This is a genomic window from Actinomadura sp. ATCC 39365, from assembly GCF_054392275.1.
Genome location: NZ_CP184335.1, coordinates 1389138 through 1498167, shown reverse-complemented (window position 1 = coordinate 1498167; position 109030 = coordinate 1389138). Strand labels below are relative to the sequence as shown.

Genomic DNA, 109030 nt, shown 5'->3' with positions numbered 1-109030 from the left:
CGGCTACAACCCCCGGCTCTACGCGCCGGTCGCGGTCACCGTCGACGTGGTGGCGCTGACCATCCGCGACCGGCGGCTGCACGTCCTGATCGTCGAGCGCGGCGTGGAGCCGTACGCGGGCCGCTGGGCCCTGCCCGGCGGTTTCATCAAGCCGGACGAGGACCTGGCCGAGGCGGCGGTGCGCGAGCTGGCCGAGGAGACCGGCTTGGCCACCCGCCCGGCGCACATCGAGCAGCTCGCCAGCTACGGCGGCCCCGGCCGTGACCCCCGCATGCGGGTGGTGTCGATCTCCTACCTCGCCTTCGCCCCCGACCTGCCCGACCCCCAGCCCGGCACGGACGCCGCCGCGGCCGTCTGGCACCCGGTCGACGACGTGCCGCCGCTCGCCTTCGACCACGCCCGCATCCTGGCCGACGGCGTCGAGCGGGCCCGGTCGAAGCTGGAGTACACGCCGCTGGCCACCGCCTTCGCCGGCGCCGAGTTCACCGTCTCCGAGCTGCGGCTGATCTACGAGACCGTGTGGGGCACGCCGCTGCACGCGGGCAACTTCCACCGCAAGATCCTGTCCGTCCCCGGATTCGTCGAGAGCACCGGCCAGACCACCGAGACCGGCGGCCCCAGGGGCGGGCCGCGGGCCAGGCTCTACCGCGCGGGCGACGCCCGGCTGCTCCATCCCGCGCTGCTGCGGCCCGCACGGGAGGAGGAGGTGCGATGAACACCGAGCGGGCGGCGGCGATCGTCATGGGGGCGCGATCGGCCCAGGAGCTCTTCGCCGGCGGGTCCGCGGCCGGCGTCTACCGGCGGCTGGCCAGGGCGCTGCATCCCGACCTCGCGCCGGGCGGCGAGGAGGCGTTCAAGCGGCTGGTCGCGCTCTGGGAGACCTACCACCGGGGTCAGCGGGTCGGCGACTTCCTGGTCGGGCCGCCGCTGCACAAGGGCGGCACCGCCGTGCTCTACCCGGCCGGGCGCGGCGCCGAGCGCGACTCGCTGCTCAAGGTGGCCCGCGACCCGGCCGCCGACCGGCTGCTGGTCCGCGAGGCCGCCGCGCTGCGGAAGATCGCCGCGGACGGCGACCCGCGCTTCCTGCCGTACGTCCCCCGCCTCGTCGCGAGTTTCCGCTACCGCGGCGGCGAGGTGGTCCGGCAGGCGAACGTGGTCAGCCGGGCGCCCGCCGGGTTCGTCACCCTCGAACGCGCCGGCACCGGCCTCGACCCCCGCGACGTGGCCTGGATCTGGCGGCGGCTGCTCGTGGCCGCCGGGCTCGCCCACCGGGCCGGCGTCGCGCACGGCGCCGTGCTCCCCCGCCACGTCCTCATCCATCCCCTCGACCACGGGCTCGTGCTGGTCGACTGGTGCCACGGCGACCGGCTCGACGAGCGCGCCGACATCGCCGCCCTGACCCGGTGCGTCGAACGCCTGCTGGGCGAGTGCCCGCGCCGGATGCGCGCCTTCGTCCGCGGCTGTCTGCTGCGCCCGCCGTCCGACGCGTGGGAGCTGCTGCGCGAGCTCGACGACCTGCTCGACGATCTCTACGGGCCCCGTACGTACCGTCCGCTCCACCTTTGAGGGAGGCTGCCATGGGCAGCGGAATCTGGTCCACGAACGTCTACGACTCCGCCGCGCGCTACCGCGCGGCCACCGGCTCCAGCGCCTTCGCCTACAGCGACGGCGGAGCCCGGCGCGTCCACCCCGACCTCGACCCCTTCGGCGTGACGCGGGAGAGCCGCGACTCGGCCGAGCACCCCGACTCGCTGGCCATCGCCGTGCTCTTCGACGTGACCGGCTCGATGCGCGCGGTCCCCCGCACGCTGCAGACCCGCCTGCCGGACCTGCTCGGGCTGCTGCTGCGCAAGGGGTACGCCACCGACCCGCAGATCATGTTCGGCGCGATCGGCGACGCCACCTGCGACCGGGCGCCGCTGCAGGTCGGCCAGTTCGAGTCCGACAACCGCATGGACGACCAGCTCGGCCTGATCCTGCTGGAGGGCGGCGGCGGCGGGCAGAAGCGCGAGTCCTACGAGCTGGCCATGTACTTCATGGCCAGGCACACCTCCATCGACTGCCACGAGAAGCGCGGCAAGCGCGGCTACCTGTTCGTCATCGGCGACGAGATGCCCTACCAGCGGGTGTCCAGGAACCACGTCAAGGACCTCGTCGGCGACCGGCTGACCGCGCCGCTCGGGGTGGCCGACGTCGTGGCCGAGCTGACCCGCAAGTACGACGTCTACTTCATCCTCCCGCAGGGAGCCAGCTACGCCGGCGACCCCGAGGTGCTGGACTCCTGGCGCCGCCTGCTCGGCCAGAACGTGCTGGAGCTGGACGACCTCGACGCCGTGTGCGAGACGATCGCGCTCACCGTCGGGCTCGGCGAGGACGCGATCGACCTGGACGAGGGCCTTGAGGACCTGGCCGAGCTGGGCTCGACGGCCGGCGCGTCGGTGTCGCGGGCCCTGGCCAGGCTCGACCGCGGCACGGTGGTCACCGCCGAGCCGCTCGACGGGCTGGACGGGCTCGGCGGGCTGCGGGCGTGAACGAGCACCTCGTCGTCGTCGACCTCGGGTACGGCGACGCCGGCAAGGGCACGGTCGTGGACTGGGCATGCGCCACGCTGCCCGTCCACGCCGTGGTCCGGTTCAACGGCGGCGCCCGGGCGGGGCACAACGTCGTCCTGGACGACGGGCGGCATCACACGTTCGCGCAGTTCGGCGCCGGGACGTTCCGGGGGTTCGCACGCATCTCTCGCGGTTCGTAGTGGTCGATCCGCTGGCGTTGTCGGCCGAGGCGGAGCACCTGGCGCGGCTCGGCGTGCCCGACCCCTTCGGGCTGCTCACGGTGGACCGGGACTGCCTCCTGGCGACGCCGTACCACGTCGAGGCCGGGCGCAGGCGGGAGCTGGCGCGCGGGGATGCGCGGCACGGGTCCTGCGGGATGGGCGTCGGGGAGACGATGGCGTACCACCTGGAGCACGGCGCGCTCGCGCCCCGGGCGGGCGACTCGCCGCGCGAGCTGACGCGCAAGCTGACCGTGCTGCGGGAGGCGCTGGGGGTCGAGGGGCCGCCGGTGGCCGACTGCGTGGCCGTCTACCGGGCGTTCGCCGAGCGCGTGCGGCTGGTGGACTCGTCGTACACCGCCGGGCTGGTCAGGCGGGGGCCGGTGGTGTTCGAGGGGGCGCAGGGCGTGCTGCTGGACGAGCGGTGGGGGTTCGACCCGTACACGACGTGGAGCACGACGACCTTCGCCAACGCGCTGGAGCTGCTGGAGGGGGCGGGGGCGGCGCGGCTCGGGGTGTTGCGGACCTACACCACCCGACACGGCCCCGGCCCGCTGGTGACCGAGGACCCCGGCCTGGAGCTGCCCGAGCCGCACAACGTGACCGGCCCGTGGCAGGGAGCCTTCCGCCGCGGGCACTTCGACGCGGTCGCCCACCGGTACGCGGCCGAGGCGGCCGGCGGCGTGGACGGTCTCGCGCTCACCCACCTCGACGCGGACGTCTCCCGCATGTGCGTGCGCTACGACCGGCCCGTCACGTTCGCCGAGCCGGACCGTACGGCCCGGCTGCTACGGGCCGCGCCGGTCTACGAGGACGGTGTATCAGACTGGCCCGCGGCGGTCTCTCATGTCGTGGGCGCGCCCGTGTGGCTGGAGTCGTACGGCCCCCGCGCGCGGGACAAGAAGGCGCCCTGGCCGAGCCTGCGGTGACCGCCGGGGAGAGGGGTCCTCCCGGCGGTCGCCGCCTGGCTTCAGCCCCAGGCCAGCATGCGGAGCGGGTCCTCCAGCATCGCGCCGACGTCGCGCAGGAACATCGAGCCCAGCTCGCCGTCGACGATCCGGTGGTCGAAGCTGAGCGCGAGGGTGGTCACCTTGCGCACCGCCAGCTCGCCGTTCACCACCCACGGCATGTCCCTGACCTGGCCGAAGGCCAGGATGGCCGACTCGCCCGGGTTGAGGATGGGGGTGCCGGCGTCGACGCCGAACACACCCACGTTGGTGATGGTGATCGTCCCGCCCGCCATCTCGGCCGGCTGGGTGCGGCCGGCCCTGGCCGTCTCCGCCAGCGCGCCCAGCTGCCTGGCCAGCTCGGGGAGCGGGAGGGCGTGGGCGTCCTTGATGTTGGGCACCACGAGGCCGCGCGGCGTGGCGGCGGCGATGCCCAGGTTGACGTAGTGCTTGACCACGATCTCCTGGGCCGCCTCGTCCCAGGACGAGTTGATCATCGGGTAGCGCCTGACCCCGGTGAGCAGGGCCCGGCAGACCAGGAGCAGCGGGGAGACCTTGACCTCGGCGAAGTCGGGCAGGGCCCGCAGCCGCCTGACCGCCTCCATGGTCTCCGTCACGTCCACCTGGAGGAACTCGGTGACGTGAGGGGCCGTGAAGGCGCTGGCCACCATCGCCTGGGCGGTCATCTTGCGCACGCCCTTGACCGGGACGCGCTCCTCCCGCCGCTGGGGCTGCCCCTGCTGGACGGGCTCGGGCGCCGCCTGGAGGCCGCCCTGCGCGGCGGCGTGCACGTCGTCGCGGGTGATGGACCCCTGGGGGCCGGTGCCGGTGAGCGTGGCGAGGTCGACGCCCAGGTCCTTGGCCAGCTTGCGGACCGGCGGCTTGGCCAGCACGGCCACGCGGCCCGGACCGACGGGCGCGACGACGGGCGGCGGCCCGGCCGGCTCGGCCGGGCGGGCCGTCGGGGCCGGGCCGGGGACCTCCACGCGGGCCGGGTTGGCCACGGGCGCGGCCGCGATCGGCTCCGCCGGCTGCTTGCGGGGACGGCGCTTGGAGGCGCCGGTCTTGACGCCGTAGCCCACCAGGACCGCCTGCCGCTCCTCCTTGGGCGCGGGGCTGCCGTGGGCGCCGGGCTCGACGGCGCCCTCCTCCGGCGGCTTGGGGACCATGTCGTCGGCCAGCGCCTTGAGGCCCTGGTCAGCGGGTCCCTGGCCTGCGCCGCCCGCCTCGCCGCCGGTGTCCACGGAGACGATCGGCGTGCCGACGTCGACCGTGCGGCCCTCCTCGACCAGCACGCCCGCGACCACGCCGTCCCAGGGGATCGGCAGCTCGACGATGGACTTGGCGGTCTCGATCTCCACCACGATCTGGTTGACCTTGACCTCGTCGCCCGGCCGCACGTGCCAGCGGACGATCTCGGCCTCGGTCAGCCCCTCCCCGACGTCGGGAAGCTTGAACTCGCGTCGCATGAAGCACGTCCCCCTTTCAGAACCCGAAGGCGCGGTCGACGGCGTGGAGCACCCGGTCCAGGTCGGGCAGGTAGTGCTCTTCGAGCTTCGACGGCGGGTAGGGGGTGGAGAAGCCGCCGACCCGCAGCACGGGCGACTCCAGGTGGTAGAAGCACTGTTCGGTGATCCGGGCCGCCAGCTCGGCGCCGAAGCCGCTGTAGACGGGCGCCTCGTGGACCACGACCACCCGGCCGGTACGGCGTACGGACTCCATGACCAGCGGCTCGTCCAGCGGGTTGAGCGAGCGCAGGTCGATCACCTCCAGCGAGCGGCCGTCGTCCTCGGCGGCCGTGGCGGCCTCCAGGCAGGTCTTGACCATCGGGCCGTAGGCCAGCAGCGTGACGTCGGAGCCGGGCCGCACGACCGCGGCCTTGTCGAACGGCGTCCACCAGTCGGTCGAGGCCGTGTCGATGTCGGCCTTCTCCCAGTAGCGGCGCTTGGGCTCGAAGAAGATGACCGGGTCGTCGCTCCGGATGGCCTGCTGGATCATGGTGTAGGCGTCGGCCGGGTTGGAACAGGCCACCACGCGCAGGCCGGCCGTGTGCGTGAAGTACGCCTCGGGCGACTCGCTGTGGTGCTCGACCGCGCCGATGCCGCCGCCGCACGGGATGCGCACGACGACGGGCAGCTTGATCGCGCCGAGCGAGCGCATCGGCATCTTGGCGAGCTGCGTGATGATCTGGTCGGCCGCCGGGAACACGAACCCGTCGAACTGGATCTCGCACACCGGCCGGTAGCCGCGCAGCGCCAGGCCGATCGCGGTGCCGATGATGCCGGACTCGGCGAGCGGCGTGTCGATGACCCGGTCTTCGCCGAAGTCCTTCTGCAGGCCGTCGGTGACGCGGAACACGCCGCCGAGCTTGCCGACGTCCTCGCCCATGATGAGGACCTTGGGGTCGTCCTCCATGGCGCGGCGCATGCCCTCGTTAAGCGCCTTGGACAGGCTCAACACCGTCATTTCTCGAAGCCCTCCAAGTAGGCGGCGAACTGAGCGCGCTCTCCGTCGATGAGCGCGTGGGGCTCGCGATAGACGTGGTCGAACATATCGAGCGGCTCGGGGTCGGGCATCGCCAGGCACCGCCTGCGCAGGTCGGCGCCGAGCTGGTCGGCCTCGGCGGTCACGGCGTCGAAGAAGCCCTGGTCGGCCAGCTCGTTGCGGAACAGGTACGACTTGACCCGCTCGATCGGGTCCTTCAGCTTCCACGCCTCCAGCTCGCTGGCCACCCGGTAGCGGGTCGGGTCGTCGGTCGTGGTGTGGGCGCCCATCCGGTAGGTGAACGCCTCGATCAGCGTCGGCCCCTGGCCCGTACGGGCGGCTTCGAGCGCCTTCCTGGTCACCGCGAGGCAGGCGAACACGTCGTTGCCGTCGACCCTGATGCCCGGGAAGCCGAAGCCCGAGGCCCGGCGGTAGAGGGGGATGCGGCTCTGCTTCTCCAGCGGCTCGGAGATGGCCCACTGGTTGTTCTGGCAGAAAAAGACGATGGGCGCGTTGAACACGCTGGCCCAGATGAACGACTCGTTCACGTCGCCCTGGCTGGTGGCGCCGTCGCCGAAGTAGGCGATCGTGGCGGCGGAGGCGTCGTCGCGCTGGATGCCCATGGCGTAGCCGACCGCGTGCAGGGTCTGGCTGCCGATCACGATCGTGTACAGGTGGAAGTTGTGCTCCTCGGGGTCCCAGCCCCCGTGGTTGACGCCCCTGAACAGGCCGAGCAGCTTCACCGGGTCGACGTCGCGGCACCAGGCGACGCCGTGCTCGCGGTAGGTGGGGAAGGCCATGTCCGAGTCGGTGAGCGCGCGGCCCGAGCCGATCTGGGCGGCCTCCTGGCCGAGCAGCGAGGCCCAGATGCCCAGCTCGCCCTGACGCTGCAGCGCCACGGCCTCCAGGTCGATGCGCCGGACGAGCACCAGGTCGCGGTAGAGCGACCTGACCTCCTCGGGCGTCAGGTCTATGTCGTAGTCGGGATGCTCGACCCGTACTCCTTCGGGGGTGAGCAACTGCACGAGCTCAGGGGGTGCTTCGGCACCACGAGAGGCGTCGACTGTCACGTGCCGCTCCTGTGCGATCGGGGCCGGTGTCGATGGGGTCGCCACCTGAGGCCAGCCGTGTGTGCGTGCGAACCATGTGGTGGTGGTTCATACGCGTTTGGGGACATCGTGGCAGACGTCACAGCCCTCCGCGCAAGCCCCATGTCCTCCCCGTTCCCGTTGTGTTGACGGCCATGCGCGCCGGTAGGCTTGCTTTCCCAAGCACCCACTCCACCCAGGAGGAACGTAGTGGCGCGCGTCATCGTCGACGTCATGCTCAAGCCCGAGATCCTCGACCCGCAGGGCCAGGCCATCGCCAGGGCGCTGCCCAGGCTCGGTTTCTCCGGCGTCTCGGCCGTCCGTCAGGGCAAGCGGTTCGAGGTCGAGCTGGAGGGCCCGGCCGACGAGGCGGCCCTCGACGAGGTACGGAAGATGGCCGAGACACTCCTGGCCAACACCGTGATCGAGGACTACAGCGTCCGGGTTGAGGGGTAGAAGGCACATTTGATGCCTGGTTTTACCCCTGGTGAGTTAAAGTCGCGTTCGGGCATGCCACAATGCCACGGGCGTGCCAACACTAAATAACAACAACGTGATTTTGCGGTTAGCCCCGATTTCACAGGGAAACCTACTCCAGGTGACATTCCGGAGCCCGGAGGAGTCCGGTGGATATTGAGTTCTCGTTGGCGCTGCCTCGGGATGCGATCGGCATACCGATGGTCAGGCGAGTGCTTGGCGACGCGATGCGCTCACTCAACGTGAGTGAGACCTGCATCGCCGACATGCTGCTCGCCGTCTCCGAGGCGTGCTCCAACGCGGTGCGACACGGCGGCCCCGCCAACCGTTACGAGGTCTCGGCGTCGATCGGCTACGGCCGCTGCGACGTGCGCGTCGCCGACAACGGCGACGGCCTTCCGTCGATGCCGCTGCACTTCCCTCCGCCCGACACCGAGAACGGCCGCGGCCTGCTCATCATGCGGTCCGTGGTGGACGAGATCTCCTTCGGCACCACGCCCGGCCGTGGCACGACGGTCCACCTGCGCAAGACGCTCGCCTGGGACGACGAGGCCGAGGGCGCCCGTCACCGCGAGCTGGCCGCTGTCTGACGGCTGTCCGACCACGGTCCGACCCGCTGCCCGGAACACAGCCGCGCACCCGATAATCTGAGTACACCGCCGTAGACCGCCGTCCGACCCCAAAGAGACGGTGGCACGCGCGTGCGCATTCCTCGGAGGGGACGACTGTCATGAGCGCTGCCCGTGTGGGCGTAGTCACGTTTCCAGGAACTCTCGACGACCAGGACGCCGCCAGAGCCGTGCGCCTCGTGGGCGCGCAGGCGGTCCCGCTGTGGCACGCCGACCACGACCTGAAGGGAGTCGACGCCGTCTTCCTGCCCGGCGGCTTCTCCTACGGCGACTACCTGCGTTGCGGCGCGATCTCGAAGTTCGCCCCGCTGATGGACGAGCTCGTCCCGGCCGCCAGGGCCGGACTGCCGGTCATCGGCACCTGCAACGGCTTCCAGATCCTCTGCGAGGCCCACCTGCTGCCCGGCGCGCTCACCCGCAACGCCTCGCTCCACTACGTCTGCCGCGACCAGCGGGTCACGGTGGAGCAGACCGCCACCGCCTGGACCGGCTCCTTCGAACAGGGCCAGGAGATCGTGCTGCCGGTCAAGCACGGCGAGGGCCGTTACGTGGCCTCCGCGGAGACGCTGGCCGCGCTGGAGTCCGGCGGCCACGTCGTGGTGCGTTACGCCGGGGGCAACCCCAACGGCTCGCTCAACGACATCGCCGGCATCCGCAACGAGGCGGGCAACGTGGTCGGCCTCATGCCGCACCCGGAGCACGCCGTGGAGGAGCTGGTCGGCGCGCCGAGCACCGACGGGCTCGGCTTCTTCACGTCCATCCTGAAGAATCTGGTGAACGCATGAGCACCGACAGCGTCAAGCGGGCCGCCGAGACCCCCGACGAGCCGATGCCCTTCGCCGAGCTGGGGATGAAGCAGGACGAGTACGACCGGGTCAAGGAGATCCTGGGTCGCCGTCCCACCGGCTCCGAGCTGGCCATCTACAGCGTCATGTGGTCCGAGCACTGCTCGTACAAGTCGTCCAAGGTGCATCTGCGGCAGTTCGCCACCAAGGCGCCCAAGTCCGAGGCGCTTCTGGTGGGCATGGGCGAGAACGCGGGCGTCGTCGACATCGGCGACGGCTGGGCGGCCACGTTCAAGATCGAGTCGCACAACCACCCGTCCTACGTCGAGCCGCACCAGGGCGCGGCCACCGGCGTCGGCGGGATCGTGCGCGACATCATGTCGATGGGCGCCCGCCCGATCGCCGTCATGGACGCGCTGCGCTTCGGCGGCGCCGACGCCGTGGACACCCGGCGGGTGCTGCCCGGCGTGGTCGAGGGCATCAGCCACTACGGCAACTGCCTGGGCCTGCCCAACATCGGCGGCGAGGTCGTCTTCGACCCCTGCTACATCGGCAACCCCCTGGTCAACGCGCTGTGCGTCGGCCTGCTGCGCAAAGACCAGATCAAGCTGGCCACCGCGCCGGGGCCGGGGAACCAGGTCGTGCTGTTCGGCGCGTCCACGGGCCCCGACGGCATCGGCGGCGCGTCCGTGCTGGCCTCGGCGACGTTCGAGGACGAGTCGCAGGCCAAGCGGCCCGCCGTGCAGGTGGGCGACCCGTTCATGGAGAAGCTGCTCATCGAGTGCTGCCTGGAGCTCTACGCGGCCGACGTGGTCGTCGGCATCCAGGACCTCGGCGCGGCCGGCGTCTCCTGCGCCACGACCGAGCTGGCCGCCAAGGGCACCGGCGGCATGAAGGTCGACCTCAACCTGGTCCCGCTCCGCGACTCCTCGCTCAGGCCCGAGGAAATCCTGATGAGCGAGTCCCAGGAGCGGATGATGGCCGTGGTCCGGCCCGACGACATCCCCGCGTTCATGGCGATCTGCGCCAAGTGGGACGTCCCGGCCACCGTCATCGGCGAGGTCACCGACACCGGCCGCCTGGTCATGACCTGGGACGGCGAGGTCATCGTGGACATCCCGCCGGGCACCGCCGCCGACGAGGGCCCGGTCTACGAGCGTCCCTACCACGAGCCGGCCGGGCAGGGCGCGCTCAACGCCGACACTCCCGACCGGCTGGCGCGCCCCGACGACCTGCGGGCCACCCTGCTGCAGCTCCTCGGCTCGCCCAACCTGGCCTCCAAGGAGTGGGTGACCTCCCAGTACGACCGCTACGTCCGCTCCAACACCGTGCTGGCCCAGCCCGCCGACGCCGGGATGCTGCGCATCTCCGAGGTCATCGCCGGGGCCGAGCCGACGACCCGGGGCATCGCGCTGTCCACCGACGGCAACGGCCGTTACGCCAAGCTCGACCCCTACGCGGGGGCGCAGCTGGCGCTGGCCGAGGCGTACCGGAACGTGGCCGTGACCGGCGCCAAGCCGCTCGCCGTCACCAACTGCCTCAACTTCGGCTCGCCGGAGGACCCCGAGGTGATGTGGCAGTTCGCCGAGGCCGTACGCGGGCTCGCCGACGCCTGCCGCACCCTCGGCGTGCCGGTGACCGGCGGGAACGTCTCCTTCTACAACCAGACGGGCTCGACGGCCATCAACCCCACGCCGGTCGTGGGCGTGCTCGGCGTCATCGACGACGTGGCCAAGCGGGTGCCGTCCGGGTTCACCGCCGAGGGGCTGCGGGTGGTGCTGCTCGGTGACACCGCCGAGGAGTTCGGCGGCTCGGAGTGGGCGCACGTGGCCCACCGCCACCTGGGCGGCCTGCCGCCGCACACCGACCTGGAGGCCGAGCAGGCGCTGGCGACCGTGCTGGTCGAGGCGGCGGCCCGCGGGCTGCTGGAGGGGTCGCACGACCTGTCCGACGGCGGGCTGGCCGTGGCGCTGGCCGAGTCGTGCCTGGCCCGTGGCATCGGGGCCACCGTGGCGCTGAGCGGCGAGCCGTTCACCGACCTGTTCAGCGAGTCGGCGGCGCGGGCCCTGGTCGTGGTCCGGCCGGAGGCGTTCGAGGAGTTCGCGGCGCTGTGCGGGCGGCACGAGGTGCCGTGCTACGGGCTCGGGGTCACCGGCGGGGCGTCGCTGGTGGTCGAGGGCGCGTTCGAGGTGGGGATCGAGGAGCTCCGCGAGACCCACTCGGCGACGCTGCCGGCGCTGTTCGGCTGACGTTCGAACGAGAAGGGCCGGTGCGGGGTCACCCCGCACCGGCCCTTTCAGCGTTGTCAGACGCAGATCACATAGACGGTGCCATTGGCGTTGCTGTCGAACGTGACCGTCCACCCCTTGGGGGTGCCGCCTTCGACGGTCGGGTAGCTACCAGTGATCTTGCCGTTGGCGCCGGCGGCGTAGCCGCCACCAGTGGCGATCTTGCCCGCCGGGCAGCTCGCGCTGGCGGACTTGTCGTGGTAAAAGTTCGCGCTGACGACGGTCGCACCGGTAACGCCGCCACCGGTGCCGGGGTCACCCTTGGGGCCCTGGGGGCCCTGCTTGCCATCGTCGCCCTTGGGGCCCTGGGGGCCGGCCGGACCGCGCTCGCCGTCCTTGCCGTCCTTGCCGGGGAGGCCCTGCTTGCCGTCCTGGCCGTCCTGGCCGTTCTTGCCGTCGTCACCCTTCGGGCCCTGGGGGCCCGCCGGGCCGCGCTCGCCGTCCTTGCCGTCCTTGCCGGGGAGGCCGGGCTTGCCCTGGGGGCCCATGTGGCCCGTCTCACCGCGGGGGCCCTGCGGACCCTGCGGGCCCTGGGGGCCCTGGTCGCCCTTGGGGCCGGACGTGCCGCCGTTCAGCTGCGTCGTGCTGCCGCCGATCACGACGCGCTCTTCGGTCTTGCGGCACGGCGTGGTGGGGTTGACGATGCGGACGTACCGGGTCTTCTTGTGCACGCAGGCGTACACCTCGCTCGCCGCCGACGAGGCGGTGGCCACGCCACCGACGGCGAGGAGCGAGGCGGCGAGCGCTCCGACAGTGGCGAGGGTGAGCGTACGCCCACCGCGAACCTTGATAGCCACGGCTTTCCTTCCAGGGAACAAGTGATGCTCATGTGGTGCATGAGATTCACGTTTCGACCGTTCCAAAGGTTGGCAGAAACTACATAACGTATTTGTCACGAAACAGAGGGTTACTGACCGGATTGACCGACTGTCGCCGTTGCAGTGGGTAAAAGGACGCATTGGCAGCGGCGATCCCGCGTGCATAATCGGGTCTGTGCCCAGCCCCTACCTGCCGCCGGCCACGCAGCCCGTCCGAGGCGTGGTCTGGGTCATCCACCTCGCCCTTCCCCTGCTGGGGCTCTGGTTGCTGCTCTCCCAGCCCCACCTCAACGTCGTCTGGCAGCACAACGCGAGCCACTTCTGGATGATCCTCGCGGTGGCCGGCATCAACGTGGCGCTCGGCGGGCTGATCACCGAGGCCGCGCGCCGCCGTCAGGACGCCCGGCTGTTCCTGGTCTCCATGGTGTTCCTCAGCAGCGCGGGCTTCTTCCTCCTGCACGGCCTGGCCACGCCGGGGGTCATCCTGCCGACCGGCTCGCTGGGCTTCGACCTGGGGCAGCAGGTGGGGCTCACGATCGCCGCGATGTTCGCGTTCGCCTCGGCCCTGCCGCTGGGCGAGCGGGCGGCCGGCAGCGTCCTCGCGGCGCAGCACTTCGTCCGGGCGATGTTGTTCGGGTTCATGCTGCTGTGGGCGCTGGTCTCGCTGGTGCCCGAGCTGACCGAGCTCAGTCAGCCGCCGCCGGTCGCGCCCATGAGCTGGCTGGGCCCGGCCTCGATCCCCGGCGTCCTGTTGTACGGCGTGGCCGGCGTGATGATGTTCCTGCTCCACCGCCGCCGTCCCTCGGCCATGCTGGTCAGCCTGATCACCGCGTACGCGCTGCTGGCCGAGGCGATGGTCGCGGGAACGTCGCAGCTCAACTGGCACCTGACGTGGTGGGAGTGGCACGCGCTGCTCACCCTCGCCTTCGTGTTCGTGGCCTACAGCGCGTACCTGCAGTTCAGGCGCGAGGGGTCGAGCGCCGGGCTGTTCGACTCGGTGACGCTGGCGGCGACCGTCGCCCGCCTCCAGCAGGACTACGACCAGGCCCTGGAGGAGCTGGTCGAGCACGTACGCCGGGGCGAGCCGCTGGCCGCGGCCCGGTTGTCGGGCAAGTTCCGGCTGAACGAGAGCCAGGCCGCCGTGCTCGACCGGGCCGGGACGGCGCTGGCCCACGAGCGGGAGCTGTCGGAGCGGCTGGCCGCGCTGGTGGCGGTGAGCGCGCAGACCCGCGTGGGCCTGCCGGAGGGCGAGCTGCTGACCACCGCGCTCGACCGGGTCAGGCAGGCGTACGGAGACGTCAAGATCGCGCTGGTGTCGGAGGGCAAGACCCAGATCGGCTCCCGCGCGTACGAGTTCGAGGGCGACGGCCCGATCCGCCGCGACCACCGGCTGGCCTACCCGCTCACGGTCAGGGGCCACCTCGCCGGCGTGCTGGAGGTGCCGGTGGGCCGCACCGGCCATGACGAGGCGCTGGCCGCCACGCTCGCCGGCCAGCTGTCCATCTCGCTGGAGAACGCCCGCCTCTACCAGGAGCTGGACACCCTCTTCCGCCAGTACATGTCGCCCGACGTGGCCAACGCGCTGCTCGCCGACCCGGCGCGGGCGGCGCTCGGCGGCGAGCTGAAGGAGCTGACCGCGCTCTTCGCCGACCTCAAGGGATTCACCTCGTTCTCCGAGCAGGTCGCGCCCGGCGAGATCGTCGAGATGCTCAACCGCTACCACACGGCCGCCGTCCCCTGCGTGCTGAACAACGGCGGCACGATCGTGCAGTTCGTCGGCGACGCGATGCTGGCCCTGTTCAACGCGCCGGCCACGCAGGCCGGCCACGCCAGGGCGGCCTGCCGGGCCGCGCTGGAGATGCAGCGGGCCGCCGCCGAGGTGGCCGAGGAGATGGCTTGGAAGCGCGTCGACGAGGTGGAGTGGCCGACCTTCCGGGTGGGCGTCAACACCGGCCCCGCGCTGGTCGGCAACATCGGCAGCCCCGAGTTACGCGGCTTCAACGCCATGGGCGACTGCGTCAACGTGGCCGCCAGGCTCCAGGCCCTGGCCGAGCCGGGGACGGTGGTGATCGGCGAGACGACCCTGAGGCAGCTCGGCCGCGACGCCTCGGTGAACGCCCTCGGACGGCTCAGCCTGAAAGGCAAGGAAGAACTCGTGGCCGCGTACGTTCTGACTGGAATGCCATAGAACGGCAATAGCCGTACGTACATAATCGGCGCATGGATCCAGAGCCCGGCGAGTTCCTTTCCATGCTCACGGCCGAGGAGGTCGAGGCGCTGCGAGCGGCCGGGCGCCCGCGCCGATGGGACCGCGGCACGACGGTGATCACCGAGGGCGACGCGGCCGACTGGGTGCTCGTGCTGACGCAGGGCCGGGTCAAGGTGTCCTCGCACACGAGCAGCGGCACCGAGGTGGTCCTCGCGGTACGCGGCCCGGGGGCGCTGCTGGGCGACATGTCGGCCGTGGACGGCTCGCCGCGCTCGGCCACCGTGACCGCGCTGGAGCCGATCCAGGGCATCGTGGTCCGCGACTTCAGCGGCTTCCTGGCCGCGCACGGCCGCATCGCCGTCCTGCTCCTGCAGCTCGTCGTCGGCCGGCTGCGCGACGCCGACCGCAAGCGGGTCGAGTACGGCGCGTTCGACACCACCGGCCGGGTGGCGACCCGGCTGCTCGAACTGGCCGACCGGTACGGCGAGCGCACCAGCACCGGCGTGCGGGTGGCCCTGCCGCTCAGCCAGGACGAGCTGGCCGGCTGGACCGGCTCCTCGCGGGAGGCGGTCAGCAAGGCACTGCGCACCCTGCGCGACCGCGGCCTCATCGAGACCGGCCGGCGGCGGGTGGTCATCCACGACGTCGAGGGGTTACGCAGGCGAGCCAGGTGACCCCTGGTACAAAACGGACGTACGACGTACGTCATAGTGGGAGGCATGGTCGCGGTCACCCCCGAAGCCGGCACCCGCATGCGCTACGCCTGGCGCGTGTGCTCGGTCACCAGCCTGGGCCTCGTCCTCATCGGCATCGCGGGCAGCACGCTCAACGTCGCGCTGCCGACCGTCGTGCGGCACTTCCGGGCCGACGCGACGCAGTCGGGATGGATCCTGCTGGCGTTCCTGCTGGTCAACACCGCGAGCCTGGTGTTCTTCGGCCGGGTCGCCGACCTGCTCGGCAGGCGCGAGGTGTATCTGGCGGGCTTCGCCCTGTTCACGCTGGCCTCGCTGCTGGCCGGGCTGTCGCCGGACGTCTGGTTCCTGGTCGGCATGCGTGTGCTCCAGGCGATCGGCTCGGCCATGATCCTGGCCAACGGCACGGTGATCATCACCGACGCGTTCCCGCCCGAACGGCTCAGCCAGGGCATGGGCGTCTACATCGGCACGCTGTCGGTGGCCCAGCTCGCCGGTCCGACGCTCGGCGGCCTGATCGCCGAGACCGCCGGCTGGCAGTGGATCTTCTGGGTGAACGTGCCCGCCGGGCTGATCGCGCTCGGCTGGGGCGCGGTGATCTTACGCAAGATGCCGAAGAGGCCCAGGCAGCCGGTGGACGCGCTCGGCAACGTGCTGGTGTTCGCCGCGCTGTCGGCCGTGCTGCTGGCGGTCAACGAGGCCGGGTCGGGCGGCCTGACCAGCCCGGTCGTCCTGACGGGGGCGGCGCTGTTCGTGCTGCTGGTGCCGCTGATCGTGCTGGCCGAGCGGCGCTCTACCAACCCGGTGCTGGACCTGCGGCTGTTCGGCGGGCGGCTACTGGCCTACGCGAACCTGGCCTCCTTCTGCAACGCGCTCGCGCGTTCCGCGCTGATCCTGGTGGTCGCGCTCTACTTCCAGGCGGCGCGCGGGCTCGACGCGTTCTCGGCCGGGCTGAGCGTGCTGCCGGTGCCGGTGGGCATCGGGCTGGCCTCGCCGATCGCGGGCCTGCTCGGGCCGCGGGTCTCGCCCTACGGGCTGTCGATCGGCGGCGCGGCGATGAGCGCGCTGGGGCTCGGCACGCTCATGCTGACGGCCGACCCGGCGACGCCGTACTGGGTGACGGGGATCGCCCTGTTCGTGGCCGGCTGCGGCAGCGGGACGTTCCTGACCGGCAACACCACCCAGGTCATGGCCGCCCTGCCGAGCGGCAGCCTGGGCGTGGTCAACGGCTTCCGAGTCATGATCATGAACGTCGGCATCGTGATCAGCGTGGGCCTGACGCTCAGCGTCGTGACCAGCTCCGTGGGCCCGGCGCTGCGCGCCCAGGTGTACGCGGGCACGCTGTCCACACTCTCCCCGGTGGCCGTCGGGCAGCTCATGGACGGCTTCCAGCGCGCGTACGCGGTCTTGTTCGCCGTGGCGCTGGCCGGCGCGGTGCTGGCCGCGCTCGCCAGGTCTCAGAGGGCTCCGGCGAGCCTCGACTCCACGTCGCGGTAGCGCGAGACCGGGATGAGGTGCACGCCGTCGAACGCGCCCGAGTCGCGCAGCGCGAACACCTGCTCGCAGGCCGCCTCGACGCCCGCCATACGGTCGGCGGCCACCCGCTCGACCAGCTCGCCGGGCAGGGCGATGTCGGGGATGGCGGCGGCCAGCGTACGGGCGTGGCGCTCGCTGGCCAGCACCATGACGCCCGCGTAGACCGGCACGTCGACCTGGTTGGCCTCGCGCCACCGGACCTGCGCCTCGACCGAGAAGCTGACCTGGGCGAACAGGAAGTCTGCCGCGCGCTTCCAGGCGGGCAGCGGGCGCAGCCCGGCCGCCGCGCCGACGCGGAAGGCCGGTGAGAAGCCCCTGGCCTCCTCGATCATCGAGCGGACCGTCAGGTCGCTGGTCCGGCTGCCGCTGGCGGGCTTGTCGCCGTGGACGAACAGGAACTGGTCGACGCCGTACGCCGCGGCCGTCAGCAGGTCGCGGTGGAAGCCGAGCAGGTTGCGGTCGCGGGAGTTGAGACAGGCGATGCTGCGCCCGCCCATCGCCTCGACCTCGTGGGCCACGGCCACGCTGGACACGGTGGCCCGGCCGATGTGGTTGTCGGGGATCAGGAAGGAATGGGCGACCTGGCTGAGCGTGCCGATCTGGTGGCGGACGCGCTTCAGATCGGGCTTGGTGGGCGGTTCGATCTCACAGACCAGCTCGAAAGGCATGATCTCGACCTTAACGTCCGGCGGCCAGCGCCTCGATGCCGCGCAGCACGAGATCGACGCCGAAGGAGTCGTAGAACGCCGGGTCGGCGCCCGCGACCAGCGGTGAGGCCATCTCGACCAGGTGCGGGTACTTCTCGGGCGGCAACGACTGGAGGCCGGCCCGCTTGACCCTGACCATCTCGGCGATCTCCTCGCCGGTCCGGCCGGCCTTGAAGTGCACGGGCGCGTCGGCGATCGACAGGGCGCTCTGCAGCAGGTACTTGGTGATCAGGCAGCTCTCCTCCACGTCGAACCCGGCCGTACGGGCCAGGCCCAGCGCCTTGTCCCAGACGACCAGGAAGTTGGGGACGGAGATCGGGTCGATCTGCTCGATGACGTTCTTGGCGCAGGGATGGGTGCGCAGGGTCCTGATGAGCCCCTGGGTCAGGTCGCGGAGCTGCTCCTGCCAGGGCCGCTCATCGGCCGGCGGCGGCACGAAGCCGCCGATCAGGTGGTCGGCCATGCCGACCAGGAGCTGGTCCTTGTTCTTGAAGTGCCAGTAGAGGGCCATCGGCGTCACGCCCAGGTCGGTGGCCAGACGACGGATCGTCACGGCGTCGAGCCCCTCGGTGTCGCCGATCTCCAGCGCCCGCTCGGCGATGGCCCGCGCGGCCAGTTTTCCCATCACGGTTGACAACTATACGTCGTACAAGTTGAACTGTACGACGTACAAGTACGGCGTATAGGAGGCTTGTGACATGCGATGGTGGGCGCTGGGTGCCGTGACATTGGGCACCTTCATGACGTATCTCGACAACAACGTGGGGAACGTCGCGTTGCCGACGATCCAGCGGGAGCTCGGGCTGACCATCTCCGGGCTGGAGTGGATCGTGAGCTCGTACATCCTGGTCTTCGCCGGGCTCATGCTGGTCGGCGGCCGGCTCGCGGACCTGTTCGGGGCCCGCGTGGTGTTCCTGGCCGGGCTCTCCGTCTTCACCGCGGCCTCGCTGGGCGCCGGGCTGGCCACCTCCGGCGGCGCGCTGATCGCGGCGCGGGCCGTCCAGGGCGTGGGGGCGGCGCTGCTCACGCCCACGTCGCTCACGCTGATCAGCCAGATCTTTCCCGAGCCCGGCGAGCGCGGCAGGGCCGTGGGCATCTGGAGCGCGTCCGGGGCCCTGTCCATGGCGCTCGGCCCGGCGGCCGGCGGTTTCATCAGCGAGCACCTGCACTGGGGCTGGATCTACCTGATCAACGTGCCGATCGGGATCGCCACCTTCGGCCTGGCCCTGTGGGCGGTCCGGCCCGCCTTCACCCGCCGGCGGCACCGGCTCGACCTGCCCGGCCTGGCCACCTCGGCGCTCGCGCTGGTCTCCCTCACCTATGCGCTCATCGAGGGCGACCGCGCCGGATGGACGTCGGCCGAGATCCTGGCCGCGTTCGGGCTCGCGGCGGCGGCCGCCGTGGCGTTCGCGCTGGTCGAGACGCGGTCCGAGCGCCCGATGATCGACCTGTCACTCTTCCGCTCACGGGTGTTCAGCGGCGGCGCGCTGACCATGGGCATCTGGTCGTTCGGCGTGTTCGGCATCTACTTCTTCAGCGCCCTGTGGCTGCAGAACGTGCTCGGCTTCTCCCCCACGCAGGCCGGCCTGGCGTTCGTGCCGATGGCGCTGGTCATGGCGGTCGTCGCCATCACGTCGCAGCGGATCTCCGCGCGGCTCGGCACCGGCCGCACGGTGGCGCTCGGCATGGCGCTCATGGGCGCGGCGATCTACCTGATCTCCGGCGTCGGGGCCGACGGCGACTACGCCGACGTCGCCCCCTGGTTCCTGCTCTACGGCCTCGGCGGCGGCCTGCTGGTGCCGCTGACCTCGGCGATCCTCGGCGGCCTGCCCAAGGACAGGGCCGGTGTGGCCTCGGGCGTGCTGAACGTCTCGCGCGAGGTGTTCGGCCTGCTCGGAATCACCGTGCTGGGCGCGATCCTCAGCTCCCGCCAGAGCGGGAGCGACCAGCCCCCGCTGGCCGCCTTCCTCGACGCCTACCAGTTCACGCTCGTCATCGCGGCGGTGATCGTGCTGGCCGCCGTCCCGCTCGGCCTGTACGCGCTGCGCCCGTCCCGCCGCCCGCCGGTGACGGACGAGCCTCAGGCCACCGCCCCCGCGACCGTCGGCTCGTCGAACTGAGTGCGGTACAGCTCCTCGTAGCGGCCGCCCATGGCCAGCAGTTCGGCGTGCGTGCCCCGTTCGGCGACGCGGCCGTCCTCGATCACCAGGATCTGGTCGGCCGCCCGCACGGTGGACAGCCGGTGCGCGATCACCACGGCGGTCCGGCCCGCCAGCGCCTCCCCCAGGGCCTCCTGCACGGCCGCCTCGGAGGTGGAGTCGAGCGCGGCGGTGGCCTCGTCCAGGATCACCACGCGCGGCCTGGCCAGCAGGAGCCGGGCGATCGTGAGCCGCTGGCGCTCGCCGCCGGACAGCCGGTAGCCGCGCTCGCCGACCACCGTGTCCAGGCCGTCGGGCAGCGACTCGATCAGCGTCCGCAGCCGGGCCCTGGTCAGGGCGTCCCAGATCTCCTCCTCGCTCGCCGCCGGCCTGGCCAGCAGCAGGTTCTCCCTGATCGTCTCGTGGAAGAGGTGGCCGTCCTGGGTGACCATGCCGAGGGTGTCGCGGACGGCGTCGAAGGTCAGGTCCCGTACGTCCACGCCGCCGATGCGGACCGCGCCGGAGTCGACGTCGTACAGCCTGGGCAGCAGCTGGGCGATCGTGGACTTGCCGGCCCCCGAGGAGCCCACCAGCGCCACCATCTGGCCCGGCAGGGCCGTGAACGAGATCCCGTGCAGCACCTCCTCGCCGCCCCGCGAGTCCAGCGTGGCGACCTCCTCCAGCGAGGCCAGCGACACCTTGTCGGCGGCGGGGTAGGCGAAGCGCACGTCGTCGAACTCGACCGCGACCGGGCCCTCGGGGACCTCGCGGGCGTCCGCCCGCTCCTGGATCAGCGGCTTGAGGTCGAGCACCTCGAAGACGCGCTCGAAGCTGACCAGGGCGCTCATCACGTCCACGCGGGCGCTGGCCAGGGCGGTGAGGGGCGCGTACAGGCGGGTCAGCAGGAGGGCCAGCGAGACCACCGCGCCGGGTTCGAGCTGGTCGCGCAGGGCGTAGAAGCCGCCGAGGCCGTAGACGAGGGCCAGCGCGAGCGCCGAGACCAGGGTCAGGGCCGTGACGAACACCGACTGGTTCATGGCCGAGCGCACGCCGATGTCACGCACCCGCCGCGCCCGCGCGGCGAACTCGGCGGACTCGCGCGCCGGCCGGCCGAACAGCTTCACCAGCGTCGCGCCCGGCGCCGAGAACCGCTCGGTCATCTGGGTGCCCATGGCGGCGTTGTGGTCGGCGGCCTCGCGACGCAGCCGCGCGATCCTGACGCCCATCCGCCGCGCGGGCAGCACGAACACCGGCAGGAGCAGCAGCGCGAGCAGCGTGATCTGCCACGAGATGCCGATCATCACGGTGAGCGTCAGCACGAGCTGCACCAGGTTGCCCGCCACGCTGGACAAGGTGTCGGTGAAGGCCCGCTGCGCGCCGATCACGTCGTTGTTCAGCCGGCTCACCAGCGCCCCGGTACGCGTCCGCATGAAGAACGCGACCGGCATCCGCTGCACATGGTCGAAGACCGAAGTGCGCAGGTCGAGGATCAGCCCTTCGCCGATGGTGGCCGACTGCCAGCGGTTCAGCAGGCCGAGCCCGGCCTCGGCGAGCGCCAGGCCGGCGATCAGCAGCGCCACCACGACCACCACGCCGAGCGGCTCACTGTTGAAGATCGCGTCGACCACCCGCCCCGCGAGCAGCGGCGACACCACGGCCAAACCTGCCAGCACCACGCTGAGCAGCAGGAACAGCACGATCCTGCGGCGGTGAGGGCGGGCGAACCCGCCGATACGCCGAAGCGTCGCCCTGTTCAGCGGGCGACGCTCCGGCCGGTTGTTCATCGAGTAAAGCTGATGCCAGGCGGTCACTTCCATGCTCATGCATGGGAGACTATTTCCTCAAGTTAACTTGAGGTCAACTGGTTTTCGCCGGGGATCAGCTGCCGATCTTCCTGCCCCTGCCGTGCCAGACCACCGCGACCGACGGGCGCGGCTGGTCGCCGTCGGGCCAGCGGCTGGCCGGGTTGTCCGGGGTCGCGCCGTCGATCTCGCCCGGGTGCTGCACGGCCACGAACACGCTCTTCTGGTCCTCGGTCACCAGCGGGCCGCAGGTCTCCGCGCCGAGCGGGACCGTGAGGAACTGGCGCAGGTGGCCACGGTCGGAACCGCGTACCGGCATGACGAAAAGGCCGTCGTTGCTGCCGAGCTGGTTGCCGTCGGTGGAGATCCACAGGTTGCCGTCGGCGTCGAACGTCACGTTGTCCGGGCACGAGATCGGCGAGACCTTGGTCTTGTCGAAGCCGGCGAAGTACGTCGTGGGGTCGTTCGGGTCGCCGCAGATCAGCGGGAGCGACCAGGAGAAGGTGGTCTCGCCGGCGTCGTTGCGCCGCTCGGCCACCTCCAGGACGTGACCGTGCTTGTTGGACGGGCGCGGGTTGGCCTCGTCCACTTGGGCGGCGGTGCGGTTGGAGTTGTTGGTCAGGGCCACGTAGACGCCGCCGGTGACCGGGTTGCGCTCCATGTCCTCCGGACGGTCCATCTTGGTGGCGCCGCCCTTGACCCTGTCGGCCGCCGATCGCGTGTAGATCAGCACCTCGGCGGCGGTCATGCCGTCCACGAACGACCTGTCGCCCGACACCAGCGGGAGCCACTCGCCGGAGCCGTCGAACAGCCCGTCGGAGGGCAGCTTGCCGGAGCCGTCGATCTCGGCGGCCGGGCTGTCGCCGGTGAACTTGGCGACGTACAGGGTGCCCTCGTCCAGCAGGGTGCGGTTGTGGCGGTCGAAGCCGGGGATGTACCGGTTCTTGGAGACGAACTTGTAGATGTACTCGAAGCGCGAGTCGTCACCCATGTAGACGACCAGGCGGCCGTCCCTGGCCAGGGTGGTGTTGGCGGCCTCGTGCTTGAACCTGCCGAGCGCGGTGCGCTTGATCGGCGTGGAGTCGGGGTCGAACGGGTCGATCTCCACGATCCACCCGAACCTGTTGGCCTCGTTCGGGTGCTTGGCCAGGTCGAAGCGCTCCTCGACCCGGTCGAAACGGCGGCTGCTCGCCGGGGTGCCCGTCGTGATCGTGTAACGCGAGATGTACGGCCGCTGCGCCTCGGGGACCTTGTCTCCGTTGACGAAGTACTGGTCGAAGTTCTCCTCGGCGGTCAGGACCGTGCCCCACGGGGTGGAACCGCCCGAGCAGTTGTTCAGCATGCCGACCGGCGCCAGGCCCTTGGGGTCGGCGGCCGTCCTGAGCAGGGCGTGACCGGCGGCGGGGCCGGAGAAGCGCATCGGCGTCTGCGCGGTGACGCGCCGGTTGTAGCGGCGGCGGCCCTTGGTGGTGAGCTTCCACTCGCCGGTGCCGTGCGCCCGCTCGATCTCCACGACCGAGCCGCCGTGCGCGGCCAGCGCGATCTTGATCTGCTCCTCGGTCGCGGCCGCGCCGCCCGTGTACCCGCGGAACATCAGGTTCTCGTCGGTGTACTCGTGGTTCACCCACAGCAGGCCGCGGTTGTGGCCCATCGGGAAGAACGTCACGTAGTCGCAGTTGTAGCCGAACTGCTTGTTCTGGGCGTCGGCCGTCTGGTTTGCGAAGTCGAAGGCCGGCGCGTCGGGCAGCACCGGGTCACCCCAGCGCACGACCACGGAGGAGTTGTAACCGTCGGGGATGCGCAGCGCGTCGTCCTTGTTCGGCGGCACCGGGGTGAAGGCGATCCCGCTCCGGCCGCGCAGGCCCTCCGCGACCGGCTCGGCGGCCGCCTCGGCCGCAGGCTCGTCGGCGAACGCCGGGACCGCGCCCGCCACGCCCACGCCCGCCACCAGCGCGCCGAGCGCGCCCGCGCGCAGCACGCCGCGACGCGACATCGCCTCCTTGACCACGTCGCCGAAGTAGGCGTTGCCCGTCGTGTTGGCCACGTCGTGCGCGCACGCGTTCCCGCAACGGAACTGACAGGTCAGAGCGGATCGGCCACCTTTGTGCGGGGTGGAAAGCAGCGGCAGCAGCCGCCCCGCCTCAGGGTTCGCCACAGGTCCTCCAGATATGTGCGCGTTTGTACGGCGGGGACGTTACGGTCGTCAACGAAACCGGGGGTGAACGACGACCTCCGTCCCGATGAACGCTTGCCGCGAGACAATGGGCCCGTGCCACCACGCAAGATGGATCCGGAGAAGCTGCGCGCCGCCCTCGACGGCCAGCTCGTCGCCCTCGACGAACCGCCCTACGACGGCCCCGCATCGGCCCTGCCCGACGCCCTGGTCGCCGCGGTGCTGACCGCCTATGACCGCGGGCTCGCCCCCGAGCGCGACGCGGCCAGGCAGGCGGTGCGCCACCTGCTGGAGAAGCTGGCCACCGCGGCTCCCGGCCGCACGGTCGAGGTGCGCGTGCCTCCTTACGCGGCCGTCCAGGCCGTCCCCGGCCCCCGCCACACCCGCGGCACGCCGCCGAACGTCGTGGAGACCGACGCCCGCACCTGGCTGGAGCTCGCGCTCGGCCGGCTGACCTGGGACGAGGCCGTGGCCAGGGGCTCGGTCGCGGCCAGCGGCTCCCGCGCCGACCTGTCAGCCCACCTGCCGCTCTAGCGGCCCCTGCCCATCCAGGGGAACTTGCTCTCGAAGCACTGGTCGGTGAGCTGGCTGGGAAGCTGGCCGCACTCCTGGACCACCTTCCAGAACCAGATCGCGACGATCGCGAACAACACCAGCGACAGCGCACTGATCACGATCCCGGCGATGGCCCGGCCCCTGCCCACGCGCTTGGCCAGCGCCACACAGCCGAAGACGATCGACAGGATCGCGGTGAGCACGCCGGTGAAGCAGACGAACACCAGGAACGGGCTGGCCACCCCCAGCACCAGCGAGGCGGTGGCGAGGCCGCTGCCCGGCTGCGTGGGCGGCTGGGTGCCGTAGGGGCCGTACTGGCCGTAGGCGGGGGCTCCCGGCGGCGGGCCGTACCCGGGCGGGCCGCCGTAGGGGCTGGAGGGGGTGGTGCCGGGGACGGACGTGTCCCGCCCGCCGGTCTCGTACGAGCCGGGAGCCGCCTCATAGGGCCCTCCCGACGCCGCCGGTCCCCCACGGGCCCCTTCACCGCCGCCGCCGGCCGCCGACCCGCCATAGGGCCCGCCGGACGCCGTGGGACCGCCACCGGCCGCCGTAGGGCCGCCGTAGGCCCCCTCACCGCCATACGGCGCTCCCGGCCCGCCGTAGGCCCCCTCGCCCCCTTGGGGCGCTTCCGGCCCGCCATAGGCCCCCTCGCCGCCGTACGGCGCTCCAGGTCCTCCTGGTGGCACGCCCCCGGCGCCCGGCGTCACGCCCCCCGCGCCCGTGGTACGGCCCGTGCCGGCGGCGCCTCCTGGGCCTTCGGCCCCCTCAGCACCTTCCGCACCGCCCGGCCGGGCGCCCGGCTCCTCGGGGCCGCTGGCCGCGTGGGTGCCGGTGGCCGGAGGCTCGAAGGTGGGCACGTCGCCGTATTCGTAGCGGGACGGCGCGGGGCGGCTCGGTTCCTCGTCCGGCTGCGTGCCCCAGCCCGGATAGGCCGGGGTGCCGCCGGGCATCGGATAGACCTGCGTCTCCTCGGCGTCCCCGCCGGACCACCGCGTCCTGCCCGCGCCGCCCTCGGCCGGTCCCGGCGTCTCGGGCGAGGTGGGCAGGTCGGGATGGTCGGGACGGCCGCCGGGCCTGGGCTCGTGCGACGGCGGCACGTCCGGTGGCGGCGGTGGCACCACGGGCGGCACGGGCGCGATCGGCTCCTCGCCCTCCCGCTCCTCCTCGAACGGCCACTCATCCGCCCACCGCCCACCCCCGGCCCGCTCCCCAGACTGTTCACCGGGCCACTCGCCGGGCCGCTCGCCGGGCCGTTCACCGGACCGTTCACCGGGCCCTTCACCGGGCGGTTCGCCGGGCCGGTCACCCTCGTGCCGCCCGCCACCCGGTCGGGCTCCCTCTCCGGGACCGGCGCCCTCGCCGGGGGCCGCGCCCTTCGGCGTGTCCGCGTGCCCAGGGGTGTCCGCGTGTTCATGGCCGTGCTCGTGGTCGGGGACGGTCCATCCCTCCGGGGTTCCCGCGCCGCCGGTCGGCCCCGCGCCGGGCGGGCCGCCGACGGCCCATTCGCTCGGGCTCCACTCGCTGCTCGTCGGCCCGCCCTCGTACGGCCCGATCTCCGGCGGCTCCTCCTCGGGCGCCGGCGGCTCCTCCTCGGCCGTCCCCTCCCGCCACCATTCGGGCGTGTGCCGCGGCGGCGTGGATTCGGGCCGGTCCTCGCGGGGATGGCCTTCGGGGTGCTGCGGGTCCTGCCCCTCGCGGGGTTCGTTGGGGTCCCCAGGTGTGGTCACGTCTGCGTCTCCCGACGGGTCTGCATGCCGGATACTTCACCTTTTCGCGGAGGGCATCGGCTAAAGCGCACGACACGGTAAGACGGGCGCCATCCTTGGGTCTCCATGCGCCAAAGCGGCAGGCGGCGGGCAAGATGAGTGCATGCTGGACGAGACCCTGACGTACGCCCTGATCATGGTCATGAAGACCCACCGCAACCGGATGGCCGCCGCCCTGGCGCCACTGGGCCTGCACGTGGGCCAGGAGCTGCTGCTCAACCAGCTGTGGCGGCAGGACGGCCTCACCCAGGGCGAGCTGATCGCCCGGCTGGGCGTGGAGCCGCCGACCGTCACCAAGACCCTCCAGCGCCTCGAACGCGCGGGCCTCGTCCGCCGCTCCCCCGACCCCGACCGCCCACGGGTGGGCCGCGTCCACCTGACGGAGGCGGGCAAGGCGCTGCGCGAGCCGGTCGAGGCGATCTGGGCCAGGACCGACGAAGAACTCCAGCACGGCCTGGACGACACCGAACGCGCCCTGCTGTCCCGCCTCGTACGCGCCATCCCCCAGTAATCCTCTTCACCAAGAGCGAAACCCCCTTGCCTCCAGACGCCCAAAGCCACTTAGCTGGCTAATTAGTCGGCTAATCAAGAGAGGCATCCCCATGCACGCGTTCATCACCGGCGGCTCCTCCGGCATCGGCGCCGCCACCGCGCTCGCCTACGCCAGGGCCGGCGCGCGGGTCACCATCACCTACAACACCGGCCCCGGCCGCGCCGCAGAGGTCGTCAAGCGCATCGAGGAGGCGGGCGGGCAGGCGGCGGCCGTCCATCTGGACCTGGAGGACCACGCCACCATCGCGCCCGCCGCCGCCCAGGCCGGCCCGGTGGACGCCCTCGTGCTCAACGCCGTCCGCTGGGGCACGATCATGCCCAACAGCATGAGCTTCGAGGACGTCCCCGCCGCCGAATGGACGGCCGCCCTGCACGCGAACGTCGCCGGCAACGCCCTGCTCGTCCAGGCCGTACTGCCCGGGATGCGGCGGAACGGCTTCGGCCGGATCGTCTTCGTCTCCTCGGGCGCCGCCGAGGAGGGCCAGCCGGGCCCCGGCCCGTACGGCACCGCCAAGATGGCCCTGCACGGCATGGCCCGCGCCCTGGCCTGGGAGGCCGGCCGGGACGGCGTGCTGGTCAACGTGGCCGTGGCCGGGCTCACGATCACCGAGGCCGAGCGCCCGGTCACCCAGGAGGCCCTCGACCGGATCGCGGCCCGCACGCCGAGCCGCCGGCTCTCGACCGCCGACGACATGGCGGCGCTGATCCATTTCCTCGGATCTGCGGCGAACCGCAACGTCACCGGAGAGTTCGTCCGCGACGGATCCAACGCCGGCAGATCCTCCCACGCCGGCTGATGGAGCACCCGGGTGTGCGAGCACGGAGACCCGCAACCTAAACTGAGGCATGTGCTGAAGGGCGACGGCCGGCTCGGCCATGACCTGGACCCCCACGACCGCGCACCCAAAGACGCTTGTGGTGTCTTCGGCGTCTGGGCACCAGGCGAGGAAGTTTCCAAACTCACCTACTACGGGCTGTACGCGTTGCAGCACCGCGGCCAGGAGTCCGCGGGCATCGCGGTCAGCGAGGGCAGCCGCATCCTCGTCTACAAGGACATGGGCCTGGTGGCCCAGGTCTTCGACGAGTCGGTGCTGGGCACCCTCCGCGGCCACCTGGCCATCGGCCACTGCCGATACTCCACCACGGGTTCGAGCGTGTGGGAGAACGCGCAGCCGACCCTCAGCTCCACCGAGGTCGGCGGGCTCGCGCTCGCCCACAACGGCAACCTGATCAACACGCCGGAGCTGGCCGAGCGCCTGGCTCCCGGCTCCACCCGGGCGACCACCGACACCGAGGTCCTCGCCTCGCTGCTCGCCCAGGATCGCACGCGTTCCATCGAAGACTCTGCGGCCGAGCTGCTGCCGCAGGTCAAGGGCGCGTACTCGCTGGTGTTCATGGACGAGAAGACGCTCTACGCGGCCCGCGACCCGCAGGGCATCCGCCCGCTGGTCCTGGGCCGCCTGGAGCGCGGCTGGGTGGTGGCCTCGGAGACGGCGGCCCTCGACATCGTGGGCGCCACGTTCGTCCGCGAGATCGAGCCCGGCGAGCTGCTCACCATCGACGAGGACGGCGTCCGGTCCCGCCGCTTCGCCCTGCCCGACCCCAAGGGCTGCCTGTTCGAGTACGTCTACCTCGCCCGTCCCGACACCACGATCGCGGGCCGCGGCGTGCAGGTCACCCGGGTCGAGGTCGGCCGCGTGCTGGCCCGCGAGCACCCGGTCGAGGCCGACCTGGTCATCCCCACGCCCGAGTCCGGCACCCCGGCCGCCGTCGGCTACGCCGAGGAGAGCGGCATCCCCTACGGCCAGGGCCTGGTGAAGAACTCCTACGTGGGCCGCACGTTCATCCAGCCCTCGCAGACCATCCGCCAGCTCGGCATCCGGCTCAAGCTCAACCCGCTGCGCGAGGTCGTCGCGGGCAAGCGCCTGGTGGTCGTCGACGACTCGATCGTGCGCGGCAACACCCAGCGCGCCATCGTGAAGATGCTGCGCGAGGCGGGGGCGCGCGAGGTGCACGTCCGCATCTCCTCGCCGCCCGTGGCCTGGCCGTGCTTCTACGGCATCGACTTCGCGACGCGCGCCGAGCTGATCGCCGGTTCGCTGTCGGTCGAGGAGATCCGGGCCTCGCTGGGCGCCGACTCGCTGGGGTACATCTCCCTGGAGGGCCTGACCAAGGCCACCACCATCCCCGCCGAGCGGCTCTGCCGGGCCTGCTTCGACGGCTCGTACCCGATCCCCATCGACCAGGACAACGTGGGCAAGTTCGTGTTGGAGAGCAAAGCGTGAGTACCTACGAGGCCGCCGGCGTCGACATCGAGGCGGGCGAGCGCGCCGTCACCCTGATGAAGGACAAGGTGGCGCGGGCCCGCCGGCCGGAGGTGGTCGACGACGCCAGCGGCTTCGCCGGGCTCTTCGACGCCTCGGCGCTGCTGCGTTACCGGCGTCCGCTGCTCGCCTCCTCCACCGACGGCGTGGGCACGAAGGTCATGATCGCCCAGCGCTACGGCAAGCACGACACGATCGGCATCGACCTGGTCGGCATGGTCCTCGACGACCTCGTGGTCTGCGGCGCCGAGCCGCTGTTCATGACCGACTACATCGCCGTCGGCAAGGTCGTGCCCGAGCGCGTCGCCGAGATCGTCGGCGGCGTGGCCGAGGGCTGCCGGCTGGCCGGCGCGGCGCTGGTCGGCGGCGAGACCGCCGAGCACCCCGGCGCCATGGGCCCCGACGAGTACGACCTGGCCGGAGCCGGCACCGGCGTGGTCGAGGCCGACGCCATGCTGGGCCCCGACCGGGTCCGCGAGGGCGACGTGGTCCTCGCGCTGGCCTCCTCCGGCATCCACTCCAACGGCTACTCGCTGGTGCGGCACGTGCTGCGCGAGGCGTCGCTGTCGCTCGACGCGGTGCTGCCCGAGCTGGGCCGTCCGCTGGGCGAGGAGCTGCTGGAGCCGACCCGCGTCTACTCGCTCGACTGCCTCCACCTGGCCCGCACGACCGAGGTGCACGCCTTCGCGCACATCACGGGCGGCGGCCTGGAGGCCAACCTGTCGCGGTCGCTGCCGGGCCACCTCGACGCGCTGCTCGACCGGTCGTCCTGGACCCCGCCGGCGATCTTCGGCGTGCTGGCCGGGCACGGGCGGATCGCCCAGCAGGACATGGACCGTACGTTCAACCTCGGCGTGGGCATGGCGGCCGTGGTGGCGCCCGGCTCGGCCGACGAGGCGATCCGGCTGCTCGCCGAGCGCGGTCTCGACGCGTGGGTGCTGGGCGAGATCGTCCAGGGCTCGGGCCAGGCTCGCTACCGCTGATCCGAAGGGGGCCGGCTCGGCCCGGCCCCCGTTCAAACAGGCTTGTGCCGCTGGTAGTGGCGGGCGACGCGCACCCGGTTGCCGCACAGCTCCGGTGAGCACCAGCGCCGCCGGGGGTGGGCGGGCAGGAAGATCATGCGGCACCGGGGCCCCTCGCAGGCCCGGATCCGGCTCGCCGCCGGATCCGTGAGCAGGTCGGCCGCGGCCTCGGCGAGCTGCGTGAGCAGGCGGGCGAGCCGGTCACCGTCCCTGCGCGCGCCCTTGCTGAGCCCGCCGTCCGTGACGTCGAGATGCCCGTACGCGGGCGCGGCGCGCATCGCGTCGTTGAGCGCCCCGACCGCCTCGCCGGACGGCCGCTCCCCCCGGCGCACGGCGTCGACCGCGGCCTCCACGTGCGCCCGCAGCTCCTGGAGCACGCCCAGGTCGTCCGCCGTGAACGGCCCCCGGACCGAGGTCAGCCGGCCCGCCTGACGATCGAGCCACTTCCCGAACATCTCGGGCGTGTCGAGGACGTCGAAGTCCTGGGCCCGGGTGTTCACCAGGTCCAGCGCGAGCGGCTCACCGATCAGGAACTCCATGAGTCCTAATGCTACATCTCCCCCTTGACGCGTTAGAAGCCTGCTCGCTATAACTAACGCATCATTGCGCGAGAAAGGCATTAGGCATGGAGATCCCACAGATCCGCCACGGTTTCGTGGACGTGGAAGGCGTGCAGGTGTTCTACCGGGAGGCGGGCCCGCGCGACGGCATCCCCGTGCTCCTGCTGCACGGCTTCCCCTCGGCCTCCCACCAGTACAGGCGCCTGATGGACGCCCTGGGCACCCGCTACCGCCTGATCGCGCCGGACTATCCCGGATTCGGCCACACCGAGGCCCCCGGCGACTTCGTCTACTCCTTCGACCGCCTGGCCGACGTGGTCGAGGGTTTCGTGCAGAAGATCGGGCTCGACCGCTTCGTCTGGTACGCCTTCGACTTCGGCGGCCCCGTCGGCTTCCGCCTGGCCACCAGGCACCCCGAATGGATCGCCGGCCTGATCGTCCAGAACGCCAACGCCTACGACGAGGGCCTGTCGGACCTGGCGCGCACCACCGTCCACGCGCCCGCGGAGAGCCTGGGCGACCTGTTCACCCTGCCCGTCACGCGCGGCCAGTACGAGGGCGGCGCGTCGGACGTCTCAGGCGTCGCACCCGACGGATGGACCCTCGACCAGCACTTCCTGGACCTGCCCGGACGCCGGGAAGCCCAGCTCGCGCTCGCGCTCGACTACCGCTCCAACCTCGCGCTCTACGCCGACTGGCAGGCATGGCTGCGCCGCCACCGGCCGCCCACGCTGATCGTGTGGGGCCGCAACGACGCCTTCTTCCCGGAGCCGGGCGCGCACGCCTACCTGCGGGACCTGCCGGACGCCGAGCTGCACGTGCTCGACACCGGGCACTTCGCGCTGGAGGACAAGCTTCCCGAGATCGCACCGCTGGTCGCGGGCTTTCTCGACCGCACGCAAGCGTGACGAAAGCCCCACGGTTGCCCGTGGGGCCCGACGCTCATGAACGAGGATCCGGCACATGCCGGACCCTCGGCCACGTCACTCTGAAGAACGGCTATCGGCGGCCGGAAGAACGGCCGTCTTCGTCGTCCCCGGAACCGTAGTCATCGGCGTAATCGGCATAGCGATCCGCCAGCTCATCGTTGAGGTCGTCGGCGTCGTCGTTGCCGGAGTCGCTGACCCCGAGTTCGTCGCGCAGACGGTCAAGATCCGTGCCACCGCTGTTGTACTTCAGCTGGCGAGCAACCTTGACCTGCTTGGCCTTTGCTCGGCCGCGCCCCATTGGCTCGACCCCCTCGTGTGGGGTCGTCCCCGACCCCTCGTCGCTAACGCACCACACACTGACGCCGCCTGACTTTGGACGTCAGCCTATCGTTCGCCTATTACCGTACCTGTTTTGTGCCCAGCTCGGTACGTCGTATGGGCGTGGGGCGTCAGTGGCCCAGCCAAATGGCCCTAATACGCCCGACTTCCGACATTCTGCGCTCAGCTAGCCTATCCGCTGCCACAGCCGGAGGAACGCCCTCGTCCGCCGCGATCCCGAAGATCTTCAGAGTCGTGTCGTAGATCTGGGCCGCCTTCGCCCTGGCCCGGTCCATGCTGAAGCCCTCGATCTCGTCGGCGACCTGGATGACGCCGCCGGAGTTCACCACATAGTCGGGCGCGTACAGGATCCCGCGGTCGGCCAGCTGCTTCTCGACGCCGGGATGCGCGAGCTGGTTGTTGGCCGCGCCGCAGACGATCTTCGCCCGCAGACCGGCCACCGTGGCGTCGTCGAGCGCGCCGCCCAGCGCGCAGGGCGCGAAGACGTCGATGTCGGACGTGGTGAGCGCCTGGGCGTCGGCGACCACCTCGACCTCCGGATGCCGCAGGCGCACCCGCTCGACGGCCCGCGGGTCGACGTCGCAGATCACGACCTCGGCGCCGTCCTCGCGCAGGAGGTCGACCAGGCGGTGGCCCACCTTCCCGACCCCCTCGACGCCTACCCGCCTGCCGTGCAGCGACGGCGTGCCGAAGACCCGTTCGGCCGAGGCGCGCATGCCCTGGAAGACGCCGAACGAGGTCAGGACGGAGGAGTCGCCGGCGCCGCCGTGGGCCAGGGTACGGCCGGTGACGTGGCGGGACTCGCGGGCGACGACGTCCATGTCCTCGCTGAAGGTGCCGACGTCGCAGGCGGTGATGTAGCGCCCGCCGAGCGACTCGACGAACCTGCCGTAGGCGCGCAGCAGCGCCTCGCTCTTGACCCTGGCCGGGTCGCCGATGATGACGGCCTTGCCCCCGCCGAGGTCGAGGCCGGCCAGGGCGTTCTTGTAGGACATGCCCTTGGCCAGATTGAGCACGTCGGCCAGGGCCGCCTGCTCGTTCTCGTACGGATAGAACCTGGTGCCGCCGAGCGCGGGCCCGAGGGCCGTGCTGTGGACGGCGATGATCGCACGCAGGCCGCTCTGCTCGTCGGCGCAGAAGACGACCTGCTCGTGGACGTCCTTGTGGGACGTGCCGAAGACGTCGGTCACGGTAGTGACTCCCTGTCCGGTCCACCGCTCCTTCGCGGCGGAGGTCACTCTCAGACTAGTAAGCCCAACGGTGCGCGCAGGTGCTCTTCGTGACACGATGCCTCCGTGCTGCCCTATGCCGCCTACCTCCGCGTCTATGAGCCACTGACCGCGTTCGCCGAGTCCGAGCGCAAGCTGTGGGCCGACTACGCCGACTCACGCGACCGTCCGCGCCGGGCGAACGCGCTCAACGCGGAGCACAGCGAGTCGGTCATGCGCCTGCTCGGCATGCCCCCTCAGCCGGTTCCCGCCCAGGAGAGCCCCAATGCCTATCTGCGGCGCGTTGAGGACCGTTTGTACGTATGTCCCTGGCAGACCCGTCTGCGGTCGTGGCTGGCCTTCTCAAGGCTCCGTGGCGCCACTCCCGTGAAGCTGATGGACCGGCTCGTGCCCAAGGCCATCGCCGAGCAGACGGCCGACGACTTCGACCGGTTCAAGCGCCGGGCCGGTTCGTCCGCCTTGCGTACGCACATTCGCACCACGGCGTGGCATGTGCCGCCATCGTGGTTCGTGCCGTTTGATGGGAACGAGCGCTGGCTGGTGCTCGGCTCCTCCACCCCGGGACAGGACGTGACGACCACTACGGGCCGTAACCTCATCTACGTCACCTCCATGGCGCAGGCCAGGAGGCGCGCGGCCCGCGCCCTCAACGTGATGCGCCGGCACCTCGGCGACGCGTCGTCCAACTTCGACGTGGAGGACATCGCGCGCTGGCTGGAGGAGTTCCACCCGCACTCGCTGGTCGAGCTCGACTACGGCGGCCTGGTCCACCTGATGAACGACGACGCCCTCCAGGCCGACCAGTCGGTTGCTGAGCTTTCTGCCGCTTTGACCGGTCTGGACACGGGTCAAGAAGAACTTGCCTATGCCATGTACCAGCGCGTCATCCTTCGGTGGAAGTCAATGCAACAGCTGGAATCTGCCAACTGACCCCCAAAACAACCGTCTGACCTGCATGAGTAGGTCACGTCTCGCGGCTGCTCTCTTCTGCGAACTGAGTAGTTTGCCGTTTTCACTGCGATACCACGAACCGTGTCGCTAGAATCACCGAGCGTGACATCGCCATGGGGGCGGGCAGTTGGGTCAAAGAAGGGCTCGCCAATCGCTCTGCGTGGCGGTATGGTCACATCGGGTGATGCCGCATATGGCTCAGAAAAGCCGCACGCTCTGCGCCATAGGGGGACATCCGTGACACGCGCAAAGGCAGTCACAGGATCGCTAAGCCGGTCCACACGGAGGAGAGGCCGCACAAATGTCAGCTCGTACACCCGAGGCCGAGCCGCTGCTCACGCCCGCTGAGGTCGCGACCATGTTCAGGGTCGACCCCAAGACCGTTACGCGGTGGGCCAAGGCGGGCAAGTTGACGTCGATTCGTACCCTCGGCGGTCATCGGCGTTACCGGGAGACCGAGGTTCGCGCACTGCTGGCGGGCATTCCGCAGCAGCGTTCCGAGTAGTCGCAAGGGTCGTCACGAACCTCAGGGGGGTTGAGGGTGGACCAGGTACGCTTGCCCGGTCCACCGACGTGACGTCCTACGGGGAAGTTGGCGTCGCCCGCCCGGCGCCACTCTTCCCCCGCTACGCCAGCTGCTCGCCGGTGAGCACGTCGAGCAGCTCGCCGACCTCGCCGTCGTAGGCGGCGGCCACGCCCAGCAGGGCCACCATGTGGTCGACGAGCATCTTCTCCAGGATCGGCCGCTCGACGTCGCGGTGCTCCAGCCAGTCGAGACCGGCCGTCTCCACGGAGGCGATCCACGAGCGCAGCGTGGTGCGCAGCACCGGGCTCGGATCCTCGACACGCATCTGCTTCTGGATGAGGCGGAACAGCCTCCGGCGCACGCCGTCGACGATCTCCCCCACCTCGCCCGCCCGGTTGGCGGGCCCTCCGCGCAGCAGCGCGGCGAAGCCGGCGGCGTGCTCCTCGACGAAGTCGAAGTAACGCCCGAGGCCCGCGGCCAGCTCGTCGAGCGGCCTGCCGCCCTCGGCCGGACGCAACCGCGACTCCAGCTGCTCGGCCGCGCTCCTCAGCGCGGCCACGTAGAGCTCCTGCTTGCCGCCGAAGTAGTGGTAGACGAGCGCCCGCGAGGCGCCTGCCGCGGAGGCGACGTCGTCGATCGAGACGTCCTCGGCGTCACGGGTGCTGAACAGCTCCAGCGCAGCCGCCATGAGCTCCTCGCGACGGCGGTCCACGCTCAGCCTTCGGCGTGCGGGGCGTGCCGTCTCGGCTGACTTCCCGGGTGTCACACCTGCACAGTATCCGACGACGTGCCCAATAGCGGACGTGTGGCGAATGGGTCAATATCAGGCTTCCCTAACCCGAAGCCGTACCCTGTGGCTTACTCGATCGTTTGGTGAGACAGGTGCCCATATCCGCATCGCGGGGGAGACACATGTCAGGACCGCCCGTCAACACTTCAACCATCGCCGAGCTCCGCGAGGTAGACCCATTGCCTCGGCCACGACCCACCATCCGCAACGTCGCCGAGCGAGCCGGCGTCTCGAAGTCGCTGGTCTCACTCGTGCTGCGCGGATCCCCGCACGTGAGCGAGCACCGGCGGCAGGCAGTGCTCCAGGCGGCGCGCGAGCTCGGCTACCGGCCGAACGCCGTCGCGCGCAGCCTGGTGGAAGGACGTACACATCTGGTCGGGGCGCTCGTCGCCGACCTGCACAACCCGTTCTACGCCGAGTTCCTCGACGGCCTGCAGGAGAGCCTGCACGGCGACGGGCTGCGCATGCTGATCGGGAACAGCCAGTGGGACCCGGCGTTCGAGGACGAGGCCGTCGAGGCCTTCCTGGAGCTCCGGGTCGACGGGCTGGTGCTCTTAGGCATCGCGCCGACCAGCGAGACGCTGATCGAGGCCACCGCCTACACCCCGACCGTCGTCGTAGGGGAACGTGACATCGAGCTCGACGGCGTCGACATCGTGGTCGACGACGACCAACTCGGCGCCCGGCTGGCCATCGACCACCTGGTGAACCTCGGGCACAAGCGGATCGCGCACATCGAGGGCCCCCGGTCCTCGCGCTGCGAGGGCTACCTCGTGGCGATGCGCAGGCATTCGCTGGCCCCGTACATCATGGTCGAGGCGGCGGACGCGACCGAGGAGGGCGGCCGGGCGGCGGCGATCGCCCTGCTGACCCGCGACCCGCGGCCGACGGCCGTGTTCGCGGCCAACGACGTGGTGGCGCTCGGCGTGCTGGCCGCCGCGGCCGAGCTGGGGCTGCGGGTGCCGGACGACCTGTCCGTGGTCGGCTACGACAACACCCACCTGTCGGCCTCACGGCACATCTCGCTCACCTCGGTCGACCAGCCGCGCCGCGCCATGGGCAGGTCGGCGGCCGCGCTGCTGAGCGACAGGATAGGCGAGCCGGCCAAGGGCGCCCGGCTGCGCGAGATCCAACCCGAGCTGATCGTGCGCCGCAGCACGGGACCCGCCTGAGGGATATGTGCCGGTTGCGCTGCCGTTGCGGGCCTTTACCGGGCACCGCAATGGCACGGCGGGCCAATGCGCAGGTCTCTCGTCAGCAAGCCCGCCCAAAGCCTGGGTCAAGCCGTACGGCAGCGTCGCCGGACGGCGGTTTACTCGTCAGGGTCATGCTAATTGTGGCCGAATCTGGTTCGGTCACGATCTGATCCGGGGGACAGTCATGCGTGATCCAGAACTGGTGTCCTGCGCCCAGCGCGCGGCGGCCGAGCTCGAACGCGCCTGGGGGCACTGGCGCGCGGGCAGGGGGCGGGGCACCGACGTCGGCGCCGAGTCCGTCGCCAGCTACGTGGCGCATTCCCTCGACCATCCGTGGGGCCGCCCCCGCGTCGTCCTCGGCCTCGACGCCGAGGACGCGCGGGAGCTGGCCGCCCTGCTCGAACGGCAGGAGGTTGGCGAGCACGTGTGGTGAAGCGGACGGCGCAACCGCCAGGCGGACCGTCGCAGCGGTCCCGATCCGGCACTTCGGTGGGATCGCGGGCCGACTCGCAGGATTGCTGTTGATACGGGCCTGATCGCGTGGCTTCACGTAAGTTGGAGCTCATGCGTGCTCTACCAGCCACCGTCCTCGCCGTCTGCGGCCTGATCGCCTCCGCGTGCGGCGGCACCGAGCCTGGTGGCGCCGCGGCAGGTCAGGCCCACTCCACCGCGCAGGGGCCCGACAAGGCGTCCGTCCAGGACGGGCCGACGGAGACGGCCACGGCGCAGCAGGCGCCGCCCGGCGCCAAACCCCTCGCCGGCAAGGTCATCGTCATCGACCCCGGGCACAACGGCGGCAACTACCGCAACCCGAAGGCCATCAACCGCAAGGTCAACGTGCTGACGCAGTGGAAGGCCTGCGACACGACCGGCACCGCCACCAACAACGGCTACAGCGAGGCCGCCTTCACCTGGGACGTCTCCAACCGCATGGCCAAGATCCTCAAAGGCCGCGGCGCCACCGTCAAGCTGACCAGGTCCGACAACGAGAGCGTCGGGCCGTGCATCACCCAGCGGGCCGCGATCGGCAACAAGGCGAGGGCCGACGCCGCGATCTCGGTGCACGCCGACGGCGCCGCCCCGGCGGGCCACGGGTTCCACGTGATCATCCCGAAGAAGATCAACGGCCCGGTGGACAAGGTCGTGGCGCCCTCCACCGAGCTGGGGCTGGCCGTACGCGACGCCTTCGCCAAGGGCACGGGCCTGCCCTACTCCACCTACGTCGGCAGCAAGGCGCTCAGCTTCCGCAACGACCTCGGCGGCCTCAACCTCTCGACGGTGCCGAAGATCTTCGTCGAGTGCGGCAACATGCGCAACGCGGCCGACGCGGCCAAGTTCCAGGATCCGAAGTTCAGGCAGCGGATCGCCTTGGCACTCGCGAACGGGATGCAGCACTATCTCGAAGCATGATTCCTCGCCCAGAGCTGCTCAGTGATCTTTCCGGCTCCTTCGAGCTGACCTCGGGCGCGACCGTCGCCGGTCCGTACGCGGACGCGGTACGTCGCGCGCTGCCCCTTCTCGACCTGCGCCCGGGAGACTCGGGCGAGATCGAGGTACGCCAGGATCCCGCGCTCGGCGAGGAGGCCTACCGGCTGACCACCGGGTCGCGTGGGGTCGAGATCGTCGCCGGCGGGGCGGCGGGCGCGTTCTACGCCGCGCAGTCGTTGCACCAGTTGCTGCCGGAAGCCTCCTACCGGTTCGCCGCCGGCGCGTCGTGGCCCGTGCCCGGGGTGCGCATCGAGGACGCGCCGCGGTTCGCCTGGCGGGGGCTGCACCTCGACGTGGCCCGGCATTTCTCCCCCAAGCGGGAGGTGCTCCGGCTGATCGACCTGATGGCCGTGCACAAGCTGAACCGGCTGCACCTCCACTTGGTCGACGACCAGGGCTGGCGGGTGGAGAGCCGGGCGTACCCGCTGCTCCACGAGGTGTCCTCGCACCGGCCGCGCACGGCCACCAACTACTACCGCGAGCCGGAGGCGTACGACGACATCCCGCACGGCGGCTACTACACGCTGGAGGACCTGGCCGAGATCGGCGCGTACGCGCGGTCCAGGTTCGTCACGGTGGTGCCCGAGATCGACGTGCCGGGGCACGCCTCGGCGATCCTGGCCGCCTACCCGGCGCTCGGCGCCACCGGCGAGCCCTACGACGTGCTCGACCGGTGGGGCATCTCGCCGGCGATCCTGTCGCCGCTGCCGCCGACCGTCGAGTTCCTGATCACGATCTTCGACGAGATCATCGGCGCGCTGGGCGAGGTGCCCTTCTTCCACATCGGCGGCGACGAGGTCGTGCTCGACCACTGGGCGCAGTCGGCGCAGATCACCGCCTACCGCGAGTCGCTGGGGCTGTCCACGGTGCCCGACCTGCAGGCGTGGTTCCTGCGCGAGCTGGCCGACGCCCTCGCCGAGCGCGGCGCGCGGGCCGTGGTGTGGGACGAGGCGTTCGTCAGCGGCGGGCTGCGCCAGGACACCGTGGTCATGCCGTGGCGTGGCATGGGCGTCGGGCGGCGCGCCGCCGCGGCGGGCCACGACGTGGTCGCCACTCCGGTGTTCCCGCTCTACTTCGACTACGCCGAGGCGGCCTCCGCCGACGAGCCGATGGCCATCGGCGACACCACCACGGTGGCCGACGTGGCCGCGTTCGACCCGGCCCCCGCCGACTGGACGGACGAGGAGCGGGCGCGCGTCATGGGCGTGCAGGCCCAGCTCTGGACCGAGCGCGTGCCCGACCCCCGGACCGTCGACTACCGGCTCTGGCCGCGGTCGTGTGCGCTGGCGGAGGTGGCCTGGGCCGGTTCGGGCGGCGAGGGGTTCGCCGGGCGGCTGGAGGAGCACCTGCGGCGGCTCGACGCGATCGGCGTGGAGTACCGGCCGACGGCGGGCCCGCACCCGTGGCAGCGGCGGCGTCCGCACCGGCCGAGCGGCGTGCGGGTGAACGAGGTGATGGAGCGCATCGACGCCATGACGCACGACGCGGAGTCGACCAGGCCGAGCGTCTGACCGGCGGTCACATGGGCGCGGGGCGGTCGTTGAGTATGCGCTGGAACAGCACGTGGTCCTGCCACTCGCCGTCGATGCTGACGGCGCGGGGGGCCATGCCGTACCGCTCGAAACCGGCCTTGCGCAGGACCGCCTGTGAGGCCTTGTTGTGCAGGAGCGTGCCGGCCTCCACCCGGTGCAGGCTCAGGTCCTCGTCGGCGGCCCGGCACGCCGCCAGCACCGCCTTGGTGGCCAGCCCCCGCCCGTTGTACGCGGCGTCCACCCAGTAGCCCAGTGACGCGCTCTGGGCGGCGCCCCGGATGATGCTGTTCAGGTTCATCCTGCCCACGACGCGGTCGCCGTCCGTGAGCACCCACGGCATCACGAAGCCGGCCGCACGGTCCTCGGCCAGTCGTTCGAGGCGTGCGGCCTGGCCCGCGGGGGTGAAGAAGTCGGCCGGTCTGCGGGGCTCCCAGGGGCGCAGGAAGTCGCGGTTGCGGCGGTAGGCGTCGGCCAGCGCCTGTGCGTCGGACCTGGCGACGGCGCGCATGACGACGTCGTCGGTGAGCTTCACCTCGGCATTGATCACGATTCCACGATAGGGGGGAGCCCTAGGCGGTGCGGCCGATCGCCTCGGTGACGGAGGACAGGCCGTGGCGGCGCACCCGGCGGGCGAGCTGCCGGTGGATGCGGGCGGCCCACAGCGGTCCGCCGTAGATCCAGCCGGTGTACCCCTGGACCAGGGTGGCCCCCGCCAGCAGGCGCTCCCAGACGTCGTCGACGTCCTCGACGCCGCCCACGGAGACCAGCGTGAGGCGGTCGCCGACCTTGGCGCGCAGCCGGCGCAGCACCTCCAGCGAACGGCCCTTGAGCGGACGCCCGGACAGGCCGCCGGTCTCGCCGCCGTGCCTGATGGTGGTGTTGGTCGCGATGATGCCGTCGAGGCCCAGCTCCACGGCCAGGTCGGCGACCGCGTCGACGTCTTCGTCGGCCAGGTCGGGGGCGATCTTCACCAGCAGCGGCGTACGGCGCGGCGTCGCGTCGGCGACCTCCTTGACCGCGGTCAGCAGCGGGCGCAGCAGCTCGACCGCCTGGAGGTTGCGCAGGCCGGGCGTGTTGGGCGAGCTGACGTTGACCACCAGGTAGTCGGCCAGCGGGGCCAGCTCCCTGGCGCCGGCCACGTAGTCGGCCACCGCCTCGGACTCCGGCACCACCTTGGTCTTGCCGATGTTCACCCCGACCACGACCGGCACCCCGCGCGTACGGCGCAGCCGCCGGGCGGCGGCGCGGGCCCCGGAGTTGTTGAAGCCCATCCGGTTGATCACCGCCCGCTGCCCCACCAGCCGGAACAGGCGCGGTCGCGGGTTGCCGGGCTGGGCGTGCGCGGTGATGGTGCCGACCTCGACGTGGCCGAAGCCGAGCGCGGCGATCGCCTCGGCGCAGGCCGCGTCCTTGTCGAACCCGGCGGCCAGCCCGAACGGGCCGGGGAAGTGCACGCCGAACGCGGTCACCCGCAGGACCGGGTCGTGCGGGGCGAACGCTCGGTGGAGCAGCCGCTTGAGCAGGGGCAGCCGGGCGAGCACGGCCAGGCCCGTAACGGTGAGACGGTGCACGGCCTCGGCGTCGAAACGCCGCAAGACCTGCGTGAACACGAGGCGATACATCACGGGTCAGGCTACCAATCCCGCCTCGTGGGCGATGATCGCGGCCTGGACGCGGTTGCGCACGTCGAGCCGGGTCAGGATCGTGCTCACGTACGCCTTCACCGTGCCCTCCACGATGTGCATCCGCCTGGCGATCTCCGCGTTCGACAGGCCCGCGCCGAGCAGGGCGAGGACCTCCCGCTCGCGGTCGGTGAGCACGCCGACGCGGTCACGGGCCTCGGCCTCGCGGGCCATCCGGCCGCCGGCGAGCTGGGCGATCACGCGCTGGGCCACCTTGGGCGACAGGTACGCCGCGCCGTCGGCGACCGCGTGGATCCCGGCGATCAGCTCGCGCGGGTCGCCGGACTTGAGCAGGAACCCGGCGGCCCCCACCTCCAGCGCCCTGGCGATGTAGTCGTCCTCGCCGAACGTGGTCAACATCACCACGGCCGTGGCGGGCGCGACGCGGCGCAGCTCGGCTGCGGCGGCCAGGCCGTCGAGGCGCGGCATGCGGATGTCGAGCAGCGCGACGTCGGGACGGTGGCCGATGGCCAGGTCGACGGCCTGTCTGCCGTCGCCGGCCTCGGCGACCACCTCCAGGGACGGGTCGGAGTCGAGGATCGCCTTGACCCCGGCCCGGATCATGGCCTCGTCGTCGGCAAGAAGTACGCGGATCACGCCCTCTATATTGCCGACATGGCACAGGTGAAGGTTTACGGGCGTCGTGACGTGTGGGGCGGACGGCAGCGGGAGATCTCCGATCTGCTGCAGTCATGCCTGGTGAGCGCGTGGGGCGTGCCCGAGGAGAAGCGGTTCCACCGGTTCCTGCTGCTGGACGCCGACGACTTCGTCTGCCCCGGGCGCAGCTCGAACTACCTGATCATCGAGGTCGTGTGCTTCACGGGACGCAGCGACGACGCCAAGCGCGCGCTGATCCGGTCGATCTATGAAAAGTCGGGATACGACCCTGAGGACGTGGAGATCACGATCATCGAGATGCCCAAGGTGAACTGGGGGATCCGGGGCGTTCCGGCCGACGAACTGACGCTGTCGTACAAGGTGGAGGTCTAGCGTCAAGGGTGGACTGGGGCGGGCGGTATGGTCCGAGTCATGAGCACTCACTATGACGTCGTCGTTCTCGGCGCGGGTCCGGGAGGATACACGGCCGCCGTCCGCGCCGCCCAGCTCGGGCTGCGTACCGCGGTCGTCGAGGAGAAGTACTGGGGTGGCGTCTGCCTGAACGTGGGCTGCATCCCGTCCAAGGCGCTGCTGCGCAACGCCGAGCTGGCCCACATCTTCCACAACGAGGCCAAGACGTTCGGCATCAGCGGCGAGGTGAGCTTCGACTACGGCGCGGCCTTCCAGCGCAGCCGCAAGGTGGCCGACGGCCGGGTCAAGGGCGTTCACTACCTGATGAAGAAGAACGCCATCACCGAGTACGACGGGCGCGGCACCTTCCTCGACGCCAACACCCTGCAGGTCAACGATGAGACGATCACGTTCGACCACTGCATCATCGCGGCCGGTGCCACCACCAGGCTGATCCCGGGCACGCAGTTGTCGGAGCGGGTGGTGACGTACGAGGAGCAGATCCTCACCGAGAACCTGCCGCGCAGCATCATCATCGCGGGCGCGGGCGCGATCGGCGTGGAGTTCGCGTACGTGCTGCACAACTACGGCGTCAAGGTGACGATCGTGGAGTTCCTCGACCGGGTCGTGCCGCTGGAGGACGAAGAGGTCTCCGCCGAGCTGGCCAAGCGCTACAAGCGGCTCGGCATCGAGGTGCTGACCTCGACCCGCGTCGACGGCATCGAGGACACCGGCGGCTCGGTCAAGGTCACCGTCACCCGCGACGGCCAGACCCAGGTGCTCGAGGCCGACAAGGTCATGCAGGCCATCGGCTTCCAGCCGCGCGTCGACGGCTACGGCCTGGAGAAGACCGGCGTGCAGCTCACCGAGCGCGGCGCGATCGCCGTCGACGGCCGCTGCCGCACGAACGTGCCCCACATCTTCGCCATCGGCGACGTCACCGCCAAGCTCATGCTGGCCCACGCCGCCGAGTCGATGGGCATCATCGCCGCCGAGACCATCGGCGACGCCGAGACCATGGAGCTCGACTACGTGATGATCCCGCGGGCCACGTACTGCCAGCCGCAGGTGGCAAGCTTCGGCTACACCGAGGCGCAGGCCCGCGACCTGGGCTACGACGTCAAGGTGGCCAAGTTCCCCTTCACGGCCAACGGCAAGGCCCACGGCCTGGGCGACACCGCCGGGTTCGTCAAGATCATCAGCGACAACACCCACGGCGAGCTGCTCGGCGCCCACCTGATCGGCCCCGAGGTCACCGAGCTGCTGCCCGAGCTCACGCTGGCCCAGCAGTGGGACCTGACCGTGCACGAGGTCGCGCGCAACGTGCACGCGCACCCCACGCTCGGCGAAGCGGTCAAGGAGGCGATCCACGGCCTCGCGGGCCACATGATCAACATGTGATCCCGTCGCGCGGATGCGCATCCCGGTGCTCGTCCATCGGGATGCATCCGGCCGGGTCAGACCCAGACGCACAGGGCGACGCCCAGCAGCGCCACGGCCAGCGCCGAGGCCCAGCCGCGCAGGGTGTTCCACCGGGTCCAGCGCGGCGCGTAAGCCCGCCAGGCCAGCTCGCCCGCCTCCAGGGCGTTGTTCATCGGCACGTTGATCGCGGCCGTGACGGCGATCGAGCCCAGGAAGTAGACGACGGCCGCCGCGAACGCGAGCGTCGCCGGCCCGCCGTCCCCGCCGATCAGCAGGAACACGCCGGCGAGCAGCGAGGCCACGGGCGCGAGCATGAACGTCGACAGGAACGCCGGGTTCAGGATCTTCTTGTTCATGCTGCGCATGGCGGCCGCCGCGCCCTCCTCCCCCACGGCGTCGAGGCCAGGCATGACCGAGGTGGAGAAGGCGAAGAACACGCCCGCCATCAGCCCGTTCAGGACGAGGGCGAGCACCGAGGAGACGACCGCGAGTACGCTCACGTCCCTATGATCCCTTAAGTCACAGTTGTCCGGAAACGACGGGCCATCCGCGATTCTCATTGAACGTTCATGTATTCCTGAGATGTCTCTGAGACCGGGGGCACAACGTGGGGCCCGTGCCTCCAACGAACGCGCAAACTCAGATCGGACGGCTCGGCGCCGTCACGGTACGCCTGGGGCTCTTCGGGCTGGTCGCGCTCGGCATCCTGGGCGCCGGCCTGGAGCTGGCCTTCGAACGCCACTGGCAGTCCTGGCAGCAGTTCGTCCCCTGGGTGGCGCTGCTGGCGCTCGGGGCCGCGCTCGTGCTGCTCGCCCTGGACGCCTCGCCCCTCACGCTCAAGGTCGTCCGCGGGATCGCGCTGGTGGTGCTGCTCGCCTCCGCCTACGGCGTGTACGCGCACATCTCGGCCAACCATGACATGGGCGCCTTCGACCCGCGCTACGCCGACACCTGGCAGACCCTCTCGCCCCTCACCCAATGGTGGTACGCGCTGACCAAGTCCGTCGGCCCGGCCCCGCCGCTCGCGCCCGGCATGCTCGCCCAGAGCGCGCTCCTCCTGCTGCTGACCACGCTGGCCCCCGCCAGGGCCAGGGAGAACGCCTGATCACACCCCGCAGGCGGTCCGCACCTCGGCGACGAGCCGTTCGGCGGCGGCCACCGTACGGGTGATCTCCTCCGGCGTGCCGCCGACGGAGGCGAGCAGCGCCCGGGCCCGCTCGCCGAACCCGGCGGGCGCGGAGGGCAGCCGGGCGGCGGCGGCGACCATGCCCTTCTCGTTGATCAGCCAGGCGCCGTCGGCCGCGTGCAGGGCGTGGCAGGCGACGCCGATCGCGCGGAACAGCGCGCCGGCGGCGTACGCCGGGTCCTGTCCGGCGGCGCCGTACCCGGCGGTCGTCAGCGAGAAGCCGGCCTCCCACAGCCCCTGGACCAGCGCCTCGCGCAGCGCGGGCGGGTACGCGGCCGTCTCGGCGCGCAGGGCCGCCAGCTCGCCGGACGGGTCGGCCAGCACCTTGCACAGCGCGACCTCGCCCGCGTAGGCGTGGGAGTAGAAGCCCAGCGGGTGGCCCGGCTGGAAGCCGATCTCGTACCGTCCGGCGCGGCAGTCGTCCCAGACGCGGCGCACCCGGTCGAGGTCGCGGTAGATCCAGTCGACCCGCCACCCCTCGACGGTGAGCCAGCCGCCGCCGTCGACCCACGGGCCCCAGCCGCCGGGCTCGGTCACCTCGGTCGGCTCGCCGGTCGTCTCCAGGGCGAGGGCGCGCAGGTCGCCGACGGCGAGCGGCCCCCGGTAGTACAGACCCAGATCGATGTCGGAGTCGGGCCGGTGCGTGCCGCGCGCCCGGCTCCCGCCCAGCGCGACCGCCACCACGCCGGGCACCTCGGCCAGGTTCGCCGCGATCTCCCGCAGCCGTTCGTCACGCATGCCAGTCCGCCATCCGTCCAACCTACCGAAGGCCCAAATCGCATATTTCCGAACCACTCCGGCATTTCCCGCGTCACACTCATGCACAGCCCGGTGTGTGATCCACGAGACTGGAGAGACCGAAGTGGCGTCAGGTCGCAAACTCGTAGCCATGGCCGTGATGACGGCCGCCGCGCTCACCACGGGAGGGGCCGTGGCCCGGGGCGAGGCCCGCCCGGCCGCCGCCACGGTCCAGGAGCCGGCACCCGTGACCACCACCGCCCTGACCACCACCACCCCCGCCGCCGCCGCCGAGCCCACCTGCATGCGGGTCAAGGGCGCCGAGGTGTGCGTGGGCCCGGACGGCAGCGACCGGCCGGGCATCTGGGTCGAGGACACCCGCAACGACAAGCTGCACGCCGCCGTCGAGTACCACCTGAACGAGTACCTGGGCACCAAGTACGTCATCCACAACCTGGGCGGCAAGGGCGAGATCCGGGGCAACCGCGAGATCGGCAAGACGGTGACGTTCCGGGCCGCCGTGTACGAGGGCAACCACCGCGTCAAGGTGGGCCGCTGGAAGACCGTCCGCAACCTCACCAAATACCCGGTCAAGCGCGACACCGGCGTCACCCCGGCCGCCGCGCGGGGCCGTTCGGAGCTGTGCTCGTTCACCAAGGGCGGGGCGAGCGTGTGCTTCCACGAGCGCGACACCTACGTCTTCGCCTGCGACACCAGGGCCGACGAGTACCAGGCGCGCGCCGAGTACTTCGTGGCCGGCGACCCGACCGCCCGGTACGAGATCCACCAGCTCGCCGGCCTCAACACCTGCGGCAAGGCCGAGCACGGCGACCAGTCGATCAGCATGTTCCGCGCGTCGGTCTACAACGGCTCGCACCGGGTCGCGACGCGGCAGTACAAATACAACTAGCTTGCAAGCGGCCCCGCAAGCCGGTTGAAATCGGGCCAATGCACTGTGTGGTCATCCCAGAGAGGAAGGAACCCCTCGATGACCGCCTCCCGTACCGCCGCCGTCCTGACCGGTGTCGCCGCCGCAGCCCTGGTCGCGCTCGCCTCCTCCCCCGCCCAGGCCGCCTCGGCCGCTCCGTGGGGTCCCTACTACGCCCCTGGGCACGCCGCCAAGGCGACCGGCTCGCTGAGCGCGACCGGCGAGGACCACGCCGACCTGCCGACCGCCGACGTGGTGCGGATCTCCGGCAAGCTGACCGACCGCACCCGCAAGGACTCCTCCTGCGGCTGGGCGGTGTTCCGCATCACCTACCGCGACGGGAGCAACCTGCCCAACAAGGAGCGCAGCATCCGTAACTGCTCCGCCAGCTCCGCCAAGCGGTTCTCCTTCGAGTACCACGACGTCTACCAGGTCGAACTGAAGGTCTGCGCCGAGGGCAAGGGCTCCAAGCCGTCCCTGAACTGCCTGTACGCCGGCACCTGGAAGACCCTCTACCTGTCGAAGTGACGGCTCCCGGCGGCGTCCCGCCCATCCACCGATCGGTGGATGGGCGGGACGCCGCTCCCGCGTGATGCTCGGATCATGACAGTCATCGAGATCGACGACCTGCGCAAGAGCTACCGGCACACCCGGGCCCTCGACGGCCTCTCCCTGACCGTGGAACGCGGCGAGATCTTCGGGCTCGCCGGGCCCAACGGCGCCGGGAAGACGACGGTCGTGGAGTGCGTGTCCGGGCTGCGGCGTCCCGACGGCGGCAGCGTACGCGTGCTGGGCCTCGACCCGCAGAGCGACCGGCGCGCGCTGCTCCAGCGCGTGGGCGCCCAGTTGCAGGAGGCCGCACTCCCCGACGGCATCAAGGTCGGCGAGGCCCTGCGGCTCTACGCCTCCCTGTACGACCGCCCGGCCGACTGGCGGGCCATCATGGACGAATGGGGCCTCACCGACAGGAAGGACGCCCGCTTCGGCGGCCTGTCCGGCGGCTGGAAGCAGCGCCTGTTCATCGCGCTGGCCCTGGTCGGCGACCCCGAGGTGGTCCTGCTCGACGAGCTGACCACCGGCCTCGACCCCGACGCCCGCCGCACCACCTGGGGGCTGATCCGGGCCATGCGCGACCGCGGGATCACCGTCGTCCTGGTCACCCACTTCATGGACGAGGCCGAGGCGCTGTGCGACCGGATCGCCGTCGTCGACCAAGGCCGGGTCGTGGCCGAGGGCAGCCCGCCCGAGCTGATCGGCCGGGCGCGGGCCGCCTCCCTGGAGGACGCCTACTTCACGCTGACCGGGAGGGCCGAGGCATGAAGGGCTTCACGAGGGTCGTCGCCGTCGAGCTCAGGCTGGGGTTGCGCGATCCGATGTCGGCGTACTTCGCGCTGGGCTTCCCACTGGTGATGCTCTGGGTCAAGCTGCGCGGCGGCGACCGGCCGCTGCCCGGCGGCGAACGGCTGGTCGACGCCACCGTGCCGATGCTGATCGTCTTCGTCGTGGGGCTGGCCGCGCTGGTCGTCCTGCCGGCCACGCTGGCCCAGTACCGGGAGCGCCGGGTGCTCAAGCGGCTGCGGGCCACGCCCGCCACGCCGTTCATGCTGTGCGGCGCCCAGTGGGCCGCGCACATGCTGCTGGCGGTGCTCGGCAGCGTGCTGCTGGTCGTCCTGGGCGTGGCCGGCTACGGGCTGAGCGCGCCCGCGAGCCTGCCCGGCGTGCTGCTGGCCTGGCTGCTCGGCGCGCTCAGCCTCGGCGCCGTCGGGCTGCTCCCGGGCGCGCTGGCCCCCAGCGGACGGGCGGCGACGGTGATCGGGCTCGCCCTGTTCTTCCCGATGGTGTTCCTGTCCGGCGCGGTGATCCCGCGCGAGACCATGTCGGGGTCGATGCGGGCGATCGGGGACCTGACGCCCATGGCGCCCGCCGTCCAGGCGATCCGCGACGGCTGGTCGGCCGGTGCGCTGCCGCCGCTCGCCCTCGGGATCATGGTGGCGGTCGGCGCCGTCGCGGGCGGCCTCGCGGTGAGGGCCCTGCGGTGGTGAGCCGGTGGGAGCGGGCCATCTCGGCCCTGCCGTACCTGCTGGTGCTGCTTCCCGCGCTGTTCTCGCTGCTGCGGGTGTGGCGGGTCGAGGTGCTGGCGCTGGCGCTGTTCGCGGCGGCCTGGCACTGGTTCGTGGTGGCCTTCCGGCCCGGCTGGACCGCGCGGGCGTGGGTGGTGGCCGGGTACTTCGTGGTGCTGCTGGCGGTGGTCGCGGCGCTGGTGCGGATGGACACGGTCTTCACCGTGACCGGGGTGGGGGTGTTCGTCCAGTGCTTCGCGCTGCTGCCGGGGTCGTGGGCGTACGCCGGGGTCGCAGTGACGGTCGGGACGCTGGTCGCCGCCCGTCCGCCGGCCGGTCGCGCTCCGGTCGAGCTGCTGGCCTCCTTCGTGGTCGGGGTGCTGGTCGCGTCCATGACCGGGCTGGTCTTCCAGACCATCTCCGAGCAGAACGCGCAGCTCAAGGAGAAGAGCGCCAGGCTGGCCGCGCTCGCCGAGGAGAACGCCGACCTCCAGGCCCGGCTCCTGGTCCAGGCCCGCGAGGCGGGCGTGCTGGGCGAGCGGCAACGGCTGGCCAGGGAGATCCACGACACCGTGGCCCAGGGGCTGACCGGCATCCTCACCCAGCTGGAGGCCGCCGACGAGGCCGCCGGAGCGACGCCCGCGGTGCGCGCGCGGCTGGCGACCGTACGGGAGCTGGCCAGGGAGAGCCTGACCGAGGCCCGCCGCTCGGTCCAGGCGCTGCGCCCGGCGCCGCTGGCGACGGCGGCGCAGCTCGGGACCGCCCTGTCGGAGGTGGCGGCGGCCTGGTCGCGGGCCTGCGAGGTGTCGGCCACGGTGTCGGTCACGGGCGACGCCCGGCCGCTGCACACCGAGGTCGAGAGCACGTTGCTGCGGGTGGCCCAGGAGGCGCTGGCCAACGTGGGCAAGCACGCGCGGGCCTCCCGGGTGGGGATCACGCTGTCCTACATGGAGGACGTGGTGGCGCTCGACGTCCGCGACGACGGGTCCGGCTTCGCCCCGGGGCCGGGCGGCGGCTCGGGCGGCGGCTCGGGCGGCGGCTTCGGGCTGGTGGCGATGCGGCAGCGGGTCACCCGCCTGGCCGGCAGCCTCGCCGTCGAGAGCGCCCCTGGCCAGGGCACGGCGATCTCCGCTACCGTTCCGGCCATCCCCGCCGACCCGGGAACGTGAGCCATGCCGGTACGCCTGATCATCGTCGACGACCACCCCGTGGTCCGCGACGGGCTGCGCGGCATCTTCGAGACCGACGGCTTCGAGGTGGTCGGCGAGGCGGCCGACGGCGCCGAGGCGCTCGCGGTGGCCCTGCGCACCGCCCCCGACGTCGTGCTCCTCGACCTGCGCATGCCGGGGCCGAGCGGCGCCGAGCTCATCCGCCTGCTGCGCGAGCAGTGCCCCGGCACGCACGTGCTCGTGCTGACCACCTTCGGCGACGACGCCGACGTGGTGCCCGCGATCGAGCAGGGCGCCACCGGCTACCTGCTCAAGGACACGCCGCGCGCCGAGCTGCGCCGGGCCGTGCTGGCCGCGGCCCGCGGCGAGAGCGTGCTGTCGCCGGCCGTGGCCGGGGTGCTGACGCGGCACGCGCACCCCCGGAGCGGCGCGAGCTGAGCCCGCGAGAGCTCGAAGTGCTCGGCCTCATCGCCCGCGGCGCGACCAACCGCGAGGTGGCCAGGAAGTTGTTCGTCACCGAGGCCACCGTGAAGACCCACCTGCTGCACGTCTTCGCCAAGCTGGAGGTCAACGACCGGGCGGCGGCCGTCGCGGCGGCGTACGACAGGGGCCTGCTCAAGCCCGCCTGACCGGCCGGGGCCGTGAAAGTTTCAGCGCCGATTGACGGGCCGGACCCCACGTCGCATGATCATGCTTGCCTCCTGGTCAGGAGGGGGCGTCGAGCCATACCGCTACCCACGGCGAGGTACCCCGATGCCTGGCAAGATCCTGCCCAGGGCCGCGACAGCGGCCCTCCTGACCCTCACCGCGCTGATCGCTCCCCCGGCGCGCGCCGACGACGCCACCCCCGTCACGGTGACCGTCAACGCCCGCGCCGCCCTGGCCACCGCCCCCGAGACCGGCATCGGTTCCAACCATGCGATCTGGGACGCGAACCTCGGCACCGACCAGACCGCCGACCTCCTCAAGGACGCCGGCGTCAAGCTGCTGCGCTACCCCGGCGGCTCCTACTCCGACATCTACCACTGGGCCGACCACACCGCCCCCGGCGGGTACGTCGCCCCGAACACCGACTTCGACACCTTCATGCGCGGCGTACGGCGTACCGGCGCGCAGGCCATGGTGACCGCCAACTACGGCACCGGCACCGCCGAGGAGGCCGCCGCCTGGGTCCGGCACGCCAACGTCACCAAGGGCTACGGCGTCAAGTACTGGGAGATCGGCAACGAGAACTACGGCAACGGCCACTACGGCAGCGCCTGGGAGGCCGACGACCACGCCGACAAGAGCCCGGCCGAGTACGCCCGTCACGTCGTCGCCTACGCCGACGCCATGAAGGCGGCCGACCCGACGATCAAGGTCGGCGCGGTGCTGACCACCCCCGCCAACTGGCCCGACGCCATCACGGCCGAAGGCGACGACGGGAGCTGGAACAAGGTCGTCCTGTCCCTCGCCGGACCGAAGATCGACTTCGTGATCCTCCACTGGTACCCCGGCGCCCTGGACAGGGCCGGTCAGGTGCCCGACATGATCCGGCTCACCCGGCAGCAGCTCGCCGCGTACGCCGGGCCCGGCTCGGACCGGATCGGCATCGCGATGACCGAGTTCAACACCGGCTCCAGCAGCAACGGCACGAACACCCAGCCCGGCGCCCTGGCCGCCGCCGACGCCTACGCGAGCCTGCTGGCGAACGGCGTGTTCACCGTCGACTGGTGGAACGTGCACAACGGCATCGGCAACGTCACCGAGGTCGAGGGGCACACCGACTACGGCGACTTCGGGCTGCTGTCCAGCGGGGTCTGCAACTCCTCCGGGGTCTGCGAACCGCCGCTGAACACGCCGTTCGCGCCCTACCACGCGTTGCGGATGGTCAGCGTGTTCGCCCGGGCCGGTGACCAGTTCATCAGGGCGGCGACCGAACAGCCGAAGGTCAGCGCGCACGCCGTCCGGCGGCCGGACGGCGACCTGGCGGTCATGCTGATCAACACCTCGCCGGACACGTCCTACCCGGTCGCCGTGGACTACGCGGGCTTCACGCCGGCCGCGGGCGCGCCCACCGTACTGACGCACGTCAACGGCGCGACCGCCATCACCACCTCGACCACCGGCACCGCCACCAGCCAGACGCTGCCCCCGCTCTCCCTGACCACCGTCGTCGTGCGTCCCGCCGCGCCCGCGACCGGCCTCCCCGGCGCGCCCGGCCGCCCGACGGCCTCGAACGTCACCGACCGGGCCGCCGCCGTCTCCTGGCCCGCCGCCGCCCCCGGCGCCCGCCCGATCGTCAAGTACGAGCTCCACCGCCAGAACGGCGCCGTCAGCGAGCAGCTCGGCGAGACCGCCGGCACCTCCTACACGGTGGGCAACCTCAAGCCCGGCACCACCTACACGGTCAACGTGATCGCCCGCGACAGCGGCGGCGGCGTCTCCTGGGCCTCACCGCCCCTGACCTTCACCACCGGCACCCCGGCGACCAGCTCCTGCGCCGTCCGATTCACCGACCAGACCGACTGGGCCAGCGGCTACGTCGGCGCCGTCGAGATCACCAACAACGGCGCCCCGGTCAACGGCTGGACCCTGAGCTTCAGCTGGCCAAGGCCCTGGCAGAGCCTCGGCAGCGGCTGGAGCGCCACCTGGACCCAGACGGGCTCGACCGTCAAGGCCGTCAGCGAGCCCGGCAACGCCTCCCTGGCCACGGGCGCCTCGACCACGATCGGGTTCGTCGGCAACTACGCCGGCCCGAACCTCCTGCCCACCGTCTTCACCCTCAACGGAACCGTCTGCACCACCAGACAGTGACCCGGCTCCCCGCACCCCGGCCCTGGACCACGGACTCGTGAGCCGGGGCGGGTGCGCGGCGAAGGCTCTTCAGGCCCGGCCCGGCCGTCACCACAACCTCAGGGACTCTCGGGGCCGTCCGGTCTGGCCGTCACCACAACATCCAGGGGCTCTCGGCGCCGCCGCCGAACGCCGCCGTGCCCGTCCGCCGCCACCGCTGCCGCACGTCGTGCTTGGCCCGGATGGCCGGCGCCGTGGTGGTGAACGGCCCGCAGGTGGCGACCTCGCCGTCGTTCCGCGGGGACACCCCGGAGCAGGTGAAGGGCTGGGAGACGTTGCGGTCCGCGTCGGTGTTGTAGAGCTGGACGTGCACGTCCGAGCGGACAGAGCTCGCCCCTCGGATGCGTCCCATCAGGTAGAAGACGTCGCCCACCATGGCCATGCAGGGCGACATCTCCACGCCGCTGCCCGCGGAGATCCACGAGCGGCATTTCCAGTCCGGCTGGGAGCTGCGCGGCGGGGCGCCGTCACCGTCGGTCTCGGGGTCCACGGTGTGCGGGGCCTCCGTCTTCCGGTCGGCCGACGTCCGGCGGGGGTCGGCGGTACGGTTCGGCGTGGGGTCCGTCGTCGCGTTCGGCGTCCGTTCCGGGACGGCCGTGCCCGGCGTGCGGACCGACTCCTTCGGCGTCTTCTTCGCCGACGACTTGAGCGGTTCGTCCTCGGTGCCGGACGTCTCCTCGTCCGCCTCCGACGGGACAGGGGTCTGCTTCGCCGTCCCGGGGTCGACGGGTGTCGACGTGCCGACCGCATCGGGCGACCTGGACACCGAGAGCCCGGCCGCGTCGTTCACGGCCCCCGCACCCGGCGTCCGCCATGGGGCCATGACGGCCACCGCCGCCGCGGTCAGCGCCACCGCCGCCGTGGTGCTCGCGATGACGACCAGCCGCCGGCGGGACCGTCCGGACGGCTGCGCAACCGCCTTGCCCGCCTGGCCGGCGGCGGCCCGCCCCGAAGGCGGAACCGTACCGACTTGGGCGGCCGCGGCCCGCCCAGCGGACGGAACCGTGCCGTCCCCACCGGCGACGCCCGAGGCCGCCCCGGCCCCGGCGACCTCCCCAGAGGCCGCGCGCGGCGCAGGGTCCCGAACGGGCTCACCAGGCGGCCCGGCGGCGGCCGGCGAGGAACCCGGCGGCGGCCCCGGCAGCGGCTCGGACGTCGCGGACGGGGCGTCCGACCTGCCGACCCGCGGCAAGGCGACCAGCCTCGCCACCACCGGCGCCGCCTCCCGCAGCGCCACCGCCACCTGCCCGGCCGCCGGACGCCCCGCCGGATCCTTCGCCGTGCAGGCCGCGATCACCGACCACAGGGCGTCGGGCATCCCGGGCAACCGCCGCGGCATGGCCATCGCATGCTGCCGGAGCAGGGCCATCGGATGCTCGCCCACGAACGGCGGACGCCCCGCCAGCAGCTCGTAGAGGATCAGACCGGCCGCATAGACGTCCACCGCCGGCGTGGGTGCACCGCCGTCGGCCACCTCGGGCGACAGGTACGTGGGCGTGCCGATGATCGAGGTGGTCTGCGTCAGCCCCGGCCCGAGGACGATCCGGGCGACCCCGAAGTCCGTCAGCCGGACCTGCCCCGTGGGCCCGTCGATCAGGACGTTCCCCGGCTTGACGTCCCGGTGGACGACGCCCGTCGCGTGCGCCGCCGCCAGCGCCTCGGCGACCTGGGCCATCAGCTCGGCGGCCATGGCCGGCGGCAGCGTGCCGTGCTGCTGGAGCAGGCCGCGCAGATCCCCGCCCTCGACGAGGTCCATCACCAGCGCGAGCCGCTCCCCCTCGATGACGAAGTCGCGCATCGTGACGATGTGGGGATGGCGAAGGGTGCGCAACACATTGCGTTCCTGCACGAACCGCAGCACCAGGTCCTGGTCGCCGACGAGGTTGCTGCGCAACAGCTTGACCGCCACGATCTCGCCGGTCTCCCGGTGCCGTGCCCGCCAGACGGTCCCCATGGCCCCGGCGCCGATCTCGTCGAGCAGCACGTACCGGCTGCCCAGGAACGCCTCGGCCCCACCCTCGTCCATCGCCCGCCTTCCCCCCGAACAGTGGGGATCACAATAGTCAGGATGATCCAGACAAAAAAGATCAACGCCTCCGCGGCCTCACAGCACGCCCCCGGCTGACCAGGCCCCACCCCCGGCCGCGCAACCCGCCGCGCCAGAACCACCCCCACAGCCCAGCAGCGAGCACAAGGCCCGCACCGGCCCCCGTCCGGCCTGTCACCCAACCCACCCAACGATCAGCCGCAACGCCGCCAATGCACCGAACAGCCGCCCCACCCCCACCAGACCCCCTCAGAAGACCCCACCCTCAGCCCCACCAGCGCCCTTCCAAGGCTCCACCGTCAACCCCACCAGCGCCCCTGCCCTCAACCTCACCAGAGCCCCTCAAAAGGCTCCACTCCCGCTCACACCTGTGCCGTGAGCAGGGCGTCCGCGAGACCCGTGCGGGCGTAGAACACCGTGCGGCCCGCCCGGTGAGTGCTGGTCAGCCCGGCGGCCCGCAGCGCGGTGAGATGCTGCGACACCCCCGCCGCGGACATCCCCGACCGCTCGGCGAGCTCGGTGGTCGAGGCCGGCGAGTCGAGTTCGGCCAGGATCAACGCCCGGGAACGGCCGATCACGGCGGCGAGCGCGTCCATGGGCGCATGCCGCCGCGACTCCCACAACGCGCCGATGCCACGCGCCGGGTAGGCGAGCTGCGGCGGCTCCGACGCGACGGACCGCGTGAGCACCCGCGGCCACGCGAAGACCGACGGCACGAGAAGCAGCCCCGCACCGGTCTCGATCCTGGTGATCGCACAGTGCCGCTCTGCCAGCCGGAGACCGCCGCTGTCCCAGCGCACGGTGTGGTGGAGCTGGTCGAGCGTCCGCGCCGTACCGTGCTCGGCCACCTGGCGGCCCCGGTGGAAGACGTCCGCGTCCAGCACCGACCGGATCCGCGCCCAGTAGGGCGCGATCGCGAGCTCCCAGTAGGTCTCGATCTCCGCGACGACCTTGGGCAGGTACGCCCGGGGATTGCGGTGCAGGTTCCGCAACCGGGGCGGCAACCGGCCGTCCCGCTCGGCGGACAACAGGTCGAGGTCTCGTCGTACCTGCTCGGGGTCGGTGGCCTCGATGGCCGCCAGTTCGTCGGGCAGCTCATGGGACGCGGTCGTCGGATTGAGAAAGTCCGGGAAATGGCCGACGGGCGCCACCATGTCGGCCAGCCACCCACGATCGAGCCCCGCCGCCGCCACCCGGGGACGCACCTGCTCGGCCCACCCACGATGAGGATCGGGCACCGTGGCCGCGGCCAGCGCCCGGCAACTCGTGACGACCTCCCACATGGACGAGACGGCGAACCGGGTCTCGGCCAGATCGTTCACCGAAAAGGCCAGCCGCGCCTTCATCCCGCCTCCCGGAGGTCCACGATTCGGTCAGAGCTTAATCAATGGACGCCTACCTCGCGGCCCGGCAACATCCCGGACCAGGCACCCACCGAGCCATGGTGCCGGACTCCGAACACCCCGAAGGCGGTCACCCACATGTCTGTGGACAACTCCTCCTCCGCTTCTCCCTCCTCTGAGAGGAAGGCGGACCTCTTCCGCAGGCTCAGCGCCGACTCCGTACTGATCCTCCCCAACGCCTGGGACGCCGCCAGCGCCGCCGTGATCGCCGCAGCCGGCGCCACAGCCATCGCCACGACCAGCGGCGGCGTCTCCTGGTCCCTCGGTCGCGGCGACGGCCAGCACCTCACCCGCGACGAGATGCTGCAAGCCGCCCAGCGCATCGTGAACACCGTGGACCTCCCCGTGACGGTCGACATCGAGGGCGGCTACGGCCCCGCCCCCGAGGACGTCGCGGACACCGTCCGGGCCGTGGCCGGAGTCGGTGCGGTGGGCGTCAACCTGGAGGACTCCCAGGCCGTCGGCGGCCCGCTGTTCGACCTCGCCGACCAGACCGCCAGACTCCACGCGGCCCGGGAGGCGGCGGCCGCGGCGGGCCTGCCCGGACTGTTCGTCAACGCCCGCACCGACGTCTTCCTCTTCGCCATCGGCCCCTCCGCCGGCCGCCTGGACGAGGTGCTCAAGCGCACGGCGGCGTACGCCGAGGCCGGCGCCGACGGCATCTTCGTCCCTGGCCTCCTCGACCTCGACGCGCTGGCCACCCTGTGCGCCGAGTCCCCGCTCCCGGTCAACGCGATGGCCGTCGCCGGCGGCCCCACGATCGCCGAACTCACCCAGGCCGGCGTCCGCCGGATCAGCCTCGGCACCGCGCTCGCCCAAACCGCCTACACCGCCGCCCGCAAAGCCGCCGCCGAACTCCTCACCACCGGCACCTACGACTCCTTGACCGACTTCCTGGACTTCAGCACCCTGAACACCCTCTTCCACCCTTGACCCCACCCCGACAGCCGAGCCCTGGCCGCCGCCACGCCATGCCCCGAGCCGTCGATAACGCGACACGCGGCGGCCCACCGCTGGCCAGGCGAACCCGGTGACACCGTCATCGGGCGCGCTTCGCTATGACCCGATCCCGGAGTACGCGAACGTAGTCGAATCCCCGGCCCTCCAACCGCCGCACGACCCACTGAGCAGCACAATCGTCAGGATCGAGTTCCCGTAAGTGAGATCGAAGGCTCTCGATCGCGATCCTTGGCTCTCTCACATTCGCCCGGTCTCCGTCGCCGGCACCCATGCAAGAGTCACGCCTTTCTGCGACTCCCCCTTGCGGTAGATCTCGCGGGCGTCGCGTCCCTGCGCCCATCGCCGGGCGTACGGGGCAGCCTCGACCACGATGCCGTCACGCACGACCAGTCCAACGGTGGCGTGGTGCGTGGACCACCAGATGAGGCCATTCCTGAAATCGTCATCCACGACCGAACCGTAGCGGCGGCATACGACACGGCTAACGGCGTGGACGAACTGGACGTCGACGCCCCACCGCACATCGTCGGCCACAGTGACATCGAGGCCACCATGACGATCCACGCACACGCCTCCAGAAGGGCGAAGCGAAAGGCTCTCGGCACGCCCGACGACTGTGCCCGTCACTCGCAGCGCTCGAAGACGAGTTCCTCGCCACGCCTCCTTCGTCAAAGTCGGCATCGCGCTGGGAACCGAAAGGCACAGGCTCAGAGCCCGCGGAGAAGGTCTGCGAATCCCCAATGTCATCCGATCGCGCTCTGATCTTCGATGGTCGCATTCGGCCCGTGTTCCGGACGTGATCCGATCGCGGCAGGATCACCATCATGAGGCGGATGATCACATCTTTGGTGGCCTGCGGTGCTCTGCTGGCGGGTGCTCCTCCCGCGCAGGCAGTGACCAAGAATCCTCTCCAGGCGCTGAAGGCAGTTCTGGCACCCGGACACGGCATGCATGTCACAGAGACCACCACCCTCTTAGAGGGCGCCGACGAACGGGCGAAGCGCCGACGCAAGGGGATCTTCGAGTTCAACGCCAAGGGTGAGGTCAAGGCCCTGGACGTCTCCACCACCGGAGGTGAGTACGGGCGCGAACGTGTCATCGGCTTCAACCACGACATTGGCGGCACCAGCTACCAGTCCGGCGGCCTCATAGGAAAATCGCTGAAGAAGGACAAGACGTGGTGGAAGGACTCCCACCAGTTGCACCTCTGGCACACCGAGCTGCTCGGCTACGACGAGCAGCTGGTCAACCCGGCTGAGCCCGCGACCCTGGCCGCCCTGCTGAAGAACGGGCAGCGGAGCGGGGACACCGTCACCGGCGCGATCACCTTCAAGGAGCTCGGGCAGGTCTCCCGCTGGGCGGAGTACTCGCCCCACGCCGGCTGGGATCCGGCCACGAGGCTCGCCTACACCGTCACGCTGACTTCCGCGGGCCTGGTCAGCAGGGTGCAGAGCACGTTCACGTTCGCCGACGGCCTCGACGAACTGGCGGGCAAGACCCTCCGCGTCGACACCCACTACCAACGGTGGGGCAGCAAGGTATCCATCAAAGCGCCGGACCCCCGCAAGACGACCACCGAGCTCTGCATCGAAGGCGTCTGCAATTGGCGCCTTCCGGGCTGAGGACGGGAGGGATGGGCGAGAGCCATCCCAATGACTCATGCGGCACGGGCTTACAGACTTCGCATACTGGTCCATGACTGAACAACACCGCTGTTGCTCCTACTACATCGCACCAAGCATTCTGCGCCGAGGACATAGTCCTCTGTCACAATTGGCGTGAATGGTTAGGCGAGTACACGACCGCCTAACTTACTGACATGACTGACTACCCAAAGTCGCTCTAGATATCGCTCGTGATCGCTTGCCTGACAGGGCTGTCCCTCCTGAGCGGCACCAAACCAAACCTGCCGCAACACTGCGGACACTGCCCCTCCTGGGGGGGTGTTAGAGCGTCGTCCGGCGCCATCTCGTTCCCCCGCTTAGGCAAGAAGCGCCTCGACAGGCTCAACGCGGCCGACGTCCGCCAGTTCGTGACGTCGTTTCGGTCCGGCTGCCAGTGTCGCCAGCACGGATGGACAAGGCGCGGAAGCCGTCCGAGCGCTGCGCCAAGAAGAGCGGCGAGTGTTGTGCCTACAAGATCGAGCCTCGGATGGTCCAGTTCATCCACGCCGTTCTGAGGAACGCCCTGGGGAGCGCCGTCCGGAAAGAGATCACCGCGCAAAGTCGCGAAGCTCATCAAGATCTCGCCCCCAGTACAAGGTCAACAGTGGCCTCACGGCCACTCAGGCGTCAGGGGCAGGGTCGAACTGCCGACCTTCCGCTTTTCAGGCGGACCAATCGCCCTGATCGGATGCCGGATTTCGTGGTCAGAGGGTGGTGGACGGTCGGTCGAAGTGAGCCCGCGTGCGGGGACGTTGCTGTCAGGGCTGCTGTCATCGCGCATGCAAGATCATGACCTTGGTCCGCTACTGTCGCCCGAGTCGATCTACCGGCAAGCGGGAGAACGGAGAGGCTGTCGTGGCGCAGACACCTCATGCGGAGACGCACCTCCTCGCAGAGGCACTCCGCGTCGGGGCGGTCCTGGCCGCCTCCGGCCCGGTCATCCTGAAGACCTCCAGGATCGGCGCGGCAGAGCTGAACGTCGGGATCTGCAGGGGAACCGACTCCGTCGTTCCGTTCCTCATGACGACAAGTCCATGGGGGCAGCTGCTCTCGTGGGCCGAACTCCTGCTACCGGTGATCCTGGCCGGCCTCCTGCTGCGCGCCTCGCCACGAACCACGCTCTTCGGGGTCGCGGCGATCTGCGTCGTCCTCTCGTTCTGAGTGTTCACGATCTTCCTCCCACCCCGGCCCCACCCCTGACCGGCCAGTCCTCTGCCGTTGACGGGCCCTGGCCGTCGATCCTCTGTTATGCCGTGGCCATCGCCGCGTTGCTCCCGGCGGCTCGTTCGCCCCTGCCTCCGGCGCGGAAGGGAGCCTTGCTCTGGGCGGGGGCCATCGTGGCGGCTGCGTGGACGGCCGGCCAGCTCTCTATCCCGAGCGGTGAGTCCACCTCCTTCGGCTGGTTCGCCTACACACCGCCTCCGGAGCTGTTGTGGAAGCAACCGGGGGCGTGAACAGATCCAGTTCGAGCCGTTCCAAATCGTTCAATGCAGGTCAGTGGGCATGGGTGGTCTGCTCTGAACGGGCTGGTACGGGCTTGAACTGCAACAGGGACTGCAACTGACGGTTGATCGTCTGCGATGCGGCCTCTGTAACTCGCGCCATGTTCAGCATGGTTGGCCAGACTATTTCGACGAGCAGGCTCCTCTTATCGAGTCCAAAAGACCGATTCACCGTGATTCTCTCTTGGAGACCCTCTATGGGCGCTCCCCGTCCCGTAGAAAGTCCCTCATCTCAGGGATGCCTCTCGGCGCGCTCCGTCCAATGCACGAGTTCCGTGCGTACTTTCACGGACTGGGGATGCCTCGGGCCTAGAATTCGTTCCATCACTGGAAGCAAAGCGGCGTACTGCTCCTTTGCCGCGAGCGCATCACCTGCTAGCCCTGTGAAATGAGCATGATTCGCGCGCTCAGCTAACGTATCTGGATGCTGTGGCCCGCGCACCCGCTCCATAACCTTCAACAGTGCAATGTAATGGTCCCGTGCCGCAATCACGTCACCAGCCTTCCCTGTTAGGTAAATAAGACCACTCCAGACACCCAGCGTCGTTCGGTGCTCCGGACCCAACACCCGCTTGATAACCGGCAGAAGCACCAGGCATTGGTCTCGCGCCGTTCCGGCATCTCCCGCCATCCCTAACCAATAGGCGAAGTTGGCACGAGCACTCAACGTACTCGGATGTTCCAGACCCAACACCTGCTCAACTATCGGCAGCAGAGCCTTGTATTGATCTTGCGCACCGCAGGCATCTCCAACGAATCCGGTCCAGCGAGCAAGGTCGGCGCGGGTACTCAACGTGCTTGGATGTTCCGGACCCAATACCTGCTCCATCATCGGTAGCAGTATCTCGTACTGTTCTCGTGCCGCGAGTTGATCGCCTGCCCATCCGGTGAAGAAGGCGAAGTTAGCTCGGGAACTCAACGTATCCGGATGCTTCGGACCCAGCACGCGTTCCATCACCGGGAGCAAGGCCACGTATTGGTCCCGTGCAGCTTCCCTGTCTCCGGCGAGGCCTGTCCATCGAGCGAGATTGTTGCGGGCAGTCAGCGTCTCAATGTGCTCGGCCCCCAACCTCTCGGACAGAGCTTTCACGCGGTGCTGCTGAAGGGTTTGAGCGGTGCGATCGTCACCACTGGCATCCAGATAATCGATCACGTTTCTCATGGCAGAAGAGTCCGGAGCCAGAACGGCCCGTGCGTGCGGCAGCAGGCGAGCGTACAGCGGCCAGAAGGAAATGTCCTTCGGTTCATTCGGAAGTACAGCCTCAAGCCGTTGGGCCGCGGTGGTGCGGACAGCCGTTAGTTCATCATCGGACAGGTCGGCAAGCGTGACGGATTGAACTAGGCGATGCACACTTATATGTTGCCCATCCGGCGACCTGTTGATCATGCTGTAGGAGGCCAACGCACCCAGGGCTTCGGCGACTGCCATCTCATCGGCACCGTCAACGCCATACAGCACTTGGCAGGGCAGATGATCTGGGGCATAGCAGGCCAGCAATCGCAGGAGACGAACCGCCAGTGGGTCCGTCTCTGCAATACGGTCTTGAGTTACGGCCCAGGTGCGAGCGATGACTTGCTCGGATCCTCGACCCCGATGGCCGTCAGCGGTCAGGACGCGACGGGGAGCCGTACGCAGCAGACGCAGATATCGAGGCAAATCCATCCCGGGGGTGGCGGCGATGTAGGCGCCAGCCTGCTTAAGTGCGAGCGGGAGGCCGCCTAGTTCCTCGGCCAGCTCGTTAGCCAAACTCGGTACCCAAATAGCCGAGCCGCTGATGGTTTGCGACAGCAGTTCGACCGCATCAACCCGTGACAGGACGTCGAGGTGGACCACCGTGGCAATCTCCCGCCAACCGATGTCGCGCCTACTCGTAATAACCGCATGCCCCGCCTGCAGTTGCCCAAGATAAGGTTGCAAGTGATCGATCTCGTCAACATTGTCAAAGACCACCAGCCAGTCCGAACGACTAGAAAGCCAAGCTAATGCCCAAGCTGCAGCTTCCTCGGTGGGAGCCTGCGCTGCAGCAACTGATGAAATAGCTGTACACAGGGTCCGGCACAGCCTGGCGAGTCCCGCTTGGATGCTTTCGGGGGTTCCAGCTTCTATCCACCACAGTTGCTTATAGGTGTCTCGATGACGGATGGAATACTGCAGTGCCAGCTCACTCTTGCCGATGCCTCCAAGCCCCACGACCGCCTGGATGATCGCCTTGGGATCTACTGTCAACGCTTGGTTCAGTAGATCCAGGTCATACTCCCGGCCAACGAACACTGATGATGGGCGACGTGGCATACCTGTAATCCCTATCGAGGGCACATCAGCCACGGGAGGCAACGCATGCCTTACGGTGAGTGTCGCCGCTCCCATCCCCTGCGTGCTGCCGGCTTGTTCGATGAGTAGAGATTTCCCTGCCTTGGCGGGCGTCCTTGGCGGAGCAGGCAGGTGCTGAGCGGACGAGGACGAACGCAGTTGCGCCAGTAGGGCTGCACCGGCGACGAACAGGCCAGCAAGGCCGACAAACATGCTGATCACGCTGGCGCGCTTGTCCAAGACATCCAGCACGTCGACAGGCGCCCACAGTGAATCGGTGAAGAGCCCGAGCGTCCCGGCGACCAGCAAAGTCGAAGATATCGCCACCCCAACAGCAACCATCGCCCGACTCTTACGTGGCCCGCTTGGCGGCGTAGCGGAAGGCTGCGAGGAGGGGGAAGCTGTCACGCTTCCCATTCTGCGCAAGAAAGCCTTCGCTGTATATCGCAGGCCGAAATCCCTGAGGCTGTGCCGCAGGATCTTGGCGACCTTTTTGACGCGGGGATGTGGACAGGCGCTTCTCTGCGTGCTTTGATCCAGACAGCACTACAGGCCGATGCTCTTCCTCTAACTGAGACGCCGACGGCAAGGAGACACGGGCCGATGGATAGTCTTTCCTGGGAACTGGCGACAGCTGAGTGGCGCAAGGCGTCTCCGTCACAGACAGCCGATAACTGCGTTGAGGTTGCCGATCTGTCCAGAGGACGCCGCGGCGTTCGCAACAGCAGAAACCCCACCGGGCCAGCGCTAGTCTTTACGTCTAGCGAATGGAAGGCTTTTATTGAAGGCGTAAAAGACGGCGAGTTCGACTAGTACTACAGCCGGATCTCGTGATGCATGAGCCAGCGCCTCCCGTAGTGGCTGGCTCGGGCATGGGTAGTGGTGGCGTCGGCGATGTGACCAGGCCAGTACACAGGTTGAATTCGTAGAGTCATTGGGTCGTGACGCTTCGCCGTATCAGGTGTACGACCGAGGCATGCCGTACGGGCGAAGGGGCAGGCATACACCCGCCGATCAGGAGCGACGGGAGCGGTTACGAGGGCGTCAGCAAGCTGCTGCGACGACACGGGTTGACGCGGGCACTGGCCCGGCGGCCCTCGGGACGGCGCCGAAGGGCTAGTGGCACAAACGCCCCGCACCAAAGTCGGTTGCGGGACGTTTCACGGAGTGGAGCCTAGGAGATTCGAACTCCTGACATGCTGCTTGCAAAGACGCACGCTGATCTCGGTCGACCTGCGAATATGCAGCTCAGCACACTGATCGCCTTCTCCGTGACTCCCCGCCGTTCCCCTTGGCTTGCCACCCCATCGGGCACGGCTGGCAGACTCGCCACGTGATCACGGATGCACTCGTCTTCCTGCGGTCTTGGTATACCTCCTGCTGTAATGACGACTAGGAGCACGGTTACGGCGTGACGATCAAAACCTTGGACAATCCGGGATGGCACCTGATCTCGTCAACACACCTCTTGCAGGAGTCTTGCTGGACCGCCTAGTGGTGGAACGCGCCGAGGATGACTGGGTACACGCCTGGAGCAGCGGGCTCTACTTCGAGGGAGCGCGACGTTGCTGTCACTGTTGCTGTCACCGGACGTCAAAAAGCCCCGAACGGTAATCCGCTCGGGGCTTCCTTGTTGTTCAAAGCTGGTGGTCAGGGGCAGGGTCGAACTGCCGACCTTCCGCTTTTCAGGCGGACGCTCGTACCAACTGAGCTACCTGACCCAGAGCGGTCCTGACGGGACTTGAACCCGCGACCTCCACCTTGACAGGGTGGCGAGCACTCCAAACTGCTCTACAGGACCTTGCGTTTCTTGCGTTTCTTGCGTTTCTTTCTGTTTGCGCTTGCTTAGCTTACCAGCTTCCCGGTGGCCTTTCGACCAGCCGGTTCGCGGTGCGCCAAACACTCGCAAGTGCCCCCAACGGGATTCGAACCCGTGCCGCCGCCTTGAAAGGGCGGTGTCCTAGGCCGCTAGACGATGGGGGCTCAGGATTCCCTGTCGCCTTCCGTCGGAGACCTCTGAAGCATAGGGGACGATTGCCCTTGATGCCAAAGTGGCTGACCGGCGGTCGGTGACGCAGTGCCAGTGACCGTTCCCGTTGGCGACGGGGCGTTCGTTGGCTCCGGAGAAATCATACGTTGTGGGTCGGCCTCCACGTGACGCTGGATGTACACCGACTGCTCCCCAAGGCCGCCCAGCGTGATGTCGTCCCAGGCACGCAGGCGGCGTGTCTCCCGGTCGAAGTACAGAACCGAGGCCTGTACGGGCGTGGGCTGGGCGTGTTCGAGCGCCCGCAGGCCGGCGCCGCCGGTCGAGCCCTGGACGAGCATGCGCGAGCCGGACGGCAGCATGGACGTCGACCGGTCATGCGTGTGACCGGCCAGGATCATGGGCGTGGCCCCGCTGAAGCCGCGGCCGACGACAGGGTCGTGGACGGCCACCACGTCCGCCTTGTCCACGTTGGGCAGGTGTGAGCGGGCGAATTGTTGGAGCGCGTCCGGGTCCGAGTCGACGGCCACCGATTTGTCGGGGGTGAACCGGGGGTCGCCCAGGCCGTAGATGCGCAGGCCCGCGACCTTCTCCACCCTGTCGTCCAGGACCACGGCGTTCTTCTGCCTCTCGACCGCCTTCTGGGTGATCATGGAGTCGTGGTTGCCCCGTACGTACACGTACGGCACCCCGAGGCGGCTGATCTCGTCGACGAACTTGTTCTCCGGTTTGGTCCCGTGGTCCGAGATGTCGCCGGTGTCGATGATCATGTCGACGGCGAACTGGTCCTTGAGCGAGCGGATGACGTTCCAGGCGATGGGGTTGATGTGGATGTCCGAGACGTGCAGGACCCGGATGGAATTGGGGTCGGCGTCGTACAGCGGCAGGGTCGAGACGGTGTCGTACAGCTTCGAGACGTTCGTGACGAGCTTGGTCAGCTGCGACCGGTACGACTCGAACTTCGTCACGATCGACTCCGCGCTGCCCACGAGCGACGGCGCCGCGGCGACCAGACCCGAGTAGCGCGGCTCCACGAGCGAGTTGGGGCGGAACGTGAGGGCGGCGAGGGCCCCGGTGGCCGCGAGGCCCACAGAGGCCGCCAGAAGCCCCACCAGAGCCGTCCTGGGGCGCCTGTAGACCATCAGGACGGCGATCAGGGCCCCCGCCCCGGCACAGAGCATGCTGCGGATAGCCAGGGCGCGCACACCGTCCAGGAGGTCGCTCTCGATGAGGCCCGGCAGGCGGTCGGCCAGTTTGGGGTCCTCGATGAGCGCCTTGGCGCGCTCCTGGTCGATGTTCTCCAGGGTGATGCGGAGCCTGAGCGGGGCGTCGTGGGTCTGGAAGGTCAGCGTGCCGAGGGGGCTGGCGTCGACGACCGTCTCGCCGTTCCAGGCGGGTCTGAGCGACATGCCCGTCTCGACCGGGCCGACCTGGGCGTGCACGGTGCCGCTCAGGAAGATGCCCAGCCACGCGCCGGCAGCGGCCACCAGGAGCACCGCCACGGCCCTCGTTGCACGTGATCGAATGACTGCTTTCAACCTGTCAGCGAACTTCATACAGTTTCTTGCATACCTGACCGACAGGGCAGAATGGCATGCGTGATCGAGGTTTCGCGGGAGAAGTTCGAGGAACTCGTGGCCGAGGCTTTGGACACGATCCCCGCCGAGCTCACCCGCGTCATGAGCAACGTCGTCGTCACGGTCGTCGATGATCCGCCAGAGCCCCACCTGCTCGGCCTGTACACCGGTGTCCCCCTCACGGAGCGCGGCGACTGGTACTCAGGTGTCCTGCCCGACCGGATCGAGATCTACCGCAATCCCATATGTCAGATATGCAAGACAGAAGAGGAAGTCGTTAACGAGGTGCGCATCACCGTTGTCCATGAGGTGGGACACCATTTCGGGATCAGCGATGACAGACTTCACGAACTGGGCTGGTGACCCTTTGCAGCCCGTTGACTTCTTTGGGTTGCGCCTTGCCTCATGATCGGGCACCTTAGGTCACATAGCGAACACGGTGAGTCAGGCACAGCGGAGTCCAATGGGGGCCATGCAGGCAGGTAGGCCGCCGGGACGGCATCGCCGTGCCGAGACAGACCAGGCCACCTACGGCGAGGTCATCGCCATCCGGGAGTTCCGGGCACTCTGGTACGGCCAGGGCCTCTCCCTCCTCGGTGACCAGCTCGCCCAGGTGGCGCTCGCCGTCCTCGTCTACTCCCGCACGGGGTCGCCCCTGGCCACCGCGGCCGTCTACGCGCTGACGTACCTTCCGTCGATCGTCGGGGGGCCGCTGCTGGCGGGGCTGGCCGACCGGTTCGCGCGCCGGGGCGTCATGATGACCTGCGACGTCGTCCGGGCGGTGCTGGTCGGCGTGATGGCGCTGCCGGTGATGCCGTTCTGGGCGTTGTGCGTGCTGGTGTTCTTCGTGGTGCTGCTCAGCGCCCCGTTCTCGGCGGCGCGCGCGGCGCTGCTGCCCGAGGTGCTCGAAGGCGACCGGTACGTCGTCGGCTCGGCGTTGCAGAACATGACGAACCAGGCCGTACAGATGCTGGGTTTCGCCGCGGGCGGAGCGATGATCGCCACCCTGGGCCCCTACCGGGCGCTCGCCCTCGACGCGGCCACGTTCCTCGCCTCGGCCCTGATCCTGGTCTCCGGGGTGCGCCCGCGGCCGGCCGCCGGCCAGGACGGCGCGAAGCCGTCCATGTGGGCGATGACCAGGGCGGGAGCCCGACTCGTCTTCGGCTCGCACAGGTTGCGAACGCTTGTCCTGTTCGCGTGGTTGTGCGGCTTCTACATCCTCCCTGAGGGCCTCGCCGTGCCCTATGCCGCCGAACTCGCCACGGGGTCGTTGTCGGTGCCCGTGATCACCGGTCTGCTGATGGCCGCGATGCCGACGGGCACGGTGGTGGGCGCGTTCCTGTTCAGCAGGTTCGTGACCCCGGCGCGGCGGCTGCGGCTGATGGGGTGGATGGCCATGCTGAGCTGCGCGCCCCTGGCCGTGACGGCGCTCCGGCCGCCGCTCGCGCTGGTGCTGGCCGCGTGGGTTCTGTCGGGGATCGGTGGGGCGTACCAGCTCGCGGCGAACGCGGCGTTCGTCCAGAATGTGCCGCCGGAGCGGCGCGGCCAGGCGTTCGGCCTGGTGCAGTCGGGGTTGATGGCCGTGCAGGGGATCGGGATCCTGGTCGGCGGGTTCGCGGCGGAGAGACTCGGTCCTGAGCTGGTGGTCGCGCTCTCCGGCATCACCGGAGTGATCGCGGCGGCCGTGCTCGCCCTGATGTGGACCGAGTCCCGGGACGACCGTGATGCCCAGGAGCTGCCCGCCCGGGCGCCGGCCTGATCACTGCTGCGGCTTGTGCTCGCCGGTCCAGTCGGTGGCGTTCCGCTGCTGCTGCTTGCTGATCAGGTCCTGGACGATCGAGGTGTCCCGCTCCTCGTCCGGCAGCAGGAGCCAGCCGATCGCGTACACGCCGACGCCGACCCCGCCGAACAGGGTGGCGATGGCGAGGGCGACCCTGATCAGGTTCGCGTCGATGCCGACGTACTCACCGATGCCCGAGCAGACGCCCGCGACGATCCGGCCCTTGTTGGTGCGGCGAAGCTTCTTGACGTTGTGCTCGCTGTATTCGTTCATGTCTCAAGACTGCCCCTGGGGCCGGTGTTAGCACATCAGGATTGTCCCTGGTAGAACCCTGGTAACCCCTTACGCGAGGAGAGGACCCGCCATGGACGATCTGCTGCGCCTCGACGACCGCCTCAACGGCGACCAGCGGCTGATCCGCGACACGGTCAGGTCCTTCGTCGCCGACCGCGTCCTTCCGCACGTGGGCGACTGGTTCGAGGAGGCCGTCTTCCCCGCGCGCGAGCTCGCGCCGGAGCTCGGCTCGCTCGGCCTGCTGGGGATGCACCTGGAGGGCTACGGGTGCGCCGGCACCGACGCGACCTCCTACGGCGTGGCCTGCCGCGAGCTGGAGGCGGGCGACTCCGGCCTGCGCTCGTTCGTGTCGGTGCAGGGCTCGCTGGCGATGTTCCCCATCTGGCGGTACGGCTCCGAGGAGCAGAAGGAGGAATGGCTGCCGCGCATGGCGGCCGGCACGGCGATCGGCTGCTTCGGCCTGACCGAGCCGGACCACGGGTCCGACCCCGCCAACATGCGCACGTACGCCAAGCGGGACGGCTCCGACTGGGTGCTCAACGGCTCCAAGATGTGGATCACCAACGGCTCGATCGCCGACGTCGCCGTGGTGTGGGCGCAGACGGACGAGGGCGTCCGCGGCTTCGTCGTCCCCACCTCCACCCCGGGCTTCTCCGCCCCTGAGATCCACAAGAAGCTGTCACTCAGGGCCTCGGTCACCTCGTCCCTGTACTTCGACGATCTCCGCCTGCCCGCCTCCGCCGTGCTTCCCGACGTCACCGGTCTCAAGGGCCCGCTGTCGTGCCTGTCCGAGGCCCGCTTCGGCATCCTGTGGGGGGTCGTCGGGGCCGCCCGCGCCTGCCTGGAGTCTGCGGTGGACTACGCGAAGACCCGCGTCCAGTTCGACAAGCCGATCGGCGCGTTCCAGCTCACCCAGGAGAAACTGGCCTGGATGTACGTCGGCACCGCCCAGGCCCAGCTCACGGCCCTGCACCTGGGCGCCCTGAAGGACGAGGGACGGCTGGAGCCCCGGCAGATCAGCTTCGGCAAGCTGGCCAACGTGCGGGCCGCCCTGGACATCGCCCGGCAGGCCCGTTCCGTCCTGGGGGGAAACGGGATCACCCTGGAGTACCCTGTGATCAGGCACATGAACAATCTGGAGTCTGTGCTGACGTACGAGGGGACCCAGGAGATTCACACACTGGTGCTCGGGGAGGCTCTGACGGGGCTGCCCGCTTACCGGTGATGGAGGCGTCGCGGGCGGGGCGGTAATCTCTGTACCCTTGCTCGTGCGAGGGGCGTTAGCTCAATTGGCAGAGCTGCGGACTTTTAATCCGTAGGTTCCGGGTTCGAGCCCCGGGCGCCCTACCACACCAGACCCCATCTGACCTGGGCTTTCTCGGTTCTTGAGCCTCTTCTGAGAGGCGAGAATGGCCGAGTTGATGCTCGTCACATGCTCTTCGGCACGCGTCCGGCTCATCGGGGCCCGACAGCGGGGCGAAATGTCGCGGTTCGGGCTGTCGGCTACCGCCCGTATTCCGCTCGTCCACCTTGGCATCTGGGTCGGTTTCCCGCGCGCCGCCCTCCCGAACGCGACGGTCGATGCCCTACGTCGAAGTCCGCAAGCCTGGCTTCCCTCTTCACAATTAATCGTCTATCGTCGATGTTCGATGAACGACACGATGGGGCCTCTGCCGCGTGCCGAGGCTGAGGAGTATGCGAGCTGGTTCAAGGCGTTGGCCGACGCCACCCGCATCCAGATCGTGTCGTTGCTGGCCCGGCGGCGTGAGCCGATGAGCGTGGGCGAGATCGTGGCCGCTTCCGGAGTGGGTCAGTCCACAGTGTCGCACCACCTGAAGATCCTGTCCGAGGTGCGGTTCCTCCTGGTGGAGCGGCAAGGGACGTCGAGCCTGTACCGCATCAACGAGAACTGCGTGAGCTGCTTCCCCACCGCCGCCGACGTGGTGATGGGCAACCCGGCGCCGGCCGCGCCAGCCTGCGACTAAGGGAGATCTCATGGCGCACGACGAGATCGTCGACCACTACTCCGCCCTCGCTCGCAGCGCGCTGAGCGGGCAGCGCATCGCCGACTGTGATCCCGTCGCCTTCACCGATGGCGGCTTCGGACCGGCGAGTTACGACGACACCACCGCGCTCCCCGACGGGGCGCTTCGAGCCAGCCTGGGGTGTGGCAACCCGGTCGCCGTCGCCGAGCTGCGTACCGGTGAGACAGTGCTCGACCTCGGCTCCGGTGGCGGCATCGACGTACTGCTGTCAGCTCGCCGCGTCGGCCCGCACGGCACCGTCTTCGGCCTGGATGTCGCCCCCGCCATGCTGGAACTGGCTCAGCGCAACGCGGAACAGGCGGGTGTCCACAACGTGCAGTTTCTGCACGGCACGATCGAGGCGATCCCGCTGCCTGACCACACGGTCGACGTGGTCATCTCCAACTGCGTGATCAACCTGTCCGACGACAAGACGGCCGTGCTGGCCGAGGCGTTCCGGGTCCTGCGGCCAGGAGGCCGGTTCGGCGTCAGCGACATCGTCACCGCCCAGGTGCTCGACGAGCAGGCGCGACAGCGGGCCGAGCAGCGCATCGGCTGCGCCGCCGGATCGCTCACCGTGCAGGAGTACCGGGATCTGCTCGTCGCGGCCGGTTTCGTCGCCGTCACGATCACGTTGACCGCCGATCACGGAGACGGGGTGCACTCGGCCATCGTCCAGGCCGTCAAGCCCGCCATCGGGCCCGGCCTGGAGATCCGGCCGATGCGCGAGAGCGACGCCGCCGAAGTGCTGGCCATCTACCAGGCCGGGCTGGACACCGGCCAGGCCAGCTTCGAGACCACCGCGCCCGGCTGGGAGGGATTCAGCGCGAGCCGGTTGCCGCACCTGCGGTACGTCGCGACCGACAGCGACTCCGGCGAGGTGCTCGGCTGGGTGGCGGCTTCGGCGGTGTCGTCCCGTCCGGTGTATGCGGGGGTGGTCGAGCACAGCATCTACGTCCACCCCGGCTGCCAGGCTCACGGCATCGGCCGGGCGCTGCTGGCGGCGTTCATCGCCGCCAGCGAGGACGCCGGGGTCTGGACGATCCAGTCGGGCGTCTTCCCGGAGAACGCCGCAAGCCTGACCCTGCACCAGGCGCTCGGTTTCCGGGTGGTCGGCATCCGCGAGCACATCGGCTGTCACCGCGGCCTCTGGCGGGACGTGCTGATGATCGAGCGCCGCAGCACCTCGACCGGGACCTGAGTCGCCGCCCGGGACGGCGTCCGGGAACGCGGGCGGGAACATGGGCGGCCGCCGGGCGGTTACATCCATCGTGGCCGGTGTGCCCAGTGTCCCCGGGCCTCACCTATCGCCTTCGCGGACTACCGTTCGGCTGGAGCCGCGTTGTGCCCTTCGCCGAGAGGTGACACGCACACCGGTACGCATACGTGGTTGAAGGCCCTCGCCGAGTCGGCGGGGCCTTCACTGTTACGAGATCTTGCCCAAGCTCCGCCGACTCCTCCTGGCTTTGATATATGTCAATATAGAGAGACATCGATTTCGATAACTGTCTATACGGAGAAGATGTGGAACCTCTGGAGCTCTTGGAGTGCAGCCCGCCGCTGATGCGCGAGCCGCTGGATGCCGAGCGGGCGGCCGGGGTGGCGCGGGTGTTCAAGGCACTGGGCGACCCGGTGCGGCTGCGCATCCTGTCCATCGTGGCCAGCCGCGCCGGTGGCGAGGTGTGCGTGTGCGACATCACCGGCGCGTTCGAGCTGTCCCAGCCGACCATCAGCCATCACCTGAAGGTGCTCAAGGAGGTCGGGCTGCTGACCTCGGAGCGGCGCGCCTCCTGGGTGTACTACCGGCTGGTGCCCGAGACGCTGGGCGAGCTGTCGGCCCTGCTCGACGTGCCCGCGACCGTCTGAGAAGCGCCGCCATGTCCTCATCGACCGCGCCCGCGCAGGGCGTCATCGCCGGCCTGTCCACGCTCGACCGGTTCCTGCCAGTCTGGATCGTCGCGGCCATGGCCGCCGGACTGCTGCTCGGACGGCTCGTACCTGGGCTGAACACCGCGCTGGAAGCGGTGAAGATCGGCGACATCTCGCTGCCGATCGCGCTCGGGCTGCTGCTGATGATGTACCCGGTGCTGGCCAAGGTCCGCTACGACCGTCTGGGCGCCGTCACCGGTGACCGCCGCTTGCTGCTCTCGTCCCTGGTGCTGAACTGGGCGCTCGGCCCGGCCGTCATGTTCGCGCTGGCCTGGATCTTCCTGCCCGACCTGCCCGAGTACCGCACCGGCCTGATCATCGTCGGGCTCGCCCGCTGCATCGCCATGGTGCTCATCTGGAACGACCTGGCCTGTGGCGACCGTGAGGCCGCCGCCGTGCTGGTGGCGCTCAACTCGGTCTTCCAGGTGGTCGCGTTCGGCGCGCTGGGCTGGTTCTACCTGCAGGTGCTGCCCGGCTGGCTCGGCCTCGCACAGTCCGCGCTGGAGGTCTCGGCCTGGGACATCGCCCAGTACGTGCTCATCTTCCTCGGCATCCCGCTGGCCGCCGGATATCTGTCCCGCCGGCTCGGCGAACGCGCCCGCGGCCGGGACTGGTACGAGAGCCGTTTCCTGCCCCGCGTCGGCCCGCTGGCCCTGTACGGGTTGCTGTTCACCATCGTCATCCTGTTCGCCCTGCAAGGCGGCACGATCACCGCCCAGCCCAGCGACGTCGCGCGCATCGCGCTGCCGCTGCTGGCCTACTTCGCGCTCATGTGGGGCGGGTCGTTCCTGGCCGGCAAGCTGATCGGCCTGGGCTACGAGCGCTCCACCACCCTGGCCTTCACCGCCGCCGGCAACAACTTCGAGCTGGCCATCGCCGTGGCGGTCGGCGTCTTCGGCGTCACCTCCGGCCAGGCTCTGGCCGGAGTGGTCGGCCCGCTCATCGAGGTTCCCGTCCTGGTCGCCCTGGTCTACGTCAGCCTGGCCGGCCGCCGCCTGTTCACCAAGGAGCCCGTGCATGCCTGACAAGCCCAGCGTCCTGTTCGTGTGCGTGCACAACGCCGGACGTTCCCAGATGGCCGCCGGCTGGCTCAGCCACCTGGCAGGAGACCGCGTCGAAGTCCGCTCCGCAGGGTCGGCCCCTGCCGACCAAGTCAACCCCGTCGCCGTCGAGGCCATGGCCGAGGTCGGCATCGACATCACCGCCGCCCACCCCAAGGTCCTGTCCGTCGACGCGGTCCAAGCCTCCGACGTGGTCATCACGATGGGCTGCGGCGACGCCTGCCCGATCTTTCCCGGCAAACGGTACGAGGACTGGAAGCTCGACGACCCCGCCGGGCAGGGCATCGAGAGTGTCAGGACCATTCGCGACGAAGTCCGGCAGCGGGTCGAGCAGTTGCTCAGCAGCTTGTGATCGGTTGAGGGCCGGATGCTTGACCGGATGGCTCCATTCCTCACGCTTTGTCGCCTCCCCTCTCCTACTGTCAATCAGGGAGTCTCGCGGTTCCCTGATCAAAGGAGATCGGCAACTCGATGCTGTACAGCCCTCGACGCCTGGAAGCCCTCCTGGGCGCGCCCCTGCATCTCGCGACCTACCAGCAGATCCATGCCCTCATCGGGAACACGGACGCGCGTGAAGCGGAAGATCTCGACTACAAGCGCCAGTACTCCTCTGGGGACAAGGACAAGACGGAGAAGGGCAACGATGACATCGCCGTCGACGTCGCCACCTTTGCCAACCATCGCGGTGGTGTGATCATGGTGGGAGTGGCCGAGGTGAAGGAGATCCCTTCCGCCATCCTGGATGTCGAGTTCGGGACTCTTGAGAACCGGATCCGCCAAGCTGCTGCCTCTCGCATCCACCCCATGCCGAGGTTCGAAACTCACCGGATCGGCAATCCCAGCGATGCGTCCCGAGGCGTACTGCTGATCTCCGTGCCTCCCAGTTCTTTCGCTCCTCACGCGGTCTCCATTCCGGCGAAGAAGGAGACCGGTCTGCGGTGGCCACGCCGGCATGGGGCGGACAAGGTGTGGCTGTCGGAGTCGGAAATCGCCGCGGCGTACCGCCGAAGGGTCATGGCCGCCACTGACCAGGCCCAGCGCATCATGGAGTTGGAGAACGGCATCGTTGCCACGACTGCCCAGACCAGCGGGCAGTATCCGCTACCGCTGCTGGTGGTGACGCTCGTACCTGACCTGCCCGGTGAGCTGATTCTGGACGGTCCCAGCGTCGAGCGGATTCGATCCACCGCACGAGAAGAGGTCGTGATGGTGGGCGCCTTCACGCCCACATTCCAGGAGATCGGCGTCGCGCACCGGCGGCTCATCGCCGAGTCGGAGCCAGGCACCCCCTATGCCACCCGAGCCGAACTCCACACCGACGGGAGCGGAACCTTCGCGGTGCATCCCAAGGGGGTGTCACCAGCGGCTGGGGACAGCTTCAAGGTGGCCGTCCTGGACGCCGAAACGTGGCACGGACGGCCAGCGCGCTGCGCTACCTCTCACGCCACGGGCGAGACCGCGCCGGTGCTCATGGCTCGGCGTTGGCTCGTGTGATGCTCGTCGCTGACACCTTCCTTCACCCCACGATCTTGCCCCCGAACCGACCAGCGCCTGGCCGTACGACAATCCGGATTTCGTCCGCTATCGGGTTCACCTGCACACCCCCACCAAGATTGTGGGGGCCGACCGTCCCGTTGGCACACGCGTCGCCCGGCTCGCCTTCGGGGAGTCGGTTGCATGGCTGGATGACCTGGCCGATGATGGCCAGCCTCTTGCACGCGCCACCGCACAACTGGTCGGCGACCTCTTCCAGACCTACGGCATTCCGGAGAACGCTCAAATCGGGCGAGATGGCCAGCTCAATCCCCATGCGTGGGGAGGCCATTGGGAGACGATCAAGGCGTGGGCGCAAGCCGCGGAAATCCCGATCGCGGTTACCAGCTAGGACCCATCACTGAAAGACGATCAGCCGGTAGACCGACTGGACAGCAACCACGTGGTGGCCACCATCAAGCGGGCTGCCGCCACCAGAGTGTCCGACTGGACGCGGTCGGGGGTTTCGGCGGGGGTCTGGTAGCCGGGCATGCCCATGCCGATGCCGATCGCGGCCAGGCCGGCGGCGGCGTAGCGGCGGTTGTCAGACGCCATCGCGCCGGCCCGGAGCAGCACGTCGACCAGCCGGGCGGCCTGGTCCAGGGTGGCCAGCAGGGCGTGGGCGGGTCCGCCGGCCTCGACGGAGGCGGCCTGGTGCAGGTACGCGGCGCCGTCGAGGTTGATCACGAGCGTGTCGGACGGAAGCGTGGAGGCGTGGTGGGCCGAGCCCCATGCCCCGGTCTCCTCAGCGTCCAGGAAGGCCACCGACAGTTCAGCCCGGGTGGCCGGGTCTGCTGTCAGGACGCGGGCGGCCTCCAGGACGGCGGCCACGCCGGAGGCGTTGTCGGCGGCTGCGGGCAGCCGCATGCCGGGGTCGTCCCCGACGCCGTCGTAGTGCGCGGTCAGCAGTACCCGCGGCCCGCTCCCCGCTCCTCCGGCGTGGAGAAAGCGGGCGTGGACGTTGTGGCCGTCCGCAGTGATCTGCCGGAGTGGCATCGACCCGGTCACCTGCACCGGGCCGACGGCCAGGGCGTCGGCCAGACGGGCGTGCCGGTCGATGCGTAGGGCGGTGATCGGGACGACGCGGGGGGCCGGTCCGGCGATCATCTTGGGCATCCACCCCTCGGTGTCGGTGCCGCGCGTGGTCAGCACTCCGGCAGCGCCGTGGGCCTCGGCTCGTTCGCACGCCTGCGCCCAGTCTCCGGCCTCGGCCAGCACCCATCGGTCGTGCAGGTCGGCCTCGGAGGCGGCGGCCAGCGGCGCGGTGCGTGGCTCCGGCAACTCAGCCGAGGCGAGGTGCTCGACGAAGTCCCGGCGGTGCTCCAGGCGCAGCGCCTGGCCGCCTGCGCTCCACTCCAGCATCGGGGTGGCGTACAGCTCCCGCACGTCGGCGACGGGGAAGGAGTCGAGTTCGACCTCGGCACCCAGCTCGCGCAGCCGCTCGGCGAGCCATGCGGCGGCGGCACGGCCTCCGGGCGTGCCCACGCGCCGCCCCGCGTAGTGGTCGCGGGCCAGCTCGTGCACCGTGGCCAGCATCCGCGCCGCCGACACCCGCTCCACGACGGCGGCCAGGCCGGGCGCCTGAGGGATGTCCGGCATGGTGGAGGTCATCCGCAGCAGCCGGTGGAGGCTGCCTCGGCGGCCGGGGTGGCGGCCGGGGCCGGTGTCTGACCGCAGCAGCCGGCCTGGGTGGCCTGCTGGGCGGCGGCCGTGCTGCCGCAGCAGGCGGTCGCGGCCGCATCTGCCTGCTGGGCTGTGTCACTGGCCAGGGAGGGAGAGGCAGGAGCTCCGCAGCAGCCGCCGGCGGCGGGCGGCGCGAAAGCCTCTGCCAGGTCGCCGATGAAACCGCCGCTGGTCTGGTTCGTCGTCATGGTGGTTGCCCTTCTGCCGGTGCGAGGTCGAGGCCATCAACACTTAGATGTGTGTCGAATCAGGAGTCACAATCTCACACTGCTTAGATGTTCGTCAAGATAGACGGAGGTCGAATCAAAGGTGTGAATGGCACCGAAGTGCGTGCGCCTAAAGCTGGGTGGTGATCTCGGTGGCGAGACCACGGGCGGTGCGGCCGGCGCCGATGAGGGTGGCCGAGGCGGGGCCGGTCCAGTCGCCGTAACCGAGCAGGTGCAGGCGCGGTTCGGCCAGGGCGCGGGTGCCCTCGGTGGCGATCACGCCGCCGGGGCCGCGCAGCCGTAGCGGGGACAGGTGACCCAGGGCGGGACGGAAGCCTGTGCACCACACGATCACGTCGCACGCCGCGGTGCTGCCGTCGGCCCACGCCACACCGTCGGGGGTGATGCGGGAGAACGTGGGCTCGGCCTTGAGCGCGCCCCGGTCTCGGGCCTCGCGTACGGGCGCGACGGCGACGATGTCGCCCAGGTCGCCGATGCTGTCGGCGTCCTGTCCGGCCAGGGCGGCCTGGTGGCGGCGGGTGGCCAGGTCGAACAGGGCGCGGCCGTCGATCTCGTCGGGCAGCAGCCGGGGCGGGCGCAGCGTCGCCCAGGTGGTCTGGGCGACCTGGGAGAGCTCGGCGAGGATCTGCGCGGCGGAGTTGCCGCCGCCCACGACCAGCACTCGACGGCCGTGGAAGGATTCAGGGCCGCGGTAGCCGGCGGTGTGCAGCTGCTCGCCGCGGAAGTCACCGATGCCGGGGTAGTGCGGCACATAGGGACGCCACCAGGTGCCCGTGGCGCTGACCACGATCCGGGCGTGCCAGGTGCCGGCGTTGCTGTCCACGGCCAGCCGCGGGCCGGCGCGCCGCACGGCCCGCACGGCGGCGGGACGGACGATCGGCAGCCGGTAACGCTGCTCGTAGTCGGCGAGGTAGGCGACGACGTGGGCGGCGTCCGGATAACCGCCGTCGGCCGGGATCGGCATCATCCGGCCGGGCAGGGAGCTGTACTGCGCGGGCGAGAACAGCCGCAGGGACGGCCAGGCATGCTGCCAGGCACCGCCCGGAGTCTGTCCGGCATCCAGGATGACGAAGTCGACGCCCGCCCGCCGCAGGTAGTAGCCGGCCGCCAGCCCGGCCTGCCCGGCGCCGATGACCACGACATCGGCCAGGCGAGCCGCGTCGGTCATACGGTGAGGAGTTCCACGTCCACCGAGCCGTTCTGCGCCTTGGCGGGGGCGGCGAGCGGCGCGAACAGCGCCCCCAGCTTGTTCACCGTCTCCGGGATGATCCGGTAGTAGACCCAGGTGCCACGGCGTTCGCCGTCGATGAGCCCGGCGGTGCGCAGCACCTTCAGGTGGTGGGAGATGGTGGGGGCGGTCAGGTCGAACACGCCGGTCAGGTCGCACACGCACGCCTCGCCACCGGCGTGGGAGCCGATCAGCGACAGCAGGCGCAGCCGTACCGGGTCGGCCACGGCCTTGAGCAGGGTGGCCAGTTCGGCGGCGTCGGCCTCGCCGAGCGGCTCGCGGGCGATCGGCGCACAGCATGGGGTGGAGGCGGGGGCTGCCATGACTCGACTCCTTAATTCGATGCTGGTCTAAATTATAGGCGGTGGTAGACGAGCAGCGCGAACGCCGCAATCGCGCAGGCCACGGCCACCGCGCTCATCACCCAGGTGTAGCCGACGGCCTGTGCCAGGGCGACCGCACCGAGCGGAGCCAGGGCCTTGTCGGCGACGGAGAAGAGCGCGATGCGGCCCGACAAGGTGGCGTAGGCGGCGGTGCCGTACCGCTGCACGAGCAGGTGCGGCAGCGTGATGGAGCCGATGCCGAAGCCGAGCCCGAAGAGCAGGACGCAGCCGATCGCGCCCGTGACACTCGCTCCGAGCACCGGCAGGAGCAGCGCCGCGACGCCTTGCAGCGTATAGATCGCGGCGGCGATGAGAGCGGCGGGCAGGCGGGTCTGCAGACCGGTGGTGACCAGCCGCCCGGTGACCGACAGGACGCCGAGCAGTCCGGCGAGCGTGGCGGCCAGGACCGGGCTGTGGCCGAGGTGGATGAGGTAGGTGACCAGCACGACGGCGATGACGGCGACCGCGCCGCCGCTGGCGGTGAAGGCGATCACCAGCAGCCAGAACGGGCGGCGGCGCACGGCGGCCCTGACGAGGTCGGCGCGTTCCCCGGCGGCCTCGGGTGTGCGGGCGCGGGCCGGGTGGCGGCGGATCACCAGCGCGTGCAGCGGGATCGCCGCCAGGCCGTAGACGAGAGCGAGGACCACGAGGGCCTGGCGCCAGCCGTAGGCGTCGACCAGCAGGCCGGTGAGCGGGATGAAGATCGAGGAGGCGAACCCGGCGACGATGGTGAGGGCCAGGATGCCTCGCGTACGGCCTCGCGCGTCGGCGCCGTACCAGGCGATGATCACGGCGAACGCGGCCTCGTACAGCACCATCGAGCAGGCGATGCCGATGGCGGCGAAGACCAGGTAGAGCTGCCACAGCGCGGTGACCTGCGACCAGGCCAGCACCGCCCCTGTGCCGAGCAGCGAACCGAGCGTCATCAGGGCGCGCCCGCCGTGGGCGTCCAGCCACCACCCGGCGAGCGGCGCACAGACGGCGGTGATCAGCACGGACACCGTCAGCGCGGCGGCGACCTGGGCGTTGGTGGCGTGCAGGTCATGGGCCATCGGGACGAGGAAGACGGAGAAGGCGTAGTAGAGCACGCCGTAGCCGATGGTCTGGGTGACGGCCAGCGCGGCGACGACCCGCCGGCCGTGCCGGGAACGCGGCGGACCGCCGCCCTGCTGTTGGAGGGCGGCGGTCTCGGCGGAGGAACTCATGCTGGACAGGCGATCAGCTCGCGGCCCTCAGTCGTGGTCGCCCAGTGGCCCGCCAGGGTTTCGGCGATGAAGCCCTGGGCCTGCAGCCGCCAGGCGAGCGTTCCTGCCATCCGGGCGATCGCCGGGCCGTAGCCGGGGTTGGTGCTGGGCCTGCGGGCGGCGACCAGTTCGTCGGCCAGCCGGGCGGCAGGCATCGGCTCGTGGTCGCAGATGAGGCGCAGCGCTTCCTTCTGGGCGGCAGTGGGATAGCCGTCAGACATCAGGTGCTTCCCTTCAGCCGCAGCAGCTGCCGCCGGACTCGGCCGGAGCTCCGACAGTGGTGAGCGGGAGCGGGGCCGCCAGCAGACCGCCGCTGATACCGGTGGCCAGGCCCACCCGCTGCTCTTGGGCCTCGGCCAGGTTGGAGGAGCACACGCCGGTCTCGGGCAGGTCGAGCTGCACATCCCGGGCCGCTTCCCAGTCCCCGGCCAGCGCCGCCACGACCGAGCGGACCTGCTCATACCCGGTGGCCATCAGGAAGGTCGGGGCACGGCCGTAGCTCTTGACCCCGACCGCGTAGTAGCCGGGCTCGGGGTGGGCGAGTTCGTCCACGCCGTGGGCGGGGACGGTGCCGCAGGAGTGCTGGTTCGGGTCGATCAGCGGGGCCAGGGCGCGGGTGGAGCCGAGCACCGGGTCCAGGTCCAGGCGCAGTTCGGAGGCGATGGAGTGGTCGGGGCGGTAGCCGGTCGCCGACACGATCCGGTCCACGGTGACGCTCTGCTCGTGGCCGGCAGGGTCGCGGCTGATCACCTGGATGCCCTGGTCGGTGGCGTTGACGCGGTGGGTGAAGAAGCCGGTCAGCAACTGAATGCGGCCGGATTCGACGTCGGCGCGCAGCCGGGTGCCGAGCGCGCCGCGGGCCGGGAGGGCGTCGGCGTCGCCGCCGCCGTAGGTGCGGGTGGCGTTGCCGGCGCGGATCGCCCAGGTGATCGGCGTGTCGTCCAGTTCGGCCAGGGCGAGCAGGGTGGTGGCGGCCGAGTGGCCGGCGCCGACGACCAGCACGCGCTTGCCCTCGTAGCGGTCACGGTCCGTGCCGAGCACGTCGGGCAGGGCGTGGTCGACGAACACCTCGTGCTCGCCGTGGGCGGGCAGGCCGCTCGCGCCGAGCACGTTCGGGCTGGTGTAGGTGCCGGAGGCGTCGGTGATCGCGCGGGCCTGCAGTTCGGTGCCATCGTCGAGCCGGATCAGGAACGGGGCCTGCTCACGGCCGCCCGTACGGACCCGGTCGTAGCCGAGGCGGCTGATCGCGGTCACCTTTGCGCCGAGCCGCACCCGGTCGCCGAACAGCTTGGCCAGAGGGGCGAGGTAGTCGTCGATGAGTTCGGCGCCGGTCGGCAGCCAGTCGGAGTCCGGGGCCGTCCACCCGTCGGCCTCCAGGAGGCGGCGGGCGGCGGCGTCGATGTTGTACCGGTACGGGCTGAACACCCGTACGTGCCCCCACTGCGCCACCGAGGCGGCGACCCGGTCACCGGCCTCCAGGAGCGTGAAGTCGATGCCACGCTCGGCCAGGTGGGCGGCGGCGGCCAGCCCGACCGGGCCGGCGCCGATCACGACGACGGGCAGATCGTTCGCCGGCCCGGAGGCGTCCTGCTGAGGGGTGGCGAACTGCTCGATCTCGACGGCAACGGTGCCGCAGCAACTGTCACTCATGACGGCTCTCCTGATGGCGCGCGGGTTAGCGGAAGGACAGAGACGACAGGGTGGAGGCGCGGGCGCGCTCGATGGCGGCGTCGGCGCGGCAGGTGCGGTCACACACCTCCGAGGTCGCCTCGTTGAAGGTGAAGCCCGAGACGTCGGCGGGGCGGCGCAGGCGGGTGAGCAGAGCGCGCATCGCGCACCTCCTGAATAGAAACTCATCTAAACAGCTCAGATTCTGAACCACTGATTAGAGGAATGTCAAATTAGATGAGCACCTAAGTCGAGGGGGGTGGGCCGACTCCCGTCCAGTCAGCCACACCCACCGACCGAGGGCGCATCACCTGGCGGGCAGCACGCGGCCAAGGCGGCCTGCAGGTCGGCCAGCGCCCGCCGTGCCCCGTCTGGGTTGGCGCGGTAGTAGACGGTCTTCCACTCGCGCCGGGAGGTGAGCACACCCCCGTCGCGCAGCGTCGCCAGGTGCGTGGAGGTGGCCGACTGGGCCAGTGACAAGCGCTCGGCCACCTGGCTCACGGTCAGCTCCACCCCGCCCTCGAACAGGAACAGGATCTGCTGGCGGGTGTCACTGGCCAGGGCCTTGAGGAAGCCGCGTGCCGCGTCGGTGAGCTGGATGCCGCTGCCTGCCGTCTGCATGGCTCGACTCTACCGTATTGTCATTTCTGGATATGAGGATATGATCCGGCGGCATGGACACCATCGTCATCGGCGCGGGCCAGTCCGGCCTGACCGCCGCCCGCTCCCTGCTCGACGCCGGCCGCACTCCCGTCATCCTCGAAGCCGGGCACACGCCCACCGGCTCGTGGAGCAGCTACTACGACAGCCTCACCCTGTTCTCGCCCGCCCGGTACAGCGCCCTGCCCGGCCAGGACTTCCCCGGCGACGGCGACCACTACCCCACCCGCGACGAAGTCGTCGCCTACCTGCAGCGCTACGCCGATGGCCTGGACGTCGAGATCCGCACCGGCACCCGCGTCACAGCGGTGGAAGCCGACGGCGCGGGCGGCTTCCACGTCCACACCGCCGCCGGGGACACCCCGCACACCATGGGCGTCATCGCAGCCAGCGGCTCCTTCGGCAACCCCTACGTCCCCGCCCTTCCCGGCCAGGACGGCTACACGGGACAAGCGCTGCACGTGGCCGACTACCGCAACCCCAAGCAGTACGCGGGGCAACGCGTCGTGGTGGTCGGCGGCGGCAACTCCGCCATCCAGGTCGCCTACGAACTGGCGGCGGTGGCCGACGTCACGATCGCCTCACGCCAGCCACTGCAGCTCATGCCGCAGATCGTCGGCGGCAAGGACGTGCACTACTGGCACACCACCACCGGCTTCGACCAGCTCCCGCCCGCCTGGCTGGCCCGCATCGCCACCGGCACTCTGGTCATGGACACCGGCGACTACGCCGCCGCCCTGACCGACGGCCGCCTGCAGCGCCGCCTCATGTTCACCGCCTTCGACGGCGACCACCTCATCTGGGCCGACGGCGAACGCGAGAGCGTCGACACGGTCATCTACGCGACCGGCTACCTGCCGCACCTGGACTACCTCGCCCCGCTCGGCGCTCTCGACGAAACAGGGCTGCCCTTGCACGTCGGCGGCCTGTCCACCACGCACCTCGGGCTTGGCTACGTCGGCCTGGAGTTCCAGCGCTCCTTCGCCTCCAACACCCTGCGCGGCGTCCACCGCGACGCTGAACACGTAGCGGCACCGATAGCCGCCTACGCCGGCGGCGTTCTGGCGGCTTACGGCTTCCAAGTAGCGATCACCACCGCACGAGGGACCTGACGGTGCCGGGGTATCGACGCGCCTCCGAATCACGTACAAGGATGTTGGCCGCTTCGTTGCATCGCAAGCATAGATGCACCCTGGAATCGTCGCGGACGATCAAAGGCAGACCGGCATCACAGATTACCGTTCTTAAGCGGGTATGAGGTGGGGCGCTCATGTTGAGAGCCGCCCCGATCAGCCGGCGGCGTCGGCCATGTTCGGCCCGGCGTTCCGGATGGTCCGGGCGGCTCTCACAACAGGCGCGCCGCCACGATCCCGGCTAGGAGCCGGGCCGCTGCTCCTCCACCCTCATCGACTCCTCGCTCTTGCGGTGCTGGGCGCTGATCCACCTCAAGCAAACGACCCCGACCACAATCATGACGCCCACTCCCGCGATGGCGACAAGCCACCCCGGCGCCGAGGCCAACTGCAGGAGGCCGGCCGTCAGAGCACCGGGCACGGCCGCAGCGATGACGACCATGATCAGGGTCTGCGCCAACCTCGTGGTCACGTGGTCGGCCGTCTCGGTCACCATCTTGAAGCGGAAACCCTTGAGGAGCTCCACCTCGATGTTGAGCCTGGTCGGGCTCCGGTCGGCCAGGACGTCCGCCCTGACTGACGGAGCGCCGTCCTCTTGAGTGAGATCGGTGGTGTCGACGTTATGGATGTCGACTTCGGACTTCTGCACGGGCTTGGGCTTTCTCGAGAAGTGTCCGCCGATGAGCGGGGCGATCAGGTGACGCTGAACACAAACCCAAGATCCCGCGACTCCCGCAGGGGGCTGCGGACACCCGGCGGGATCTTTCGCGGCAGCCTACCACCAACCCCCTCTCACGAACACACAAGAGTCACACAACGGTCATACGTCACTCATCAATCAGTCGCTAAAATGAAGCATTGTGATGCATGACATGCAGCAAACAGCTTGACCTTAGCCTTCGCCGTTCGTACGATCCCCCGTAACAACCGATGCAACAAGATGCACCTTGCGAGGGGAAGCGTGAGATGCGTCGCTACATCGGGCTGATCCCTCAGGACCCCAGGAGGCGAAATGTCGAAGCGACAACCGCGAGCATCGTGACCCCACTCGACGGCACCGATGGCCGCCCCCTGTCTGCGCAACACGTCCATCACCGCAACCGTCAAAACCCTCCTGGCGCGCTGGACATCCCCTCCGTCCACCGCCCAAGCCGCCCTACCTCGCCCTCACCCAGCACCAAGGCCCCACGGCAAGTTTCGCTGCCCCCAGCCGTGGTATGCCTCGCCCGAGCCCCAAGTCGCTACTAGGGGCCGGGGACTCCGCAGAGGAATGAACTGACACCATGGCCAAGAACGGAACCGCTGCCCAAGATGAAACTGCTGTTACGCAACGGCTAGAGCGGGTCACGGTGAACTTGACCCCTCGATCGTCACGTGCACTGGATGAAGCCGTGAGCATCACCGGCGACAGCAAGACCGACACCATCAACCGTGCCCTGCAGGTCTATGCCTACCTTGAACGCATCCAGCGTGAAGGCGGCAAAGTGTTCATCCAAGACGCCGATCAAGACGTTCCGGAACGACTGAAGTTCTTCTGACATCCTTCCGGTGCCCTGCAACGACGCGTCAGACCATCGGCCCCAACGCGCGGCGGGTTCCGCGAGGCGGGTCCGGCCTTCTCCGGCCGGGACCCGCCCTCGTTGTTTACTCGTGTGCATCTCACTTATATGAGGACACGAGCGTGACGGGCCGAGGTATTGCCGGCCTTTGGCGGCGCGAGTCAAGGCGGCAAGGCAGTGGTGGAGCCGTTCACAAAGACAGCCTCACCTGCTAGCCGGCGGCCCGTCTCTTTCGATGTCGGCAGTGGTCAGAAGTCGAACTCGCCCTTCTTCGCACCGTCGATGAACGCGGCCCATACTTCGGAGCGAACCACAAAGGGGGCCTGATCAGGGGCTTCGGTGTCACGGATGCACAACCGCTTCACCCCGTAGAGCGCCTTGTGATCCTCAACAAACTGGAAGCGGTTCACCAGTTTGTCTCGTTCGCGAAAAGCTTGGCCGCCTTACGCAAAATGTCCCGCTCTTGCTCCAGCTCCCGGATCCGCGCCCTGAGCTGCTTATTCTCCTCTTCCAGCACGTCGTCCGAGGGTACGGGCCCGGCCGACGTGTCCTTACCGGCCCTGACCCCGCCAGCCACTTGACCGCCCTCGCCCCGGGCCTGCGCGGCTCGCACCCAAACCCGCAGCGTCTCGCGACTGACCCCCAGATCCTGCGCGATCGACGTGATCGTCCGATCCGGCCTCGACAACACCAACGCCACCGCGTCGGCCTTGAACTCGGGTGGGTAGTTCTTCATCACCATCAGGGACATCTCTTCCCCTGGACATCAAGATCCAGTCTCCACGGTGTCCACGTTCAAGGGGGAAGGCCCGTTGGCTGGAGGTCAAAGCCGCGGATCAAGCACCACTCGACGAGTCATGAAGCGCTACAGGCCCTTGATCACGGGCCTGCCCTCGACTTGCCAGGTATTGAACATCCGTTTAGTCTACTAAACATGTGTTCAGCATCGTCGGACCTGACCGCCCAGGCCAAGATCCGCAACGCGGCCATCGCACACTTCGCCCGGGACGGCTTCGGCAAGACCAATCTGCGCGCCGTCGCGGCCACCGCGGGAGTGAGCCCCGGCCTGGTCATCCACCACTTCGGCAGCAAGGAGAAGCTCCGGAGCGTCTGCGACGACCACGTCCTGCGCATCCTGGTCCAGCGGGCCGACAACGCCGGCCCGAGCGGCATGCAGGACCTCTTTCGCGAATACCTGTCCAACCCGGAGGAGTACCGCCTCCAGGTGCGGTACATGCTGCGCGCGATCGAGGAGGACACACCGGCCGCGGCCACGTTCGTCGAGACGCTGGTGGAGGAGTCGGAGCAGGTCCTGCGGGCCGGGATCGCCGACGGCTCGATGCGGCCGTCCTCCGACGTGCGGGCGCTGGCGGTGCTGACCGTGCTCAACAGCGTGGCCACGCTGACCATGCCGCCTTCGCTGGCGCGCGCGCTGGGCCACGAGCAGTTCGGGCCCGACGTGCTGCGCCGCCTCGCGCTGCCCACGCTGGAGCTCTACACCCACGGGCTGTTCACCGACGACACCGCGCTGAAGGCAGCCCGGGCCGCGCTGGACGAGTCACCACAGAAAAGGGACTGACACGATGGCCATCGCCCTCCCCGACCTCACCCCGCTGGAGAACACGCTCTGGCTCACCCTGGCCGGCAAAGCGCTCGACTACCAGGCCAAACACCCGATCCTGCACGACAAGACCGCATACGACATCGTCAGGAAACTCGACTACGACGCCGGGCAGTTCAAGCTCTCCGCCAGCCCCGTCGTGGGCATCGCCCACCGCTCCCTGGTCATGGACAACATCGTTCGGCAGTTCATCGTCAAGAATCCCGACGCTGTCGGGCTCGACCTGGGCGCCGGACTCGACACCCGCGTCTACCGCGTCGACCCGCCCGCCACCGTCGAGTGGTACGACGTCGACCTGCCCGGCGTGGCCAAGACCAGGCAATTACTGCTCCCCGAGCGTCCCCACCTCCACACCATCGGCTCCGACCTCAACGACCCCCGATGGATCAGCGAAATCCCCGCCGACCGCCCCGCCGTGATCGTCGCCGACGGCCTGATCGGGTTCCTGTCCGAGGAGGAACTGGCCACCCTCCTCGACCGACTCATCCGCCACTTCCCCGCAGGCGAGATCTGCTTCAACGGCTACACGAGGTTCCACGTCTGGGCGGCCAGGAAGTACGCCGGCACCCAGTCCGTCGTCCCCTTCCTGAGGTCTCCCGGCTTCGACACCCCGCAGGACATCGAGCGCCTGGAACCCCGCCTGAAGCTGGTACGCGAGATCCTGCTGGGCCGCGAGCCCGAGGTCGCCGACTACCCGTGGACGACCCGCCTGGCCAGCTTCCTGACGGCCTGGAGCACCTCCATCTCCCGCAAGGGCACCGCCATCCAGCACTTTCGCTTCTAGAGGCTTCAGGCGGGCACGGACAGACTGGTGACCAGATGGCTTGCTCGGGCGGCGGCATGTGACCCTGGTAGGCCGCCGACGGCCTGCACCGCCGGCGCGATCCGTACACCCGCTCCTGAAGGACGTCGGCCTCACCGATGTCGACCTGGCCACCTGATCGTCGGCATGCGCCCGGCTCGGCGCCCATGCTGTTGCGTCCTACGGTCCCGGCACCGCGATCTTTCCCAGGACGAGTTGCTGTTGCCGCCCGGTGCGCCACTCGACCATCAGCACGGTGGCGTCGTCTTGGAGCCGGCCGTGCTGGTGCTGCAGGATGCTGTGGATCAGCCGGCGGAGTGTTTCCGGGGCGGACGTGCCGTCGGCCTCGTGACGGACGATGAAGTCGATGAAGCGCTCCAGCCCGAAGGGTTGCCCGTCCGGGCTCTGGGCCTCGATGACGCCGTCGGTGTAGAAGAGCAGCCGGTCCCCGGGTTCCAACTGGTAGCGCAGCAATCCGGTGGACAGGCTCAGGCAGATGCCCATCGGCGGATCGGGCACGCTGTCCAGGGTGGCGACCTGCTGGCTTTTGCGGATCACCAGGGGCGGATGGTGCCCTCGGTTGACCCAGCTCAGCCAACCGGTCCGCAGGTCCAGATCGGCCAGGACTCCTGTGGCGAAGCGGTCGATGAACTGCTCGTCGATCGCCGCGTCGATCGCCTCGCTCGTCGCGGGCAGGTCCTTGCCCTGGCGGCGGCTGGTGCGACCGGCCCCCATGGCGATGGTGGCGGTCAGGCCGGCCGCGGTGTCGTGCCCCATCGCGTCGAAGATCGACACGCGCAGTGTGCCACTGTCGATCGCGTAGTCGTAGGCGTCGCCGCCCACCTCGTAGGCGGGTTCCAGCGCGGCACTGACCACCACGTTGTCATCGGCGAAGGCTCGCGGTGGGAGCAGGTTCCACAACACCTCGGCCGACAGCGTCATCGGCCGAGCGCGTACCAGGCGCGCATAGGAGTCGCTGTGCAGGCGTTTGCTGATCACCAGCAGCGAGACGAGCGAGGCCAGCCGGCCGGCCAGCAACCCCATGCTCTCCGACCCCTGCGCCACGGTCACTCCCAGGACGCCGACCCTCTCGGTGTCGTTCAGCAACGGCACCCACAGGCGCTGCGGCCCGTCGCCCGCCGGCGACGTTGGCGCGGTCTCGGGCGCGGCGGGGTCCAGCACGTGGCGGACCTCGACGATCTCCATGTTGCGGAAGGCACGTCCTGCCATGGTGGCGTCGATCCGGATCGGTTCGAGCGGTTCGCCGAACACGTCACGCTGCCCGGTCAGCGGGACCAGCACCTGCTGCTGCAGGTCGGCTACGTAGATCATGGTCTGGGAGAAGCCCGCCGACCGTCCGTACTCGGCGACCAGGGCTGGCAGATCCTCCAGCGAGGAGAGTTGGCTGGCGCTCAGCAAGCCGCCCAGCACCTGCTCGCCATCACCGGTCACCGCGATGCCTTCCCTGGAGGTCCTTCCCCATGCCCTAGTTCTTCTTCCCAGCTGTACGAGCTTCTCCCTCAACGTGCTGACCAGGGCTAACGCCTCTTGGTTCCGCCCTGGCGCGGGGTGCTGGTGCGCAGCGTGTGCTTGCCGGCCACCGTGCGATGGTGGCCGAGGACGTCGGGGGGCTGCCAGTGCACATCGCTGGCCCAGTTCAGGCGTTCGAACAGGCTGATGAGTGCGGCTGAGGGATCGATCTGGCGGCCGCTGCGGCCGTGCCGGGCGCAACTGGGCTCACTGTGGTGGCCGTTGTGCCAGCTTTCTCCGAAGGACAGCAGGGCCAGCGGCCACAGGTCGGTGGCGCGGTCATGACGGCGGGCTTTGTGCGGCCGCTCACCGATCATGTGGCACAGGGAGTTGACGCTCCAGGTCACGTGGTGCAGCAGGGCGATACGGATCAGGCCGGCCCAGATGAACGCGGTCAGCCCGCCGTAGAGGCTGCCGCTGATCGCCCAGCCCGCCGCGAACGGCAGGAGGAGGGAGGCGGCGCACAAGGCGGGGTAGGCGCGGGAGATCCGCAGCATGGCCGGGTCGTTGCGCAGCAGATCGGGAGCATACGTCGTGGCCGAGGTGGGTTCGCTGGAGAACAGCCGGCCCAGGTGGGCGTGGGCCAGGCCGCGCAGTCGTCCGCCGAGACCGGTGCCGTACCGGTAGGGGGAGTGCGGGTCGCCGGGCCGGTCGGTGAAGGCGTGGTGGCGGCGGTGTACGGCCACCCAGTCGATCAGGTTGCCCTGGAAGCTCATCGACCCGGCCACGGCCAGGACGGCGCGGAGCCACGGACGGGCGGTGAAGGAGTGGTGGGCCAGCAGGCGGTGGAAGCCGACCGTCACCCCCAGCCCGGTCACGACGTAGAAGACGACGGCCAGGAGCAGGTCGGTGAGACTGACACCGACTCCCCACGCCAGCCAGATGCCGGCGCCCAGCGCGAGGAACGGCGCGATCACGATTGCGGCGGTCAGTGTCACCGGGGTGATACCGGCCCGCGCCGGTGTCGCAGGCCGAGGGAACGGCGAACTGCCGTCATAGCCGGCCGGGGTGAGCTCGAAGGTGAGTGGTATGCCGGTCATGCGATGATCGGGAATCGGTGGCCCAGGCCGGTGATGTGCAGCAGCCGGGCCATGCGCGGCGGAACGCCGGTCAGGGCGAGCGTGATGCCCAGTGACCGGGCCCGGCCTTGAGCGCCGACCAGCACGCCCAGCCCGCCGGCGCCGCAGAAGGTCACCTGGGACAGGTCCACGACGAGCAGGCCGGTGCTGTGGGCGAGAGCGTCGATCAGCCGCCTGCGCAGCTGAGCCGTGGTGAAGATGTCGATGTCCCCCGCCAAGTGCACGAGGGTCTGCGCCGAGGCGCTCGCCTCGGCGAGTGGGGCGGTGTCGATGACGGTCATGGAAGTCTCCTGTGGAGAAGCTGGAACGCGATGAGATGCCTGCCGGCCGGAGATCGGCCCGCCGCCGGACAACGGGCGATGCCTGGACCGCTCAATCCGGCCGGCAGGCGGCACGCGGGTCACGCCAGGATCGGCCGTGCCGTGAACGAGGCCGCCTTGTGCCCGTTGACCGACCCGCCCTCGTTCTCCCAGCGGGCTGAGCCGGCCGACGCACGCGGACCGGGGCCCGCCGGCAGGTGCGCCAGAGTGAGAATGGCGTCGGCCGTCAAGCCGGCTGTGTCCTGGGCGGTGAGCTTGAGCACGGCCTCGGCGACGCCCGCGGCGGTTCCTGACGGGATGATCAGCAGGACGACCGGCTCGCCGGACGCGAAGCTGAGAGTGATCATGCGCGGGTCGGTGTGGCGGAACCAGCCGACGCGGACCTGCCGACCGCGGGCCGGGATGCGGCGCGGGATGTTCTGCCACGCGTCGCAATGCACGCCGACGCGGAGCGTGACCCGGTCAAGCAGTCGGTCGACGGCGGCGATGAGACCGGGCAACTCCGCGGCGGTGTCACTGGAGTAGGGCCACCAGGCCCCATCCACCACCGATCGACGATTCGGCACCGGGTGGAGACTGAGCCGAAGCGCGGAATCGACCCGAGGCATCGCAGACGAAGTGGGGCTGAGCGGTGCGGGCTGAGAAAGAAGTGTCGGCGTCATGGTCGCTGACCTATCCGGGCCCCTCCGAAGGGGCCTGTGGTGGTTCGCCGGGGGCGACGCAGACCTGAGTGCCAACGCTCGAGAAGTCCTCGGTACCTTCAGTCTACCTCCTACTTCCGGAATCACATAATTCCGGAAGTAGACTCTGTGGATGACTTCCGGAAACTCGCCCTCGGGAATCACGGAGCCGGCCGGAGTCGCTTCCGGAAACCCGCGCCGGTCGCGGGCCGTCCCGCTCCCCGCTCCCTACGCCGCCGTCCTGGCCGACTACACCGCCGCACTCGAGCGCGCCCCGCTGGCCGACTCCACCAAGACCAAGTACACCTCCCGGCTGCGCGGCTACCTGGACTGGCTGGCCGTCCAAGCCGACGCCGCCGCCCTGGACGGCGATCCGCTCACCGATGCGGTCGCGGCCGCCGGCGCGGTACGCGACTTCCGCCGCCACCTCAAGGACGGCCGTCGCGCTCCCAACACCATCGACGCCTACCTGTCGGCCATCGACGACTTCTACGCCCGCCGCGGCCTCGGCAAGCCCCAGCCCCAGCGCGAACGCGACTCCCGGCGCACCGCCCCCGAGTCCTGGACGCCCGGCGCGCCCGCCGCTACGTCCGCCACGTCCAGCTCACCGCCTCCCCGCGCGACAAAGCCGTCGCCCTGCTGCCCTACTACGCCGGACTGCGCATCTCCGAAGTCGTCGGCCTCGACCTGGCCGACGTGCGCCTCTCAGCCCGCACGGGCGAACTACGCATCCGCGGACAGGGCCGCGACAGTGGCAAGATCCGCCTGCTGCCCGTCCACCCCGACCTGCGCCAGGCCCTGACCGACTGGCTGGCTACCCGCGCCGGCTGGAAGGGAGCCGGCACCCACCCCGCGCTGTTCCTCAACCAGCGCGGCGGTCGCCTGAGCGACCGCGCAGCCCGCGACATCATCACCGGCCTCGGCGACGCCGTCGGTCTGGGCGAGGACCCCACCGAGCCCTTCAGCTCGCACGTCCTGCGCCACACCTTCGCCACCCAGCTCATCCGCCACGGCACAGACCCCGTCCTGGTCGCCGACCTCCTCGGCCACGGCTCGTTGGACACCACCCGCCGCTACGGCCTGCCGACCGAAGCGGACAAGGCAGCCGCCTTGAACGCCCTGATCAGCGACCACTAGCTGTACTGACCACAGAGGTTAGGTACGAGGCGACACGCGAAAAATGATCTTGTAAAGGGGTGAGGGCCTTCGGTTCGGTGTGGATTGCGACATCTACACGCCGACCAGAAGGGCCCTCATGCCGTAACGCGCCGCTGACCGAACCCGGACACCTGCGCCTGGCCCGCTGTGCCGGCCGGCTGAACGACGGCTTGAACGCCGAGCAGACGCTGGAGCGCATCACGACCGCCCTGAGCGAGTATGCCGGGGACCACCACAGCGACGACACCGCCCTGCTGCTCCTGCGCGTACCCACTGCTGAGGAGAAGCCATGACGACCGGCCGTACCGAACCGCGCCGGTGACAGGACGGGCGTCGCGACACATCAGAGAGCGGGCGCGGGGCAGAGGGCCCCCGAGAGGAGGCGTCGATGCCTTCGCAACCGATGTCGAACGACCCGCCGCCCTTGCGGCTCAGCGTGCGCGCGGCGCCTCCGGGCCAGGTGGTGGCCGTCCACGGCGCGCTGGACCTGAACACTGCCACGCACCTGGAACACGAAGTGGTCAAGGTGTGCCGGCAGCAGAACCCACCGTTAGTGATCATGGACATGTCCGGGGTGGAGTTCTGCGACTCCTCCGGACTGAGCAGCCTGGTCCGGGCATGGAGGCAGATCGACCATGACGGCGGCGCGCTGGTCTTGATCGGCCTGCACGGTACATGTGAGCAACTGCTCCGCAGGACCGGCCTGCTGGGGCGCATATTTCCCACCCACCCCACTCTGGCGCAGGCACAGGACGCGCTGGCCCGGACACGGCAGTGATCGGCGAACCGCCATCGTCAATCCCGGAACCCAAGACGTCGGCAGGTGACCTCGCGCGTGTCGGCCGCCCCGACGGCGTTCACCCCCGCGGTGCTCACCGCAAGCCAGGCCGGCACCACGCAGGCCGCCGGGCCCGTGACGCAAATTCTCTGCTTCAACTTTCCTTTACCGAAGTCGGGAAGTGCGCCTATTTCCGACCGGTGGGGAAGTTTCCCGGGCGTGGACTCACCTCAGGAGCGCCTGTTGCGGTTGGTGCCTGCGACCTTGGCGAGGATGGCCGCGTGGTGCGCGTGCCTGATCGTCATCGGCATCGTGGCCAACTACGTGCTCGGTTTCGTGGCGACGATGCGCATCGTCGCCCTCCCGGTGGCGGTCGCCCTGTTGCTGACCGCGCTGCTCTTCCCGCTCACCCGGCGGCTGCGCGAGTCGGGTCTGCGCGCGATCTACGCCACCTGGGTCACCATGCTCGTCGCGCTCGCCGTGCTGGGCGGGACGGGCTGGATCATCGGCGTGCGGGCAAATGAGGAGTTCCCCGGCCTGCTGACACAGGTCAGGCAGACGGCCAAGACGGTGGAGGGCTGGCTCTACACCGGCCCTCTGCACGTGAAGCCCGTTCAGCTCAGCGGCTGGGTGGACGAGATCGCCAAGCTGGTCACCGAGCGGCAGCAGCAGATCACCTCGACGGTTCTGGCGGGAACCGTGGTGGTGGTTGAGGTGCTGGCCTCGATCGTGCTCCTGCTGTTCGTGACGTTCTTCCTGCTCAAGGACGGTGACCAGATCTGGTCCTGGTTCCTCAAGGGGTTCGGCCGGATGGCGCCGCGGGTCGACCGGGCCGGGCGGACCGCCTGGACCACGCTGTCGCACTACGTGCAGGGCACGGTCGCCGTGGCCGCGGTGCACGGCGTGCTCATGGGCGTGGTGCTGGCCGTCATGGGAGTACCGCTGTGGGCGGCACTGGCCGTACTGATCTTCCTGGCCAGCTTCGTCCCGATCGTCGGCATCCTCTTCGCCGGCGCGGTCGCGACGCTGGTCACGCTCGGCGCGAAGGGCCCGATCTACGCGCTGATCTTCGTCGGCATCCTGATCGTTGAGCAGCAACTGGAGAACCACGTGCTCCAGCCGCTGATCGTCGGCCGGGTGCTGCACTTCCACCCGCTGGCGATCATCATCGTGCTGGCCGTCGGCGGCATCCTGGCCGGGATCGCCGGCGCGGTCGTGGCCGTGCCGATCACCGCCATCCTCTACCGGGCCGTGCCCGAACTCTTCAAGGACGACCCGCTCGCCCTCCCGGCAGGAGCGGCCCCGGAACCGCCGGCGAAGGCGGTGCCTCCCGGGAAGGAACCCGAACAGAAGGATTGACGGGCTCGGAGGCGGGCGCGGGTGGTGTCCGGGCCGTGGCGGCCTCATGCGGGACGGGCGCGCCCGATCCGTTGGCGGTGGGATGTCCCCGCCCGTCCGAAGCTTGGCATCGACACGGGAGTGGCTTCCGTGCGTGTGGGCAGGTGAATTGCTGTCCAGGGGGAGAAAGGACGCTGCCGCTCGGGGGAGGAAGTCGGCATGGCTTCGCCAGGAACAGGTGTCATCGAGCGGGCCGGCGCGGCACCGCTCATCGGCGGCCGTAAACCGGTCGCGGCGATGGTCGCGTTGTGGGTGTTCGTGCTGGTGCCGTTCGCGGCGCTGGCCGCCGCCGTGCCGGTGGCCTGGGGGTGGGGGCTGAGCTGGACCGACGTGGCGATAGCCGCCTCGGCTTACGTCCTGACCGGGCTCGGCGTCACGGTGGGCTTTCACCGCCATCTCACCCATGGCGCGTTCAAGGCGGAGCGGTGGCTGCGGATCGGTCTGGCCGTGGCCGGGTCCCTGGCGGTGCAAGGCTCGGTCATCCAGTGGGTGGCCGACCACCGGCGCCATCACGCCTTCGCCGACCGTGACGGCGACCCGCACTCGCCCTGGCGTTACGGCAGCAGCGTGCGCGGCCTGGCCAAGGGGCTGCTGTTCGCGCATGTCGGCTGGATGTTCGGGCGTGACCTCACCAATCGGAAACGTTTCGCCAAGGACCTGCTCAACGACGCCGGCATCGGCCGGGTGGACCGGTTGTTCGGACCGCTGGTGGCAGCCTCGCTGCTGCTGCCGCCCGCGATCGGCCTGCTGGTCACCGGCACCTGGCGTGGCGCGCTGACCGCATTCTTCTGGGGCGCTCTGGTACGGATCGCGCTGCTGCACCACGTCACCTGGTCGATCAACTCCATCTGCCACGTCTTCGGCGAACGGCCGCTGATGACCCGCGCCGGAGACCGGGCCGCGAACTTCTGGCCACTAGCTCTCCTGTCATTCGGCGAGAGCTGGCACAACGGCCACCACGCCGACCCCACCTGCGCCCGCCACGGCGTGCTGCCCGGCCAGATCGACCTCTCCGCCCGGCTGATCCGAGTGCTGGAGCGGCTCGGCTGGGCCCGTGACGTCCGCTGGCCGACCCCGGCGCGCCTGGCCGCACGACGCCGCGAGCCCTCTCCATGACCGGCCCCGAGGAGGTGCGGCTCAGCCTCGATCCCGACCTCGCACGTCGCGGCGCGGTGGACGGCGCGTGGTGGCCCGCCGGCTACGACGCCGGCGCGGAACTGCCCGCGCTGATCGCCGCCATCGACCAGCGGCTGGAGCGGCGGGTCCTGCGCGTCGGCCTGCACGTCGACACCTGGCACAACATCCCGCAGCGCATCGCCGCCACCGGCCGCCAGGTCAGAGTGGGCTGGTTCCGCACCATCGACCCCCACGTGATCAACCTCATCTGAATCGCCCCGACTTTGATGGAGACCTCAACGGTTGATTCCGGCGGGTTCGCTGGGTTGGTGTTGAGCGTAGTAGAGAGCCTCGTACTCCTCTGGTGGCAGGTGTCCGATCGCTGAGTGCAGGCGGGTGGCGTTGAACCAGTCGACCCATTCGGCGGTGGCCAGCTCGACGTCGGCCAGGCTTCGCCAGGGCCCTCGGGGCTTGATCAGCTCGGTCTTGTAGAGGCCGATCTGTGATTCCATCAGGGCATTGTCGAGCGCGTCGCCGACGGTGCCGATGGAGGCGTCGATCCCGGCTGCCAGCAGATGCGTGGTGAACCGGAAAGACGTGTATTGACTACCGGCATCGCTGTGGTGGATCAGCCCCGGCTCGACCGGCCGACCGATGCGCTCGCGCCGCCACAGGGCCATGTCCAGGGCGTCGAGTACGAGCGTGGTGTGCTTGGTCAGCGAGGCGGCCCACCCGACGACGGCCCGGGAGTAGACGTCGACGACGAAGGCGACGTAGACGACGCCGCACCAGGCGGCCACGTGCGTGAAGTCGGCCACCCAGGCGGCGTTCGGCCGAGTCGCGGTGAAGTCGCGCTGGAGCCGGTCGGCCGCTCGCTCGTGGCCGGGGTCGGCGATGGTGGTGCGCACCTTTTTGCCGCGCCGGGCGCCATGCAGGCCGAGGGCGCGCATGCGCCGTTCGACGGTGCAGCGGGCCACCTGGTGCCCTTCGCGCTGGAGTTGATGCCAGATCTTGCGGGCGCCGTAGACGCCGTAGTTGGCGGCGTGGATGCGCTGAATGTGGGCGTCCAGTTCGGCGTCGCGCAGGGCGCGGGCCGAGGGTGGGCGGTTCTTGGCGGCGTAGTAGGTGCTGGTGGAGATGGGGCAGCCGTGTTCGGTCAGGACACGGCAGATCGGCTCGACACCGAACACATCGGCGTGCTGGTCGATGAAGGTCACGAGTGCGTGTGTGGCCGGTCGAGCTCGGCCGCGAAGAAAGCCGACGCGGCCTTCAGGATCTCGTTGGCGCGGCGGAGTTCGGCGTTCTCGCGGCGAAGCCGCTTCAGCTCGGCCGTCTCGTCGGTGGTGCGGCCGGGCCGGCTGCCCTCGTCGATCTGGGCCTGGCGGACCCAGGTGCGCAGTGTCTCCGCGGTGCCGATGCCGAGCTTGGTCGCCACCGCGTTGATCGTGGCCCACTCGGTCGGGTAATCCGGTCGCAACTCGGCGACCATCCGAACCGCTCGACGGCGCAGCTCGGCGGGGTAGGGAGACTTACCTGGCATGGACTCGATCCTCTCAAGAGATCAAGTCTCCACCGAAACCGGGGCGATTCAATCATCCCGGGGATCGAACACATCAACCTGCTCGTCATCCCACCCGACACCACACCCGCAGCCGCCGACAAGGCACTCGACCTGGCCACCCGATGCCGAGGCCGCACCCGCTCCGGCGACATCCTCACCGCCGCGGACCACGACGGTCCCATCGACACCGCCGCCGAGGAGGAGCAGCGCCTGGCCGGTTGGGACAACGAAGGCGGCCGGACCCGACAGCCCGCCCGCGAGGACCCCACACTCTGATCACGCGTTCGGTGGCGGGAAAGTCAGTCCCGCAGACGGACGACGATGACGACGGTCGTGCCGGCCGGGCCGGTGGTCACCGTGAGCGAGTCGCTGAGCTCGGCCATCAGCCACAGCCCGCGGCCGTGGTCACGGTCGCGGGCAGGCATCGATGCCCGCTGCTGGTAGTGGCGGGCCGGGATCCCGGGGCCATGATCGCTGATCTCACAGCACAGCAGGCCATCGGCCTGCCACAGGCGGACCCGCCCGGATCCACCACCGTGATCGAACACGTTGGCCACACCTTCGTGCACCGCCAGTTCAAAATCTTCCCGCCGAGCCGACGACAGCCCCTGCTGGGTGGCATGGGCGCTCACGCCCTTCCGCAATGCGCTCTGATCGTACGTGGCCGCACCACCCGGCCCGGACGTACTCAGTGCCCAGGTCAGCAACGGGTCTCGGCATTCCGGCGGCGGCCCGAACGTCCCGCTCACCGGTCACGCCTACTCATCGCCGGTCACCGGGGGCGGCCGGCGGCCGTCCGAGGGAGCTGCCATCTGAACGCGCCACACGCCCGCCCCCTCGTCGCAACATGTCGACAGAGGTCGGGACATCAGACGACGGAGGGGCCGCGACGGTCGGCACGGGCAAGGGGACAGCCGACGGCGCCTTGGACATCATGGTCCCTTCGATGGCGCGATCAGCGTGACTTGCGAGAGCGACGACAACCGCAGTGCGATCAGATCCTGACCCGCGACATCCCTACCCCTGCGGCGAAGGGGGAAACGGGCCCAGGGGGCCGGCTGCCGGCGACGCCCTTGCTTCCCATCGACAAGCCTCCTCCATCCATGAGATCGCCAAGCCCACTCAGAAGAGGCTCCTTGTGGCGGATGAAGTGCCAGATGTCCAGACGACCGTACAATCAGGGAACTCCACCTGAACCGGCTCGCCCAAGACCTCGAAGCCGCGTGGAACCGGGTGGAGACCTCCATCGGCACCAAGAAACCCCGCAAATACGACCAAGCCGTCGACCTCCTCCGCGACCCGCACGCCCTGGCCCTCCGCGACGAGGACACCGGCACCTTCACCCAGCGCCTCGCCCACCTCCGGGAACGCCACCAAGACATGCCCAGTCTCATCAAGCGACTCAACGACGCGGGCCTGACAGCCGAGTAACCGGCGATTTCCATGCCTGGTGACCAGCGGTCGCACAGCGAGATTCACGTAACCACACTGCCCGGCCTGCCGAGAAGTGCGCACGGTCAAGGATGCCAACCGTTTGCACGGTTGCTCGTCGGATGCTCATCAGCACCTGATGCGGCATGACACCGGGCGGCATTCTCGGACATTTTGCGCGCGGGCAAAGCATGACATCGCGATATTTGTGCCACCGGGTATCGGCGCCTGGAGCCGGATCAAAAGCCAGACCTGAACGACACCCAACCAATGGGCATCATGGAAGGACTGGTGGGCGGGACACGCCCAGCTCGGTCACAGACCCGTCCAAGCGGTGGTCAAGCCGCCTTCGGGCGAGTTCACGCGCGGTCGACACAGCGGTCGCCCAACTTGCATGGCTGGAACCATCGATCCGTAACAGACCAGTATCCATCGGCGGGTTGCGGATCTTGAGCGTAGATACCGAGCAGTTGCCCAAAACGACTTGAGTGACTCTTAAACGGTCCTGAAACCCGGGAGTAGAGCCAGGATCGTTACACTTGTGTCAGTCTTCGAAGTCGTCTGCACGGATGCGCGAAGTGGTCTGCACGCCGCTTGGATCGGCGTGCCAATCGCGCCGAGGAGCGGCCAAGTCGTACCCGGTCCTCCGCTGTGCGCCCCGCCCCGACCCTAGGAGGGGTCATCGAGACACCGGCCGCCAAAGATCGCGAGACTGCCTCGACCTCGGTGTCGAGCTGGGCGCCTGCGACGCACTCGTCTCCTAGGTAGCGGTCATGCCGGGTCCGGGGAGGTGTACTTGACCTTCTTTTCGCCGGAGGGCCGGAGGGCTGGGATGTCCTGGCGTAGGCGGGGCTCTCCTGCGCGTGGTGTGGACCGGTCCGATGAGGACCGGCTCGGGGCCGTCGAAGTGGCCGAGGTACTTGTTGCCGGCCTCGTCATAGCCGCCGAGGTTGGCGAAGAAGTGTGCGCGATAAGGCGTCGGTCTCGGGGACGTAGTCGTCGAACTCGTAGCTGGTGTCCTGCACGAGGTGGCCGTCGAGGTGGAAGGTGTGTGACCAGTGGTGCACGAGGAAGAACCCGCCGGGCAGCCAGCGGAAGGTCGCGGTGCCGCGCAGCTCGCCGCCGGTCTCGCCGGATGAGTCGAACTGGCCGCTGAGCGACCAGGTGCCGGCCAGGAAGTCGAGTCGGCGCAGCGCCTGGTCTGGTCGCGGTGGGGTGAACTCATCGCGGGCGTGCACGGTCTCAGGGGTGGACCCGCGGGAGTCTGGCTGGTATCCGTGGCGACCCCGTGCTCGTCACGCGGTAGATACCTACCGGGGTGGTGCGTGATCGGTGAGGATGTGGCGGTGAAGGTGTCTGTGCCGGTGTCAGCGCGTGAGAGTGAGGTGCTCGCGGCGCTTGGTGCGGGGTTGTCCAATGCCCAGATCGCCCGCCGCTTGCAGATCTCGGTGCGCACGGTCGAGGGCCATGTGTCGTCGTTGCTGCGTAAGTACGGGGTCGCCGACCGGCAAGCGCTTGCCGCGCGGGCCGGCGGTGCGGGTGCGGTGACCTTGCCCGGCGACATACCCGGGTTGCCGCGCTCGCGGACCAGCTTCGTCGGGCGTCGGGCCGAGGTCGAGGCGGTGCGGGCGGCGCTGGCGCGGGGTCGGTTGGTGACGCTGGTCGGGCCGGGTGGGGTCGGCAAGACCCGGCTCGCGGAGGTGGTCACGACCGCTGTGGCGGCCGAGTACCGGTATGGCGCGGCGTTCGTGGATCTGGTGCCGGTGCGCGACGGCCGGCTCGGGCATGCGGTGGCGGCGGTGTTGGACGTGGCCGAGCACGCGGACGGGCAGGAGGCGGTCCTGGCCCGGTTGCGTCGTGGCCCGTCGGTGCTGGTGCTGGACAACTGTGAACACCTACCCGACGCGGTCGCCGAGTTCGTCGAGCGAATCCTGGCCGCGAGCCCGGCGACGATCCTCGCGACCAGCCGCGAGCGGCTCGGGCTGTCCGGTGAGCTGGTTCACCCGGTCGCACCACTGCCGTTGGGCTCGGACGCTGAGGAGTTGTTCCGCGACCGCGCGCAGCTGACGCACCAGGCTGGGACGTACGACGCCGCGACCGTTGCCGACCTGTGTGCGCGGCTGGACGGCCTGCCGCTCGCGATCGAGTTGGCCGCGGCGCGCAGCGCGTCGCTCGGCGCTACCGGGCTGTTGACCGGGTTGGGTGACCATCTGCGGCTCTTGGCTGGCGGGCGCGGTGCGGTGGTGCGGCACCGGTCGCTGCGCGGGGTGATCGGATGGAGCCATGACCTGCTCACCGAGGACGAACGGGCGGTGCTTCGTCGGCTGTCGGTGTTCGTCGGCGACTTCGACCTGTCGGCGGTGGCCGCGGTCATCGGGGTGGGCGCGGCCGAGGCCGCCGACGTGCTGGGGCGGCTGGTCGACAAGAGCCTGGTCCAGCACCGGGACGGCAGGTGGCGACTGCTGGACACGATCCGGGCGTTCGCCGCCGAGCGACTCGCGGACGAACCCGAGCACGCCGAGGTGCGGCGGCGGTACCTGCGCTGGGCAGCCGACCTGGCCACTGACCTGGCCGTCGGTCTCGCGGGGCGGCCCGGTGCGGCCTGGCATGGCGAGTTCGACGCGCTGGCGGGCGATCTTCGGGCCGCGCTGACCGGCTACGAGCAGCCCGACGCCGAGGCCCACCGGCTCGCTCGCACCCTCGCCTGGCTCACGTTCGCGCGCGGTTACCTGTGGCAGGCGCCCGATTGGTACGCCCACGCCGCCCGGTGCGCGCCGGATGCGGGCGAGGCGGCCCGGGATCTGGCCAGCGCGGCGGATTGCGCGCAGGTCGGCAACGACGCCGATCGAGCGTTCGAGCTGCGGCTGGCCGCCGCCGACCGGGCGCGGGACGCCGGCGCGGGCAACGCGCGGGCCATCGCGCTGGCGCAGGCGGTAGAGCTGACTGGCCGGTTCCAGGTGGTATTCCGCGACGAGATCCCGTTCGAGCGGCGCCGCGCGCTGCTCGCCGAGGCGACCGCGGCCGGGGATCCGGACGATCCGGTCGTCGCCGCCCGGCTGGCCTGTGCCGCTGTGTGGACCGCCCACCCGGATACCCTGCGGCCCGAGGCCGGGCTGACCGCGGCTGCGGTCGCGGCCGCTCGCGCGACCGGTGACCCGGTACTGATCAGCGCAAGCCTGGACGCGGTGCGCGTGGCCACGATCAACGACGGCCGCGTCGCGGAGTGGCACCGGATCGCCGCCGAGCGGCTCGAGCTGCTCGCCCCGCTCGACCCGCACCACCCGGAACATGCGGTCGAGATCAGCGACGCGCGCGGGCTGTCCTCGCTGACCGCGGTGGCCGCCGCCGACCTGCCGGCCGCCAGGTCGACCGCGCGGCTGATCTCTGACGCCGAGTTGTCCGGCGACAGCGTGTACCTGGCGGCCAGCAAGACCGTTCCGGTGCTCGTCCTGTCCGGCGACCTCGACGACGCGGTGCAGCTCGCCGAGGACATGTGGGCGGGCTGGCAACGCACGGGCCGACCGCGGGCGTTCTTTGTCTGGCTCACGATGCCGTTCGCCGTGCTGGCGCATGGCCTGCGCGGTGACCGGGAGCGCGTCGCGCAGTGGCGGGCCCGGGCCGCGGCGATGAGTGACCCGGTGAGTATGGGCTGGCCGTTGCTGGACCCGCTGATCACCTTGGTGGACGCCCGGCTCGCGCTACGGCTCGGTGACCTCGACCAGGCCACCGAGTTGGCCCAGCGCGCCCGGCGACTGCCGGCCAGCTCCTGGTACCGGGTGCTCGCCCGCGCCGCCACCGTCGAGCTCGCGGTGGTCGCCCGCGTGCCGTCGGCCGAGGCCGATCTCGCCGCGGCGCAGGCCGACAGCGCCGGCAACGACTGGGCCACCGCCACCCTGCTGCGCGCCGCCGGCCGGCTCCGTGGCGACGCCGACGCACTCGCCAGGTCGGCCGAACTGTGGCAACGGATGGGGGCCCGGTTCGAGCACCAGGTCACGGTAGAGCTGCTCGCCGGTCCGAAGCTGACGTAGGTGGTGGTCGCGTGCCGGGCACGTGGTCACCACGCATGTGGCGGTCGCCCCACGACTGCGACGCTGTGCTGCACGGCCGGCCAGGCCACAATGCCTGGCCGGGTTCTCGGCAGCGAAGGAGACAACGCGATGGGCAAGGTCACCACAGGCGCCACGATGTCGCTCGACGGCTACATCGCCGGCCCCGGAGAAAGCGGGTTCGACCTGCTGTTCCAGTGGTACGGCAACGGCGAGGTCGAGATTCCGCCGCGGCTCCGTATCTCCGCGGCCAGCGCCGCGCTGGTCAAGCCCGAATGGGACGACACCGGCGCGCTGATCGTCGGCCGGCACCTCTTCGACATGACCGACGCCTGGGGCGGGCGCCATCCGATGGACGTGACCACAGTGGTGCTCACCCACCAGCGCCCCGACGACCGTCCGGACGACGATGACAACTTCGTCTTCGTCACCGACGGCATCGAGGCGGCGGTGGCCAAGGCCAAGGAATTGGCCGGGGACAAGAACGTGGCCGTCAACGGCGGGCAAATGGCCCGGCAGTGCCTGGAGGCCGGTCTGCTCGACGAGGTCGGCGTCGAGTTGGTACCGGTCGTGTTGGGCGGCGGGAAGACGCTGTTCGGCGAGCTCGGCACCGCACCGGTGCAGTTCGACGGGCCCATCGCGGTCGTCGAAGGCACCGGCGTCACCCACCTGCGTTACCGGGTCAAGAAATAGGGCCCCGACAGGGCGGCCTCGCACGCACTGCTGCGTATCGGTGTGTTGCGCACCCGTGCCCGGGTGGAGGCCAATCCCCGGCATGGGGCAGGTGACGGTCACTTTCGAGTCGGACGGCGACCCTGGCACACGGGCTCGCCGGGCACGAGCACGCCAGTGGGTTGCAGATGCAATGCGAGTCGTGCGCGAACATCAGGAAAGCGATCAGCTGATGCCGGGGAGGGCCAGCCCAGACGCCGAACTGGTACTTGGCGCCGTCGCGGCTGAGCAGGAACTGCCCCAATGGCCGATTCAACGAGTCGTGGCCGCTTCAGCCGAAGCAGCGGCAGCCTTGCTGCACACCGCCTCCCTCACCACGTTGGCAGCGGATGTCTTCACGAGAACCTGACGTCTCACGACCGCTGGTAGCAACTGAGCCGAACGACAACTCTGCGGCAAACGCCATCACCCACTGGCAAGAAAAGGCAAATAGGCCCCCCTCCGCCGCCGTCCGAATTCGGCACAGATCGAACGTCAAGAGCGCACAATGGTGGGCCGCATCGCGGGCCGCGTGCTCGTCGCGTGCTCTTCGGCCATCGGCACCCACGGACACGCGCCGACATTTTCAGACATTTTAAATGTGGTGAATTCGACAGAGCGACACAATTGAAATGGTGAGACACCGCCCGGCATCGAACCTGTCGCCTTTTAATCCGTAGGTTCCGGGTTCGAGCCCCGGGCGCCCTACCACTCCGGCCTGCACCTTCACACACCCTCTGATCAAAGAATCGAGAGTTGGGTCAGAGGTGGTGCTCGACAGCGTGTTCGGGCGGTCGCTGACGCTGCCGAGCCCCTCCGTTCTCAGCCGGCGGGTGAGGTCGGCTTGCCGAGCACCTCGGTGAGGGCGGAGATGCTGTGGTCGCCGTGGCCGACCTCGACGGCTCGCCTCAGCAGGTCGTTCAGCGGGCCGAGCCAGGTCACGTCGACGTTCGTCTCCCGGGCGAGGTCCTCGTCATGGGCCGCTCCGGCCAGGAAGAGATTCACAGAAGAGGCGGCGTCGCTGTAGTCACCGCTGTCGATCTCCCTGGCGTACACCGGGAGCAGGGACTTGATCATGTCCAGCCACTTGCCGGTGAAGCGCACCATGCTGCCCGCGTGCAGCCCACGCGCCCGGAGGGCGGCGGCGCCCTGGAAGAAGCCGACGAGGGCGGGCAGCAGGAGGGCGCCCACCGCCATCTCGTACAGGGCGGCCAGGTCGACCTCGTCGCCACGGTGTCGCCGCCCAGTGTCGTCAGCGTCGGCTCCCAGGCGTCGAAGACAGCCTTGTTCCCGCTGTAGTAGATCAGGGTGTCCGGCGCCCCCACGGCTGCGGGCACGTTCTTGACCGCGCCGTCGAGGTAGCGGGCCGCGTGGGAGTCGGCCCAGGCGGCCGTCTCCCTGGCGCCGGCCGGGGACCCGCTGTTCAGGGTGGCCAGGGTGCGTCCCGACAGGGCGGCGGCGACCGGCTGCAGGATCTGGCGGGTGTCTTCGTACGTGGTCAGGCAGGTGATGACCAGCGGGCTCGCGGCCACGGCGTCCTCGATCGCCTCCGCGTGGATCGCGCCCCTGGCGGCGAGGAGTGCGGCCTTGTGCGACGTACGGTTCCACACCGTCGTGGGGTGCCCCGCCCTGATGAACGCCTCGGCGATGGCCGTACCCATCGAGCCCAGCCCGATGACGGTCACCTTGTCATCTGTCATTGCGTGTTCCTTGGAGATGCGTGGTGGTCGGATCAGTGGTGAACCGTCACCGAGTGCCTGCCGGTGCCCTGCGGGGACGTCTTCTTGTCCCGGTGCAGCAGCAGGAGCAGCGCCGTCGCGAGCCCGGCCAGCGCGAAGACCGCGGTGGCCAGGAAGCCCGCCTGGAACCCGTCGTTCAAGCCCTCGGCGTCGGCGCCCGTCGTGGAGGCGAAGGCGACCGACGAGGCGATCGCGATGCCGAGCGCGGCTCCGATCTGGAAGACGGCGTTGTTGATGCCGGAGATCAGGCCGGACTCCTCGGGCTTGGCGCCGGTGAGCGAGGCGATGGAGGCGGCGACGTTGGTGCTGCCGATGCCGGAGCCGAAGACGACCAGGCCGAAGAACAGGTCGCTCCAGTAGCCGCCGTCGGGGTCGATCCGGGTCAGCAGCAGCAGGCCGCCGGCCAGCAGCGTCATGCCCGCGATCGCGATGGGCTTGTAGCCGACCTTGGCGACCAGTCGGGCGCTGACGTTCGCGCCGATGATCGACATGACCGCGTAGATCGCGGTGCTGAGCCCGAACTTCACCGCGCTGTAGCCGAGGACCTGCTGGGCGTAGAGCGACGTGATGAGCGCGCCGCCGTACACCGTCATGGCGACGATGAGCATCAGGATGTTGCCGCCGACCACGGTCGGCGAGCGGAAGATCCGCAGCGGCACCAGCGGGGCCTGCGACCGGTTCTCGATCACGGTGAAGATCACGAGCAGTACGGCGGCGCCGATGAGCATGCCGATGGTCTGGCCGCTGCCCCCCAGCCGACCAGCGGCGCCTCGGAGACGGCGTAGACCAGCAGGGCGATGGCGGCGGTGATGGTCACCGCGCCCGCCGGGTCGAAGCGGCGGCGACCGTCCTGGACCGGCGTCGTCCTGAGCAGACGGGGGCCGAGGACCAGGACCGCCACGACGACCGGGACGTTGATGTAGAAGATCCACTCCCAGCCGAGCCCGTCGGTGATCGGGCCGCCGATGAGCAGCGCCGCGGTCGCGCCGAAGGCGCCGACGCCGGTCCAGATGCCCAGCGCCTTGTTGCGCTCGGGCCCCTCGGCGAAGGTGTGCATGAGCACCGCCATCGCGGTCGGCGTCATGATCGCGGCGGCGACGCCCTGGACGACCCTGGCGATGATCAGCACCGAGTCGTTCCAGGCCAGGCCGCACAGCACTGAGGCGAGGCCGAACAGGGCGGTGCCGAACATGAACATCCGGCGGCCGCCGAGCAGGTCGGCGGTGCGTCCGCCGAACATCAGCAGGCCGCCGAAGCTCAGCAGGTACGCGCTCATCACCCACTGGACGCCGCCCGGGGAGAAGCCGAGTTCGCTCTCGATGGAGGGCAGGGCCAGCATGACGATCTGGGAGTCGACGATGACCATGAAGAACGACGCCACCAGCAGGGTGAGCGCCAGCCATCTCCGTGGATCGGGGGCTTCCAGCGGTTCGCGAGGTGTCATCTTTTCCTCTTCTGGGATGTATCAGGGCAGCGCAAAGCCGCCCCGTGGGGATGTCGGGCCCGGTGAGGCCTAGGACGGAGGGGAGATCCTCGCGGTCAGGCACATACGATCGAGCGCGTTCGCGACGGACACGGCCATGATCAGATTCGCGAGGTTGTAGGGACCGAGCAGGTTCTCCGCCGCGCCGTACACGTCATCGGGCACGCCGTCGGCCGGGAGCCTGGTCATCGTTTCGGCGAGAGCCAGGGCGGCCCGTTCCGAGTCGGTGAACCGGCGCGAGTCGCGCCAGCCCGCCAGCTCGTTGAGCCGTTCCTGCCGCTCGCCCAGGCGGATCGCCTCCGCGGAACGCAGGGCCAGGAAGTACGCGCAGCCGTTGAGCTGGGCGACCCGGATGCGCGCCAGTTCGCGCAGCCGGTCGTCGCACAACCCCTCGCGCTGCAGCACGTCCTCCAGCTCGGTGATCAGGCTGACGGCACGTGGCGACGCTGCCGCCAGTTCGATGCGCTGCCTGGTCATCGTGTGGTTCAGCCCTTCGTCGCCGCCGGTGTTCGTCTGCCTGAAGCAGTGTGAATCCGGGATGTGAGGTGCAGATCCGCGAAGTCCACCTGTCCGACAGGTACGGCGCGCTACGCCGGGGCGAGCTGGACCTCCAGGTGATCGAACTGCCCGTGGACGAGCCCGACCTGACCGTGGGCCCCGTGCTCATGCGCGACCGGACCATGCTCGCCGTCTCCGCCTCGCACCGCCTGGCCGGCCGTACGTCGATCTCCATCGAGGATCTCGGAGGTGAGAACCTGCGGCTCATCGACGGCATGCCGGGCTATTTCCAGGCGCGTCACCTGCCTGATCGCACCCCGGCCGGGCGGCCCATCCATCACTCGACCACCACGAAGTACTGGCAGGAACTGCTCGCCCTCGTCGCGGCGGGTGAGGGCGTCACGATTGCCGCCGCCCAGGGCACCCGCTACTATCCGCGGCCCAACCTGGTCTACGTCCCGTTCCACGACGTCGGGCCGTTCGAGTACGCGCTGATTTGGCGTACGGCGAGCGTCTCCGCCAAGGCCCTGGCCTTCACCAGGGTGGCAGTGGAGACGTTGCCTGAGCACAGCTCAGACCGAGGAGATCCGGATGGCGTTTGCTGTAGGCGTCGTCATCCCCGAAGTGCCCGGCCCATGCGGGCTGCGGCTTCGGTCGAGAGTGTCGCCGTGATGTGGGCGTAGCGCTTCGTCGTGGCCAGTTGTGAGTGGCCGAGGATTTCCAAGCTGACAGCGCGGGTTCGATTCCCGTCACCCGCTCCAAGCACAAAGCGCGCTCCGGCATGCCGGATCGCCTACTCCTCGAACCAGGCCACCAAGCGGACAGCATTGCCTCCGTGAACGTGCGCGAGCGGTCACGTCCACGGACGTGGTGTATGAATCGATCTTCGCGTGATCCTGTATCTGCAGGTTAAGCGGTCAGTGTCTGCGGGATCGGGGCCGGGGTGGATGTGTCGCCGGGGACGCATCGCAGGCGGGCTTTGGCCAGCACGTCCAACCCCATGTAGCGGCGCGCTTCGACCCACTCATCGCTCTGCTCGGCCAGCACGGCGCCGACCAGCCGGACGATCGCGGCTCGGTCGGGGAAGATGCCCACCACGTCGGTGCGGCGGCGGATCTCCTTGTTCAGCCGTTCTTGCGGGTTGTTCGACCAGATCTGGGTCCAGATCTCGCGCGGGAAGGCAGCGAAGGCCAGCAGATCCTCCCGCGCGGCGTCCAGATGCTCGGCAGCAGCCGGATGCTTGGCCTCCAGCGCGTCCAGCACCCAGGCATGCTGAGCGCGCACCGAGGCGGCGTCGGGCTGATCGAAGATGGTCCGCACCAGCGTGGCCACGAACGGCTGTGCGCTCTTGGCCACACAGGTGAGCAGGTTGCGCAGGTAATGGGTCCTGCATCGCTGCCAGGACGCGCCTGCCAGTACGGCGCCGATCGCCGAGACCAGACCGCGGTGACAGTCGGAGATCACCAACTGCACGCCGGACAGGCCGCGGGCGACCAGGCCGCGCAGGAACGCCAGCCAGCCCGCGCCGTCCTCGCCGGTGGTGACCTCCAGCCCGAGGATCTCCCGCCGCCCGTCGGCATTGACCCCGGTGGCCACCAGGCAGTGCACGTTGATGATCCGGCCGCCTTCACGCACCTTCTGCGTCAGCGCGTCCAGCCAGACGAACGTGTAGGAGCCGGCGTCCAGCGCGCGGGTGCGGAAGGCTTCGACCTGCTCGTCCAGGACCTTGGCCATCTGGCTGACCTGGCTTTTGAAGATGTGCTTGATGCCGAGTTGCTCAACCAGCTTGTCCACCCGCCGTGTCGAGACTCCGAGCACGTAGCTGGTGGCCACCACGCTGATCAGAGCCTGCTCGGCGCGGCGGCGGCGCTCCAGCAGCCAGTCGGGGAAGTAGGAACCTGAGCGCAGCTTGGGGATCGCCAGTTCCACGGTGCCGGCGCGGGTGTCCCACTCCCGCCGGCGGTAGCCGTTACGGGCGTTGGTCCGCTCGTTGCTGCGCTCGCCGTACGGCGCTCCGCACAGGGTGTCGGCCTCGGCCGACATCAACGCCTCGGCCATGGCCTTGACCATGGATCGCAACACGTCGGGGTCATCGGTCTGGATCTGCTTCGCCAGCCACTGCTCAGGCGTCACACTGTTGTCTGCGGCCATCGCTTCGATCTCCTTCGTTGTTCGCACTCGAAGGATCACGCGATGGCCGTCTCTGTTTCACGGCCGCCACGCTTGTGACCAGGTCAAACTCGTACACCACTCCCGTGGACGCAACCGCGCGAGCGTACGCATGACTGTCCATACCCCGTGCCAGAGACTGTCAGGCGGTACGGCACGGCGGCGCGTGGCACGCTCAACACGGAAGACGGTGTCTCTGTCCCTCCACTCGGTGCCTTCATCCCACAGCACGGCAACCTGATGAGGGTCGACCGTCAAGGTGTCCACGCCACTCATCCGAGCGAACCTACGGCTCCATACCGAGCGGTGAACGAGTTCCAGACTCTGATCGGAAAGCTGCCGATACTGGGCTACGTTGGTCGGATGGAGCGCGGGTTCATCCCAGTCGATCGCTGAGACCTCGTCCCAGTTCAGCCACGTGACACCGAAGGCGGCTTCCCCCCATTCCGCCAAACCCGCTTTGGTGGTCTCCGACGCATCCCGGGGAAGCCCGCGATCGGCCGCTACCGGTCGCCAGTGGCCTGAGCTGCGAACCCCGAAGAGGCAATCGAAGGCTTCGTAGTCTCTGCCAACCAACATCTTCAGCGAGATGGCAGCGCACCAAGCGGTCTCACCGACATCGAGTCCGGGAGTCCATGTGCGGCACTCGATGAATCCATGGATGTCGGTTCCCATGCCGAGATCTTCTTGTCCGCGCAGAGGTGCTGTCCAGCGGCATCAACC

Annotated in this window: 115 protein-coding genes, 4 tRNA genes and 1 pseudogene (1 of these 120 running past the window's edge); 67 read left to right on the top strand and 53 right to left on the bottom strand. The window is 69.9% G+C overall.

The window, feature by feature from the left end; translation table 11 throughout:
* The 5 genes in view from ACNF49_RS07715 to ACNF49_RS07695 are tightly spaced (at most 11 nt apart) and all read left to right on the top strand, a layout consistent with a single transcriptional unit that may run on beyond the window.
* On the top strand, window positions 1–715 hold the 3' portion of the coding sequence (locus tag ACNF49_RS07715) for an NUDIX hydrolase (protein WP_482943241.1). The gene continues 17 nt to the left of window position 1, outside the view; 715 of the gene's 732 nt are visible here — the last part of the coding sequence; its start codon lies beyond the left edge, outside the window; the stop codon is at window positions 713–715.
* On the top strand, window positions 712–1566 hold the full coding sequence (locus ACNF49_RS07710) for a molecular chaperone DnaJ (protein ID WP_357986822.1): 855 nt from the start codon (window positions 712–714) through the stop codon (window positions 1564–1566). The genes ACNF49_RS07715 and ACNF49_RS07710 overlap by 4 nt, the downstream gene beginning before the upstream one ends.
* Before the next feature lie 11 nt (window positions 1567–1577).
* On the top strand, window positions 1578–2531 hold the full coding sequence (locus tag ACNF49_RS07705; protein WP_482943240.1) for a hypothetical protein: 954 nt from the start codon (window positions 1578–1580) through the stop codon (window positions 2529–2531).
* Complete coding sequence (locus ACNF49_RS07700) at window positions 2528–2752, top strand: adenylosuccinate synthetase (protein WP_482943239.1); 225 nt, start codon at window positions 2528–2530, stop codon at window positions 2750–2752. Before ACNF49_RS07705 ends, ACNF49_RS07700 begins: the two co-directional genes overlap by 4 nt.
* Window positions 2752–3699, top strand: a complete 948-nt coding sequence (locus ACNF49_RS07695) for an adenylosuccinate synthetase (protein WP_482943238.1) — start codon at window positions 2752–2754, stop codon at window positions 3697–3699. Before ACNF49_RS07700 ends, ACNF49_RS07695 begins: the two co-directional genes overlap by 1 nt.
* Before the next feature lie 41 nt (window positions 3700–3740).
* Here the strand turns inward: ACNF49_RS07695 and ACNF49_RS07690 are convergent, their stop codons facing one another.
* The 3 genes from ACNF49_RS07690 to pdhA are packed head-to-tail and all read right to left on the bottom strand — an operon-like array spanning window position 3741 to window position 7271.
* A complete protein-coding gene (locus tag ACNF49_RS07690; RefSeq protein ID WP_482943237.1) occupies window positions 3741–5186 on the bottom strand; it encodes a dihydrolipoamide acetyltransferase family protein in 1446 nt (481 codons plus the stop codon).
* 16 nt (window positions 5187–5202) lie between these two features.
* Window positions 5203–6183, bottom strand: coding sequence for an alpha-ketoacid dehydrogenase subunit beta (locus tag ACNF49_RS07685; RefSeq protein WP_482943236.1), 981 nt, complete (start codon window positions 6181–6183; stop codon window positions 5203–5205).
* Window positions 6180–7271 carry a pyruvate dehydrogenase (acetyl-transferring) E1 component subunit alpha gene (pdhA, locus tag ACNF49_RS07680; protein WP_357986837.1) on the bottom strand — a complete coding sequence of 364 codons (1092 nt, stop codon included), beginning with the start codon at window positions 7269–7271 and terminating at the stop codon, window positions 6180–6182. The genes ACNF49_RS07685 and pdhA overlap by 4 nt, the downstream gene beginning before the upstream one ends.
* 228 nt (window positions 7272–7499) lie before the next feature.
* On the opposite strand from pdhA, the gene purS reads away from it, so the two are divergent.
* The 4 genes from purS (at window position 7500) to purL (ending at window position 11429) form a co-directional block, all read left to right on the top strand.
* The gene (gene purS / locus ACNF49_RS07675; RefSeq protein ID WP_352320496.1) at window positions 7500–7745 is read left to right on the top strand and encodes a phosphoribosylformylglycinamidine synthase subunit PurS; all 246 of its coding nucleotides are present in this window, start codon (window positions 7500–7502) and stop codon (window positions 7743–7745) included.
* Window positions 7746–7966: 221 nt separating this feature from the next.
* The gene (locus tag ACNF49_RS07670; protein WP_352361053.1) at window positions 7967–8356 is read left to right on the top strand and encodes an ATP-binding protein; all 390 of its coding nucleotides are present in this window, start codon (window positions 7967–7969) and stop codon (window positions 8354–8356) included.
* Window positions 8357–8496: 140 nt separating this feature from the next.
* Window positions 8497–9180 carry a phosphoribosylformylglycinamidine synthase subunit PurQ gene (gene purQ, locus ACNF49_RS07665; protein ID WP_482943234.1) on the top strand — a complete coding sequence of 228 codons (684 nt, stop codon included), beginning with the start codon at window positions 8497–8499 and terminating at the stop codon, window positions 9178–9180.
* Entirely contained in the window at window positions 9177–11429 is a 2253-nt protein-coding gene (gene purL, locus ACNF49_RS07660) for a phosphoribosylformylglycinamidine synthase subunit PurL (RefSeq protein WP_482943233.1), read from the top strand. Before purQ ends, purL begins: the two co-directional genes overlap by 4 nt.
* A gap of 56 nt (window positions 11430–11485) precedes the next feature.
* On the opposite strand, the gene ACNF49_RS07655 is transcribed toward purL, so the two are convergent.
* On the bottom strand, window positions 11486–12265 hold the full coding sequence (locus ACNF49_RS07655; protein ID WP_482943232.1) for a collagen-like domain-containing protein: 780 nt from the start codon (window positions 12263–12265) through the stop codon (window positions 11486–11488).
* A 196-nt stretch (window positions 12266–12461) separates the two neighbouring features.
* Here ACNF49_RS07655 and ACNF49_RS07650 point away from each other — a divergent pair, with 196 nt between their 5' ends.
* From ACNF49_RS07650 to ACNF49_RS07640, 3 genes are read left to right on the top strand one after another with little or no spacing between them, the layout of a single operon-like run.
* Window positions 12462–14474, top strand: coding sequence for an adenylate/guanylate cyclase domain-containing protein (locus ACNF49_RS07650; RefSeq protein ID WP_357986850.1), 2013 nt, complete (start codon window positions 12462–12464; stop codon window positions 14472–14474).
* Between the two features lie 32 nt (window positions 14475–14506).
* The gene (locus tag ACNF49_RS07645) at window positions 14507–15169 is read left to right on the top strand and encodes a Crp/Fnr family transcriptional regulator (protein WP_357986853.1); all 663 of its coding nucleotides are present in this window, start codon (window positions 14507–14509) and stop codon (window positions 15167–15169) included.
* Window positions 15170–15214: 45 nt separating this feature from the next.
* Entirely contained in the window at window positions 15215–16684 is a 1470-nt protein-coding gene (locus tag ACNF49_RS07640) for an MFS transporter (RefSeq protein ID WP_482943231.1), read from the top strand.
* Here ACNF49_RS07640 and ACNF49_RS07635 read toward each other — a convergent pair.
* Window positions 16645–17391: a methylenetetrahydrofolate reductase gene (locus tag ACNF49_RS07635; RefSeq protein WP_352320480.1), complete on the bottom strand. Its 747-nt coding sequence runs from the start codon at window positions 17389–17391 to the stop codon at window positions 16645–16647. The genes ACNF49_RS07640 and ACNF49_RS07635 overlap by 40 nt on opposite strands.
* Before the next feature lie 10 nt (window positions 17392–17401).
* On the bottom strand, window positions 17402–18055 hold the full coding sequence (locus tag ACNF49_RS07630) for a TetR/AcrR family transcriptional regulator (protein WP_357986933.1): 654 nt from the start codon (window positions 18053–18055) through the stop codon (window positions 17402–17404).
* A 73-nt stretch (window positions 18056–18128) separates the two neighbouring features.
* Here ACNF49_RS07630 and ACNF49_RS07625 point away from each other — a divergent pair, with 73 nt between their 5' ends.
* Window positions 18129–19550, top strand: coding sequence for an MFS transporter (locus ACNF49_RS07625; RefSeq protein WP_498702260.1), 1422 nt, complete (start codon window positions 18129–18131; stop codon window positions 19548–19550).
* Here the strand turns inward: ACNF49_RS07625 and ACNF49_RS07620 are convergent.
* Window positions 19511–21391: an ABC transporter ATP-binding protein gene (locus ACNF49_RS07620; RefSeq protein ID WP_357986865.1), complete on the bottom strand. Its 1881-nt coding sequence runs from the start codon at window positions 21389–21391 to the stop codon at window positions 19511–19513. The two genes, ACNF49_RS07625 and ACNF49_RS07620, sit on opposite strands and share 40 nt — an antisense overlap.
* A 55-nt stretch (window positions 21392–21446) precedes the next feature.
* Window positions 21447–23414: a PhoX family protein gene (locus ACNF49_RS07615; protein WP_482943229.1), complete on the bottom strand. Its 1968-nt coding sequence runs from the start codon at window positions 23412–23414 to the stop codon at window positions 21447–21449.
* Between the two features lie 240 nt (window positions 23415–23654).
* On the opposite strand from ACNF49_RS07615, the gene ACNF49_RS07610 reads away from it, so the two are divergent.
* Window positions 23655–24077, top strand: a complete 423-nt coding sequence (locus tag ACNF49_RS07610; RefSeq protein WP_357986936.1) for a sterol carrier family protein — start codon at window positions 23655–23657, stop codon at window positions 24075–24077.
* Here the strand turns inward: ACNF49_RS07610 and ACNF49_RS07605 are convergent.
* Window positions 24074–25825 (bottom strand): DUF4190 domain-containing protein, encoded by a 1752-nt coding sequence (locus tag ACNF49_RS07605; RefSeq protein WP_482943228.1) that lies wholly within the window; start codon window positions 25823–25825, stop codon window positions 24074–24076. The genes ACNF49_RS07610 and ACNF49_RS07605 overlap by 4 nt on opposite strands.
* Before the next feature lie 142 nt (window positions 25826–25967).
* Here ACNF49_RS07605 and ACNF49_RS07600 point away from each other — a divergent pair, with 142 nt between their 5' ends.
* The 4 genes from ACNF49_RS07600 (at window position 25968) to purM (ending at window position 29723) form a co-directional block, all read left to right on the top strand.
* Window positions 25968–26375 (top strand): MarR family winged helix-turn-helix transcriptional regulator, encoded by a 408-nt coding sequence (locus ACNF49_RS07600; protein WP_357986874.1) that lies wholly within the window; start codon window positions 25968–25970, stop codon window positions 26373–26375.
* A gap of 91 nt (window positions 26376–26466) precedes the next feature.
* Window positions 26467–27213 carry an SDR family NAD(P)-dependent oxidoreductase gene (locus tag ACNF49_RS07595; RefSeq protein WP_482943227.1) on the top strand — a complete coding sequence of 249 codons (747 nt, stop codon included), beginning with the start codon at window positions 26467–26469 and terminating at the stop codon, window positions 27211–27213.
* A 51-nt stretch (window positions 27214–27264) separates the two neighbouring features.
* On the top strand, window positions 27265–28701 hold the full coding sequence (gene purF, locus ACNF49_RS07590; protein WP_352361025.1) for an amidophosphoribosyltransferase: 1437 nt from the start codon (window positions 27265–27267) through the stop codon (window positions 28699–28701).
* A complete protein-coding gene (purM, locus tag ACNF49_RS07585) occupies window positions 28698–29723 on the top strand; it encodes a phosphoribosylformylglycinamidine cyclo-ligase (RefSeq protein ID WP_357986881.1) in 1026 nt (341 codons plus the stop codon). The genes purF and purM overlap by 4 nt, the downstream gene beginning before the upstream one ends.
* Before the next feature lie 32 nt (window positions 29724–29755).
* Here the strand turns inward: purM and ACNF49_RS07580 are convergent, their stop codons facing one another.
* The gene (locus ACNF49_RS07580) at window positions 29756–30301 is read right to left on the bottom strand and encodes a CGNR zinc finger domain-containing protein (protein ID WP_482943226.1); all 546 of its coding nucleotides are present in this window, start codon (window positions 30299–30301) and stop codon (window positions 29756–29758) included.
* A gap of 86 nt (window positions 30302–30387) precedes the next feature.
* On the opposite strand from ACNF49_RS07580, the gene ACNF49_RS07575 reads away from it, so the two are divergent.
* Window positions 30388–31230 (top strand): alpha/beta fold hydrolase, encoded by an 843-nt coding sequence (locus tag ACNF49_RS07575; protein ID WP_357986887.1) that lies wholly within the window; start codon window positions 30388–30390, stop codon window positions 31228–31230.
* 91 nt (window positions 31231–31321) lie between these two features.
* Here the strand turns inward: ACNF49_RS07575 and ACNF49_RS07570 are convergent, their stop codons facing one another.
* Both ACNF49_RS07570 and ACNF49_RS07565 read right to left on the bottom strand, forming a co-directional pair.
* The gene (locus ACNF49_RS07570; RefSeq protein ID WP_357986890.1) at window positions 31322–31549 is read right to left on the bottom strand and encodes a DUF3073 domain-containing protein; all 228 of its coding nucleotides are present in this window, start codon (window positions 31547–31549) and stop codon (window positions 31322–31324) included.
* 151 nt (window positions 31550–31700) lie between these two features.
* Window positions 31701–32780: a Leu/Phe/Val dehydrogenase gene (locus ACNF49_RS07565; RefSeq protein WP_357986892.1), complete on the bottom strand. Its 1080-nt coding sequence runs from the start codon at window positions 32778–32780 to the stop codon at window positions 31701–31703.
* 105 nt (window positions 32781–32885) lie between these two features.
* Between ACNF49_RS07565 and ACNF49_RS07560 the strand changes: the two genes are divergently transcribed.
* Both ACNF49_RS07560 and bldC read left to right on the top strand, forming a co-directional pair.
* A complete protein-coding gene (locus tag ACNF49_RS07560; RefSeq protein WP_352320456.1) occupies window positions 32886–33749 on the top strand; it encodes a DUF8083 family protein in 864 nt (287 codons plus the stop codon).
* A 322-nt stretch (window positions 33750–34071) separates the two neighbouring features.
* The gene (gene bldC / locus ACNF49_RS07555; RefSeq protein ID WP_013133571.1) at window positions 34072–34275 is read left to right on the top strand and encodes a developmental transcriptional regulator BldC; all 204 of its coding nucleotides are present in this window, start codon (window positions 34072–34074) and stop codon (window positions 34273–34275) included.
* 121 nt (window positions 34276–34396) lie between these two features.
* Here the strand turns inward: bldC and ACNF49_RS07550 are convergent, their stop codons facing one another.
* Window positions 34397–34984, bottom strand: coding sequence for a TetR/AcrR family transcriptional regulator (locus ACNF49_RS07550; RefSeq protein ID WP_357986897.1), 588 nt, complete (start codon window positions 34982–34984; stop codon window positions 34397–34399).
* Window positions 34985–35265: 281 nt separating this feature from the next.
* On the opposite strand from ACNF49_RS07550, the gene ACNF49_RS07545 reads away from it, so the two are divergent.
* The 4 genes from ACNF49_RS07545 to ACNF49_RS07530 all read left to right on the top strand — a co-directional run bounded on the left by ACNF49_RS07545 (window position 35266) and on the right by ACNF49_RS07530 (window position 39281).
* A complete protein-coding gene (locus tag ACNF49_RS07545; RefSeq protein WP_357986900.1) occupies window positions 35266–36258 on the top strand; it encodes a LacI family DNA-binding transcriptional regulator in 993 nt (330 codons plus the stop codon).
* Between the two features lie 208 nt (window positions 36259–36466).
* The gene (locus ACNF49_RS07540) at window positions 36467–36715 is read left to right on the top strand and encodes a hypothetical protein (protein ID WP_125645653.1); all 249 of its coding nucleotides are present in this window, start codon (window positions 36467–36469) and stop codon (window positions 36713–36715) included.
* Window positions 36716–36846: 131 nt separating this feature from the next.
* Window positions 36847–37692 carry an N-acetylmuramoyl-L-alanine amidase gene (locus ACNF49_RS07535; RefSeq protein WP_482943225.1) on the top strand — a complete coding sequence of 282 codons (846 nt, stop codon included), beginning with the start codon at window positions 36847–36849 and terminating at the stop codon, window positions 37690–37692.
* Complete coding sequence (locus ACNF49_RS07530; protein ID WP_482943224.1) at window positions 37689–39281, top strand: beta-N-acetylhexosaminidase; 1593 nt, start codon at window positions 37689–37691, stop codon at window positions 39279–39281. Before ACNF49_RS07535 ends, ACNF49_RS07530 begins: the two co-directional genes overlap by 4 nt.
* A 7-nt stretch (window positions 39282–39288) precedes the next feature.
* On the opposite strand, the gene ACNF49_RS07525 is transcribed toward ACNF49_RS07530, so the two are convergent.
* The 3 genes from ACNF49_RS07525 to ACNF49_RS07515 are packed head-to-tail and all read right to left on the bottom strand — an operon-like array spanning window position 39289 to window position 41581.
* Window positions 39289–39849 carry a GNAT family N-acetyltransferase gene (locus tag ACNF49_RS07525; protein WP_357986909.1) on the bottom strand — a complete coding sequence of 187 codons (561 nt, stop codon included), beginning with the start codon at window positions 39847–39849 and terminating at the stop codon, window positions 39289–39291.
* A gap of 22 nt (window positions 39850–39871) precedes the next feature.
* Window positions 39872–40924 (bottom strand): quinone-dependent dihydroorotate dehydrogenase, encoded by a 1053-nt coding sequence (locus ACNF49_RS07520; protein ID WP_358010453.1) that lies wholly within the window; start codon window positions 40922–40924, stop codon window positions 39872–39874.
* Between the two features lie 6 nt (window positions 40925–40930).
* Window positions 40931–41581, bottom strand: coding sequence for a response regulator (locus ACNF49_RS07515; protein ID WP_482943223.1), 651 nt, complete (start codon window positions 41579–41581; stop codon window positions 40931–40933).
* Window positions 41582–41599: 18 nt separating this feature from the next.
* On the opposite strand from ACNF49_RS07515, the gene ACNF49_RS07510 reads away from it, so the two are divergent.
* Both ACNF49_RS07510 and lpdA read left to right on the top strand, forming a co-directional pair.
* Complete coding sequence (locus tag ACNF49_RS07510; protein WP_482943222.1) at window positions 41600–41974, top strand: tautomerase family protein; 375 nt, start codon at window positions 41600–41602, stop codon at window positions 41972–41974.
* A 39-nt stretch (window positions 41975–42013) separates the two neighbouring features.
* Complete coding sequence (gene lpdA, locus ACNF49_RS07505) at window positions 42014–43393, top strand: dihydrolipoyl dehydrogenase (RefSeq protein ID WP_357708034.1); 1380 nt, start codon at window positions 42014–42016, stop codon at window positions 43391–43393.
* A 56-nt stretch (window positions 43394–43449) separates the two neighbouring features.
* On the opposite strand, the gene ACNF49_RS07500 is transcribed toward lpdA, so the two are convergent.
* Window positions 43450–43914, bottom strand: coding sequence for an anthrone oxygenase family protein (locus ACNF49_RS07500; protein WP_482943221.1), 465 nt, complete (start codon window positions 43912–43914; stop codon window positions 43450–43452).
* 116 nt (window positions 43915–44030) lie between these two features.
* Between ACNF49_RS07500 and ACNF49_RS07495 the strand changes: the two genes are divergently transcribed.
* The gene (locus tag ACNF49_RS07495) at window positions 44031–44519 is read left to right on the top strand and encodes a hypothetical protein (protein ID WP_357986921.1); all 489 of its coding nucleotides are present in this window, start codon (window positions 44031–44033) and stop codon (window positions 44517–44519) included.
* On the opposite strand, the gene ACNF49_RS07490 is transcribed toward ACNF49_RS07495, so the two are convergent.
* On the bottom strand, window positions 44520–45338 hold the full coding sequence (locus tag ACNF49_RS07490; protein WP_482943220.1) for a nucleotidyltransferase domain-containing protein: 819 nt from the start codon (window positions 45336–45338) through the stop codon (window positions 44520–44522).
* Window positions 45339–45489: 151 nt separating this feature from the next.
* Between ACNF49_RS07490 and ACNF49_RS07485 the strand changes: the two genes are divergently transcribed.
* From ACNF49_RS07485 to ACNF49_RS07450, 8 genes are all read left to right on the top strand, one after another.
* A complete protein-coding gene (locus tag ACNF49_RS07485) occupies window positions 45490–46248 on the top strand; it encodes a hypothetical protein (protein ID WP_482943219.1) in 759 nt (252 codons plus the stop codon).
* A gap of 78 nt (window positions 46249–46326) precedes the next feature.
* A complete protein-coding gene (locus ACNF49_RS07480; RefSeq protein WP_357986930.1) occupies window positions 46327–46794 on the top strand; it encodes a hypothetical protein in 468 nt (155 codons plus the stop codon).
* Between the two features lie 75 nt (window positions 46795–46869).
* On the top strand, window positions 46870–47586 hold the full coding sequence (locus ACNF49_RS07475; RefSeq protein WP_482943218.1) for an ABC transporter ATP-binding protein: 717 nt from the start codon (window positions 46870–46872) through the stop codon (window positions 47584–47586).
* Entirely contained in the window at window positions 47583–48308 is a 726-nt protein-coding gene (locus tag ACNF49_RS07470) for an ABC transporter permease (protein ID WP_482943217.1), read from the top strand. Before ACNF49_RS07475 ends, ACNF49_RS07470 begins: the two co-directional genes overlap by 4 nt.
* Entirely contained in the window at window positions 48305–49495 is a 1191-nt protein-coding gene (locus ACNF49_RS07465; RefSeq protein WP_482943216.1) for a sensor histidine kinase, read from the top strand. Before ACNF49_RS07470 ends, ACNF49_RS07465 begins: the two co-directional genes overlap by 4 nt.
* A 3-nt stretch (window positions 49496–49498) precedes the next feature.
* Window positions 49499–49933 (top strand): response regulator, encoded by a 435-nt coding sequence (locus tag ACNF49_RS07460; RefSeq protein ID WP_482943215.1) that lies wholly within the window; start codon window positions 49499–49501, stop codon window positions 49931–49933.
* Window positions 49934–49950: 17 nt separating this feature from the next.
* The gene (locus ACNF49_RS07455) at window positions 49951–50124 is read left to right on the top strand and encodes a response regulator transcription factor (protein ID WP_482943214.1); all 174 of its coding nucleotides are present in this window, start codon (window positions 49951–49953) and stop codon (window positions 50122–50124) included.
* A gap of 124 nt (window positions 50125–50248) precedes the next feature.
* Window positions 50249–52291 carry a cellulose binding domain-containing protein gene (locus ACNF49_RS07450; protein WP_482943213.1) on the top strand — a complete coding sequence of 681 codons (2043 nt, stop codon included), beginning with the start codon at window positions 50249–50251 and terminating at the stop codon, window positions 52289–52291.
* A gap of 130 nt (window positions 52292–52421) precedes the next feature.
* On the opposite strand, the gene ACNF49_RS07445 is transcribed toward ACNF49_RS07450, so the two are convergent.
* Together ACNF49_RS07445 and ACNF49_RS07440 are read right to left on the bottom strand one after the other, a co-directional pair.
* Window positions 52422–54356 (bottom strand): serine/threonine-protein kinase, encoded by a 1935-nt coding sequence (locus ACNF49_RS07445; protein WP_482943212.1) that lies wholly within the window; start codon window positions 54354–54356, stop codon window positions 52422–52424.
* 383 nt (window positions 54357–54739) lie between these two features.
* The gene (locus tag ACNF49_RS07440; RefSeq protein ID WP_357983525.1) at window positions 54740–55723 is read right to left on the bottom strand and encodes an ArsR/SmtB family transcription factor; all 984 of its coding nucleotides are present in this window, start codon (window positions 55721–55723) and stop codon (window positions 54740–54742) included.
* Between the two features lie 135 nt (window positions 55724–55858).
* On the opposite strand from ACNF49_RS07440, the gene ACNF49_RS07435 reads away from it, so the two are divergent.
* Complete coding sequence (locus ACNF49_RS07435) at window positions 55859–56713, top strand: isocitrate lyase/PEP mutase family protein (RefSeq protein ID WP_482943211.1); 855 nt, start codon at window positions 55859–55861, stop codon at window positions 56711–56713.
* Window positions 56714–56977: 264 nt separating this feature from the next.
* On the opposite strand, the gene ACNF49_RS07430 is transcribed toward ACNF49_RS07435, so the two are convergent.
* A complete protein-coding gene (locus ACNF49_RS07430; RefSeq protein WP_482943210.1) occupies window positions 56978–57274 on the bottom strand; it encodes a hypothetical protein in 297 nt (98 codons plus the stop codon).
* Window positions 57275–57564: 290 nt separating this feature from the next.
* Here ACNF49_RS07430 and ACNF49_RS07425 point away from each other — a divergent pair, with 290 nt between their 5' ends.
* Together ACNF49_RS07425 and ACNF49_RS07420 are read left to right on the top strand one after the other, a co-directional pair.
* Window positions 57565–58362 (top strand): hypothetical protein, encoded by a 798-nt coding sequence (locus ACNF49_RS07425; RefSeq protein ID WP_482943209.1) that lies wholly within the window; start codon window positions 57565–57567, stop codon window positions 58360–58362.
* An 897-nt stretch (window positions 58363–59259) separates the two neighbouring features.
* A complete protein-coding gene (locus ACNF49_RS07420; RefSeq protein WP_482943208.1) occupies window positions 59260–59565 on the top strand; it encodes a KH domain-containing protein in 306 nt (101 codons plus the stop codon).
* A gap of 573 nt (window positions 59566–60138) precedes the next feature.
* On the opposite strand, the gene fxsT is transcribed toward ACNF49_RS07420, so the two are convergent.
* Window positions 60139–62559 (bottom strand): FxSxx-COOH system tetratricopeptide repeat protein, encoded by a 2421-nt coding sequence (gene fxsT / locus ACNF49_RS07415; protein WP_482943207.1) that lies wholly within the window; start codon window positions 62557–62559, stop codon window positions 60139–60141.
* 162 nt (window positions 62560–62721) lie between these two features.
* On the opposite strand from fxsT, the gene ACNF49_RS07410 reads away from it, so the two are divergent.
* Together ACNF49_RS07410 and ACNF49_RS07405 are read left to right on the top strand one after the other, a co-directional pair.
* Window positions 62722–63030, top strand: coding sequence for a DUF397 domain-containing protein (locus ACNF49_RS07410; RefSeq protein WP_482945491.1), 309 nt, complete (start codon window positions 62722–62724; stop codon window positions 63028–63030).
* A gap of 583 nt (window positions 63031–63613) precedes the next feature.
* A pseudogene (locus tag ACNF49_RS07405) lies at window positions 63614–63712 on the top strand (Imm53 family immunity protein); the annotation flags it as partial.
* A gap of 149 nt (window positions 63713–63861) precedes the next feature.
* On the opposite strand, the gene ACNF49_RS07400 reads toward ACNF49_RS07405, so the two are convergent.
* The 4 genes from ACNF49_RS07400 to ACNF49_RS07385 form a co-directional block, all read right to left on the bottom strand.
* Window positions 63862–63938 (bottom strand) — tRNA-Phe (locus tag ACNF49_RS07400).
* A gap of 5 nt (window positions 63939–63943) precedes the next feature.
* Window positions 63944–64018: transfer RNA gene (locus tag ACNF49_RS07395), tRNA-Asp, on the bottom strand.
* A 109-nt stretch (window positions 64019–64127) separates the two neighbouring features.
* Window positions 64128–64200 (bottom strand) — tRNA-Glu (locus tag ACNF49_RS07390).
* On the bottom strand, window positions 64201–65706 hold the full coding sequence (locus tag ACNF49_RS07385; protein WP_357983543.1) for a metallophosphoesterase family protein: 1506 nt from the start codon (window positions 65704–65706) through the stop codon (window positions 64201–64203).
* Window positions 65707–65793: 87 nt separating this feature from the next.
* Here ACNF49_RS07385 and ACNF49_RS07380 point away from each other — a divergent pair, with 87 nt between their 5' ends.
* Together ACNF49_RS07380 and ACNF49_RS07375 are read left to right on the top strand one after the other, a co-directional pair.
* On the top strand, window positions 65794–66144 hold the full coding sequence (locus tag ACNF49_RS07380) for a metallopeptidase family protein (protein WP_387681579.1): 351 nt from the start codon (window positions 65794–65796) through the stop codon (window positions 66142–66144).
* A gap of 109 nt (window positions 66145–66253) precedes the next feature.
* Complete coding sequence (locus tag ACNF49_RS07375; RefSeq protein ID WP_482943205.1) at window positions 66254–67540, top strand: MFS transporter; 1287 nt, start codon at window positions 66254–66256, stop codon at window positions 67538–67540.
* Here the strand turns inward: ACNF49_RS07375 and ACNF49_RS07370 are convergent, their stop codons facing one another.
* Window positions 67541–67834 carry a PspC domain-containing protein gene (locus tag ACNF49_RS07370; RefSeq protein WP_357983549.1) on the bottom strand — a complete coding sequence of 98 codons (294 nt, stop codon included), beginning with the start codon at window positions 67832–67834 and terminating at the stop codon, window positions 67541–67543.
* A 91-nt stretch (window positions 67835–67925) separates the two neighbouring features.
* On the opposite strand from ACNF49_RS07370, the gene ACNF49_RS07365 reads away from it, so the two are divergent.
* The 9 genes from ACNF49_RS07365 to ACNF49_RS07325 all read left to right on the top strand — a co-directional run bounded on the left by ACNF49_RS07365 (window position 67926) and on the right by ACNF49_RS07325 (window position 74754).
* Window positions 67926–69080, top strand: coding sequence for an acyl-CoA dehydrogenase family protein (locus ACNF49_RS07365; RefSeq protein WP_357983552.1), 1155 nt, complete (start codon window positions 67926–67928; stop codon window positions 69078–69080).
* A gap of 49 nt (window positions 69081–69129) precedes the next feature.
* A tRNA-Lys gene (locus tag ACNF49_RS07360) sits at window positions 69130–69205 on the top strand.
* A 59-nt stretch (window positions 69206–69264) separates the two neighbouring features.
* Window positions 69265–69840 (top strand): ArsR/SmtB family transcription factor, encoded by a 576-nt coding sequence (locus ACNF49_RS07355; RefSeq protein ID WP_482943204.1) that lies wholly within the window; start codon window positions 69265–69267, stop codon window positions 69838–69840.
* Window positions 69841–69850: 10 nt separating this feature from the next.
* Complete coding sequence (locus ACNF49_RS07350; RefSeq protein ID WP_482943203.1) at window positions 69851–71080, top strand: GNAT family N-acetyltransferase; 1230 nt, start codon at window positions 69851–69853, stop codon at window positions 71078–71080.
* Window positions 71081–71403: 323 nt separating this feature from the next.
* On the top strand, window positions 71404–71745 hold the full coding sequence (locus tag ACNF49_RS07345) for an ArsR/SmtB family transcription factor (RefSeq protein WP_387675724.1): 342 nt from the start codon (window positions 71404–71406) through the stop codon (window positions 71743–71745).
* A gap of 11 nt (window positions 71746–71756) precedes the next feature.
* Window positions 71757–72833, top strand: a complete 1077-nt coding sequence (arsB, locus tag ACNF49_RS07340) for an ACR3 family arsenite efflux transporter (RefSeq protein WP_482943202.1) — start codon at window positions 71757–71759, stop codon at window positions 72831–72833.
* On the top strand, window positions 72826–73221 hold the full coding sequence (locus tag ACNF49_RS07335) for an arsenate reductase ArsC (protein ID WP_482943201.1): 396 nt from the start codon (window positions 72826–72828) through the stop codon (window positions 73219–73221). The genes arsB and ACNF49_RS07335 overlap by 8 nt, the downstream gene beginning before the upstream one ends.
* A 119-nt stretch (window positions 73222–73340) precedes the next feature.
* A complete protein-coding gene (locus ACNF49_RS07330) occupies window positions 73341–74363 on the top strand; it encodes an AlbA family DNA-binding domain-containing protein (protein ID WP_482943200.1) in 1023 nt (340 codons plus the stop codon).
* A gap of 121 nt (window positions 74364–74484) precedes the next feature.
* The gene (locus tag ACNF49_RS07325) at window positions 74485–74754 is read left to right on the top strand and encodes a hypothetical protein (protein ID WP_482943199.1); all 270 of its coding nucleotides are present in this window, start codon (window positions 74485–74487) and stop codon (window positions 74752–74754) included.
* Window positions 74755–74774: 20 nt separating this feature from the next.
* Here ACNF49_RS07325 and ACNF49_RS07320 read toward each other — a convergent pair whose 3' ends face one another.
* The 9 genes from ACNF49_RS07320 to ACNF49_RS07280 form a co-directional block, all read right to left on the bottom strand.
* A complete protein-coding gene (locus ACNF49_RS07320; protein WP_482943198.1) occupies window positions 74775–76001 on the bottom strand; it encodes a M28 family metallopeptidase in 1227 nt (408 codons plus the stop codon).
* A gap of 8 nt (window positions 76002–76009) precedes the next feature.
* On the bottom strand, window positions 76010–76273 hold the full coding sequence (locus tag ACNF49_RS07315) for a hypothetical protein (protein WP_482943197.1): 264 nt from the start codon (window positions 76271–76273) through the stop codon (window positions 76010–76012).
* A 148-nt stretch (window positions 76274–76421) separates the two neighbouring features.
* Window positions 76422–77480, bottom strand: a complete 1059-nt coding sequence (locus ACNF49_RS07310) for an ArsO family NAD(P)H-dependent flavin-containing monooxygenase (RefSeq protein WP_482943196.1) — start codon at window positions 77478–77480, stop codon at window positions 76422–76424.
* The gene (locus ACNF49_RS07305) at window positions 77477–77863 is read right to left on the bottom strand and encodes a metalloregulator ArsR/SmtB family transcription factor (RefSeq protein ID WP_482943195.1); all 387 of its coding nucleotides are present in this window, start codon (window positions 77861–77863) and stop codon (window positions 77477–77479) included. The genes ACNF49_RS07310 and ACNF49_RS07305 overlap by 4 nt, the downstream gene beginning before the upstream one ends.
* Window positions 77864–77895: 32 nt before the next feature.
* Window positions 77896–79128, bottom strand: coding sequence for an MFS transporter (locus ACNF49_RS07300; RefSeq protein ID WP_482943194.1), 1233 nt, complete (start codon window positions 79126–79128; stop codon window positions 77896–77898).
* Window positions 79125–79388: a hypothetical protein gene (locus tag ACNF49_RS07295; protein WP_482943193.1), complete on the bottom strand. Its 264-nt coding sequence runs from the start codon at window positions 79386–79388 to the stop codon at window positions 79125–79127. The genes ACNF49_RS07300 and ACNF49_RS07295 overlap by 4 nt, the downstream gene beginning before the upstream one ends.
* A gap of 13 nt (window positions 79389–79401) precedes the next feature.
* The gene (locus ACNF49_RS07290) at window positions 79402–80817 is read right to left on the bottom strand and encodes an FAD-dependent oxidoreductase (protein ID WP_482943192.1); all 1416 of its coding nucleotides are present in this window, start codon (window positions 80815–80817) and stop codon (window positions 79402–79404) included.
* A 25-nt stretch (window positions 80818–80842) separates the two neighbouring features.
* The gene (locus ACNF49_RS07285) at window positions 80843–80998 is read right to left on the bottom strand and encodes a hypothetical protein (protein WP_482943191.1); all 156 of its coding nucleotides are present in this window, start codon (window positions 80996–80998) and stop codon (window positions 80843–80845) included.
* A gap of 116 nt (window positions 80999–81114) precedes the next feature.
* Window positions 81115–81456, bottom strand: coding sequence for an ArsR/SmtB family transcription factor (locus tag ACNF49_RS07280; protein ID WP_482943190.1), 342 nt, complete (start codon window positions 81454–81456; stop codon window positions 81115–81117).
* Window positions 81457–81509: 53 nt separating this feature from the next.
* Here ACNF49_RS07280 and ACNF49_RS07275 point away from each other — a divergent pair, with 53 nt between their 5' ends.
* Window positions 81510–82607 carry a flavin-containing monooxygenase gene (locus ACNF49_RS07275; protein ID WP_482943189.1) on the top strand — a complete coding sequence of 366 codons (1098 nt, stop codon included), beginning with the start codon at window positions 81510–81512 and terminating at the stop codon, window positions 82605–82607.
* A 262-nt stretch (window positions 82608–82869) separates the two neighbouring features.
* On the opposite strand, the gene ACNF49_RS07270 is transcribed toward ACNF49_RS07275, so the two are convergent.
* A complete protein-coding gene (locus ACNF49_RS07270) occupies window positions 82870–83277 on the bottom strand; it encodes a hypothetical protein (protein WP_482943188.1) in 408 nt (135 codons plus the stop codon).
* Between the two features lie 634 nt (window positions 83278–83911).
* Here ACNF49_RS07270 and ACNF49_RS07265 point away from each other — a divergent pair.
* The gene (locus tag ACNF49_RS07265) at window positions 83912–84166 is read left to right on the top strand and encodes a ribbon-helix-helix domain-containing protein (RefSeq protein ID WP_482943187.1); all 255 of its coding nucleotides are present in this window, start codon (window positions 83912–83914) and stop codon (window positions 84164–84166) included.
* Window positions 84167–84435: 269 nt separating this feature from the next.
* Here ACNF49_RS07265 and ACNF49_RS07260 read toward each other — a convergent pair whose 3' ends face one another.
* Entirely contained in the window at window positions 84436–84597 is a 162-nt protein-coding gene (locus tag ACNF49_RS07260) for a DUF397 domain-containing protein (protein WP_482943186.1), read from the bottom strand.
* Entirely contained in the window at window positions 84594–84938 is a 345-nt protein-coding gene (locus tag ACNF49_RS07255; RefSeq protein WP_482943185.1) for a transposase, read from the bottom strand. The genes ACNF49_RS07260 and ACNF49_RS07255 overlap by 4 nt, the downstream gene beginning before the upstream one ends.
* A 183-nt stretch (window positions 84939–85121) precedes the next feature.
* Here ACNF49_RS07255 and ACNF49_RS07250 point away from each other — a divergent pair, with 183 nt between their 5' ends.
* Complete coding sequence (locus tag ACNF49_RS07250; protein WP_482943184.1) at window positions 85122–85766, top strand: TetR/AcrR family transcriptional regulator; 645 nt, start codon at window positions 85122–85124, stop codon at window positions 85764–85766.
* A 4-nt stretch (window positions 85767–85770) separates the two neighbouring features.
* On the top strand, window positions 85771–86592 hold the full coding sequence (locus ACNF49_RS07245) for a class I SAM-dependent methyltransferase (protein WP_482943183.1): 822 nt from the start codon (window positions 85771–85773) through the stop codon (window positions 86590–86592).
* Window positions 86593–86790: 198 nt separating this feature from the next.
* Here the strand turns inward: ACNF49_RS07245 and ACNF49_RS07240 are convergent, their stop codons facing one another.
* From ACNF49_RS07240 to ACNF49_RS07225, 4 genes are all read right to left on the bottom strand, one after another.
* Entirely contained in the window at window positions 86791–88134 is a 1344-nt protein-coding gene (locus ACNF49_RS07240; RefSeq protein ID WP_482943182.1) for a PP2C family protein-serine/threonine phosphatase, read from the bottom strand.
* Between the two features lie 14 nt (window positions 88135–88148).
* Window positions 88149–89180, bottom strand: a complete 1032-nt coding sequence (locus tag ACNF49_RS07235) for an acyl-CoA desaturase (protein WP_482943181.1) — start codon at window positions 89178–89180, stop codon at window positions 88149–88151.
* Window positions 89177–89500 carry an STAS domain-containing protein gene (locus ACNF49_RS07230; RefSeq protein ID WP_482943180.1) on the bottom strand — a complete coding sequence of 108 codons (324 nt, stop codon included), beginning with the start codon at window positions 89498–89500 and terminating at the stop codon, window positions 89177–89179. The genes ACNF49_RS07235 and ACNF49_RS07230 overlap by 4 nt, the downstream gene beginning before the upstream one ends.
* Before the next feature lie 119 nt (window positions 89501–89619).
* Complete coding sequence (locus ACNF49_RS07225) at window positions 89620–90147, bottom strand: DUF5994 family protein (protein ID WP_498703798.1); 528 nt, start codon at window positions 90145–90147, stop codon at window positions 89620–89622.
* 90 nt (window positions 90148–90237) lie between these two features.
* On the opposite strand from ACNF49_RS07225, the gene ACNF49_RS07220 reads away from it, so the two are divergent.
* From ACNF49_RS07220 to ACNF49_RS07195, 6 genes are all read left to right on the top strand, one after another.
* Window positions 90238–91356 (top strand): tyrosine-type recombinase/integrase, encoded by a 1119-nt coding sequence (locus ACNF49_RS07220; RefSeq protein ID WP_482943178.1) that lies wholly within the window; start codon window positions 90238–90240, stop codon window positions 91354–91356.
* 191 nt (window positions 91357–91547) lie between these two features.
* Window positions 91548–91670, top strand: coding sequence for a hypothetical protein (locus tag ACNF49_RS07215; protein ID WP_352321808.1), 123 nt, complete (start codon window positions 91548–91550; stop codon window positions 91668–91670).
* Between the two features lie 95 nt (window positions 91671–91765).
* Entirely contained in the window at window positions 91766–92155 is a 390-nt protein-coding gene (locus ACNF49_RS07210; RefSeq protein WP_482943177.1) for an STAS domain-containing protein, read from the top strand.
* A 273-nt stretch (window positions 92156–92428) separates the two neighbouring features.
* On the top strand, window positions 92429–93514 hold the full coding sequence (locus ACNF49_RS07205) for an AI-2E family transporter (RefSeq protein WP_482943176.1): 1086 nt from the start codon (window positions 92429–92431) through the stop codon (window positions 93512–93514).
* A 198-nt stretch (window positions 93515–93712) separates the two neighbouring features.
* Window positions 93713–94669: an acyl-CoA desaturase gene (locus tag ACNF49_RS07200; protein WP_482943175.1), complete on the top strand. Its 957-nt coding sequence runs from the start codon at window positions 93713–93715 to the stop codon at window positions 94667–94669.
* A complete protein-coding gene (locus tag ACNF49_RS07195; protein WP_482943174.1) occupies window positions 94666–94941 on the top strand; it encodes a DUF5994 family protein in 276 nt (91 codons plus the stop codon). The genes ACNF49_RS07200 and ACNF49_RS07195 overlap by 4 nt, the downstream gene beginning before the upstream one ends.
* Before the next feature lie 24 nt (window positions 94942–94965).
* Here the strand turns inward: ACNF49_RS07195 and ACNF49_RS07190 are convergent.
* Both ACNF49_RS07190 and ACNF49_RS07185 read right to left on the bottom strand, forming a co-directional pair.
* Window positions 94966–96209 (bottom strand): IS3 family transposase gene (locus ACNF49_RS07190; RefSeq protein WP_482939697.1). Its coding sequence is split into 2 segments (ribosomal slippage): window positions 94966–95927 and window positions 95927–96209, totalling 1245 coding nucleotides; the frame shifts between segments, so codons are not numbered across the junction.
* A 320-nt stretch (window positions 96210–96529) separates the two neighbouring features.
* Window positions 96530–96979, bottom strand: coding sequence for an ATP-binding protein (locus ACNF49_RS07185; protein WP_352321800.1), 450 nt, complete (start codon window positions 96977–96979; stop codon window positions 96530–96532).
* Window positions 96980–97463: 484 nt separating this feature from the next.
* Between ACNF49_RS07185 and ACNF49_RS07180 the strand changes: the two genes are divergently transcribed.
* On the top strand, window positions 97464–97661 hold the full coding sequence (locus ACNF49_RS07180) for a hypothetical protein (RefSeq protein ID WP_482943173.1): 198 nt from the start codon (window positions 97464–97466) through the stop codon (window positions 97659–97661).
* A gap of 935 nt (window positions 97662–98596) precedes the next feature.
* Here ACNF49_RS07180 and ACNF49_RS07175 read toward each other — a convergent pair.
* Window positions 98597–98899, bottom strand: a complete 303-nt coding sequence (locus tag ACNF49_RS07175) for a hypothetical protein (RefSeq protein WP_357983555.1) — start codon at window positions 98897–98899, stop codon at window positions 98597–98599.
* Between the two features lie 87 nt (window positions 98900–98986).
* Between ACNF49_RS07175 and ACNF49_RS07170 the strand changes: the two genes are divergently transcribed.
* The 3 genes from ACNF49_RS07170 to ACNF49_RS07160 all read left to right on the top strand — a co-directional run bounded on the left by ACNF49_RS07170 (window position 98987) and on the right by ACNF49_RS07160 (window position 102788).
* Window positions 98987–101689, top strand: coding sequence for an ATP-binding protein (locus ACNF49_RS07170; protein ID WP_482943172.1), 2703 nt, complete (start codon window positions 98987–98989; stop codon window positions 101687–101689).
* Between the two features lie 129 nt (window positions 101690–101818).
* Complete coding sequence (locus ACNF49_RS07165) at window positions 101819–102400, top strand: dihydrofolate reductase family protein (RefSeq protein WP_482943171.1); 582 nt, start codon at window positions 101819–101821, stop codon at window positions 102398–102400.
* 181 nt (window positions 102401–102581) lie between these two features.
* A complete protein-coding gene (locus ACNF49_RS07160) occupies window positions 102582–102788 on the top strand; it encodes a hypothetical protein (protein WP_482943170.1) in 207 nt (68 codons plus the stop codon).
* Window positions 102789–103240: 452 nt separating this feature from the next.
* Here ACNF49_RS07160 and ACNF49_RS07155 read toward each other — a convergent pair whose 3' ends face one another.
* The 5 genes from ACNF49_RS07155 to ACNF49_RS07135 all read right to left on the bottom strand — a co-directional run bounded on the left by ACNF49_RS07155 (window position 103241) and on the right by ACNF49_RS07135 (window position 106117).
* Complete coding sequence (locus ACNF49_RS07155) at window positions 103241–103609, bottom strand: imine reductase family protein (RefSeq protein ID WP_482943169.1); 369 nt, start codon at window positions 103607–103609, stop codon at window positions 103241–103243.
* Window positions 103492–104118 (bottom strand): NAD(P)-dependent oxidoreductase, encoded by a 627-nt coding sequence (locus ACNF49_RS07150; RefSeq protein ID WP_482943168.1) that lies wholly within the window; start codon window positions 104116–104118, stop codon window positions 103492–103494. Before ACNF49_RS07150 ends, ACNF49_RS07155 begins: the two co-directional genes overlap by 118 nt.
* A 32-nt stretch (window positions 104119–104150) precedes the next feature.
* Window positions 104151–104885, bottom strand: a complete 735-nt coding sequence (locus ACNF49_RS07145; protein WP_482943167.1) for an MFS transporter — start codon at window positions 104883–104885, stop codon at window positions 104151–104153.
* Window positions 104855–105601: an MFS transporter gene (locus ACNF49_RS07140; RefSeq protein WP_482943166.1), complete on the bottom strand. Its 747-nt coding sequence runs from the start codon at window positions 105599–105601 to the stop codon at window positions 104855–104857. The genes ACNF49_RS07145 and ACNF49_RS07140 overlap by 31 nt, the downstream gene beginning before the upstream one ends.
* 69 nt (window positions 105602–105670) lie before the next feature.
* Entirely contained in the window at window positions 105671–106117 is a 447-nt protein-coding gene (locus tag ACNF49_RS07135) for a carboxymuconolactone decarboxylase family protein (protein ID WP_482943165.1), read from the bottom strand.
* A 50-nt stretch (window positions 106118–106167) separates the two neighbouring features.
* On the opposite strand from ACNF49_RS07135, the gene ACNF49_RS07130 reads away from it, so the two are divergent.
* Window positions 106168–106821, top strand: coding sequence for a LysR family substrate-binding domain-containing protein (locus ACNF49_RS07130; protein ID WP_498702259.1), 654 nt, complete (start codon window positions 106168–106170; stop codon window positions 106819–106821).
* 226 nt (window positions 106822–107047) lie between these two features.
* Here the strand turns inward: ACNF49_RS07130 and ACNF49_RS07125 are convergent, their stop codons facing one another.
* Both ACNF49_RS07125 and ACNF49_RS07120 read right to left on the bottom strand, forming a co-directional pair.
* Window positions 107048–108289, bottom strand: a complete 1242-nt coding sequence (locus ACNF49_RS07125; RefSeq protein ID WP_482942604.1) for an IS256 family transposase — start codon at window positions 108287–108289, stop codon at window positions 107048–107050.
* Window positions 108290–108346: 57 nt separating this feature from the next.
* On the bottom strand, window positions 108347–108982 hold the full coding sequence (locus tag ACNF49_RS07120) for a hypothetical protein (RefSeq protein WP_482943163.1): 636 nt from the start codon (window positions 108980–108982) through the stop codon (window positions 108347–108349).
* Window positions 108983–109030 lie beyond the last annotated feature (48 nt).

What these genes read in the sequence shown, in the direction of transcription:
- ACNF49_RS07710 (WP_357986822.1), top strand. Translation starts at nt 712, where the DNA reads ATGAACACCGAGCGGGCGGCGGCGATCGTCATGGGGGCGCGATCGGCC.
- ACNF49_RS07705 (WP_482943240.1), top strand. Translation starts at nt 1,578, where the DNA reads ATGGGCAGCGGAATCTGGTCCACGAACGTCTACGACTCCGCCGCGCGC.
- ACNF49_RS07690 (WP_482943237.1), bottom strand. Translation starts at nt 5,186, where the DNA reads ATGCGACGCGAGTTCAAGCTTCCCGACGTCGGGGAGGGGCTGACCGAG.
- ACNF49_RS07685 (WP_482943236.1), bottom strand. Translation starts at nt 6,183, where the DNA reads ATGACGGTGTTGAGCCTGTCCAAGGCGCTTAACGAGGGCATGCGCCGC.
- ACNF49_RS07670 (WP_352361053.1), top strand. Translation starts at nt 7,967, where the DNA reads ATGGTCAGGCGAGTGCTTGGCGACGCGATGCGCTCACTCAACGTGAGT.
- purQ (WP_482943234.1), top strand. Translation starts at nt 8,497, where the DNA reads ATGAGCGCTGCCCGTGTGGGCGTAGTCACGTTTCCAGGAACTCTCGAC.
- purL (WP_482943233.1), top strand. Translation starts at nt 9,177, where the DNA reads ATGAGCACCGACAGCGTCAAGCGGGCCGCCGAGACCCCCGACGAGCCG.
- ACNF49_RS07645 (WP_357986853.1), top strand. Translation starts at nt 14,507, where the DNA reads ATGGATCCAGAGCCCGGCGAGTTCCTTTCCATGCTCACGGCCGAGGAG.
- ACNF49_RS07640 (WP_482943231.1), top strand. Translation starts at nt 15,215, where the DNA reads ATGGTCGCGGTCACCCCCGAAGCCGGCACCCGCATGCGCTACGCCTGG.
- ACNF49_RS07635 (WP_352320480.1), bottom strand. Translation starts at nt 17,391, where the DNA reads ATGCCTTTCGAGCTGGTCTGTGAGATCGAACCGCCCACCAAGCCCGAT.
- ACNF49_RS07630 (WP_357986933.1), bottom strand. Translation starts at nt 18,055, where the DNA reads ATGGGAAAACTGGCCGCGCGGGCCATCGCCGAGCGGGCGCTGGAGATC.
- ACNF49_RS07625 (WP_498702260.1), top strand. Translation starts at nt 18,129, where the DNA reads ATGCGATGGTGGGCGCTGGGTGCCGTGACATTGGGCACCTTCATGACG.
- ACNF49_RS07620 (WP_357986865.1), bottom strand. Translation starts at nt 21,391, where the DNA reads ATGAGCATGGAAGTGACCGCCTGGCATCAGCTTTACTCGATGAACAAC.
- ACNF49_RS07610 (WP_357986936.1), top strand. Translation starts at nt 23,655, where the DNA reads ATGGATCCGGAGAAGCTGCGCGCCGCCCTCGACGGCCAGCTCGTCGCC.
- ACNF49_RS07600 (WP_357986874.1), top strand. Translation starts at nt 25,968, where the DNA reads ATGCTGGACGAGACCCTGACGTACGCCCTGATCATGGTCATGAAGACC.
- ACNF49_RS07595 (WP_482943227.1), top strand. Translation starts at nt 26,467, where the DNA reads ATGCACGCGTTCATCACCGGCGGCTCCTCCGGCATCGGCGCCGCCACC.
- ACNF49_RS07580 (WP_482943226.1), bottom strand. Translation starts at nt 30,301, where the DNA reads ATGGAGTTCCTGATCGGTGAGCCGCTCGCGCTGGACCTGGTGAACACC.
- ACNF49_RS07575 (WP_357986887.1), top strand. Translation starts at nt 30,388, where the DNA reads ATGGAGATCCCACAGATCCGCCACGGTTTCGTGGACGTGGAAGGCGTG.
- ACNF49_RS07570 (WP_357986890.1), bottom strand. Translation starts at nt 31,549, where the DNA reads ATGGGGCGCGGCCGAGCAAAGGCCAAGCAGGTCAAGGTTGCTCGCCAG.
- bldC (WP_013133571.1), top strand. Translation starts at nt 34,072, where the DNA reads ATGTCAGCTCGTACACCCGAGGCCGAGCCGCTGCTCACGCCCGCTGAG.
- ACNF49_RS07550 (WP_357986897.1), bottom strand. Translation starts at nt 34,984, where the DNA reads ATGGCGGCTGCGCTGGAGCTGTTCAGCACCCGTGACGCCGAGGACGTC.
- ACNF49_RS07540 (WP_125645653.1), top strand. Translation starts at nt 36,467, where the DNA reads ATGCGTGATCCAGAACTGGTGTCCTGCGCCCAGCGCGCGGCGGCCGAG.
- ACNF49_RS07535 (WP_482943225.1), top strand. Translation starts at nt 36,847, where the DNA reads ATGCGTGCTCTACCAGCCACCGTCCTCGCCGTCTGCGGCCTGATCGCC.
- ACNF49_RS07530 (WP_482943224.1), top strand. Translation starts at nt 37,689, where the DNA reads ATGATTCCTCGCCCAGAGCTGCTCAGTGATCTTTCCGGCTCCTTCGAG.
- ACNF49_RS07520 (WP_358010453.1), bottom strand. Translation starts at nt 40,924, where the DNA reads ATGTATCGCCTCGTGTTCACGCAGGTCTTGCGGCGTTTCGACGCCGAG.
- ACNF49_RS07510 (WP_482943222.1), top strand. Translation starts at nt 41,600, where the DNA reads ATGGCACAGGTGAAGGTTTACGGGCGTCGTGACGTGTGGGGCGGACGG.
- lpdA (WP_357708034.1), top strand. Translation starts at nt 42,014, where the DNA reads ATGAGCACTCACTATGACGTCGTCGTTCTCGGCGCGGGTCCGGGAGGA.
- ACNF49_RS07490 (WP_482943220.1), bottom strand. Translation starts at nt 45,338, where the DNA reads ATGCGTGACGAACGGCTGCGGGAGATCGCGGCGAACCTGGCCGAGGTG.
- ACNF49_RS07485 (WP_482943219.1), top strand. Translation starts at nt 45,490, where the DNA reads ATGGCCGTGATGACGGCCGCCGCGCTCACCACGGGAGGGGCCGTGGCC.
- ACNF49_RS07480 (WP_357986930.1), top strand. Translation starts at nt 46,327, where the DNA reads ATGACCGCCTCCCGTACCGCCGCCGTCCTGACCGGTGTCGCCGCCGCA.
- ACNF49_RS07475 (WP_482943218.1), top strand. Translation starts at nt 46,870, where the DNA reads ATGACAGTCATCGAGATCGACGACCTGCGCAAGAGCTACCGGCACACC.
- ACNF49_RS07470 (WP_482943217.1), top strand. Translation starts at nt 47,583, where the DNA reads ATGAAGGGCTTCACGAGGGTCGTCGCCGTCGAGCTCAGGCTGGGGTTG.
- ACNF49_RS07460 (WP_482943215.1), top strand. Translation starts at nt 49,499, where the DNA reads ATGCCGGTACGCCTGATCATCGTCGACGACCACCCCGTGGTCCGCGAC.
- ACNF49_RS07450 (WP_482943213.1), top strand. Translation starts at nt 50,249, where the DNA reads ATGCCTGGCAAGATCCTGCCCAGGGCCGCGACAGCGGCCCTCCTGACC.
- ACNF49_RS07445 (WP_482943212.1), bottom strand. Translation starts at nt 54,356, where the DNA reads ATGGACGAGGGTGGGGCCGAGGCGTTCCTGGGCAGCCGGTACGTGCTG.
- ACNF49_RS07440 (WP_357983525.1), bottom strand. Translation starts at nt 55,723, where the DNA reads ATGAAGGCGCGGCTGGCCTTTTCGGTGAACGATCTGGCCGAGACCCGG.
- ACNF49_RS07435 (WP_482943211.1), top strand. Translation starts at nt 55,859, where the DNA reads ATGTCTGTGGACAACTCCTCCTCCGCTTCTCCCTCCTCTGAGAGGAAG.
- ACNF49_RS07425 (WP_482943209.1), top strand. Translation starts at nt 57,565, where the DNA reads ATGAGGCGGATGATCACATCTTTGGTGGCCTGCGGTGCTCTGCTGGCG.
- fxsT (WP_482943207.1), bottom strand. Translation starts at nt 62,559, where the DNA reads ATGGTTGCTGTTGGGGTGGCGATATCTTCGACTTTGCTGGTCGCCGGG.
- ACNF49_RS07410 (WP_482945491.1), top strand. Translation starts at nt 62,722, where the DNA reads ATGTGGACAGGCGCTTCTCTGCGTGCTTTGATCCAGACAGCACTACAG.
- ACNF49_RS07380 (WP_387681579.1), top strand. Translation starts at nt 65,794, where the DNA reads ATGGCATGCGTGATCGAGGTTTCGCGGGAGAAGTTCGAGGAACTCGTG.
- ACNF49_RS07375 (WP_482943205.1), top strand. Translation starts at nt 66,254, where the DNA reads ATGCAGGCAGGTAGGCCGCCGGGACGGCATCGCCGTGCCGAGACAGAC.
- ACNF49_RS07370 (WP_357983549.1), bottom strand. Translation starts at nt 67,834, where the DNA reads ATGAACGAATACAGCGAGCACAACGTCAAGAAGCTTCGCCGCACCAAC.
- ACNF49_RS07365 (WP_357983552.1), top strand. Translation starts at nt 67,926, where the DNA reads ATGGACGATCTGCTGCGCCTCGACGACCGCCTCAACGGCGACCAGCGG.
- ACNF49_RS07355 (WP_482943204.1), top strand. Translation starts at nt 69,265, where the DNA reads ATGGCCGAGTTGATGCTCGTCACATGCTCTTCGGCACGCGTCCGGCTC.
- ACNF49_RS07350 (WP_482943203.1), top strand. Translation starts at nt 69,851, where the DNA reads ATGGCGCACGACGAGATCGTCGACCACTACTCCGCCCTCGCTCGCAGC.
- arsB (WP_482943202.1), top strand. Translation starts at nt 71,757, where the DNA reads ATGTCCTCATCGACCGCGCCCGCGCAGGGCGTCATCGCCGGCCTGTCC.
- ACNF49_RS07335 (WP_482943201.1), top strand. Translation starts at nt 72,826, where the DNA reads ATGCCTGACAAGCCCAGCGTCCTGTTCGTGTGCGTGCACAACGCCGGA.
- ACNF49_RS07330 (WP_482943200.1), top strand. Translation starts at nt 73,341, where the DNA reads ATGCTGTACAGCCCTCGACGCCTGGAAGCCCTCCTGGGCGCGCCCCTG.
- ACNF49_RS07320 (WP_482943198.1), bottom strand. Translation starts at nt 76,001, where the DNA reads ATGCCGGACATCCCTCAGGCGCCCGGCCTGGCCGCCGTCGTGGAGCGG.
- ACNF49_RS07315 (WP_482943197.1), bottom strand. Translation starts at nt 76,273, where the DNA reads ATGACGACGAACCAGACCAGCGGCGGTTTCATCGGCGACCTGGCAGAG.
- ACNF49_RS07310 (WP_482943196.1), bottom strand. Translation starts at nt 77,480, where the DNA reads ATGACCGACGCGGCTCGCCTGGCCGATGTCGTGGTCATCGGCGCCGGG.
- ACNF49_RS07305 (WP_482943195.1), bottom strand. Translation starts at nt 77,863, where the DNA reads ATGGCAGCCCCCGCCTCCACCCCATGCTGTGCGCCGATCGCCCGCGAG.
- ACNF49_RS07300 (WP_482943194.1), bottom strand. Translation starts at nt 79,128, where the DNA reads ATGAGTTCCTCCGCCGAGACCGCCGCCCTCCAACAGCAGGGCGGCGGT.
- ACNF49_RS07295 (WP_482943193.1), bottom strand. Translation starts at nt 79,388, where the DNA reads ATGTCTGACGGCTATCCCACTGCCGCCCAGAAGGAAGCGCTGCGCCTC.
- ACNF49_RS07290 (WP_482943192.1), bottom strand. Translation starts at nt 80,817, where the DNA reads ATGAGTGACAGTTGCTGCGGCACCGTTGCCGTCGAGATCGAGCAGTTC.
- ACNF49_RS07285 (WP_482943191.1), bottom strand. Translation starts at nt 80,998, where the DNA reads ATGCGCGCTCTGCTCACCCGCCTGCGCCGCCCCGCCGACGTCTCGGGC.
- ACNF49_RS07280 (WP_482943190.1), bottom strand. Translation starts at nt 81,456, where the DNA reads ATGCAGACGGCAGGCAGCGGCATCCAGCTCACCGACGCGGCACGCGGC.
- ACNF49_RS07275 (WP_482943189.1), top strand. Translation starts at nt 81,510, where the DNA reads ATGGACACCATCGTCATCGGCGCGGGCCAGTCCGGCCTGACCGCCGCC.
- ACNF49_RS07265 (WP_482943187.1), top strand. Translation starts at nt 83,912, where the DNA reads ATGGCCAAGAACGGAACCGCTGCCCAAGATGAAACTGCTGTTACGCAA.
- ACNF49_RS07255 (WP_482943185.1), bottom strand. Translation starts at nt 84,938, where the DNA reads ATGTCCCTGATGGTGATGAAGAACTACCCACCCGAGTTCAAGGCCGAC.
- ACNF49_RS07250 (WP_482943184.1), top strand. Translation starts at nt 85,122, where the DNA reads ATGTGTTCAGCATCGTCGGACCTGACCGCCCAGGCCAAGATCCGCAAC.
- ACNF49_RS07245 (WP_482943183.1), top strand. Translation starts at nt 85,771, where the DNA reads ATGGCCATCGCCCTCCCCGACCTCACCCCGCTGGAGAACACGCTCTGG.
- ACNF49_RS07235 (WP_482943181.1), bottom strand. Translation starts at nt 89,180, where the DNA reads ATGACCGGCATACCACTCACCTTCGAGCTCACCCCGGCCGGCTATGAC.
- ACNF49_RS07230 (WP_482943180.1), bottom strand. Translation starts at nt 89,500, where the DNA reads ATGACCGTCATCGACACCGCCCCACTCGCCGAGGCGAGCGCCTCGGCG.
- ACNF49_RS07225 (WP_498703798.1), bottom strand. Translation starts at nt 90,147, where the DNA reads ATGCCTCGGGTCGATTCCGCGCTTCGGCTCAGTCTCCACCCGGTGCCG.
- ACNF49_RS07210 (WP_482943177.1), top strand. Translation starts at nt 91,766, where the DNA reads ATGCCTTCGCAACCGATGTCGAACGACCCGCCGCCCTTGCGGCTCAGC.
- ACNF49_RS07205 (WP_482943176.1), top strand. Translation starts at nt 92,429, where the DNA reads ATGGCCGCGTGGTGCGCGTGCCTGATCGTCATCGGCATCGTGGCCAAC.
- ACNF49_RS07200 (WP_482943175.1), top strand. Translation starts at nt 93,713, where the DNA reads ATGGCTTCGCCAGGAACAGGTGTCATCGAGCGGGCCGGCGCGGCACCG.
- ACNF49_RS07195 (WP_482943174.1), top strand. Translation starts at nt 94,666, where the DNA reads ATGACCGGCCCCGAGGAGGTGCGGCTCAGCCTCGATCCCGACCTCGCA.
- ACNF49_RS07165 (WP_482943171.1), top strand. Translation starts at nt 101,819, where the DNA reads ATGGGCAAGGTCACCACAGGCGCCACGATGTCGCTCGACGGCTACATC.
- ACNF49_RS07150 (WP_482943168.1), bottom strand. Translation starts at nt 104,118, where the DNA reads ATGACAGATGACAAGGTGACCGTCATCGGGCTGGGCTCGATGGGTACG.
- ACNF49_RS07145 (WP_482943167.1), bottom strand. Translation starts at nt 104,885, where the DNA reads ATGCTCATCGGCGCCGCCGTACTGCTCGTGATCTTCACCGTGATCGAG.
- ACNF49_RS07140 (WP_482943166.1), bottom strand. Translation starts at nt 105,601, where the DNA reads ATGACACCTCGCGAACCGCTGGAAGCCCCCGATCCACGGAGATGGCTG.
- ACNF49_RS07135 (WP_482943165.1), bottom strand. Translation starts at nt 106,117, where the DNA reads ATGACCAGGCAGCGCATCGAACTGGCGGCAGCGTCGCCACGTGCCGTC.
- ACNF49_RS07125 (WP_482942604.1), bottom strand. Translation starts at nt 108,289, where the DNA reads ATGGCCGCAGACAACAGTGTGACGCCTGAGCAGTGGCTGGCGAAGCAG.
- ACNF49_RS07120 (WP_482943163.1), bottom strand. Translation starts at nt 108,982, where the DNA reads ATGGGAACCGACATCCATGGATTCATCGAGTGCCGCACATGGACTCCC.